The following is a 115343-nucleotide window of genomic DNA, read 5'->3' on the forward strand; positions in this document are numbered from 1 at the left end:
TGATGACCATAGCAAGTTGGTCCCACCCCTTCCCATCCCGAACAGGACCGTGAAACAACTTTGCGCCGATGATAGTGCTGCAACCAGTGTGAAAGTAGGTTATCGTCAGGCTTGTTATTAGTAGTAAGAGAAAAACCCGATCAGAAATGGTCGGGTTTTTTTTCGTCTGATGCTTTGGCAGGTTTTACAGCATACAGGCGTAAAAAAAGCAGCACTACGCGCTGCCTTTGTCATCAAACGTCGCTTAACTCCCTCGATAAGTCGAATATGACCACGGCGATACCACCAGCGGTACGTGGTAGTTTTCATCCGTATGCGCAATGCCGAAGGCCAGGGTCACCAGGTCGATGAAGCGTGGTGTAGGCAAGTCGAGACCTTGGGCAGCGAAATAGTCGCCGGCATTGAACACCAGTTCATATTGACCCGCCTTCATGCTCTCGCCTTCCAGCAAGGGCGTGCTGCAACGGCCGTCGCTGTTCGTCATATCCATCTTTAATAACACTTTGCCTTCCGGCGCGACTGAAAACAGGGCCACCTTGACGCCGGCTCCCGGCCTGCCGTGGGCGATATCGAGTACATGCGTGCTGAGTTTTCCCATTTGCTATCCTGTATATAGGGTGAATGACTGTGCTTATCGTGCAAATCATATACCGGCGACTGCGCCGGGCTATATGATTGGGCATATAGCCAACATTGTCCTCCTATAGGCGCGCCTCCGCATGAACAATTACGAACATTATCCACGCGACTTGATCGGCTATGGCCGCACGCCACCCCATCCGCAATGGCCGGGCAAGGCCCGCATCGCCCTGCAATTCGTCCTCAATTACGAGGAAGGGGCGGAAAACAACGTGCTGCATGGCGATCCCGCTTCGGAAACGTTTTTATCGGAAATAATCGGAGCGGCCGCTTTCCCTGCGCGCCACCTGAGCATGGAGTCGATTTATGAATACGGTTCGCGCGCCGGGCTGTGGCGCTTGCTGCGCATGTTCGAGGATCGGCGCCTGCCGCTGACCGTGTTTGGCGTTTCGATGGCCTTGCAACGCAATCCGGATGCGGTGGCCGCCTTCCAGGAATTGGGCCATGAAATCGCTTGTCATGGCTTGCGCTGGATTTCCTATCAAAACATGGATGAAGCGACGGAACGCGAACACATGCGTGTAGCCGTGCAGATCATCCGCGAATTGACAGGTTCCGCCCCGCAAGGCTGGTATACCGGGCGCGATTCGCCCAATACGCGAAAACTGGTGGTCGAGCATGGCGGTTTTCGCTACGACGCCGATTATTACGGCGATGACTTGCCATTCTGGGAGAAAGTGGCGTACACGGATGCCGCCGGCCTGCCCGCCGTGCAGCCGCAGCTGATCGTGCCCTACACCCTGGACACGAACGACATGCGCTTTGCCGCTATGCAAGGCTTTAACTCGGGCACGCAGTTTTTTGATTATCTGAAGGATGCCTTCGATGTGCTGTACGCGGAAGGCGATCCGAACGGCTTGAATCAGCCAAAGATGCTATCGGTGGGCTTGCATTGCCGCCTGGTGGGGCGTCCGGGACGGGCCGCGGCATTAGCCCGCTTCCTTGACTATGTACAGCGCCATGAGCAGGTGTGGATCACGCGCCGCATCGATATCGCTGATCATTGGCATGCGACGCATCCCTATACTGCCGGATAGGTATTGATATTGGATGATAAGTAAAATCAGTCTTTGCATATAGTTGTCCCATATGCCGGTGTTAATCTCCTATACTGGGACTATACCGAGGCCAGCATGTCAGAACCGATCCGCTTTTATTACCGTGGTGCCGTACAGGAAGTACGCAACGCCGCCCCTACGCAGACTGTGTTGCAGCACCTGCGCGAGGATTTGCATTGCACGGGCACCAAGGAGGGCTGCGCGGAAGGCGATTGCGGCGCCTGCACGGTGGTCATCGGCAGCCTGGTGGATGGCCAGGTCGAGATGAAGGCCGTCAACGCCTGCATCCAACTCACGCCCACCCTCGATGGCAAGGCCCTGTTTTCCGTGGAAGACTTGCAACAGCCCGACGGCGCCTTGCACCCGGTGCAGCAGGCGATGGTCGAATGCCACGGTTCCCAGTGCGGCTTTTGCACGCCCGGTTTCGTGATGTCGCTGTGGGGCATGTACCTGGCGAAAAACGGCGAGACGCCTACGCGCTGCGAAATCGACGATAGCCTGTCGGGCAATCTGTGCCGCTGCACGGGTTACCGGCCCATCATCGATGCGGCCAGACGCATGGGCGAACTGCCGCATGTGACATTTGACCGCGATGCCCTGGCGCAGCAATTGCAGGCGCTGCAGCGCGAAAGCATGAGCACCTATGAACACGGCGGCCAGCACTTCCACGCGCCGCGCAGCATCGCGGAACTGGTGGAACTGCGCGCCGCAAAGCCGCAAGCATGCCTGCTGGCCGGCTCCACCGACGTGGGCTTGTGGGTGACCAAGCAACTGCGCGACCTGGGTGACATCATTTATCTCGGCAACGTGGCAGCGCTGAAAACCATCGCCATCGTTGACGGCAAGCTGCACATCGGTGCTGGTGCCAGCCTGAACGATGCCTATGCGGCGCTGTGCGGGCACTATCCGCAAGAATTGTCGGAACTGTGGCAGCGCTTTGCTTCCTTGCCGATCCGCAACGCGGGTACCCTGGGCGGCAATGTGGCGAATGGTTCGCCCATCGGTGATTCGATGCCATGGCTGATTGCGCTGGGCAGCGAGATCGTGCTGCGCGGTGCCGCCGGCCAGCGCAGCATGCCGCTGGAAAACTTCTATCTGGCTTACCAAAAGAAAGATCTGCAACCCGGCGAATTCGTCGAAGCCGTGCGCGTGCCTTTGCCCCGTGCCGATGTGCATTTCCGCACGTATAAACTGGCGAAACGCTTCGACCAGGATATCTCGGCCGTGTGCGCAGCATTTGCCTTCCAGCTCGACGGCGAGCGTATCGTCGACGCGCGCATCGCCTTTGGCGGCATGGCGGCCACGCCGCAACGGGCCGCGCAAACGGAAGCATTTTTGCTGGGGCAGGCGTGGACGGAAGACAACCTCGTCATCGCCATGCGCTTGCTGGCCGACGATTACGCGCCGTTGTCGGACATGCGCGCCTCGAATACCTATCGCATGACGACGGCGCAAAACCTGTTGCGCCGCTTTTGGCTGGAAACACGCCCGGATGCGCCTTTGCTGCGCACTGCCGTCAACGCCTACGCTTGCCGCGCTTGAAAGGACCAGCATGAACCATCCTGCCACGCCTGAATTGCAAGCGGCCGCCTGGAGCGCCGTGGGCAAGCCCATGCCGCATGAATCGGCGCAATTGCATGTGCTGGGGGAAGCCACCTACACGGACGATATCGCCGAACTGCAAGGCACATTGCATGCGGCGCTAGGCCTGTCGCAAAAGCCGCACGCGCGCATCACGGCCATGGATTTGTCCGGCGTGCGTGGCGCGCAAGGGGTTGTCGCCGTCTACACGGCACAGGACATTCCCGGCAGCAATGATTGCGGTCCCATTATCCATGACGACCCGATCCTGGCCTTTGATCTGGTGCAATACGTGGGCCAACCCATCTTCATCGTGGTGGCCGATACGCACGACCATGCGCGCCGCGCCGCCCGCCTGGCGCAAGTGTCGTATGAGGAATTGCCCGCAATCATGACGCCGCAAGCGGCGAAGGCCGCGCAATCGTACGTGCTGCCACCGATGCAGCTGACGCGCGGCAACTACCAGGTCGCGTTCGAGAAGGCGCCGCATGCGGTCAAGGGCCAGCTGTATGTGGGCGGCCAGGAACAGTTTTATCTGGAAGGACAGATTTCCTACGCCATCCCGAAGGAAGCGCAAGGCATGCTGGTGCTGTGTTCGACCCAGCATCCGAGCGAGATGCAGCACGTGGTGGCGCATGCGCTGGGCGTGCATTCGCATAACATCACCGTCGAATGCCGGCGCATGGGTGGCGGTTTCGGTGGCAAGGAGTCGCAGTCGGCCCTGTGGGCGGCGGCCGCATCGATTGCGGCGGCCAAGCTGAAGCGTCCCGTCAAACTGCGCGCCGACCGCGATGACGACATGCTGGTGACAGGCAAGCGTCACTGTTTTTATTATGAGTACGAAGTGGGCTACGACGACGATGGTCGGATCCTTGCCGCCAAGGTCGACATGACCACGCGCGCCGGCTATTCGGCCGACCTGTCCGGCCCCGTCGCCACGCGCGCCGTCTGTCACTTCGATAACACCTATTATTTGTCCGACGTGGATATCCGTGCCGCCTGCGGCAAGACGAATACGCAGTCGAACACGGCTTTCCGGGGCTTTGGCGGACCGCAGGGCGCCATTGCCATCGAGTACGTGATCGATGAAATCGCCCGCCATTTGCAACGCGATGCGCTCGACATCCGCCTGCTCAATTTCTATGGCCGCAATGATGGGGAAGGGCGCAATGTCACGCCGTATGGCCAGAAAATCGTCGACAACGTGATCCATGAACTGGTTGCCGAACTGGAAGGCAGCAGCGATTACCGCGCGCGCCGCCGCGCCATCGATGCCTTTAACGAGGCCAGCCCCGTTTTGAAAAAGGGCCTGGCGTTTACGCCCTTGAAATTCGGTATCGCCTTCAACGTCACGCATCTTAACCAGGCTGGCGCCCTTGTGCACGTGTACGTGGATGGCTCCGTGCTGGTCAACCATGGCGGCACGGAAATGGGACAGGGCATCAATACCAAGGTCATACAGGTGGTGGCGCACGAGCTGGGACTGGACCTGGACAAGGTGCGGGCCACGGCCACCGACACCAGCAAGGTGGCGAACACGTCGGCCACGGCGGCATCCACCGGCGCCGACCTCAACGGCAAGGCGGCGCAGGATGCAGCGCGCCAGATCCGTGAACGCCTGGCCGATTACGCGGTCAAACTGTATGGCGGCGAAACGGGCACAGTGGGCTTCTTCGATAACCATATCCACGTGAATGGTCACGTCGTGGCGTTTGCCGAGCTGGTGCAGAAGGCTTATCTGGCCCGCGTACAACTGTGGTCGGACGGCTTTTATGCCACGCCCGGGCTGTCGTGGGATGCAAAGACAATGACGGGCCATCCGTTTTCCTACTATGCGTATGGCGCGGCCGTGGCCGAAGTGGTGGTCGATACCTTGACAGGCGAATGGAAGCTGCTGCGTGCCGACGCCTTGTATGACGCGGGCCAGTCGCTCAACCCCGCGATTGATCTGGGTCAAGTGGAAGGCGCATTTATCCAGGGCATGGGCTGGCTGACCACGGAGCAGTTGTGGTGGAATGCGGCGGGCAAACTGATGACGCACGCGCCATCGACGTACAAAATTCCCGGCATTTCCGATTGTCCGGAAGATTTTCGCGTCAAGCTGTTCCAGAATCGCAATGTGGAAGATAGCATCCACCGTTCCAAAGCCGTGGGGGAACCGCCGCTGCTGTTGCCATTTTCCGTGTTCTTTGCCATTCGTGACGCCATTTCCAGCGTCGGCCATCATGCCGTGCAGCCGCCGCTGAATGCCCCCGCCACCAGCGAGGAAATCCTCAAGGCGGTCATGGCCGTGCAAGCGGCCGACGTCGGCGCTAGGAGGCGATGATGAACGACTGGCTGACGGCGATGGAGAATGACACGCAGGCATCGGTGCTGGTGACGGTCGCCCTGGTGGAAGGTTCCGGACCGCGCGAGGCGGGCGCGAAGATGCGCGTCACCCTTGATGGCCAGGTCGATACCATCGGTGGCGGTCACCTGGAATTGCGCGCCGTGGAAATCGCCAAGACCATGCTGGCCACGGCAGACACCCATGCGCGGCTCGAGCGTTTTGCGCTGGGCCCCAGCTTGGGACAATGCTGTGGTGGCGTCGTCCACCTGGCGTTCGAGTATGTCGATGCCAGCCTGAAAGAATTGCTGGCCGCCTTGCGCGAGCGCCGTCAGCACGACAGCTGGAAAGTCACGGCGCTAGATGGCGATGCCGCGTCGGCCCTGTTCGATGTTGGCGGTCGCTGGATTGCCGGCACGCCAGCCCAGGCGCCCGACACGTTTTCGCGCGAGCGCGCAACCCATGTGGCGCAGGATGGCCAGGGGCGGCGCTGGCTGATCGACCCCTGCCTTGCGCCGCGCGCGCACCTGACCCTGTTCGGCGCCGGCCACGTGGGCGCCGCCATCGTGCGCGCGCTGGCCGACTTGCCCTGCAATATCACCTGGGTCGATGAACGCGAAGAAATGTTTCTCGCAGCGTTGCCGGCGGGGTTGCCAGATAACGTGCACATCGCCGCCACCGATACGCCCGAGGAATATGTCGCCATGGCACCGCCGGGCGGCAGTTTTCTCGTCATGACGCACAGTCATGCGCTCGATCAGCGTTTGACGGAAGTCATCATGGCGCGCATGGACGCAGGCTGGTTCGGTTTGATCGGTTCGCACACAAAACGCAGGCAGTTCGAGCACCGCCTGCAGGCGCGCGGCGTGCCGGACGAACGCATTGCCGCCATGGTCTGCCCCATTGGCTTGCCGGGCATCCGCAACAAGGCACCGGCCGTGATCGCCGCCTCCGTTGCCTGTCAATTACTCATGGTGTGGGAGGAAGCGGCCGCTGCCTCCCTGGCCGCACCGCTGCGGCTGGCCTCTGCCAGCGCACCGACGCGCCGCCAACCACGCGCCGCCACACACCCGTTATAGAAAGAAGTCATGTTGATTGTACCTGCCACATTGCAAGCTTACCGCGCCAGCTTGCTGCACTTCCACGCCGATCCCGCTGTCAAAGAGGAGGCGCACGCCTGGCATGCGGACGGCTTGCTGATCGTGGCCGATGGCAAGGTCGTGGCGGCCGGCGATTACGCACAGCTGCAAGCGACTTTGCCGCCTGGCACGCATATCGTCGATTACCGGGGCAAGCTGATCGTGCCCGGTTTTATCGACACGCATTTGCATTTCCCGCAGACGGAAATGATCGCCTCGCCCGCGCCCGGTTTGCTGCCATGGCTGGAAACGTACACCTTCCCCACCGAGCGTGCGTTTGAAGACCCTGTCCACGCGCGTAATGTCGCCGAGTTTTTCCTCGATGAACTGCTGCGCTGCGGTACCACCACGGCCATGGTGTATGGCAGCGTGCATCCGCAATCGGTCGATGCCTTCTTCGGCGCCAGCGAAGCGCGCGGCTTGCGCATGGCGGCGGGCAAGGTCATGATGGATCGCAATTGCCCGGAGTTCCTGCGCGACACGGCCGAGTCGGGCGCCCGCGAAAGCGAAGAGCTGATCCGGCGCTGGCACAAGCATGGCCGCTCGCTGTACGCGATCACGCCCCGTTTCGTGCCCACTTCGACCAATGAACAGATGCACCTGGCAGGTGAGCTGGCGCGCGCCTATCCGGATACGTATCTGCAAACCCACGTGTCGGAAAACGAGGATGAGTGCCGCTGGGTACGCGAACTGCATCCGCAGGCGCGCAGCTACCTCGATGTGTATGACCAGTACGGCATGTTGCGCCCGCGCGCCATGTTTGGCCACTGCATCTGGCTCGATGAGCGCGACCGCGCGCGCATGGCGGAAACGTCCTCGGCGGCCGCCATTTGTCCTACGTCAAACCTGTTCCTCGGTAGCGGCCTGTTCGATTTCGAGCGGGCCGATGCGGCGCGCGTGCTGCTCTCGCTGGCCACCGACGTGGGCGGCGGCACCTCGTTCTCGATGTTGCAAACCATGAACGAAGCCTATAAAGTAGCACGCTTGAAAGGCAGCTATCTGCCCGCCTTGCGCATGTTTTACCTGGCAACCCTGGGCGCGGCACGGGCCATGCAACTGGAAGGCACGCTGGGCAATTTCGCTGCTGGCACGGAAGCGGACTTCATCGTGCTGGATAAACAATCCACGCCGCTGCTCGAACGCCGCACGGCTGGCTGTCAAAGCCTGGAGGAACTGCTGTTTGCCTTTGCGCTACTGGGCGATGACCGTGCCGTGGCCGCCACGTATTCGGGCGGACAGTGCGTGCATGTGCGGGGGCAGGGCTGATCTACCCGTTGTTCCATACGAATTACCCTGAGCGAGAACGCGAATGCACAAGAAACTCACTGGCCTGGCGCTTGGCGCCGCGCTGGCATTGACCGGAACGGCGCAGGCCGCACCGTCTTCCAATGAAGCGGCCACCGCGCGCCATTTTGCGGCCCTGCTTGCGGGCGCGCAGCCGAAGACAGCCGAGTTGAGCCTGTTTTTTTCCATGATGCCCAAGGGCGGTGATTTGCATCACCATTACTCGGGCGCCATTTACGCCGAGCAATTCCTTGACTGGGTCGACAAGGAAAACTATTGCGTCAACAAGACGACCTACCGCATCGAAAGCAACAAGGACGTCGTCGCGGCCGAGCGCGCCAAGCCAGCCGCGCAGCGTGGTTGCCTGTCGTCTACGGAAGTGTTTACCGACGCGGGCCTGTATGCGGAATTGCTGCAGCGCTGGTCGACCAAGGATTTCTATAACCACGGGGCCATCCAGACGCCGCCGGACCGTACCTTCTTCGACACCTTTGGCTACTTCGGCCCCGTCGCATCGAGCAACACGGCCGATGGCTTGAAAACCCTGAAGCAGCGCGCCATCGCGGAAAACCTCAGTTACATCGAGACGATTTTCGAGCTGTCGCCATTCGTGCAAAACGCGCAGTTCGACCAGCAGGTGCTGGCGCCGGGCTTGCCGCCGGCGGCGTTGCAAGCCGTGCTGGCCAACTGGACGCAGAACCTCGAGCAGGATACAGGCTTCCAGAAAAGCATCACTGCCTATAACGACAACGTGAACGCCAGCAGCGCCGGCATCGATGACGCTAATTTCACCATGCGTTATCAGGCGTATGTGCTGCGTTTCCTGTCGCCATCGCAAGTGTTCTCGTCCATGGTGGCCGCGTTCAAGGCAGCGAGCCTGAATCCCTTGCTGGTGGGCGTGAACATCGTGGGCCAGGAAAGCGTGAATGTGTCCATGCGCGATTACAGCCTGCACATGGAAATGTTCAAGTTCCTCAAGGCAAAATATCCGAACGTCAAGATCGCCTTGCATGCCGGTGAGTTGGCGCTGGGCATGGTGCCGCCGGAAGGCATGGCTTTCCATATCGCTGAAGCCGTCGATGTGGCAGGCGCCGACCGTATCGGCCACGGCATGGATATCGCCTACGAGCATAATGCGCTGGCGACCATGCAGAAGATGCGCGAACGGGGCATACCCGTGGAAGTGAACCTGACCAGCAACGATTACATTCTCGGTATCAAGGGCCAGGCCCATCCGATCACCCTGTACCGCAAGTACGGCGTGCCATTCGTCATCTCCACCGATGACGCTGGCGTCTCGCGCAATACCCTGTCGAATGAATACGTGCTGTTTGCCAGCCAGTACAAGACCGATTATGCGGAAATCAAAAAGCTGTCCTATAACAGCCTGCGGTATTCCTTCCTGGCGGAAGCGGACAAGCAGCGTTTGCTGAAAGCACTCGATGCCCGTTTTACCCGCTTTGAAGCGCAAATTGCCGCCGCCGACCGGAGCGGCAAGAGTAGAAAACCGTAAGTTGCGCGACGTTCACAACTGATACTTTCAGGGCGGCCGGATCTTCCGGCCGTTTTTCATTTCCTCTCTCAAATCCCCGAGCTGTTGTTTTGTTAACTTTGTGGCGGCCATGCGACACAATTGACGACAGATACACGACTTTATCCAATTTCATGGATGAATCAATTTCAAGTACATATTGCTCATTTATAATCTCGCGCCATAAGCCCGGACACTGTCAGCACGATATCAATCCAGCTAGTTACTCCATGTTATTTATACTTAAAATATATAAATATGTAAAAAAAAACGTATTTGTCATCCATTTTTTGATGATGCATAGTGAGATGGATGTGATATTAAAAAGTCACAATTCATATGGGCGATATCGCATGAAGATGGGTATTTGCAGTAAATAAAGGTGAGATGCAGTGTGAAACAAACAGTCGCGCAGCTAAATGACGGCATTCCACTGCATTTTATCGCCGTGTCACAGTCTTGAAATATTTAACAATTACACTCGCGGCTTGCCATGTTAGCCGGGTAGGCATGTCGGGTGAATGACACAGGTGCTAGCGCCCTGGGTTGTACGGATCGGAGGCAGTTTTTCCGCCCTTATTGTCTGGATAGGAATAGTTGTGATGTGTGGAGCGGCGTTTTGTGATGGTCTTGTCAAGACCGCAGCCAGCCCAGCCGGCGTAACAGTTGCAGCATCGTAAAGAGGAAATGTTGTGTTTGTGTTGCTGTGCGGCGCAGCCGGACGGTGGGGCAATCCAGGATTTTCAAAAATAATAGTCTTTTCTGGGGTTAAAGATGATCAATCACAAGCGACTTCGGCTAACGCAAATCGCGTTCAGCCTGTCTATTGCACTGGCGGCGGTACCATCGTTCGCACAGAACACTACGTCTTCCATTGGCGGCCGTATCTCGGCCACCGACGGCAAGCCGGCAGCTGGCGCCACTGTTACCATCGTGCACACCGAATCGGGTTCCGTCAGCAATGTGACGACCGATGCGGAAGGCCGCTACGTCGCCCGCGGCTTGCGCGCTGGCGGTCCCTACACCATCACCATCACCAAGAATGGTGAAGTTGAAAAACGCGAAGGCGTGTATGTGCAACTGGCTGAAACGGCCAGCGTGGACGCCACCCTGGGTGCGCCAATGCAAACCGTGAGCGTGACTGGCAGTGCTGGCCGTTCGGATAAATTCAGCAAGTCCAACATGGGCGCCGGCACCAGCATCGGGCCAACGGAGCTGGCCATGCAAGCGTCGATCCAGCGCAATCTGCAAGATTACGCCCGTTCTGACCCGCGTGTTTCGCAAACCGATAAAGAGCGCGGCGAATTGTCCGTGGCAGGTCAAAATTCTCGCTATAACTCGATGACTATCGATGGCGTGGCTGTGAACGACACCTTCGGCCTGGAATCGAATGGCAGTCCGACTGCCAAGCAACCGATTTCGATCGAAGCGATCCAGTCCGTGCAAGTCAACGTCGCCAATTATGACGTGACGCAAAAAGGCTATACGGGCGCCAATATCAATGCTGTAACCAAGTCCGGTACCAACGAATTCAAAGGCAGCGCCTATTTCGTCTTCCGTAACGACAAGATGGCTGGTGATCGTTATGATAACAACAAAGACACCTATAGCTCCCCTGAGCCATTCCGCGAAACGACCAAGGGCGTTACCGTCGGCGGCCCGTTGATCAAAGACAAACTCTTCTTCTTCGCCAACAAAGAGCGCCTGGAAAGCACGCGCACCGCGCCATCGTTTGGCCCACTGGGCAGCAACAAGACCAACGTCGGTATTTCCGATGCCGCAATTGCCGCTGCGCAAGCGATCGCCAAGAATAATTACGGTGGCCTCGATATTGGCACCACGGCAATCCCAGCGGGCACCCAACTGTTGGTGAACGATACCCTGTTGAAACTGGACTGGAATATCAACGATAACCATCGCGCCATGGTCCGTTATTCGAAAACGGACCAATCCGAACCGATGTTCCCTGGCGTGTCGGCCACCGGCTTGTCGCTCAATTCTTACTGGTACACGCAGAATAAGAAGATCGAAACCGTTGTTGGCCAATGGTTTGCTGACTGGACGCCAACTTTCTCGACCGAATTCAAAGTTTCATCGCGCGACTATGAAAGCACGCCATCGAACAACTCGCGCTTGCCAGCGATCGGCCTGCAGTTTACCGGCGCCAATCCTGCCGGCTCGCCAGCCGGCGTACCGACTGATAACCGTTTCCTGAACTTCGGTACGGAAATGAGTCGGCAACTGAACGTCCTGACGACCAAGACCAAGGATGCCTACCTGGGCGCGAACTGGGCTGTGGGTGATCATGAAATCAAGTTTGGCGGCGATTACAGCAAGAACGATGTGTATAACCTGTTTGCCCAAAATATCAACGGCAATTACACATTCAACTGTACGAATAGCTCGGCGACCTATAAGTACTCGTTCGGCAACGTAACCTGTGGCGGCGCGACTGCTTCGTCGCCTGAAACTATCCAGCAAGCCATCCTGGAAAACTTCCGCATTGGCCGTCCTAGCTCGTATCAGGTGCAGATTCCCGTCGCGGGCGGTACGCTTGATGGCGCCGCTGCCGATTTCAGCCTGAAAAATTATGGCTTGTTCCTGCAAGATGTGTGGTCCGTCAACAAACGCCTGACCGTCCAGTACGGCGTGCGTGTCGATAAAGCCGCCATAGGCGAGCGTCCTACGCGCAACGCGGCTGCATCGGCTGCGCTGGTCGCAGGTGTTGCCACGGGCGGTCGCATCGGCCTCGGCGGTACGGCGCAAACCGGCGGCTTCGGACTGGATAATACCCAGACCATTGATGGCCAGACCCTGGTGCAGCCGCGCGTCGGCTTCAACTATACGTTTGACAGTGCCCGTCCGACGCAAATCCGTGGCGGTGCCGGCTTGTTCCAAGGTGCGGCAGCGACCGTCTGGATGTCGAATCCATTTGCGAACTCCGGCATGGCAACCCGCGTCGTTGGTTGCGGCGGCAGCTTCAAGCCATGTGCAACTGTGGGCGGCCTGTTCAACCCTGATCCTGACAAACAGCCAACCAATCTGGGCGATGCTGCAGCCAACGTCGACTTCCTGTCGCCGAACCTGCGCCAGCCATCGATCTGGAAAGCCAACCTTGCGTTCGAGCATGAATTGCCATGGATGGGTCTGGTTTTCGGCGCAGAGTACCTGCGTACGAAGAACAAGGATGCAATTTACTACGAGCACCTGAACTTGGGTACGCCGACGGCAACCGGCTCGGATGGACGTAATCTGTACTACTCGGCTAACGCTTACAATACGGCTTGTTGGACCGCCACGGGCGCTTTGAGCTCATCGGCCAATCCTGTCTGCTCGGGCGCTGTTTCGCGTGCCTTGAAAAATACGGCCTACAACAACGTACTTGTTGCCAAGAAAACGGACAAGGGCGAGGGCAATCTGGTGACTCTGTCGCTGAGCCAGCCAATGACCAAAGGCTTCGGTTGGTCGGTTGCCTATACCTACACCGATGCAACGGAAGTATCGCCACTGACGTCGTCGGTCTCGAACTCGAACTTCAACGCTCGCAGTATTTTCAATCCGAATGAAGAAGTGGCGGCGAACTCGGGCTATCTGGTAAAAGATCGTTTCAATGCCATGATCAACTGGCAAAAACGTTTCTTTGGCACGTATAAAACAAGCTTCGGCCTGTTCTATGAAGGCCGTAAGGGCAAGCCTTACAGCTGGACTGTCAACAATGACTTGAACGGCGACGGCGTGCAGGGTAACGACCTGTTGTACATTCCATCGAAACCCGGTTCGGGTGAAGTGGTGTTCCGCAACGACACTGCGACCAACCATGCCAACGAAGACCGTTTCTGGGCTTTTGTCAACAATAACCCGGATCTGAAAAAATCCGCTGGTGGTGTTGCTTCCCGTAATGGCAGTTTTGCGCCATGGACCAACAGCTTTGACATGCGTATTAGCCAAGAAGTCCCAGGCTTCTTCAAGGGCAATAAAGGCGTGTTCACGATGGACTTCTTCAACGTGGGCAATATGATCAACCGCAAGTGGGGCCGTATCAATGAAATCGGCTTCCAATCCGGTGGCGGTCAGGCACGCAGCTTTGTTGACTTCGCAGGTCTCGACGCTCAAGGCCGTTACATCTACCAAGTCCGCGACAAAGTGGAAAACTATGATGTGCGTCAAAACAAGGGTGAGTCCCAATGGGCAATCCAGGCTACGGTCAAGTACGAGTTCTAATCTCGACGCTTGACTGAAGTTGTAAACGGCTGGTGGCGACACCGGCCGTTTTTCGTTTATGTTCTGCTTTCCTGTAATGCTCGGACGGGCTTGCGGCGCGTGGCGTCGCCCCGGATGAGATAGCATTTTTGAATACTGATAACCATGTGGGGACCATGAAACATCATCTGACACCACTCGCCGCGGCGGCGGCACTGACCTTGCTGCTGACCGGTTGCGCCACCCATCCCGTGGCGCCCGTCGATATCAATCTGGTCGCCCTGAACGACTTCCACGGCAACCTCGACCGCAGCAAATTCACCTACACGAGTACCGCCGATGCCGAGCGCAGGACGGTGCAGGCCGGCGGCATCGATACCTTGTCTGGCGCCCTGACGGCGTGGCGGCGCGAAGATGCGCAGCTGATCTTTGTCGGCAATGGCGACCTGGTCGGTGCCAGCCCCGCCATGTCGGCGATGTGGGCGGACGAGCCCAGCATCGTGGCCATGAACATGCTGGGCATGAAGGCCAGTTCGGTCGGCAACCATGAATTTGACCAGGGCAAGGCGGAATTGCTGCGCCAGCAGCGCGGCGGCTGCGACTCAGCGCGCGCGGACAAGGCGTGCAAGTTCACGCCGGACTTCAAGGGCGCCAGCTACACCTATCTGGCGGCCAATGTCATCGACACGCAAACGGGCAAGTCCCTGCTGCCCGCTTACCGGATCGAAGAGGCACATGGCGTCAAGGTGGGCCTGATCGGCGCCGTGCTGAAAGATACGCCGTCCGTGGTGACGGCCGCCGGCATTGCCGGCCTGCAGTTCGGCGATGAGGCGGACGCCATCAACGCCACCTTGCCGCAGTTGCGCGCGCAAGGCGTGGGCGTGTTCGTCGTGCTGCTGCACCAGGGCGGCGAGACGAAGGAAGCCGTCGATCAGGCCGATTGCAGCCATTTGAAGGGCGAAGTGGTCGACGTGGTGAAACGCCTCGACCCGGCCATTCAGCTGGTCATCAGCGGCCATTCGCATCAGGGCTATCTGTGCCGTGTCGATGGCCGGCTGGTGACGCAGGCACAGATGGGCGGACACATGTTGACGCGCATCAAGCTCAAGGTCGATCCCGTCAAGAATGCGGTCGTCGATGCCAGCGCGCAAAACGTCGTCATGCTGCCAGGCATGTATGAGCCGGACCCGGCCGTGGCAGCCTACCTGGAATCGGTCAAGCAACGCAGTGCGGCGGAATTGTCGCGCCCCGTGGCTATCATCGCCGTGCCGAACGTGGGCCGCAGCACCAAGGGTGGCGGTGCTTCCGCGCTGGGCGACTTGGTGGCTGACAGCACCCTGTTCGGCGCGCGCGCTGCCGGTGCGCAAATCGCCCTGATGAATAATGGCGGCATCCGCAAGGACTTGGAAGCGGGCGCCGACCTGATGACGAACGTGGGCCAGAACCAGGCAGTTGTACCGTTCGGCAATACCCTTATCGTCGTGAGTCTTTCTGGCGCGCAAATCCGTACCTTGCTCGAACAGCAATGGCCGGGCGAAGAGGCAGGCGAGGGCAATCTGCTGCAAGTGTCGGAAGGCTTCAGCTACCGCTGGGACAGCACGCAGCCGCAGGGCCAGCGCGTGCTGCCGGGCAGCATCATGCTGAATGGCGTGGCCATTGATGACGGCCAACAATACCGTGTCGCCGCCAACAGTTTCCTGGCCGGAGGCGGCGACCGCTTCACCGTGCTGGCGGCGGGCACGCGCCGCCTGGACACGGGCGTGCGCGACATCGACGCTTTCAGCAATTACCTGATCGACCGTGCGCGCGCCGGCAAGCCCGCTGGCAGCGCCACGGCGGCCGGGCGCATCGTGCGCATCAAATAATTTACAAGGAAAAACCATGCGTCGTTTATTTGTTTCCGTTCTTCTCTCCAGCCTGTTCGCGGGCACCGCCCACGCGGATTTCACGATTCCCGGCTTTGAGCTGGTGCACACCTCGCCCGTGGAAACGAGCTTGACCAATCCCGACCTGCGCGAACCCGTTGCCGTGTGGAGCGAGCTGTTCGATTCGGCCAAGAAAGAAATCGTCATTGCCCAGTTCTATGCTGTCAGCAAGCCGGGCACGGCTTTTGACAAGGTGTTGGCCAGTTTGACGGCGGCCGGCCAGCGTGGCGTGAAAATTCGCTTCCTGTTGGACCAGAAGGGCGTGGGCTTGTCGGAAGCGGCGACCATCGCCCAGATCAAGGCCATTCCCAACCTGGACTTGCGCCTCATCGATTTCAATAAAATCACGGGCAACGGTATCGTGCACGCGAAATACCTGGCCGTCGATGGCAAGGTGGCGTACATCGGCAGCCAGAATTTTGACTGGCGCTCGTTCGAGCACATCCATGAAACGGGCTTGAAGATCACGGAAGCGACGATGGTGGGCCAGGTGCACGCCATCTTCGAGCAGGATTGGCAAGCTCAGGCGCTGACGTCGCAAGGCGGCCGTGCCACGGTGCTCAACAGCAAGGTGGTGCCGGCCAACTACGCGCAAAACGCGTTTTTGCTGGCCAGCCCGAATGCGTATAACCCGGCCGGCGTGGGCGATTCGGAAACGGGTTTGCCCGCTTTGCTGGCGGAAGCGAAAAGCGAAGTACGCATCCAGCTGCTCGATTACGCGCCGCTGTCGTATGGCCCGAACCGCACGCGTCCGTACTACGCCGTGATTGACAACGCCGTGCGCGCAGCCGCCCAGCGTGGCGTCAAGATCAAGCTGATGGTGTCAAGCTGGAACACGGAAGCGCCCGCCATCGCCTACCTGAAAAGCCTGGCCCTGGTGCCGAACGTGGAAATCCGCATCGTGACGATTCCTGCCGCTTCGACGGGTTTCATTCCATTTGCGCGCGTGATCCACAGCAAGACCATGAGCATTGACGGCAAGCTGGCCTGGGTCGGCACGAGCAATTGGGCGGGCGGCTATTTCGATTTGTCGCGCAACCTGGAAGTGGTGCTGCGCAACGACGCCATGGCACAGCGTATTGCCGCGCTGCATGAGCAGACGTGGAGCTCGGTCTATGCGCAGCCCATCGACATCAACAAGCAGTATCCGAAGCCGGCCAAGGCCGCGCCGCAAGGCAAGGAGTAATGCTGAACATGAAAAAATTACTCTGCGTGCTGGCGCTGGGCGCCACTTTTGCTACCGGTAATGTGCTGGCCTGGGGCAATGACGGCCACCGCGCCGTGGGCGCCATCGCCGATCAATTGCTCAAGGGTAGCGCGGCACAGGCTCAGGTAGCCAAGTTGCTGTTGCCTGGCGAAAACCTGGAAAAGATCGCCAACTGGCCCGATTGCGTGAAGGGCACGTATTGCGGTCCGCAAACGCCGGAAATGCTGACCTTTGTCGCGGCAAACCCCAAGCATGGCGAATACCATTACACGAATGTGCCGTTCCAGAACGCGCACTACCATGATCATGGCGTGGGCACGGCCGATGACGATATCGTGCAGACGCTTAAGCAGGCGATCCTGGTATTGCAAGGCAAGGCTGATGCGGCCAGTAATCCGCATGGCTTCAGCCAGCGCGAAGCCCTGATCCTGATCACGCACCTGGTGGGCGATATCCACCAGCCTTTGCATGTGGGCAATGCGTTTCTCGGCAAGGATGGCCAGTTTTTCGTGCCCGCGACGCAGGCGCAGATTGACGACGTCGCCATTTTCAACGCACGCGGCGGCAACGACCTGCTGCTCGACGATGCGAAGATGACGGCACTGTCGGACGCCGTGATTCCCGCGCCGCTACCGGCGGAAGAGGGCGCGCTCAAGCCCGCCAGCGCGTATCCGAAGTCGCCCACCAAGCCCCTGCATTCCTACTGGGATACGACCGTGGTCGATTACGCCATGCGCCGCCTGAGCACGCGTACGCCTCAGCAGTTCGCCCGCACCGTGATCGCCAGCGCGCCTGTGGTGAGCGCCAATAGCGGCGACCCTTCCACCTGGCCGTATCAGTGGGCCGATGCCTCGCTGGCGGCTTCAAAGATTGCTTTTACGGACGTGGTGCCCGGCCCGGCCACCCAGCAGACCAGCCGCAAGGGCGAGGTGTATAACGTCTGGGCCTTGACGGTGCCGGACAATTATCCCGTGCCCAGTTCGGCGCTGGCGAAGCAGCAGCTGATCGAGGGCGGCTATCACCTGGCCGCCGTGTTGCAGGCGATTTGGCCACAGTAAAAGTGTCATTTGAAAGCGGCCTGTGGGCCGCTTTTTTCATGCCAGGGTAACGGTAATTCCCATCTCGCGGTAGGGGGCCAGTAACGCATCGTCGACGTCGCGGTGCACGATGATGTCGTTGACCTGGCTCAAGGGTACGATTTGGAACGGCGAAGCCGTATTGAATTTTTCCGGCGAGGCTAGCACGACGGTGCGGTTTGACGCCTCGCTCAGCGCGCGCTTCACGCATGCTTCTTCGTAATCGCCCGTGGTGATGCCCGCTTGCGGATGCAGGCTGGACACGCCCATGAAATACAGGTCGGCGCGGATGCGGGCTATGGCTTCCACGGTGGCCGCGCCGACGCCCACGATGGAGTGCTTGTACAGGCGTCCGCCCAGCATCAGCACCTCGATGCCAGGGTGATTCACCAGTTCGACGGAAATCGACGGACTATGCGTGACGATGGTGGCGCGCAATTCGCGCGGCAACTGGCGCGCCAGTTGCACGGCGGTCGTGCCGCCATCGAGGAACACCACTTGTCCCGTTTGTATCATGGCGGCCGCCGCGCGGCCGATGGCGGGTTTGGCTTCGGGTGATATCTGCTCGCGCCCCGCAAACGGGGCCAGCGCGGGCGAGCGCGGCAGCAAGGGCAGGGCGCCACCGTGTACGCGTTCCAATAACCCTTCTTTTGCCAGCTCGCGCAGGTCGCGTCGTATCGTGTCTTCCGACAAGCCCAAGGCATCACTGACGGCCTTGGCGACGATTTGCCCTTCGCGCTGGAGCAAGTCCAGCAAGTACTGTTTGCGTTGATGTGTCAGCATGGGTTTCTTGAGTTATCCTATATTTTCTTGATATTGCACGAGTTTGCATGATAAAGTCGAGAAAGGCAAGCACACGCAAGCACACGGAGACACTATGCGCGAAGAAAATATTGAACAGCAACGGGTACGCATCCAGCACGTGCAGACCCTGTCGCACGACTGGTATTTATTGCAAAAGACCACGTTCGATTACTTGCGCCACGATGGCCGGTGGCAGACGCAGACGCGGGAAACCTATGACCGCGGCGATGGGGCCACCATCCTGCTCTACAACAAAGTCAAACGCACGGTGATCCTGATCCGCCAGTTCCGCTTTCCCACTTACCGCGAGGGCCACGATGGTTTCCTCATCGAAACAGCGGCCGGCTTGCTGGAAGAGGCTAGTGCGGAGCAGCGCATCCGCGCCGAAGTGGAAGAGGAAACCGGTTACCGGGTGGGGCAGGTGCAAAAGATATTCCAGGCTTTCATGAGCCCCGGTTCCGTGACGGAGCGCCTGCATTTCTTTGTTGCCGAATACGACCCCGCCAGCCGCATCGGCAACGGCGGCGGCCTGGCGCATGAAGGCGAGGATATTGAAGTGCTCGAGCTGCCTATGGCGCAAGCGCTGCAGATGGTGGCCGATGGCCGCATCTGCGATGGCAAGACCATCATGTTGCTGCAGCATGCGCAATTGCACTTGATGCCGCCAGCGCAAGCGATGCGGCGGGGCCTGCAGATTCTGGTTGCCGGCCCCTACCGTTCCGGCACGGGCGACGATCCCGCCCTGATGGCGGCGAATGTGGCGGCCATGCAAGCCGTCTGCCTGCCGCTGTATGCCAAGGGACACATGCCCGTGCTCGGTGAATGGCTGGCTCTGCCTATGCTGGCGCTGGCCGGTTCAATCCGGGTGGGCGATGCCGTGTATGAGGAACTGTTCCACGCGCATGCGACGCGTTTGCTCAGCCATTGCGATGCCGTGCTGCGCCTAGTCGGCGCGTCCCAGGGCGCCGACCAGATGGTCGATGTGGCGCGCGGCCTGGGCTTACCCGTATTTTTCTCGCTGGACGAGATTTCGCAGGCGTAAAAAAAGCGAAGCCCACGGGCTTCGCTTTTTGTCATTTTAGGGAGCGCCTGAAAAATTCCCAGGGCTAGGCGTCTTGCCGAAGGCAGTACGAATGTACGACGAGGCAATGCAACGACGCCATGGGTATTTTCTCAGGTGCTCCTAACGCGATTTCACGAATGGGATACCGATAGCCTTTGGCGCGATGGATTTCGCCATCAAGCCCGCCAGCACGATCACCGTGACCACGTACGGCACCATCTGGATCAGCGAGCCGGGGATGCGGCCCACGACAGGCAAGTCCACGCCTTCGATCTGGATCTGGATGGCGGCGAAGAAGCCGAACATCAGACAGCCGAGGAAAGTGTAGACGGGACGCCAGTTGCCGAACACCATGGCCGTCAGGGCCAGGTAGCCGGCGCCGGCCGACATGTCGCGCAGGAAGAAGCCGCTTTGCACGATGGCCAGGTAGGCGCCCGAGAACGAGCACAGGATGCCGGCCACCAGCATGGCCAGGTAGCGCGTCGCTTCCACGCTGACGCCGGCCGAGTCCGCCGCATGCGGGTTTTCGCCGCAGGCGCGCAGGCGCAGGCCGAAACGCGTGTGGTACAGCAGCCAGTGCACGAGCGGAATCAGCAGGAAGGCCACGTAGACGAGGATGGAATGGCCGCCGATCAGATGGGCATACACCCAGCCGATGAAGGGAATGTGCTCCACGTACTGTGTCCCCGGCAAGACCACGTCGAACAGCCGCGCCGAACCGAGGTCGGGCGTGCGGCCGCCTTGCTGGAAGAAAAATTGCGCCAGAACAAACGTCAGGCCGCTCATGGCGATATTGATGGCCATGCCGGCCACCAGCTGATTGCCCTTTTGCGTGATGCTGACATACGCCTGCAGCAGGGCCAGGGCGACGCAGACCAGCATGCCGGCCGCCATGCCGTAGTACGGGTTTTGCGTCGTGTAGGCCACGGCGGCGGAAGCGAAGGCGCTGGCCAGGATCTTGCCTTCCAGGCCGATGTCGATCATGCCGCTGCGTTCGGCAAACAGGCCGGCCATGGCGGCAAATATCAGGACGGGCGCATTGCGCACGGTCGATACCAGGATGCTGGCGAAATGAAAGTCGTCGAGTGTCATGGTTTAGCCTTTGGTGCGCTTGAGCAGGGCGGAAATGGCCGGAGCATAAAAGTTTTCCATCGCGCCGCAGAACAGGATGATCAAGCCCTGGATGAAAATGAAGGTTTCCGTTGGGATATTCGGTTTTTCCAGCGACAGGTCGAAGCCGCCCTGGATCAGCGCGCCGAACAGCACGGCCGACAGGAAGATGCCGACCGGATGCTGGCGGCCCATCAGCGCGATGGCGATGCCGATGAAGCCGGCGCCACCTACGAAGTTGAGCGACAAATAGTGCGTCGAACCCATGATGGAATTGACGGCACCGAGGCCCGCCAGCGCGCCGGAAATGAGCATGACGATGATGATCATCTTACTGATCGATACGCCCGCATAGTGGGCCGCATGCTTGTTCAGACCCGTGGCGCGCAGCTTGAAGCCCCAAGACGAGCGCCAGACCATCACGCCATAGATCACCAGCGCTGCAATTGCCAGCAGGAAACTGATGTTCAGCGGCGTATCGCCCAAGGATGGGAACCAGGTGGAGAGGCGCGGCATTTCGCCGCTTTCCGCAAACACGCGGCTGGCCGTGTTTTGCTCACCCTTCGGTATGATGTATCTCACGATCACGGAATTCATCAACGAAGACGCAATATAGTTGAACATGATGGTGGTGACCACGATGTGGCTGCCACGCTTGGCTTGCAGATAGCCGGGAAAAAAGCCCCACAATGCGCCGAACACGGCCGCACTGATCATGGCCACTGGAATCAAGGCCCATGCAGATAGGGATTGATCGAAAGCCAGCATGGCGCAAGTGATACCCAGGCCACCGATATACATCTGGCCTTCGGAACCGATATTGAACAGGCCGGCCTGCATCGCCACGGAAACCGACAGGCCCGTGAAAATGAAGGTGCTGGCGTAGAACAGGGTGTAGCTCAGGCCTTCCGGATTGAGGATGGCGCTGTTGACGAGGATACCCAGCGATTCGGCCGGGTCTTCGCCCAGCATATAAATCACCAGGGCTGCGACCAGCAAGGCCGACAGCAGGTTTAACATGGGCATGACAAAGGCTGTCGCCCAGCGTGGCAAGTCGTTATTCATGATTTATGCATTCCCCCCATCAACAGACCGATGCGGGTGGTATCGAATTCTTCAATTTTCAGTTCGCCGGTGATGCGTCCGCCGCACATGACGAGAATGCGGTCGGCCAGCGCCCGCACTTCCTCCAGTTCGACGGACACCAGCAGGATCGCCACGCCTGCGTCGCGCAGGGCCAGCAATTGCGTATGGATGCTTTCGATGGTGCCGATGTCGACGCCGCGCGTGGGTTGCCCCACCAGCATCAGTTTCGGCTTGGCCAGCACTTCGCGCGCGATCACCACCTTTTGTTGGTTACCGCCCGACAACAAGCCGATGCGCAAGTCCGGGTTGGCCGGGCGTACGTCGAAAGTCTTCAGCAGTTCCGCGCAGCGGGCGCCGATAGCCTTGAAGTTGAACAAGCCCCAGCGGTTTTTCAGGTGATCCTGGTAACCGAGGATGGTGTTTTGCATGACGGAGAAATTCTTCACCACGCCATCGCGCAAGCGGTCTTCCGGAATATGGGCGATGCCCAGTTCGCGGAAGGCCAGCGGCAAGCCGTCGGCGTCAGTGCGCTTGGCAAATGGCAAGTCCTTGTCCAGGAAGCGCAGCTTGCCCGAAGTGGGCAAACGCATGCCCGACAAAATTTCCAGCAGTTCGCTCTGGCCATTGCCGGAAACGCCCGCGATGGCGACGATTTCGCCGGCACGCAAGTTGAAACCGATGTCGGCCAGCAATTTGACCTGTTGCGCGTCGGCCAGTTGCAGACCATCGACTTCCAGCACCGTGGCGCCCGGGTTGTAGGGCGCACGCGGCAGATGGCTCTGAATGGGGCGGCCGACCATCATATTGGCCAGTTCCTCTTTCGAGGTGGTCGCCGTGGCAACGGCGCCCACCACCGTGCCGCCGCGCATGACGGTGACGTTGTCGGTGATTTCCAGGATCTCTTGCAGCTTGTGCGTGATCAGGATGATGGTCTTGCCTTGCTCCTTGAACAGACGCAGGATTTCAAACAGCGAGGCCGTTTCTTGCGCCGTCAGCACGGCCGTCGGCTCGTCGAGGATCAGGATATTGGCGCTGCGGTAAATCTGCTTGAGAATTTCCACCCGCTGCTGCGCACCGACGGAGAGGTCTTCGATTTTCGCCAGCGGGTCGACGTCGAGGCGGTAGCGCGTGCAAATGTCGCGCAATTTGGCTTCCGCTTCGGTGCGATGGCTGGCCAGACGAAAACCGCCTTCCGTGCCCAGCATGATATTGTCGAGGACGGTGAAGTTCTCGACCAGCATGAAATGCTGGTGCACCATGCCGATGCCGAGATTGATCGCTTCCTGGCTGTTGCGGATAGGCTGTACTTTTCCGTCGAGCAAGATTTCTCCGCCGTCGGCACGGTAATACCCGTACAGGATGCTCATCAAGGTCGATTTGCCGGCGCCGTTTTCCCCCACCAGGCCGTGGATACTGCCCTTGGCGATGGAGAAGCTGACGTCGGCGTTCGCCTTCACATGTCCAAACTGCTTGGAAATGCTGCGAAATTCTACTGCTGGCTGCATAGGTTCATAACTGGATAGTTTCATGGAAACGCGCCGCGCGGGGACAGGCCCCGGCGGCGCGCTAGAAGATACGGAGAAAAATTAAACCGGGCAGCTGCTGCCGACGCGGTAATCGATCACTTTGATCTTGCCATCGATAATGTCCTTACGCGCACCCAACACGCGCTTTTCGATTTCTGGCGTAATCAGCTTGCGGTTGTTGGCGTCGAGCGCCCAATCCACGCCGCCTTCTTTCAATCCTTTGTAGCTGACGCCGCCCTTCCAGGTGCCGTTCTTGACTTGCATGAAGCTGTCATACACGGTGTTGTCGACGCGCTTGACCATCGAAGTCAGGATGCTGCCTGGATACAAACCATTCTGGTTCGAATCGACGCCGATCGCCAGCTTGCCTTTTTCCTTGGCCATTTGCAGGGTGCCCATGCCGCTGCCGCCAGCGACGGCGAAGACGACATCGACGCCGCGCTCGAATTGCGAGCGGGCCAGTTCGCCACCCTTGGCCGGATCATTCCAGGCGCCGGAGGTGGTGCCAACCATGTTTTGCGTGATTTCCGTCTTCGCGTTCACGGCCTTGACGCCTTGCGCGTAGCCACAGGCGAAGTTGCGGATCAGGGGAATATCGATGCCGCCGATAAAGCCGACTTTCTTGCTCTTGCTGGCCATGGCCGCAGCCACGCCCACCAGGTAGGAGCCTTCTTCTTCCTTGAAGACGACGGAATTGACGTTGCTGCCGGCAGCCTGGCCGTCGATCAGCACGAATTTCACATTCGGAAATTCCTTGGCGACCTTTTGCACGGCTTGCGTTTGCGCAAAGCCGATGGCGGCAATCATGTCGAGTTTCTTGCGGGCCAGGCCACGCATGACTTGTTCAGCCTGCGTATCGCTTGAGGCCTGCACTTCGATGAAGGAAATGCCTGTGTCTTTTTTGAAGCGTGATGCGCCTTCGAAAGCGGATTGGTTGAACGACTTGTCGAACTTGCCGCCCGCGTCATACACGACACCCAGTTTTGGGGTAGCCGCGGACGCTTGAGCAGTTAAAAATACGGCTGCGATCGTCAAACTAAATTGTGTAAGTTTCATGAGTGGCTCCTGGAAGATCGATATTGTATATTTTTTATAGGTGAAACATATAATTTGGGGCCGATTTAGCCTGTTTTTGATGCACGAGGTGATGATTCCTTATCAACATTGCACTGTATTGCACAAGATCATTGCTGGCCTTGTCTGCTTTAATGTCGTCAATGTGATGCTCATGCAACAGTCGCGCCCCGTCTCTTTTATAGGTACAACATCGAATGTGGCTGCCGGAGCGGGCTGGGATGCGCCGTCAATTGACGGGCAGGGCAAGCACGGAACCGGCGCCGCGATGGGCGTCCGGATCACTATGCATCATGCCAGATATGTATGACAAATACGTTTTTGTTTAGCTATTTATATGAAAGTCATATAAATTGGCCGCGTCAGACCGGGCCGCGTCAGCCTGGCGTCAGGTTGACGGGGGATTGATGATATTCAGGAAGGCCCGCACGACAGGGGCGTCGTCCAGTGTGGTGTAGCTGATGTACAGATTGGCCGATGGGGGATTGGTCTTGATCGGCAGGAAGACGACGCCGGGCCAGCCGATGCGGCTCGTGGTTTCCGGCACCAGGGTCACGCCCAGGCCCGCGCCCACCATGGCCAGCAAGGTTTGCGGCTCGCTCGCTTCCTGGAAAATCACGGGCTCGAAACCGGCATTGATGCAGCATTGCACCAGGTAGCGGGGAAAGGCCGACTTGTCGAGGTTCAAGGTGAGCATGGGCTCGTGAGCGATGTCGATCAGCTCGATGGCCGTGTTTTTTGCCAGCGGATGGTGTTCATTGACGGCCACGCAGACGTTTTCGCGGAAGCACAATTCCTGGCGTAAATTATCGTGACGCAAGTCGTCGTCGTTAAGCTTCGGTTCGCGCCAGAAACCCACGTCGATCTGCTTGGCGCGCAAGGCTTCGTATTGCACCGTGGGACCGAATTCATGGATGGTCCAGGTGACGCGGGGAAATTTGGTCTGGAATTCTTCCAGCAGGCTGGGGATGGGACCCCACATGGCCGAGCCGACGATGCCCACGCGTAAGCGGCCCACTTCGCCGCGGTCGATCTGACGGATGGTGTCGATGGTCATGCGCATCTTGGCCAGCAGATCGGCTGCCTCGTTCATCAGCGCCTTGCCCGCCACGGTCAGCTCGAAGGTGCGCGTGGTGCGCGCAAACAGGCGCACGCCCAATTCGCTTTCCAGTTTCATGATCTGCTGGCTCAGGGGCGGCTGCGAGATATGCAGGCGCTCGGCGGCGCGGCTGAAGCTTTTCTCCTCGGCGACGGCAAGAAAATACTTTAACTGTTTCAGATCGATGGACATGCTTTCCTTGGCGTTGCGTCTTGCTAGGCGATGGAACTGTGTGTGCACCGCTGGCAGTGCGCACACTTCTATACAGCAGTCTTATTATCGTGCCACGAGCGCCTGCATGGCAATGGCCAGCGCGGTGCCGACCTGGGCATTGTGCTTGACCAGGGCGATATTCGTCGCCAGGCTGCGCCCGTCCGTCAACTGCTTGATGCGCGACAACAGGAATGGCGTGACTTGCTTGCCCTTCACGCCGCCCGCGTCCGCTTCTTGCAGCGCTTGCGTGGTGATCGCGTCGATTTCTTCCTTCGGCATGGCTTGCGCGGCCGGCACCGGGTTGCTGACGATCACACCGCCTGTCAAGCCCAGCTGCCACTTGGTGTCGATGAAGGCGGCCTGCTCGGCGGCGGTATCGAGGCGGAAATCGGCCTTGAAGCCGCTTTCGCGCGTAAAGAAAGCGGGAAAACCTTCCTGGCCCACGCTGATGACGGGCACGCCATGCGTTTCCAGGTATTCCAGGGTCAGGCCGATGTCGAGGATGGATTTGACGCCCGCGCAGACGACGGCCACCGAGGTTTGCGCCAGTTCCTGCAAGTCGGCGGAAATGTCGAAGCTGGTTTCCGCGCCGCGGTGCACGCCGCCGATGCCGCCCGTAACGAACACGGCGATGCCGGCCAGCTGCGCGCAAATCATGGTGGCGGCCACGGTGGTGGCGCCCAATTTACCCTGCGACAAGACGAACGGCAGGTCGCGGCGGCTGACCTTCATGGCGTCGGGCGAGGTGCCCAGCAGTTCCAGCTGCTCTGGCGACAAGCCCACACAAATCTTGCCGCCGATGATGGCGATGGTGGCCGGCACGGCGCCGCCGTCACGGATGATCTTTTCCACTTCGCGCGCCATTTCCACGTTTTGCGGATACGGCATGCCGTGCGAAATGATGGTCGATTCCAGCGCCACGATGGCCTTGCCGGCGGCGCGCGCGTCGAGTACTTCTTGCGAGAACGAGAGGAAGCTATTCAATTGTGTCATGGTTCAGTCCTGTTGAAAGAGGCTAGGGGGAGGCGGCGCCAGATCGGCGTCGTCGATGTCGTCGAGCGCGCCGGCCGAAATCAGGGGCGAGACGGTGGCGTCGGATTCCAGGGTCATGGCGGCCAGCTTCAGACCGCGCCGGCACGCCAGTTTCAAATCGCTGCTGTCGTGGTACAGCGACCAGCAGACGGCGGCGGAAAAAGCGTCGCCAGCGCCCGTCACGTCGACGGCGTCCACTTCGCGCGCGGCCAGGTGGACAATAGGCGCGTCCGGGCCGTCGCCATCCGTAAAGTACACGCCTTCGCCGCCGCAGGTGACGATCACCTGGCGCGCGCCCTGGCGCTGCACTTCGCGGCAGGCGGCGCGCACCTCAAACGCCGTCGGCAAGGCGCGTGCCACGCGCGTTTCCAGTTCGCCCCGGTTAAGGATCAGCAGGTGTAAGCCCGTCAGGTCTTGCGGCAGGTGCGCCATCTTCGGCTGCGAGACGGCGACGATGACGAGCGGCGTTGCGTGGGCCGCGTCCTGGCGCGCGTCGGCCAGCAGTGTTTGTACGCTGTCGTGGCCCAGGTTCAGGTCGCAGACGGTGAGGGCGGCGGCGGCGCGCTGCGGCTGGCGGCTATGCAAAAAGGTTGGGGTCAGCTGTTCGTAGAGTTGCATGTTGGCCATCGCCAGCAGCATTTCGCCATGTTCGTCGAGCACGGCCGTGTAAGTGCCGCTGCTGGTGTTACTCAGATGTAAGCTGCCGCGCATATCGATACCCGCGTCTTCCGCATGCGTCTGCAGGGCGTGGCCGGCAGCGTCGTCGCCCAGCGCCGTCAGCAGGGCGACCGGGATCGACAGGCGGGCCAGGTTTTCCGCGATGTTGCGGCCTACGCCGCCAAACACTTCTTCCGAGCGCACGGGATTCGAGGTGCCCATCTGCAGGGTCGCCAGAGTGCGCATCTTGCGGTCGAGGTTGGCGGCACCGATGCACAGCACGGGGCGGCTGTCGGGCAGCACGTAAGCGCGTCCCAGCAGGCGCCGCTCGCGTATGAGTCCAGCGATGTGGCCGGCGACGGCCGAGCGCGACAAGCCCAGCTCGCTCGCCAGGTCTTGCTGCGAGATGAAGGGGTTGTTGCGGATCAGCGTGTACAGCTGGTCTTTTTTATTGGTATCGGTCACAAGGTGTTCACTGAAGGTTTAAACATTTGTCTGAAACTTTAAACATTTGTCTAGGCGGTGTCAAGTTCGTGTCAAGCTCGTCTCAAGTTCGCGTCAAGCGTGCGCCAAAAGTGGTCGTATGGAGCTTGTATGCATGCATTTCCCGGGCATGGCGAACCTGGGCTTGTCTCGACTATAATATCGGCCATTTATATTTGAATTATATAAATGGGCAAGAAAAATGGTATTTGCCATACATATTCCGTTTGATGCATAGTGGCGGCAAATAGAGGCAATACGCATTTCGATATACCTGTAACACCATACATACCCGATACCTGGGCCGCAGTCCCTCAGCGGGGACGGCTGCGCAGGCAGCAACCATCATCATTAGTCAAACAGAGGATAACCATGTCGAACAACGCCCCTTTCCACGCCGCCGAAATCATCCGTGCCCGCGCCCCAGAAAATTTCAAGCCGCGCGTGGCGATGATCCTCGGCTCCGGCCTGGGTGTATTGGCCGAGCAGATGACGGACGCCGTCAGCATCAGCTTTGACGAATTGCCGGGTTTCCCGATCAGCACCGTGCACGGCCATGCCGGCGAACTGGTGGTCGGCAACCTGTCGGGCGTCGCCGTCGTCTGCATGAAGGGCCGTGGCCACTTCTATGAAGGCTATGGCATGGGCGTGATGACGAGCGCCATCCGCACCCTGAAACTGCTGGGCTGCGAAATGCTGTTCGTCACCAACGCCGCCGGTTCCCTGCGCCCTGAAGTGGACGCCGGCAGCCTGGTGGCCATCAGCGACCATATCAACCTGCTGCCAGGCACGCCGATGGTCGGCCCGAACGACGACCGCTTCGGTCCGCGCTTCTTCAGCATGGCCAACGCCTATGACGCCGAACTGCGCCAGCAAGTCAAGGACACGGCGGCCGCCAGCGGCATCACCCTGCACGAAGGCGTGTTCGTCGCCTACCCTGGCCCGAACTTCGAAACGGCTGCGGAAATCCGCATGATGGCCCGCCTGGGCGCCGACACGGTTGGCATGTCCGTGGTGCCGGAAGTGGTCTCGGCCCGTCATTGCGACCTGAAAGTGGTGGGCGTGTCCGTCATCACCAACCTGGCCGAAGGCATGTCGCCATTCGCCCTGTCGCACGAACAAACCCTGAAATACGCGGCCATCGGCGCGAAAGACCTGGTCAAGCTGATCCTGGCTTTCCTGGCCAAGGTTGCTGAAAAACCGCAAGCTTAAGCACTTTTTTACGCAGTAGCGGCGCGCCGGCCACCGGCGCTGCCGCGCGGCAGGCCGGGGAAATCCGGCCTACACTATCCGCATCATCCCGCATCATTCCATAAAGCGAGCCTTATCATGTCACGCGCATTTATCCTCCTGCTTGATTCCTTCGGCCTTGGCGCGACGCCAGACGCCGCCAAGTATGGCGACGCAGGTGCCAATACCTTTGGCCACATTGCCAGCACTGTCGCCAAAAGCGGCAAGACCTTGAAACTCCCGAACATGGAACGCCTGGGACTGGGCGCCGCGGCGCACCTGGCCAGCGGCGAATGGGCCACGGGCTTCGACCAGCGCGACGGTTTCACCGGCGCCTACGGCGCGGCGCGCGAGCGCTCCACCGGCAAGGATACACAGAGCGGCCATTGGGAAATCGCCGGCGTGCCCGTGGAATTCGACTGGGGATATTTTCCCCGCACCACGCCGTCGTTCCCCGCCGACTTGACCGACAAACTGAAAGCCATGTCGGGCGTGCCCGGCTTCCTCGGCGACTGCCATGCCTCGGGCACGGACATCATCAACAAGCATGGCGATGAACACGTCGCCACCGGCAAGCTGATTATTTATACGTCGGGCGACTCGGTGATGCAGATCGCCGCGCACGAAGAATCGTTCGGCCTCGAGCGCCTGTACCAGGTGTGCGAAATGGCCTTCAAGCTGGTCGAACCGTACAACATCGGTCGCGTCATCGCACGCCCGTTCACCGGCAGCAATGGCAACTACACGCGCACCAGCAATCGCCACGACTATGCCGTCGCGCCGCCAAGCAAGACCCTGCTCGATCACGTCAAGGATGCGGGCGGCGAAGTCGTCGGCCTGGGCAAGATCAGCGACATTTTCGCTACCCAAGGCATCTCGCGCGTCGTCAAGGGCGTCGACAACATGGCGCTGTTCGAAGCGCTGTTGAAGACGGCCGATGAAGTGCAGGACAAGTCGCTCACCTTCGTCAATTTCGTCGATTTCGACCAGGCCTTCGGCCACCGCCGCAACGTCGAGGGCTATGCCGACGCACTGCGCGAAATGGATGCGCGCCTGCCGGAATTCATGGCCAAGCTCAAGGAAGGCGACCTGGTCGTGATCACCGCCGACCATGGCTGCGACCCGACCTGGCACGGCTCCGACCACACCCGCGAACACATTCCGATGATCTTCTTCGGTCCCGGCGTCGCCCCGCGCGCACTGGGTATTTCCGAGACGTTCTCCGATATTGGCCAAACCCTCGCCAAGCACCTTGGCGTACCACCACTTGCTAATGGAACCAGCTTGTTATGACACTCATGCACCCCGAATTCAAGCGTAACGAGGCCGTAGGCCTCGACCTGGGCTGGATCAACCAGATCCGCGTCAACCGCGCCGCGACAGACCGCCGCGCGGCCAGCCTGGCGAACCGCCGTACGGTGAAAAAGGAATACCAGGCCGCCTGGCTGGTGAAAGCCATCCAGATGATCGACCTCACCACCCTGGGCGGCGACGATACGCCGGGCCGCGTGGAACGTCTGTGCATGAAGGCCATGCGCCCCTTGCGCGCCGACCTGATGGATGCCCTGGGCTTGACGCAATTGAGCACCGGCGCCGTGTGCGTGTACCACGAGATGATCCAGCCGGCCGTGAAAGTCATTCAGGGCCGCCTGCCCATCGCCGCCGTGTCGACGGGTTTCCCGGCCGGCCTGACGAGCATGGAAACGAAGCTGCGCGAGATCGAACTGTCGGTCGCCGCCGGCGCTTCCGAGATCGATATCGTCATCACGCGCCAGCATGTCCTGAACGGCAACTGGCAAGTGCTGTACGACGAAATGCTGGCTTACCGCAAGGCCTGCGGCGAAGCGCACGTGAAGGCGATTCTGGCCACGGGCGATTTGCTGACCATGGAAAACGTGGCCAAGGCTTCGTGGGTTTGCATGATGGCAGGCGCCGATTTCATCAAAACCTCCACCGGCAAGGAAGGCGTGAACGCCACCATTCCCGTGGCCCTGACGATGGTGCGCACGATCCGCGAATACCACGAGCAGACGGGCTTCCAGGTGGGCTTCAAGCCTGCCGGCGGCGTCAGCTCGGCCAAGAGCGCGCTGCAATACCTGACCCTGATGAAGGAAGAACTGGGCAACGAATGGCTGCAGCCGCACCTGTTCCGCATCGGCGCTTCCAGCCTGCTGACCGACATCGAGCGCCAGCTCGAGCACTACGTCACCGGCAGCTACTCGGCCAATCATCGTCACGCACAACCTTAAAGAACATTCGTCATGCCTACAATTAACGAGATTCTCACTACTATGGACTACGGCCCTGCTCCCGAAAGTCAAAAAGAAGCACAGGCGTGGCTCGACGGCCACCAGCGCACATTCGGCCTGTTCATCGACAATGTCTGGAGCGAGCCGGCCGAGCTGTTCGCTTCGACCAATCCGGCCGACGGCAGTGCCCTGGCCGAGCTGACGCAAGCGAGCGACCTTGACGTGGAACGCGCCGTGGAAGCGGCGCGCCGCGCGCTGCCCGTTTGGCAAGGCATGGGTGGCCATGGCCGCGCCAAGGTCATGTACGCGCTGGCACGCTTGCTGCAGAAGCATTCGCGTCTGTTCGCCGTACTGGAAACCCTGGACAACGGCAAGACCATCCGCGAAACGCGCGATATCGATCTGCCGCTGGCCGCGCGCCATTTTTATCATCACGCCGGCTGGGCGCAGCTGCAATCGGAAGAATTCGCCGACTACCGCGCCGTGGGTGTGGTGGGCCAGATCGTGCCGTGGAATTTCCCCCTGCTGATGCTGTCGTGGAAAATCGCCCCGGCCCTGGCGGCCGGTAACACGGTGGTCTTCAAGCCGGCTGAATTCACGTCGCTGACCGCCATGCTGTTCGCCGAGTTGTGCCTGCAAGCTGGCGTGCCGGCCGGCGTGGTCAATATCGTCACCGGCGACGGCCGCGTGGGTTCGGCCATCGTCAACCATCCTGGCGTCGACAAGATCGCGTTTACGGGCTCCACGGAAGTGGGCCGTTTGATTCGTGTAGCGACGGCCGGCAGCGGCAAGAAGCTGTCGCTGGAGCTGGGCGGCAAGTCGCCATTCATCGTCTTTGAAGACGCGGACCTGGATGGCGCCGTGGAAGGCTTGGTCGATTCGATCTGGTTCAACCAGGGACAAGTGTGCTGCTCCGGTTCGCGCCTGCTGGTGCAGGAATCGATCCAGGAACGCTTCCTGAACAAGGTGCGCGCGCGTATGGAAAACCTGCGCCTCGGTTCGCCCCTGGACAAATCGATGGACGTGGGCGCGCTGGTCGATCCGGTGCAGCGCCAGCGCATCGCCGCGCTGGTCGATACCGCCCGCGCCGAAGGCTGCGACGTGTGGCAACCGGCGTGTGAATTGCCTGCCGATGGTTCGTGGTTCCCGCCCACCCTAATCACGGGCGCGTCCACGTCGGCCGCCGTGGCACAGGCTGAAATCTTCGGTCCCGTACTGGTGGCGATGAGCTTCCGCACGCCGCCTGAAGCGGTGCAACTGGCGAACAACACGGTGTACGGCCTGGCCGCCAGCGTGTGGACCGAGTCGATCAGCCTGGCCCTCGATATCGCTCCCGCCATCAAGGCTGGCGTGGTGTGGATCAACAGCGCCAATCAGTTCGACGCCGCTTGCGGCTTCGGCGGCTATCGCGAATCGGGCTTCGGCCGCGAAGGCGGCCGCGAAGGCATGCTGGAATACATGACGGCCCTGGCCGAAGATGCGCGCCCGGCCTTGCCGGTGGTGCAGGCCAAGGCCAAAGGGAATGCGAAACCGGCGGTAGCCGACCCCATCGCCATCGACCGCACGGCCAAGATGTACATCGGCGGCAAGCAGGCGCGCCCTGACAGCGCCTACAGCGCGCCCGTATTCGGCGCGAACGGCGCCCTGCTGGCCGAAGTGGGCGTGGGTAGTCGCAAGGATATCCGCAACGCTGTCGAAGCGGCGCATAAAGCGTCTGGCTGGAGCAGCGCGACGGCGCACAACCGCGCGCAAGTGCTGTACTACATCGCCGAAAACCTGGCGGCGCGCGCCGATGAATTTGCCGCCCGCATTGCCGCCATGACGGGCAGTAAAAATCCTGAGAAGGAAGTGCAGGCATCGATCGAACGCCTGTTCTATTACGCGGCCTGGGCCGACAAGTACGATGGCCTGGCGCACCAGCCGCCCACCAAGGGCATCACCGTGGCGCTGAACGAAGCGGTTGGCGTGATCGGCATCGTTTGCCCGAATGAAGCGCCTTTGCTGGGCTTCATCTCGCTGGTGGCGCCGGCCATCGCGCTGGGCAACCGCGTGGTGGTGGTGCCATCGGAAGCGCATCCGCTCTCCGCGCTGGACCTGTACCAGGTTTTCGATACGTCCGACTTGCCTGGCGGCGTCGTCAACATCATCAGCGGCAACGCCGATGAACTGGCGCGCACCCTGGCCACGCACGCCGATATCGACGCCGTCTGGCGCCACGACGGTTCCGCCGAAGGCTGCGCGGAAGTCGAGCGCTTGTCGGCTGCTACCCTGAAGCGCACCTGGGTCGGCGGCGCCAAAGGCCGCGACTGGTATAGCGCCGCCCAAAGCGGCGGCCGTGCCGTGCTGGCGCATGCGTCGCAAGTGAAAAACGTGTGGATTCCTTACGGCGTCTAATCGATAAGTAGTGCTGGCAAAGCTGGGGTCAGAGCTGTCGGCTCTGACCCCAAATCTCATGATCGGAGTTATTCGATGTTGTTAACCCAGGAAATTATTCGCAAGAAGCGCGACAAGGGCGTGTTGAGCGCCGAGGAAATCCAGTTTTTCGTGCGTGGCATCACTGACGGCAGCGTCAGCGAAGGCCAGATCGCGGCGCTGGGAATGGCCGTCTTTTTCAACGACATGAACATGGACGAGCGCGTGGCGTTCACCCTGGCCATGCGCGATTCCGGCCACGTGCTCGATTGGCGTTCGCTGAACCTGCCCGGCCCTGTCGTCGACAAGCATTCGACGGGCGGCGTGGGCGACGTCGTTTCCCTGCTGCTGGGCCCTATGGTCGCCGCGTGCGGCGGTTACGTGCCGATGATCTCGGGCCGCGGCCTGGGCCACACGGGCGGCACGCTGGACAAGTTCGATGCCATTCCCGGCTACTGCACCGTGCCGGACAATGAACTGTTCCGCAAGGTGGTGCAGGATATCGGCGTGGCCATCATTGGCCAGACGGCGCAGCTGGCGCCGGCCGACAAGCGTTTTTACAGCATCCGCGACGTCACCGCCACGGTGGAATCGGTGGCCATGATCACCGGCTCCATCCTGTCGAAGAAACTGTCGGCCGGCCTGGACGCGCTGGTGATGGATGTCAAAGTGGGCACGGGCGCCTTCATGCCGACCTATGACAAGTCGGTGGAACTGGCCGAGAGCATTGTCGCCGTCGGCAATGGCGCGGGCATGCAGACGTCGGCCATCCTGACGGACATGAACGAATCGCTGGCGCCATATGCTGGCAATGCGCTGGAAGTGCGTGGCGCCATGGATTACCTGACGGGCCGTTCGCGTCCCGTGCGCCTGCATGAAGTCACCCTGGCGCTGTGCGCCGAGATGCTGGTGCTGGGCGGCCTGGCTGCGACTGAAGAAGAAGCGCGCGTGAAATTGATGGCTGCCCTCGATTCGGGCGAAGCGGCCGAGCGCTTCTCGCGCATGGTCTCCGCGCTGGGCGGCCCGGCGGACTTGATCGAGGATCCGGACAAGCACCTGGAGCAGGCGCCGTTCGTCGTGCCGGCACCAGCGCTGTCGTCCGGTTACGCGAATGTGCGCGATTGCCGCGCCATCGGCCTGGCCGTGGTGGCCTTGGGTGGTGGCCGCCGTCGCCCGACGGACAGTATCGATTTCGCTGTCGGCCTGACGGATCTGGTGGGCCTGGGCGAGCCAGTGGCTGTCGGCCAGCCGCTGGCCATGGTGCATGCGCGTACGCCAGCGGCAGCGCAGCAAGCCGTCAAGGAAATCCAGGATGCGTATGCCATCAGCGCAGTGGCGCTGACGCCCAATCCTGTCATTTACCGTACCATTCGTCCGTAAATACTTTTAGCCCCATAGCAAGATCTGGGGTGACCTCAACACATAGATATAAAAATGAATAACCAAGAACTGATCGCCGAAGCCAATGCTGGCCGTGAACTGGCCTACGCGCCGTATTCGCGTTTCAAGGTGGGCGCAGCCCTGCTGTGCAAGGATGGCCGCGTCTTCCGTGGCTGTAACGTGGAAAACGCCGCGTATGGCCTGTGCAACTGCGCCGAGCGCACGGCGTTTTTCAGCGCCATCGCGCATGGCTGCAAGCCGGGCGATTTCGCCAAGCTGGCCGTCACGGGCGATACGGCGGAACCGATCTCGCCATGCGGCGCCTGCCGCCAGGTGATCTTCGAGATGGGCGGCGCCGACCTGCCGGTGATCCTGACGAACCTGAAAAACGATGTCATGGAAGTGACGGCGGGCTGGCTGCTGCCGCACGGCTTCGGCAATTCCGACCTGGATATGCAGTAACAGGATCCGCTTGAACAAGACGATCGACATCCAGGCCGCCGTGGCGATTGCCGCGGCCGAAGCCATGGCCGCCAAGACGCAGGGTACCTTCGGCGTGGGTGGCGTGCTGCTCGATGGCGCCGGCAATGTGCTGCAATCGATGCACAACAATGTCGTGCGCCAGGGCCTGGTGTTCGACCCCACCGCGCATGGCGAGCGCCAACTGGTGGACTGGTATTTTGCCGAACGGGCCAAGGGCACGCCCTTGCCGCCGCCGGGTGAGCTGACCATCGTCACCTCGCTCGACCCGTGCTGCATGTGCACGGGTGCCATTCTGGCGGCCGGTTTCAACGTAGTGGTAGCCGCGCCCGACGTCAAGGCGGGCATCAATTACGATGGCGCTGCCACGTTCACGGCCTTGCCGGCGCCGCTGCAGGCCCAGGCCGGCCGCAGCTTTTGCTATCCGGCCGTGCGCGGTGCCACCGAGTATGCGCGCCTGCCGTCCGGTGCCGCGCCCAGATCTTTTTTCATCGGCAAGAGCATCCATGAGGCGACGCAGGCACTGTGCTCGCTCGTGTTCGAAGCGACATCGGCGCAGGTGATGCAGCTGCTGAACGCCTGCGACGACGTGCATCTGCGCGATCCGGCCACCTTGCCGTCCGAGCATGCCGTGGTGCGCGCTTTGCGCCGCCGCTATCCCGACGCTTTGACTTACCGCTGCGAGCCACATGCGCCCGATGCTGGCCTGGCGCCATTCCTGCAGGCGGCCATGGAGCAGGATGTGCGCGATGGCGGCCAGGGCGACGCGGCCGCCTTGCTCGATTCCTTTGGCAACCTGTTGTTGTGCATGCCGGGAAAATTGGCGCAGTCGGCCATCCGTACGCCATTTATGGAATGCACGCGCCAGTATGCGCAATTGCGTTATGAATTGATGGTGAATGCGGAGCCGGCGCGGCAGGAGGAGATCAAAAGTTACCTGGGTCACCCCAAGTATGGCACTTTCGTGCTGGCCATCGGCCCGGACGACAGCGCCGCCAGTTTCATGACTCTGGGCGCCTACGGCTCCACCATGGAAGGGGCGCTGCCGGAGAATAATCCGGCACAATTCCAATACGTGCACCCGGCCATGGCGGAAGACGCGCTGCTGGCGCTGTGCGACGCCATGCCGCCCCTGTACCGCAAGCTGATACGCATCCGGCCACGCCAGGTGGCTCACCAGGCTTTGATCAGCGCCTTGGGCTAGGCGTCGTCGTCGGGCAGGTTCTTGAGTAAGAAGTCGCGCACGTTTTCGCCCGCCACGCGGCGGATTTGCGCTTCCGACAAGCCCGCATCGAGCAGCGCCTGCGTCAGGCGCGGCAAGCCGCTTGCATCGATGGCGGTGGTAACGGCGCCGTCGAAGTCCGAACCATAGGCCACATGTTCCGCGCCGATCAGCTTTACCGTGTACTTGATGGCGCGCGCGATGGATGCCACATCCTTGCCGCAGACAGCCGTATTCCAGAAACCGATGCCCACCAGGCCACCCTGGGCGGCGATGCGTTTCAATTGTGCGTCGCTCAGGTTGCGTCCATTGGCGCAGGTGCCGCGCACGCCCGTGTGCGACACCATCACGGGGCGTTTCGTCAAAGTTAACACGTCGTCGATGGTGGCAGGCGAGGCGTGTGCCAGGTCGACGATCATCTTGCGCTGCTCCATGGCGCGCAGCCATTGCCGGCCCAGTGGCGTCAGGCCGCCTTTTTTCAAACCATGCTGGGAGCCGGACAGTTCCGTATCGAAGAAATGCGTTGGAGCGGCCATGCGGAAGCCCGCCCGGTACAAGATATCGAGGTTGTCCAGCTTGCCTTCGAGTGCATGTGCGCCTTCCAGTGTTAGCCAGCCGGCCAGCAGGGCGGGATCCTTTTCGCGCGCGGCGATGAAACCGCGCAGCTGGGCGCGGCTGCCGATCACGCGGACCTTGCCATGGCTCTTGGCCGCTTGCTGGCGCAGCTCGTCGGCCTGGTAGGTGGCGCGTGCCAGCAGGCTGTTCCAGGTGGCGGGCGGCAAGCCTTGCGCCATCACCAGTGTCGTGATGTTGTCCGTGTCGCTGCCATTGCGCTCGATATTCATCTTGCGCGGCGTCTTGGTGACGACGGAAAACGCTTGCAGCGCCACGTTGGCCCGCTGCAGGCGGGGGAAGTCGACATGGCCGCGCTGGCTGTCGCGGTTCAGATTGCGTTGCCATAGCAAGCTGTCGGCGTGCAGGTCGGCGATCCACAGGCTCTGGTGCAGGGCCACAGTGGCTGTCGATGGTACCTTGCCAGACGGCGCGTGGACACGGTTGAGGTGCTCGTCGACGAGGACGGGAGCGGACAGGAAGCCGCCGACCAGCGCAAGGCTGGCGGCGGTGAGGGTGCTGATAATCATTGTTCTCCGTCTTACCATGGGTCGTAGGTGCCCAGGCTCCAGATGTGGCCTTCCGGGTCGCGGCAGGTAAAGCCCCGTCCGCCGTAGTCTTCATCCTTGATGTCGAGCACGATCTCGGCGCCGGCCTCGCGCGCGCTGCGGTAGACGGCGTCTGCGTCGCTGACGACCAGGTAGCAGTTCTGCGTGTTGGCGCCGCCGATGTCGCCAGGCAGCTTCATCAGGCGGCCATAGTCGCTGTCGAGGGCCGGTGCCACCATGACCATGCCATTGCCAAAGCTCAGTTGCGCATGGGCAACGCCACCGTTGCCGTCAGGCACGATCAATTGTTTTTCAAAACCGAGTGCGGTGCACAGCCATTCGATGGCGGCGGGGGCATCGCGGTAGCGCAGGCAGGGAATGGTCGTAGCTGCTGTGGCTTTTGCTGTCGTGGTCATCAGAAAACTCCTATGGCAGAGGGGGAGTAGCTTTGATTGTCTATCCTGCGTAGCGTTCCGTCTCAAACCCATCCATCGAGATGGGGTTGATGCCCGTCAATGCTACGCGCATCTATAGTGCCATAGAACAATCATTGCACTCTTGCCACGACGCAAATTTTTATTGCGTTGACTGAGGAGAGTTCGCCGCCTTCGTTTCCGTGCCCGTGTCGTCGCTGTTGCTTGACCATCTCAGCAGCATGACGAGGGCAAACAGCATGATGGCCAGTGGCAAGATGGTGATCAAGAACGCCAGTCCCAGGCAGCACCCCAGCAGCATGGGCCAGGACATGGCGCGCAGGGCGGCCATGCCCTGGCGCGCGTAAGCGCACAGTTCGCTCCAGAAAGCGCTGAAGGAAGTGCTGCCCGGTGCCGAATTGATGTCTTTCATGCCGTTCTCCTGTGGTTGCCGCTGCCGTATGCAGGCTGGCGATGAGTCCACTATAGGTAAAACCTTGCCGCCGAACATCGCGTATGCGACGAATGGCAGGAATGGCGGAGCGAACGGTGAAAGGCTGGGACAAACGGTTATTCAAAGACCTTGAGTTTCAGCTGGACGCTGAGGGCGCCATACAAACGGTCCTTGTAGGAAGGCACGATGGCGATATTCACGCCTACGCGCTGGTATTCATAGCTGATGGTGGGGACCAGGGCCGGGAACCAGCCGCCATCGCGCATCTTTGGATAGCCGCTGAAGCCGCCAACGACGGCGCCGATGCGCAGCGGGCCTACTTTGATGGGCTGGTAGTACACGCCCAGGTAGTTCGAGTAGGCGCGATCGCTATTGTAGAAGCGCCCGGCCGTGACCGACGCGACGGTAGAAAAGCGGTATTCGGCGCCCAGGCCCGGATTGCTGTCGTTCAGGTTCTTGTCGCGCTGAAAGTGGTACGAATAAAAGCCTGCGTTGAGCCAGGTTTCGCTGAGCGGCTGATTGTCGATCATGTTAAAAACATCGGCGTGTGCGCCGCAGGCATATGCCAGCATCAGTGCGCCTAGGAACAATCGTTTCATGCGTGCTTTATCCTTATGATTTCGTACTATGTGGGCTGGCCTCGTCCGGCGCTGCCGCGATCGTATCACCAAGTTGGCTATGCTTCTAAGCAATATTGAAAGTGCAGAACAGACGGCTGTTTGCTCGTCTGTTTTAAGCGTAATCCGGCTGGCTTGGGCGTTCTTCGGGCAGCGACAGGAGAATAATTCTCATTGTGCAACTATGTTTGTATTATTGTTACAAAATTTGTTGGTTTGCGACATCTCAAATCCAATGTATATGATATTCTGACGTCAAGTTAATTTTCTTTCTGGAAATAAAATGTCAAACATGCCTAAATTGTCACTCCTTCTCGTTCTGTCGACCGTGTTCACTGCCGGCGCCGCGCAAGCCGGTGTTGTCGATCTGGGTATCGGTGGCGCCAATTTGTATTCTCTGAGCAACTTCAGCGCGTCCGGCAGCGATGTTGAAGGCGGCGTGTTGGTCGCCGGTAATCTGACGGGGTCTAACTATTCGATCAATGACAAGAACAAGGACGCCTACGTCAAGCACGGTAATACCGGCTATGCGCTGGTCGTTGGCGGCAACCTGAACTACAGCTCCGGTTCGATCAAGAACGGTAACTACTTTGTGGGCGGCAGCACGACGACGAGCAGCGTGGGCCTGAACAAGGCGACCAAGACCACGGCGTCGCCGGTATCGTTTGCCTCCACCTCGGCCCAACTGAAAAACACCTCGACCTCGCTGGCGAAAGTGGCGTCTACGGGCAGCAGCTCGGTAGCCTATGGCGGCATGACCCTGAAGGGTGGCACGGGCAATGTCCAAGTGTTCGACCTGACTTCCGCGACGCTGGGCTCTGTGAACAACTTCAAGTTCAGCAACCTGCACACGAACGACACCCTGATCCTCAATATCAGCGGCACGAACGTGAAGCTGTCCGGTGGCTACGGCGATTTCAGCAAATACAATGTGTTATACAACTTCTATGAAGCACAAAGCATTACCTTGAACGGCGTGGGCCTGTATGGCAGCATTCTGGCGCCGCTGGCGACCCTGGCCGGTGGCAATGGCCAGATCAACGGCAACGTGGTGGTGGGTAACTGGGCCTCTAACATCCAGGTCAACGCCAACCATTATTTCAACGCTACCAACGTGGCCGGTTATGTCTCGGCCGTGCCGGAACCGGAAACCTATGCGATGTTGTTGGCAGGCCTGGGGCTGGTTGGCTGCATGGCGCGCCGCCGCAAAAGCAAGACGGTAGCGTAAGCGTTCGCGCTGTTCAGGAAACCGCCTTTCAAGGCGGTTTTTTTTCGCCTGCTGGCGGCATGGACACCGCCGCCTGCACCATGTGCGTGAGCAGGATTTCGGCATCCTCGTAATCCTTGCGCGTGAGCTGCTTGCGTTCCAGCACCAGGGCCATTTGCGCCGAAAAATCCGCATACGATTGCGTCATCGCCCAGATGGCGAACATCAGGTGCGTGGCGTTGACGGGCGCGATCCTGCCGGCCGCGATCCAGCCTTCGAAGACGGCGATATCCTTGCGCAGCAGGGGCACGACCCTGTCGCGTATCTGCGCGCCGTACAGGGGCGCGCCATTGATCACTTCCAGCGCATACACGCGCGAAGCCCATGGCTGTTCGCGCGAAAAACGCAGCTTGGCGCCGATATAGGCGCGCAGCACATCGCGCGGTTCGTCGTGCTCATTGGCCAGCGACTCCATGCGCGCCAGCCAGTCGTCGAGCACATCGTCGAGCACGCGCTGGTACAGCAGCTGCTTGGACGGGAAGTAATACATCAGGTTTTGCTTCGACAGGCCAGCCCGCTCGGCGATGGTGGCGATCGAGGCGCCCTCATAGCCGCTTTCCGCGAACACGCGCACGGCTTGTTCCAGGATGTCCGCTTCCAGGCGGTCGCGGTTTTGCAGGCGCCGGCCGCCGGCATTTTTCACGGAAAGGGCAGGGGATTTATCGCTGGCCATGGCGGATTCTTTAGCGTGGGCGTATCGATTGCAGGAAAACTTGCAGCACGGGGGTATCGGTGTAGGCCACGTTGAAGCGGAACCACACCGTCTCGGGCGCGCGCAGCATGAAAAATTCATTCGGCGACAGCAGGATGCCGGCCTTCAAAGCCATGTCGGCGATGATCTTGCCATTCCACTCCGGCGTTTGCAGGTCGGGCCAGCCGGCGCTGACGAACATGCCACCGCGGGGCCGCGCCACGGGCTCCATGCCTGCCTGCGCCAGGCAGTCGATGCTGCGTTCGCGGGCCGCATCGAGTTGCGCCACCAGGCGCTCGACCATGCGCTTGTAGGGCCGCGCGCAGATGGCGTGGTAGACGGCGCGCTCGTTGATTTCCGACGTCGTCAGTCCCGCCAGCATTTTCACGCGCACCAGTTCGGCCACCAGCGACAGCGAGGCGCAGATGGAACCGACGCGCAGCACGGGCGACAGGGTTTTGGAAAAACTGCCCACGCGGATCACGCGGCGCAAGCCATCCATCGCCGCCAGCGATGCTTCGCCGCGCGCCGCCAGTTCGCGGTAGATATCGTCTTCCACCAGCCAGAAATCGAATTGTTCGGCCAGCGCCAGCAGGCGGTGCGTTTGCGCCTGGCTGAGTGAGGTGCCGAGCGGATTTTGCAGCACCGTGTTGACGAACATCAGCTTGGGCTGGGTGCGTGCGGCCTCGCTGGCCAGCGCATCGAGATCGAGGCCGGCCTCGCCACGCGCTATACCGACGGGGATGCAGCCGTGGTGCCGGATCAACGACTGCAAATTGCTGTAGCCGGGGTCCTCCACCAGCACCGTGTCGCCCGGCTTGGTCAGGCTGCGCAGGATCAGATCGAACGCATGCGTGGCGCCGTGCGTCAGCAAGACCTGGTCCGGCGCCACCTGGAACAGATCTTCCGACAGGCTTGTTGCCAGGTGCTGGCGCAGCGAGGGAAAGCCCAGCGGATGGCCATAGCCGCGCAGGCGGCTGGCGGGAATGCGCATGGCTTGGCGCACGGCATCGAGCACGGTCGCTTCGCCATACATCTCGGGTGGCAGCCAGCCCGCACCCACGGGCAGCGCTTCCGAGACGCCCGAATACAGGTCGGGCGTGAGGGCGTCGATGGCGGTGGGGCTGGCAAGGGTGTTGGCAATGAGGGCCGCTTGCGGCGAGGCGGCGATATCGTGGCGCGCGACGAAATAGCCGGAACCGCGCCGCGACGACAGCAGGCCCAGGTTGACCAAGCGGTCATATGATTCGACGACGGTAAAGGTCGATACGCCGTTGCATCTGGCGAACTGGCGCACGGACGGCATCCGCGTGCCGATGCGCAGGGCGCGGCTGCCCACCATGACGCTGATGGCGATGACGATCTGCTCGACGAGGCCACCCTTTTTCTGGCGGTCGATGTCCAGCACGGGCCAGCCGGTCGCTTGCTCGGGGGCATCGTCTGTGCTGTCGCTGTACTTCACGGTGGCTCCTTATGCGGCCTTGCACAAAACTGTACTGTTTTTCCGACCTGTACGGTTGGGATACTTTGCCGTTTGTGTATCTGTGCCATTGGGGATGGCCTGTCTATTATTACATCAGCTTTTTGCCAACTGGTAAATTATTTTACGCTTCGTCAAAAACGATCTTGGCGCTGCGGCAGCCCATCCCAAGGAGAAGGTCATGAACGAAACAAGGCCGGAATCGATGTCGGCATTCTGGATGCCGTTTACGAATAACCGCGATTTCAAGGCTAATCCGCGCCTGCTGGTCTCGGCCGAAGGCATGTACTACAAGGACGTCGATGGCAACGCTATCCTCGATGGCACGGCCGGCCTGTGGTGCGTGCCGTGCGGCCATGCGCAGCCGAAAATCGTCGGCGCCATCCGCGACATGGTGGGCCAGCTGGACTTCGCTCCCACCTTCCAGATGGGTCATCCGGCCGCCTTCGACCTGGCGGAAAAACTGATGGACTATACGGGGCATAAATTTGGTCACGTCTTCTATACCAACTCCGGTTCCGAGGCGGTGGACACTGCCCTGAAGATGGCGCTGGCCTACCACCGGGCACGTGGCGAGGGCGCACGTACCCGCCTGATCGGCCGCGAGCGCGGTTATCACGGCGTGGGCTTCGGCGGCATTTCCGTGGGCGGCATCGGCGGCAACCGCAAGGCCTTTGGCCCCTTGCTGCCGGGCGTGGACCACCTGCCGCACACGCACAACCTGGACAAGAACGCCTACACGGTGGGAGAGCCCGAATACGGCACGCACCTGGCCGATGAACTGGAACGCATCGTCGCGCTGCACGACGCCTCGACGATTGCCGCCGTCATCGTCGAACCGGTGGCCGGTTCCACTGGCGTGCTGATTCCGCCGAAAGGCTATTTGAAACGCTTGCGCGAGCTGTGCACCAAGCATGGCATCCTGCTCATCTTCGATGAAGTCATCACGGGTTTCGGCCGCATGACGACGCCATTTGCAGCCGACTATTTTGACGTCGAGCCTGATCTGATGACGACGGCCAAGGGCTTGACCAACGGTATGGTGCCGATGGGCGCCGTGTTCAGCAAACAGTACATCCATGATGCCTTCATGGACGCGCCAGCCGGCATCGAACTGTTCCACGGTTACACGTATTCCGGCCACCCTCTTGCCTGCGCCGCCTCGCTGGCGACCCTGCAAGTGTTCGAGGAACAGGACATCCTGGGCCACGCTAAAGCGATGCAGGCGTATTGGAGCGACGCCGTGCATTCGCTCAAGGGACTGCCGCACGTGATCGACTTGCGCAGCATCGGCCTGATCGCCGGCATCGAGCTTGCCCCCATCGCCGGCAAACCCGGCGCGCGCGCTTTCAACGCCTTCAAGCAGGCCTTCGCTGACGGCGTGCTGATACGCACGACGGGTGACATCATCGCCCTGTCGCCGCCGCTGGTGCTGGAAAAACAGCATGTCGACGAGCTGTTTGGCAAGCTGGCCAAGGTATTAAGAAATCTCGACTAAGGAACACCATGAACACTCTCGACACCATCACCCACTTCATCAACGGCGCCAAGGTCGACACCACTAGCGGACGCTATGGCGACGTGTATAACCCGGCACTGGGCGTACCGGTCGCTCGGGTCGCGCTCGGCACCGTGGAAGACGTGGATGCGGCCGTGCAGGCCGCCGCCGCCGCCTTTCCCGTATGGTCGGCCACGCCGCCGTTGAGCCGCGCCCGTGTCCTGTTCCGTTACCTGCAGCTGTGTCAACAGCACACGGACGAATTTGCCGCCATGCTCACGCGCGAGCATGGCAAGACTTTTGCCGATGCGCAGGGCGAGGTGGCGCGCGGCATCGAGATGGTGGAATTTGCCGTCGGTATTCCGCAATTGTTAAAGGGCGAATTTACGGACCAGATTTCGCGCGGCATCGACGCCTGGTCCATGCGCCAGGCGCTGGGTGTGGTGGCCGGCATCACGCCATTCAACTTCCCTGTGATGGTGCCGATGTGGATGTTCCCCGTCGCCATCGCTTGCGGCAATACCTTCGTCCTGAAACCGTCCGAGCGCGATCCGTCGGCCTCCTTGCTGCACGCGAAACTGCTGAAAGAAGCGGGCTTGCCCGACGGCGTCTTCAACGTGGTGCAGGGAGACAAGGTGACGGTCGACGCCTTGCTCGATCACCCGGTGGTGCAGGCGATCAGCTTTGTCGGTTCGACGCCGATTGCCGAATATATCTATGCGCGCGGCAGCGCCAGCGGCAAGCGCGTGCAAGCCCTGGGTGGCGCGAAGAATCACATGGTGGTGATGCCCGATGCGGACATGGAGATGACGGTCGACGCGTTGATCGGCGCGGCCTACGGTTCGGCGGGCGAACGCTGCATGGCCATCTCGGTGGTTGTGGCCGTGGGCGACGCGGGCGACAAGTTGATCGATGCACTGGCAACGCGCACGGCTGCACTGAAAGTGCGCGACGGCATGGCTGATGGTGCGGAAATGGGGCCGGTCGTCTCGCTGGCAGCCAAGCAGCGCATCGAAAAACTCATCGCCTCGGGCGTGGAGCAGGGCGCGACTTTAGTGGTCGATGGCCGCAACCATGTGGTGCCGGGCCGCGAGAAAGGCTTCTTTGTCGGCGGTACCTTGTTCGACCATGTGACACGCGAGATGAGCATCTACAAGGAAGAGATTTTCGGCCCCGTGCTGTGCGTGCTGCGCTGTCCTGATGTGGTGCATGCGGTGGAGCTGATCAACGCCAACGAGTATGGCAACGGCGTGGCCATCTACACGCGCGACGGCGGCGTGGCGCGCGAATTCGTGCGCCAGATCCAGGTCGGCATGGTGGGCGTCAATATCCCCTTGCCCGTGCCGATGGCCTTCAACAGCTTTGGCGGCTGGAAGCGCAGCATGTTCGGCGATCACCACGCGTATGGACCCGAAGGCGTGCGTTTCTACACGCGCCACAAGGCCGTGATGCAGCGCTGGCCGAACACGGCAAGCGCTGGTGTGGAATTTGCTTTTCCCCAGATGAAGTGACGGTTATACACTAAATCCACCGCAGGCTCAAAGAAGGAAAACGCGATGATCGAGTCCTTGAAGTATTTGCCGCATCCCGCCCTGCCCAACGAGGAATTGGCGGGTCATTTCACGGACCTGGCGCCGCCCCTGACGGCGCGCCAGGCGGCCATCGAAAGCGCCCGCTGCCTGTATTGCTACGACGCGCCGTGCAGTCGTATCTGTCCGTCGGAAATCGACGTTGCCAGCTTCATCCGCAATATCCACGACAAGAACATCAACGGCGCCGCCGCCGGCATCCTGAAGCAGAACATCCTGGGCGGCAGCTGCGCCCGCGTCTGCCCCACGGAAATCCTGTGTGAAGACGTCTGCGTGCGCAACCACGACGCGGAAGGCCAGCCCGTCAAGATTGGCCTGCTGCAGCGCTACGCTGTCGACCACATGCATTTCGCGCAGCACCCGTTCCAGCGGGCGGCCGCCACGGGCAAGACGATAGCCATCGTCGGCGCGGGACCGGCGGGACTGTCCTGTGCGCACCGTCTGGCCATGCTGGGGCACGACGTGGTGATCTTTGAAAAGGAAGATAAGGCGGGCGGCTTGAATGAATACGGCATCGCCAAGTACAAGCTCACGGAAGATTTTGCGCAAAAGGAAATCGACTTCCTGCTGCAGATAGGCGGCATCGAGATCCGATGTCCCCAGGCGTTGGGCACGAACCTGCAGCTGCGCGACCTGCACGCGCAGTACGATGCCGTCTTCCTGGGCCTGGGCCTGGGTGCCAGCCGCAAGCTGGGCCTGACGGGCGAGGATGCACCGGGCTTGCTGGCCGCCGTCGACTATATCAGTGCGCTGCGCCAGGCGGACGACCTGGCCGCGCTGCCCGTGCCGAAACGCGCCATCGTCATCGGCGCCGGCAATACGGCCATCGACATGGCCGTGCAGATTGGCCGTTTGGGCGCGGAGGAAGTCACCCTCGTGTACCGACGCGGTTTCGACGCCATGACGGCCACCCACCACGAACAGGATATCGCCAAGGCCAACCAGGTGCGCATGCTGACGTGGGCCCAGCCGCAGCAGGTGCTGCTCGACGCGACTGGCCATGTGGCGGGCATGCGTTTCGAGAAAACGCGGATGCAGGGCACGCGCCTGGCGGGGAGGGGCGAAACGTTTGACGTGGCGGCCGATGCCATTTTCAAGGCCATCGGCCAGAGCCTCGATGCGCAAGTGCTGCGCGATCCCATGGCTTCATTGCTGAAACGTGAGGGCGACAAGATCGCCGTCGACACGGGCTTTCGCACGGTGCTGCCGGGCATCTACGCGGGCGGCGACTGCGTGGCGCCGGGGCAGGACTTGACGGTGCAAGCTGTCCAGCATGGCAAGCTGGCCGCACTGGCCATCCATCACGATCTTCTTTCCAAAGTGGAGGCTGCATAATGGCTGATCTCAGCATCGAATTTTGCGGCATCAAGGCGCCGAATCCTTTCTGGCTGGCGTCCGCACCGCCGACCGACAAGGCCTATAACGTGGTACGCGCCTTCGAAGCGGGGTGGGGCGGCGTGGTGTGGAAAACCCTGGGTGAAGACCCGGCCGCCGTCAACGTCTCGTCGCGCTACTCGGCCCTGTATGGCAAGAACCGCGAAGTGGTCGGTTTCAATAACATCGAACTCATTACCGACCGTTCTCTGGAAATCAATCTGCGCGAAATCACGCAGGTGAAAAAGGACTGGCCGGACCGCGCCATGATCGTCTCGCTGATGCTGCCCTGCGAAGAACACTATTGGGCCGATATCCTGCCCAAGGTCGAGGCGACGGGGGCGGACGGCATCGAACTCAATTTCGGTTGCCCGCACGGCATGCCGGAGCGGGGCATGGGCGCGGCCGTGGGCCAGGTGCCCGAGTATGTACAAATGGTGACCGCCTGGTGCAAAAAGCACAGCAAATTACCCGTCATCGTCAAGCTCACGCCCAACATCACGGACGTGCGTATGCCGGCGCGCGCGGCCAAGGCGGGCGGTGCGGACGCCGTCTCGCTGATCAACACCATCAACTCGATTACCTCACTGGACCTGGACCGCATGGTGGCCTTGCCCATCGTGGGCGGCGCCAGCACGCACGGCGGCTATTGCGGTGCGGCCGTCAAACCGATCGCGCTGAACATGGTGGCGGAAATCGCCCGCGATCCGCAGACGCGTGGCTTGCCCATTTCCGGCATCGGTGGCATCGGCAACTGGCGCGACGCCACCGAATTCCTCGCTCTGGGCGCCGGCTGCGTGCAGGTCTGCACGGCGGCCATGTTGCATGGTTTTCGCATCGTCGAAGAGATGAAGGATGGCTTGTCGCGCTGGATGGACGAGAAGGGCTACGAACGCATCAGCGACTTTTCCGGCAAGGCCGTGGCCAACACGACGGACTGGAAATACCTGGACATGAATTATCAGGTCATCGCGCAGATCAACCAGGACGACTGCATCAAGTGCGGCAAGTGCTATGTGGCTTGCGAAGACACGTCGCACCAGTCGATTGCGCAACTGATCGACGCTGCCGGCACGCGCACGTATGAGGTGATCAAGGAGGAATGCGTGGGCTGCAACCTGTGCGAGATCACCTGTCCGGTGCAGGGCTGCATCACGATGGTGCCGCAGGTCACGGACAAACCGTACATGAACTGGACGCAGGATCCGCGCAACCCGCATGCGTTGGTAGAGACGGTGTAGGGCACGCATCAAGGCATATATCTTGCGTGTGTTTATTTTATAAACAGCGGCTGGCCTTTGCGGTAAGCTAGATTGACTTAAAAGTCGAGCCGTTTCTATAAAACCGATCCCCTCCCAACCGATGGAGCATACCTGTGAACCAAGACTATTCAGGCAACACGCAACTCTGGAATGAAGACCTGGCGCCCACCACGGCGGCGCAGCGCACCTGGCGCTGGTATCACTTCGCCGCGCTGTGGGTCGGCATGGTGATGTGCATTCCCGCCTACACCCTGTCGGCCAGCCTGATCGACAGCGGCATGTCCGGTTACCAGGCCGTGCTCACGGTATTTCTCGCCAACGCCATCGTGCTCTTGCCCATGCTCTTGATCGGCCATGCGGGCACCAAGTACGGCATCCCGTATGCCGTACTGGCGCGCGCCTCGTTCGGCACCATGGGCGCGCGCTTGCCGGCCCTGATGCGCGCCATCGTCGCCTGCGGCTGGTACGGTATCCAGACCTGGTTTGGCGGGCAGATGATCTACACCCTGATGGGTGTGCTGGTGGGCCATGAGCTGGGTGGCGAAAAGATCGCAGGCCTGGGCATCAACGGCAGCCAGTTGCTGTGCTTCCTGGCTTTCTGGGCCATCCAGTTCTATTACATCCTGCATGGCATGGAGTCGATCCGCAAGCTGGAAACGTACACGGCGCCGCTGAAAATCCTCATCTGCTTCGTGCTGCTGTACTGGGTGCACAGCAAGGCCGGCGGCGTGGCCAGCCTGCTGGACCAGCCATCGCAATTCATCCCCGGCGGTAAAAAGGCGGGCCAGTTCTGGAGCGTCTTCTGGCCATCGTTGACGGCCATGGTGGGTTTCTGGGCCACCCTAGCATTGAACATCCCCGATTTCACGCGCTTCGCCAAGACCCAGCGCGACCAGGTGATCGGCCAGTCCATCGGTTTGCCCGTGCCCATGGGATTGCTGGCCATGCTGGCCGTGATCGTTACGGCAGGCTCCGTGGTCATGTACGGCAAGGCCATCTGGGACCCCGTGGACCTGGCCAGTCGCATGACGGGCGCCGCCGTGCTGATCGCCCTGATCATCCTGCTGATCGACACGGTCAGCGTCAATCTGGCGGCCAACCTGGTGGGCCCGGCCTATGACTTCTCCTCGCTGGCACCGAAGCAGATTTCGTACAAGATGGGCGGCTATATCACGGCCTTCATCGCCATCGTCATGATGCCGTGGAAGGTGCTCGAATCGACGCAGGGCTATATCTTCACGTGGCTGATCGGCTATTCGGCCCTGCTTGGCCCCATCGCCGGCATCTTGATCGTCGACTACTACTTTGTGCGCAAGACGCAGCTCGACGTCAGGCAGCTGTACCGCGACGATGGCATCTACTCGTATGGCAATGGCTGGAATATGGCAGCCTTGATTGCCTTTGTCATCGCCGTGCTGCCGAATATCCCGGGCTTCCTGAATGCAGCCTTTCCCACGGCGTTTCCCGATGTGGCCGAAGGCTTTAAAACCATTTACACCTACGCCTGGTTCGTGGGCGTGGCCATCGCCGCAGTCGTCTACGGCGTCATGATGAAGGGCAAGGCCGTGGCGCACGTGCAGCGGGCGCCGCAGTCCTGATCTTTTCGAGAAGGAGACAAGATGACTACACTGATACGTGGCGGTACTGTCGTTAATGCCGACCGCGCCTTTCGCGCCGATGTGCTGATCGAGGGCGACACGATCGCCGCCGTCGGCGAGAACCTTTTGGCACCCGCCGGCGCCACCGTGATCGAAGCGGGCGGCCTGTACGTGATGCCGGGCGGGATAGACACCCACACGCATATGAATCTGCCCTTCATGGGTACCGTGACATCGGACGATTTTTTCACGGGCACGGCAGCGGGATTGGCGGGCGGCACCACCACCATTATGGATTTCGTCATTCCGGCACCCAAGCAGTCCCTGATAGAGGCGTATCACCAGTGGCGCGAGTGGTCGGCCAAGGCGGCCGGCGACTACACCTTCCACGTGGCGATTACCTGGTGGAGCGAGCAGGTATATGAAGAGATGGGCATCCTCGTGCGCGAACATGGCGTGAACAGCTTCAAGCACTTCATGGCCTATAAGAACGCCATCATGGCCGACGATGAAACGCTGGTGAAAAGCTTCAGCCGGTCGCTGGAACTGGGGGCGCTGCCCACCGTGCATGCGGAAAACGGCGAACTGGTTTTTCAATTGCAGCAAGCCTTGCTGAGAAAGGGCATCACCGGACCGCAGGCGCATCCCTTGTCCCGCCCGCCCGCCGTGGAGGCCGAGGCGGCCAACCGCGCCATTGCCATCGCCAATGTCCTCAATACGCCCGTGTACATCGTGCACGTCTCGTGCGCTGAGTCGCTCGACGCCATCACGCGGGCGCGCGCGAATGGCCAGCGCGTGTATGGCGAAGCGCTGGCGGGCCATCTGGTGATCGACGATAGCGTCTACCAGAGCGATGATTTCGATTACGTGGCGGGCCACGTCATGAGCCCGCCGTTCCGTGGCAAGCACCATCAAGCGGCCTTGTGGCATGGCCTGCAGAGCGGCAACCTGCACACGACCGCCACCGACCACTGTACCTTTTGCGCCGAACAGAAGGCGGCTGGCAAGGACGACTTCACGCGTATCCCGAACGGCTGTGGCGGCGTCGAGGAACGCATGGCCGTGGTGTGGGATGCTGGCATCAATTCCGGCATGCTCACGCCCTCCGAATTCGTCAAGGTTAGCTCCACCAATGCGGCGCAGATATTCAATATGTATCCACGCAAGGGCGTCATCGCCTTGGGCAGCGATGCCGACATCGTGCTGTGGGACCCGCAAGGCACGCGCACCATTTCCGCCGCCACGCAGTTCGCCAAAGGGGGCTTCAATGTCTTCGAAGGGCGCACCGTGCGCGGCATCCCCAGCACCACGATTGCCGCCGGCAAGGTGGTGTTCCACCAGGGCGAGCTGACGGCCGTCGAGGGCGCGGGGCGCTATATCGAGCGCCCGGCGTTTTCCGCCACCACAGCATGAAGTCAGGAGACAACAATGGATGATCTACGGGATGATTTACGCATCAATGGCGAACGATTGTGGGCGGCCCTGATGGAGCTGGCGCAGATCGGCGCGACAGTGAAAGGCGGCGTCAAGCGCCTGGCCCTGACGGACCTGGACAAGCAGGGGCGAGACCTGGTGGTGCGCTGGGGCCGCGAGGCGGGCATGAGCATCACCATCGACCAGATCGGCAATGTTTTCATGCGCCGCGACGGCACCGACAATACCCTGCCGCCCGTGATGACGGGCAGCCATATCGATACGCAACCCACGGGCGGCAAGTTCGATGGCAATTATGGCGTGCTGGCCGGCCTGGAAGTGGTGCGTACCCTGAACGATTTGCAGATCAAGACGCAAGCGCCCATCGAGGTGGCGTTCTGGACCAACGAGGAAGGCTCGCGCTTCGTGCCCGTGATGATGGGTTCCGGCGTATTTTGCGGCGCCTTCTCGCTCGAAACCGCGTATGCGGCCAGGGACATGGAAGGGAAGACGGTAGGCGAGGAACTGGCGCGCATCGGATACAAGGGCGACCAGGTGCCGGGCGAGCATCCCATCGGCGCCTACTTTGAAACGCATATCGAGCAGGGGCCCGTGCTGGAAGACGCCGACAAGGTCATCGGCGTGGTGCCGGCCGTGATGGGGTTGTCGTGGTACGACTGCGTCGTTACGGGCATGGAGGCGCATGCGGGACCCACGCCCATGGGGCTGCGCAAGGACGCGCTGCAGGTGGCCACCACGATCATGCAGGAAGTCGTCGCCATTGCCAAGCGCTATTCGCCATATGGCCGCGGCACAGTGGGCATGGTGCAGGTGTTCCCGAACAGCCGCAACGTGATCCCCGGGGAAGTCAAATTCAGCATCGACCTGCGCAATGTGAACGATGAACTGCTCAATACCATGCATGGCGAGATCACGGCCTTCATCGACGCCACGCGCACCGGCACGGGACTGGATATATCTCTTGAACGGGTTTCCTATTACCCGCCATGCCCGTTCCACCCCGACTGCGTGGGTGCCGTGCGCAATGCCACGGCCAAACTCGGTTACTCCGTGATGGACGTAGTCTCCGGCGCCGGTCACGACGCCATCTACGCGGCCAGATTGGCGCCGGCCGGCATGATCTTCGTGCCGTGCAAGGATGGCATCAGCCACAATGAAATCGAGGACGCCAAGCCCGAGCACCTGGCAGCGGGTTGCAACGTGCTGTTGCACGCGATGCTGGAGCGGGCCGTGGCGGTGTAGGTCACCGGCCCACGTCCCCCACTTAGGGTTTGGGTTGGAAGTTGCGCAGGAAGGCCAGCAGCGCCTGCGCCGCGATGTCGGCGTCGTCCGCAGTCATGGTTTCCAGCGGGTTGTGGCTGATGCCGCCGTTGCCGCATCGCGTAAACAGCATGGCCACGTCGGTGATGGCGGCCATGGCCATGGCGTCGTGGCCGGCGCCCGACAGCAGCGCATACGGTGCGATGCCGACGGATTCCACTGCCTGCGCCAGCTGTGCCATTAGCCATGGCGCGCACGGCGCCGCACGTGCCGATAGCAGCAGCTCCAGCTGATAGTCGATTTGGCGCCGCGCGCAGATGGCGGCGATGCCGTCGAGAATATCGTCGACGGCCGCCTGGCGTACAGCATCGCTGGCGGCGCGGATATCGAGCGACAGGGTGCAAGCGCCGGCGATCACGTTGACGGAGCCGTTGGGCACTTGCAGCTGGCCTACGGTGCCCACCAGCGCTACGCCCTGGTTGCAGCGCTGTTCCACCAGCAGGATGATTTCGGCCGCGGCGCTGGCAGCATCTTTGCGCATGGTCATGGGTGTGGTGCCTGCGTGGCTGGCCACGCCGCCAAGAGTCACCAGGTAGCGTGAGCTGCCGGCAATCGCCGTAACGATGCCCAGTGGAAGGTCGCGCTCCAGCAGCACGGGCCCCTGTTCGATATGCACTTCCACATAGCCAAGCAAGTCGGCCGGATCGCGCGCGATGGCGCCGATGGCGCTCGCCTCGTGACCTGCGGCGGCCAGCGCCTCGCGCATGCTCACACCGTCCGCATCGAGCTGTTCCAACAGCGCCACGTCGAACTTGCCCGTCACGGCCGTGCTGCCCAGGAAGGTGCTCTTGAAGCGCACGCCTTCTTCCTCGGCGAAGCCGACGATCTCGACGTGGAAGGGCAGTTTTTCGCCTCGTTCGTGCAGGTGGCGCACGACGGCGATCGGCAGCACGATGCCCAGCCGGCCATCGTATTTGCCGCCGTTGCGCACCGTGTCGTAATGCGATCCCGTCATCAGGGTTTTTGCACCTGGCGCGTCGGACAGATAGCGTCCGACGACATTGCCGACGGCGTCGATCTGTACCTGCATGCCCGCGTCCCGCATCCAGTCGGCCAGCTGCGCTGCCGTTTTCCGGTGCGCCGGCGTCAGGTAGGCGCAGGTCAGGTTGTAGTCGCTGTCGCTCCAGCCGGCCAGGGTTTCCGCGTGCTGCATGATGGCCGGGCCGAAGTCCAGGCGCACGTCGAACAGGTCGTTCAGGCGCAGCTCGGCGATGCGCTTGATTTGCCGCAGCGATTCGGCCAGCTCATCGGCGTGACGGTTTTTCAGGCGCCGCGCAAACGTGGCGATGATGTCCTGGCGCGTCAAGCCTTCGCCCGTCGGACCCTTGACGGCCAGGATGAAGGGAAAGCCGAATTTGGCGTTGTACTCGCTGTTGAGGCGCTGCAGCGTGGCAAATTCATCAGGACTGCACAGGTTCAGGCCGGACTTGGCCTGCTCGCGCGTTGATTCCGCCGTCAGCTGGCCCGCGATGGCGGCCTTGCCGGCCAGCTCCGGGTGGGCGCGTATCAGCCCCAGCTGCTCTTCGGACGAGGCTAGCGCCAGCACGCGCTGCAATTCCGTCTTGAGTACCGTCAGGCTGGCGAATGGCCGGGCGGGGGCCGCGCGCTGGGCGATCCAGGGCGAATGTTCGTAAATGCCGTGCAGCTGCGCGATAAAATCGGCCTGGCTGCCGGCGTTCAGGTCTGAAAGGGTGGTCATGGTTTTCCGATCATGCAAGCGGTGATGATAGCGCCCCGTTCCTGTCTCCATTATATGCGCGTGCTGATAGCTGCTATCGCTGCACCAGCGCCTTGGCCGCCGCGCTGACCTGGTCGCGCAGCCATTTGTGCTCGGGTGCCTGGTGCACGCGCTGGTGCCACAACTGGTAAAAACGCATGGGTGGGAATTTCAAGGGCACGGTATACGTTTTCAGCGGCAGGGTTTTTTCATAGAAGCGCATGAATTGCCGGCCCGTGGTGAGCACCAGATCGGTCTGCGTCAGCATGTAGGGGATCAGGCCGAAGTACGCTGATTCGACCACCACGTTGCGCTGCAGGTTTTGCCGTTCGAGGAAGGAATCGATCACGCCGTGGTAGCCAGGCATCATCTGCGACGGCGCCACGTGGGGCAGGCTCAAATAATCGTCGAGGGTCATGGCATCGCTGGCCGTACGCCGCGCATAGGCGTTTTCCGCATGCATGGCGCAGATGATGGGGTCTTCAAACAGTTTCGAGATATGCAGATGGGCGGGCGGCTCGTCCCAGTTGGCGATGACCAGGTCCAGGCCTCCATCGGAGAGTTGGCGGATATGGTCGATGCCCGGCCCCAGGCTATGCAGCACCACGCGGCTTTTCGGTGAACCGCGGCGCAGCAGGGCCACCACGTTGGGCAGGAACTGGCTGTCCAGGTAGTCGGGCGCGGCGATATGGAAGGTGCGCGCCTCTTCCTGCGCCACGAATGGCGTCTTCTTGACGAACAGGCTCTCCGTCTGGTCGAGGATGCGCTTGGCCGGATTGAGCAGGCTTTCACCATGTTGGGTTGGCACCATGCCGCGCGCGCCGCGCACCAGCAGCGGGTCGCCCGTCAGTTCGCGCAGCTTGCGCAAGGAGGCGGAGATCGAGGGTTGCGGCTGATTGAGTTTGAGCGCCACGCGCGAGACATTCTTTTCCACCAGCAGCAGGTAGAGAATGCGGATCAGGTGCAGGTCGAGGTGTTGCGGCAGGCTGGACATGTGGCGGCGGCTCGGTTGTATATCGATTTGAATATGTCAAATATACGATATTTTTCATGTGATGGGCGGTAAATCCGTTTATCTTGTGTAGATTGGCACGAATATGGGTTCGGTCTGACTAGAGGAAATTTATGGAAGTATTTGCCTACCTGATTCCGTACGGCCTGGAGTGGCTGAACCTGATCGTCCGCTGGCTGCACGTCATCACGGGCATCGCCTGGATCGGTGCTTCCTTTTATTTCGTCTGGCTCGACAACTCGATCCGCCCGCCCGCGCCCGGCTCCGAGCTGGCAAAGAAGGGCGTCTCGGGAGAATTGTGGGCCGTGCATGGCGGCGGCTTCTACAACCCGCAAAAATACCTGGTGGCGCCCGCCGAACTGCCGAAGGAACTGCACTGGTTCAAGTGGGAAGCGTATTCGACCTGGCTGTCCGGTTTCGCGCTGCTGACGATTGCCTACTACTTCAATGCGCAGGCCATGATGATCGACAAAGCCGTGGCCGATATCTCCAGCGGCCAGGCCGTCGGCATCGGCATTGCCACGCTCGTCATCGGCTGGACCGTGTACGACCTGCTGTGCCGTTCCCCGCTGGCCAAACATGAATTGTGGTTCGGCGTGACGGTGTTCGCGTTGATCGTCGGTGCCGCGTACGTGCTCACGCATTTGCTCAGCGGGCGCGCCGCCTACATCCACGTGGGTGCCATGATCGGCACCATCATGGTGGCCAATGTGCTGATGCTGATCATTCCCGGCCAGCGCAAGATGGTCGAAGCCATGGCGGCCGGCAAGCTGCCCGACCCCAAGCACGGCTTGAAAGCCAAGCAGCGCAGCGTGCATAACAATTACTTTACCTTGCCGGTACTGTTCATCATGATCAGCAACCACTATGCGATGACCTACCGCAACGATCACGCCTGGCTGGTGCTGGCGCTGATCATGGCGGCCGGCGTGTTCATTCGCCACTTCTTCAACCTGCGCCACAAGGGCCGGGTCGAGTGGCGCTATCCGGCCATCGGCGTGGCCCTGCTGTTGGGCGTGGCCGTGGCCATCGCGCCGAAAGCGCCCGTGGCCGTGGCGGCCGTACCGGCGGTGGACCCGGCAGCGCAGTTCAAGAGCGTGCATGCCATCATCGCCCAGCGCTGCGCCACCTGCCATTCGGTCCGGCCCACGCAGCCCGGTTTCGCCACGGCGCCGGCCGGCATGATGCTGGATAATGAAACGGAGATTCGCCAGCACGCGGCACAAATCTACAAGCAGGCCATCGAGCTCAAAGCCATGCCGATCGGGAACCTGACCAACATGACCGACGCCGAGCGCAGTGAACTGGGCGCCTGGCTGCAACAGACCATGCAAGGAGCAAAATGACAACGCACGCGGAACGAATCACGGCCTGGATCGACGAACACTTCGACGAAGAAGTCGCATTTTTACAGAAAGTGGTGCAGCAGCCGACGGATACGCCGCCCGGCAATAACGCGCCCCATGCGGAATTGGTGGCGCAGTTGCTGCAGGCGTATGGCTGGCAGGCGGAAAAGCATGCCGTGCCAGCGGACCAGGTGGTGGCGTACGGCATGCAGAGCATCACCAACCTGATCGTGCGCCGGCCGTATGCGGCGGGCGGGCCGACGGTGGCCCTGAATGCGCATGGCGACGTGGTGTCGCCTGGCGACAACTGGACGTATCCGCCGTATGGCGGCCAGATCGACGGCGGATATATGTATGGCCGCGCGACGGCTGTCTCAAAAGGCGATTTCGCCACCTATGTGTTCGCCGCGCGCGCGCTTGAAGCGCTGGGCATTTCCTTGAAAGGCCAGTTGGAACTGCATTTTACCTACGACGAGGAATTCGGCGGCTTGCTGGGGCCGGGCTGGCTGCTGGAGCAGCAACTGACGAAGCCCGATTTCGTCATCGCCGCCGGTTTCAGCTACGGCATCGTCACCGCGCACAACGCCTGTCTGCAGCTGGAAATCACTGTGCACGGCAAGTCGGGCCACGGCTCCATGCCGGAAACGGGGCATGACGCCCTGCAGGCAGCCAACAAGATCCTCAACGCCATCTATGGCCAGTTGCCGGAGCTGAAAAAGATCAAATCCAAAGTGGCGGGTATCGACTCGCCGACCATGCTGGTGGGGCGCATCGACGGCGGCACGAATACCAATGTGGTGCCAGGCAAGGTGGTCATGAAGATGGACCGCCGCATGATTCCGGAAGAAGATCCGGTGGCGGTGGAAGCGCAGGTGCGCGCGCTGATCGAAGACGCCGTGCGCGGCGAGCCAGGCATCCGCATCGAGATTCGCCGCCTGCTGCTGTCGCATGCGCTGCGGCCCTTGCCCGGTTCTGAGCAGCTGGTCGGCAGCCTGCAAAAGAATGCGCAAGTCATCCTCGGCGAGATGATACCCGCCGTCGGCACGCCCCTGTATGCGGATGCGCGCCTGTATGGCGAACGGGGCATTCCTGCCGTGCTGTATGGCGCCGGTCCGCGCACGGTGCCTGAATCGAATGCAAAGAAGGCCGATGAACGCCTGGCGCTGGACGATTTGCGCAAGGCCAGCAAGATCGTCGCCTTGACATTGCTCGACTTCCTGGCTGCTTGACAAGGCGGCGACTATGCCGCTTGCATCCGGTAAGATGCATGCCTGGAAAATCGAGGAGGCAGCATGGATTTGACTGGCAAGAGGACGATAAGGGAACTGGCGGCCGACCTGGCCGCCGGCTGCATCACCAGCGTGGAACTGACGCAGCGCATGCTGGCGCGCGCCGAGGCGCACCGGGCGCAAGGTGGCCATGCCTATGTCAGTCTTGATGGCGAACAGGCGCTGATGGAAGCGCGTGCCAGCGACGCTGCGCGCGCGGCGGGCATCGTTGCCTCGTCCCTGGCCGGCGTGCCCATCTCGGTCAAGGACTTGTTCGACGTCAGGGGGCAGGTCAGTAGCGCCGCCTCGCTGGCGCTGGCCGATGCGCCGCCCGCCGATGCCGATGCGGGCGCCGTGGCGCGCCTGCGCGCGGCCGGCGCCATCCTGTTGGGCCGCACCAACATGAGTGAATTCGCGTTTTCCGGCCTGGGCTTGAATCCCCACTACGGCACGCCGCGCAATCCGTACGACCGCGCACGCGTGGCGGGTGGCTCTACTTCTGGCGGCGCCGTGACGGTGGCTTTGGCGATGGCGGCCGGCGCGCTGGGCACGGACACGGGCGGCTCGATCCGCATCCCGTCCGCCTTTTGCGGCCTGACCGGGTTCAAGCCGACGGCGGCTTCCGTGTCGTTGGCGGGCACGGTGCCTTTGTCGCGCTCTCTCGACTCGGCCGGGCCCATTGCCCACAGCGTCGATTGCTGCGCCATCCTGTATGCGGCCTTGTCCGGCCACGCTATCCCCGATGGCGCGCCAGCCCTGAAAGGCTTGCGCTTCGGCTTTACCATCGATTACGTCGGCACGCACCTGGAGCAGCAAGTGCAGCAGGCTTTCGAGCGCGCGCTGGACAAATTGCGCGCGGCCGGTGCGCAGGTAGAACAGTTCGATTTCCCCGAGTTGCTGGAGCTGCCGACGATCAATGGCGGCGGTGGCCTGGTGGCTGCGGAAGCCTGGCACTGGCACAGGCTGTTGCTCGAAGAGAAAGGCGCGCAGTACGACCAGCGCGTGGCGGCGCGCATTCGCCGCGGCCAGCAGCAGGGCGCAGCTGATTACATTGATTTGCTCGATGCGCGCGCGCGCCTGATCGCCATCGCAGAGCAGCGCCTGGCGCCATTCGATGCCTGGCTGATGCCCAGCGTGGCTATTCTAGCGCCGGAAGTCGCGCCGCTGGAAGTGGACGACGCCACTTTTTTTGCCACGAATGGCCTGGTGCTGCGCAACGCCAGCGTGATCAACTTCCTCGACGGCTGCGCGCTGTCGCTGCCTTGCCATGCCGACGGTGAACTGCCCGTGGGACTGGGTATCTGCGGCCTGGCGGGCGCGGATGAAAGAGTGCTGCAAATTGGCCGGGCGGTCGAGATATTGTTAGACGCACAAGAATAAATAGTGCTGAGGTGCAGGAAAATGCCAACTCTGTCATGATGACTGGCATTGACATGGATAGTCGCGCTTCGTGCGCCGGCAAACTTCACACTGTGCACCGATACGACCTGATTAGCTGTCATGACTGTGGCGTGCTATACCGCAAACGTCCGCTGCGTCCGCGCGAGAAGGCGCGCTGCATCCGTTGCCGCTCGGTGCTGTACCGGGCCGTATCGAGCCGGGGCGCCTCCGCAGGACTGGATAAGGTGGTGGCGCTCACCCTGGGTGCCGCCCTGGTTTTCCTGATCGCCCAGTTTTTTCCCATCGTCGAACTTGACGTCAATGGCCTGACCTCCAGCGCCACCTTGCTCGGCTCTATTCGCGTGCTGTGGTCCGAGCAGATGCAGGTGGTGGCGACCATGGTGTTCCTGTTTACCATTCTCTTCCCGGCCATCGAACTGGGCTCTCTGCTGTATGTGGCGCTGGGTCTGCGCGGCGGCGTCAAGGTGCCCGGCTTCAACCGCGTGCTGCGCGCCGTGCAGACGGCGCGCGAATGGGGCATGACGGAAGTGCTAATGATCGGCATCCTGATCACCGTCGTGAAGATGACCAGCCTGGCCACGGTGCTGCCGCAACCGGGCTTGTTCGCGTTTGGCGCCTTGACCTTGTTGCTGGCCATCGTCGTCTCGTTCGACCCCAAGGCCTTGTGGAACCTGGGCGATGACCTGACGCGGCAAGCGCTGCCCGGCATCCGCTACAAGGCCTTCGCGCCCGGCGCGAAGGTGGTGCCTTGCCATGCCTGCGGCCTGGTGGCGCCGCCTCTGGGCAAGGGCAAGCACTTGGCGTGCGTGCGCTGCGGCACGGCCCTGCATGTGCGTAAACCAGATAGCATCAACCGCACCTGGGCCTTGCTGATCGCTGCCATGATCCTCTACATTCCCGCCAACCTGCTGCCCGTGATGGTCACGTATTCCCTGTTTGGCGCGCAGAACGACACCATCATGAGCGGCGTGGTGCTGTTCTGGACCAGCGGCTCGAAGGGCCTGGCTATCATCATTTTCATCGCCAGCGTGGTTGTGCCCATGCTCAAGCTGGGCGTGCTGGCGCTGCTGGCGTTCACGGCGCAGCGGCGTTCGCGTTGGCGGCCGCGCCAGCGTACCATTTTGTACCGCATGGTGGAATTCATCGGCCGCTGGTCCATGCTCGACATCTTTGTCGTTACCCTGACGGTGGCGCTGGTGCGTTTCAAGTCGCTGGCCGTGATCACGGCAGGTCCCGGCGCGTTGGCTTTTGGCGCCGTGGTGGTGCTGACCATGCTGGCGGCGATGCAGTTCGACCCGCGCCTGATCTGGGACCCCGTCGACGGGCAGGTGCCTGGCGAGGAAGAACCCGTGGTGGTGACAAATACCGGAAACAATACAGTGAATGGAGAACAGCATGTCTGACAAAGAAGCAGGCGACCTTGCCGAAACGGGTGGCCGGCCATTGCCGGAACCCGATGTGGAACAGGGCAGCCGCTGGCTGCCGTCGCTGGTATGGCTTATTCCGTTGCTGGCTGCGCTGATCGGCGCCGGCTTGGCCGCCAAGTCCATCCTTGACCAGGGCCCCACGGTAACGGTCAGCTTCAAGAGCGCCGAAGGCCTGGAGCCGGGCAAGACCAAGGTCAAGTACAAAGATGTCGATATCGGCCAGGTGCGCGGCATTACCCTCGGCGACGACTTGAGCAAGGTGCTGGTGACGATCGACATGAGCAAGGAAGCGCGGCGCTTCGCCACGGCCGATTCGCGCTTCTGGGTGGTGCGCCCGCAGATCGGCGCCAGCGGCGTGACGGGCCTGGGCACCTTGCTGTCGGGCGCCTACATCGGCGTCGACACGGGCAAGTCTGAGCAGAAGAAGGACAACTTCGTCGGCCTGGAAAATCAGCCCGCCGTGGCCGGCGACCAGAAGGGCAAGCTATACACCCTGCATGCGGACAGCCTCGGCTCCGTCGACGTGGGTTCGCCCCTGTTCTTCCACCGCCTGCGCGTGGGCAAGGTGGTCAGCTTCGCGCTGGACAAGGATGGCAATGGCATCACCCTGTCGGTCTTCGTGAATGCGCCGTACGACCAGTTCGTCGGCAAGAACGCGCGCTGGTGGCATGCCAGCGGCGTCGACGTGCGCCTCGACTCCAACGGTTTCAAATTGAATACGCAGTCCTTGGCCGCCATGCTGGTGGGTGGCATCGCCTTCGAGGCGGAAAATGGCCGCAAGCCCGAAGAACCGGCGCCGGCCGATACCAATTTCCGTTTGGCGGCCGACGAGGCCAGTGCCATGCGCGAGCCCGATGGTGAAGCCATTACCACCGTATTCTATTTCGACCAGTCCCTGCGTGGCTTGCAGCCCGGCGCCACGGTGGACTTCCGCGGCATCGTACTGGGCGAAGTGCGCTCGGTGGGTATCGAATTCGACCCTGTGAAAAAGAACTTCCGCATGCCGGTCACCGTCAATCTGTACCCGGCCCGCCTGGGCATGCGCTTCAAGGCGGCCGTCGACGATGCGGAAGGATCGGCCGGCCACCAGCTGATCGAACGCATGGTCAGCCGCGGTTTGCGTGCCCAGCTGCGCACGGGCAACCTGCTCACCAGCCAGCTGTATATCGCGTTGGACTTCTTCCCGAAAGCGCCGAAGGTGGCGCTGGACTTGAACAGCTATCCGCTGGAAGTGCCCACCGTGCCGAATACTCTGGATGAACTGCAGACGCAGATTGCCAGCATCGCCCGCAAGCTCGATCAGGTGCCGTACGCGGAGATCGGTAACAATTTGAACGCCACCATCAAGCAGGCCAATACCCTGTTCAAGCAGCTCGATGGCCAGGTGGTGCCGGAAATGCGCGATACCTTGACGGCGGCGAAACAGACCTTCGGCACGGCCGAACAGGTGCTGCAAAAGGATTCGCCGCTGCAGTCTGACGTGCGCCAGGCATTGCAGCAGCTGACGCAAACCCTGCAATCGCTGAACGCGCTATCGGATTACCTGGAACGTCATCCCGAGTCCCTGATCCGCGGTAAAAAAGGAGATGAAAAAAAATGAGGAAACCAATTTTTGCGCTACTGATGGCGGCCAGCCTGCTCGGCGCCTGCTCCACTCCCCAGCCCGAGCATTTCTATACGCTCAGCGGCGGTGCCGACGCGCAGCCGGCCAAACCCGTCAAATACTATGTCGAGGTGCTCGCCGTCAGCGTGCCGCAACAGGTGAGCCGCAACCAGTTCGTCGTGACGGCGCCATCGGGACGCATCGAATTGCTGGAGCAGCAGCGCTGGGCGGGACCGCTGGCAGGCGAAATCGGCCAGGCCCTGTCGACGGCCGTGACGAACGACCTGGGCGCCATCGATGTGTTCCGCACGCCGCACCCCGAGAACCTGCCCGTGTACCGCATCAGCACCAATGTGCAGCGCTTCGAGTCCGTGATGGGCCAGTATGCGCTGATCGATGCCGTGTGGAGCGTGCGTCAGCTGGCCAGCAACAAGGTGGTCACTTGCCGCACGATAGCCAATGAAAAGGTGGGCGCAGGCTACGATGAACTGGTGCTGGGCCACCGCCGCGCCGTGAACCGCATCGCCGCCGATGCGGCGAGCGTAGTGCGTGCTTTTGACAGCGGTAACGCCGCCTGCCCGGCCGCCTGAGCCGCTTTCCACTACCCAGTCCAGGCGGCCGCTGGTAAAATGCGGCCATGGGAATGACCTTGTTCACGCGCCGCTTTGCCGCATGGATCGCCTGTTTTGCGATCCTGCTGGCGGCGCTCGCGCCATCGATTTCCCAGGCCGTCGCCAACGCCAAGCAGGAGTCTAGCTCCGGCTGGGCGGAAATCTGCTCGGTGGCCGGCATCCGTTTTGTCCAGCTTGTCCAGGTCGACGATGACGGCGCCGCCGATGACAAGTCTGGCGGCAAGGCCATGCAGATGGAGCATTGCGCCTTCTGTTCCACGCATGCGGGTTCCGTGGGCTTACCACCTAGTCCTGTGCTGCCGCTGTCCGTCGCCAGCGGCACGGCGATTTTCCCGGCCCTGTACTACCAGTCGCCATCACCGCTGTTCATCTGGTCCACCGCGCAATCGCGCGCGCCGGCCGCCCTCATTTAAGTCTTTGCATATTTAGTGCTTGCCCTGCGCGCCCTCCAGCGCGACGGGCAGCATCCGCACACTTAAACGAGAATCACATGAACAAGAAACTGTTGGTGCTGGCCGTGGCCATCACCGTGGCTTACCCCTGCGCGCAGGCGCAGCAACTTGACCAAACTGATCACGCCATCGACACCGTCGTCGTTTCCGGCTCACGCGCGCAAGCGTGGCTGTCCGAGACGCCGCAGGCCATCGGCGTCGTTAATGCCAAAACGCTGGAACGCGACAAGCCCAAGACCATGGGCGATATCCTCAACCGCATCGCCGGCGTGTATTGGAATGACCTGGGCAACGAGCAGCACAGCATGAGCATCCGCCAGCCTATCGGCACGAATGCCGTCTATCAGTACCTGGAAGACGGCATTCCCATCCGCCCGCTGGGTGTCTTCAACCACAACTCGCTTAATGAAATGAATATGGCGGGGGCCGGCGGCGTGGAAGTAGTGAAGGGCGCTGCTTCCTCGCTGTACGGCAGCAATGCCGTCGGCGGCGCCGTCAATTTTCTGACGGCCGGCGCCAGCGCCACGCCGACGGCCAAGGTGGGCGTGCGGCGCGATAATGTGGGCGGCTACACCCGCTACGACACCTCCGCCAGCGATACCTGGGGCCCGCTGGGACTGCGCTTTTCCCATTACAGTTCGCGCCGTTCGCGCGACAACTGGCAAGAGTACAGTTATGGCGACAAGGATTCGTTCTCGCTGCGCGCCGACTATGCGCTCAGCCCCACCTCGCAGCTGCGCGCCACCATCGTCCACACGGATCTCGATGCGGCCATGACGGGCAGCCTGTTTGAAAACGATTACCGCAACAATCGCGGCAAGAGCCTGAACACGTTTACCTACCGCAAGGACAAGACCACGCGCATGAATCTGGCGTGGGAAGGGCCGACGTCGGACAATGGCACGAGCACCGTCACCGTGTTTACGCGCAAGAATGGCCATGGGCAGATTCCCGCGTATTCCATCGGCAGTTGCGCGGGCATGCTGTGCAAGGGCGTCATCAACAACAACCACGTCGATTCGCTGGGGCTGGACGTGAAACACCAGCAGAATTTTGCGTGGCTGAATGCGCGTTTGATCTTTGGTGTGTACGTGGACAAGAGCGACAATCCCTTTGTCAGCGACAACCTGTCCATCGTGCGCGATGCCGCCACGGGCCGCTATCTGCGCTATACGCTGGCCAATGCCAGCAATCCGCAGGGCGTGCGCGACTACCAGACGGACATTCTGAACACGGCCGTCTTCGCGCAATGGGAGTTTTCTCCGCTGGCGGGCACGCGTGTGGTGCTGGGCGGACGCTCGGATGCCATCCGTTACGATTACCACAACAAGCTGGCACCGGGCGGCAGCGTCAATTACGGCGCGCCCGACGAGTCGCGCAGCTTTTCCCACGTCAGCCCGAAACTGGGCGCCACCTACGCCATCGGCCATGCGGGCAGCGCGTATGCGAACGTCAGCCAGGGCTTTACCCCGCCCGAGGTCAGCCAACTGTATGGCAAGACGGGTATCGCCGACCTGCAACCGTCGGTCTATAACAACTATGAACTGGGCTTGCGCTGGGCCTTCCTGCAGGGCCGTTTGAAACTCGATACGGCCCTGTACCGGCTCGATGGGCGCGACACCATCGTCAGCTATACGCTCTCGCCGGGCAACAGCGAAAACCGCAATGCGGGACGCACGCGCAGCGAGGGCCTGGAGCTTGGGCTGAACTACGACAGCGGCCCGTTCGACGCGCGCTTCGCCACGGCCATCGCGCGCCATCGCTACCTGCGCTACCAGGTGTCGTCCAGCCTCGATTACAGCGGCCGCGCCATGCCGCAGGCGCCGCGCGACATCACCTCGATCGAGATCGGCTACAAGCCCGTGGCTGGCGCCAGGGTAGCGCTCGAAGTCGTGCACCAGGGCCGCTACTGGATGAACAATGCCAACACGGTGGAGTACAAGGGCCACGCCCTGCTGAACCTGCGCGCCAGCTACCAGCTTGCGCGCGGCCTGGAAGCTTGGGCGCAGGTGCGTAACCTGGCCGATAAACGCTATGCCGATTCGGCCAGCAGCAGTTACGCCGGCGTGGGCAGCTATGTGCCGAACAGCCAGAATCAATACACGCCCGGTGCACCGCGCAGCGTGATGCTGGGCCTGGGCTATACCTTCAACGCACTGTGAGGATGGTCATGGACGACGCAACTTTTCTTATCGCACGGCGTAAAAGCCTGTACTGGCGCATCCACTTTTGGGCCGCGCTGATCGCCTCGCCGTTTGCGCTGGTGGCCACCCTGACGGGCATCCTGTATGTGTTCACGCCGCAGATCGAGGCTAGGCTGTACCAGCATCTCGATCACGTGGCGCCGCAAGCGTCCATGCTGCCGCTGGACGCCGCCGTGGCGGCAGCGGAACAGGCGGCGCCGCGCGGTTGGGCAGTGCAGCACGTGGTGCCGCCGTTTCAACAGGACGATGCGGTGCAGGTGGCGTTCGCGCCGCCCGGCGGCGCGCAGGATGAACATGCGGGCCATGGCGGACATGCCGCGCCGGCCACGCCCCCCAGGCCGAAGTTCGGCCTGCCCGCGCAAGCCATCATCGTGTATGTGAATCCCTATGACGCGCGCGTGCTGGGCAGCCTGGCCAGCAGTGAGCGCTTCGGCAACTGGGCCAAAAAGCTGCATTCGCGCCTGCTGCAAAACGATGACTGGCGCTGGATGATCGAGCTGGCGGCCAGCTGGCTAATGGTGATGCTGGTGACGGGTGTGGTGCTGTGGTGGCCGCGCGGCACGCAAGCGGGCTTGCCGAAGCGGGGCGCGCGGGGGCGCAATGGCTGGCGCCAATGGCATGCCTTCCTGGGCGTGGCGTTCGGCGTCATCAGTTTGGTCATCCTGTCGACAGGCTTGACGTGGAGCCAGCAAGCGGGCGGGCGCATACGCGCGCTGCGTGACGTCAGCGGCCAGGCGCCGCCGCCCGTGCCGCGCGGCCTGCACTCGACCGAGGAGGGTGCTCCGCTCGACTGGCAGGATGCCTGGCGGGTGGCGCGCAGCCATGCACCCGCCATCGCCGTGCAACTGACGGCGCCGGCCAGCCAGGACGATGTGTGGCGCGCCACCATGGCCGACCGCAGCCAGCCCACCTTGCGCTTCGATCTGCAATTCGATGCCTACAGCGGCAAGCCTCTGTATTACGCGGGGTGGGAGGCGCAGACTGCGTTCGGCAAGGCGACGGCCATCGGCATCCCCTTCCATCGGGGCGAATTCGGCTGGTGGAATCAGGCGCTGTTACTGCTGTTCGGCGCCAGCGTGCTGTTCTCGCTGGTGTCGGGCTGGGTGATGTTTTTCAAGCGGCGCTTGCCAGGTTCGCTGGGCTTGCCCCGGCTGCTGCCAGGCGCCTGGACCTCGCCTTCGGCGCTGGCCTGGCTGCTTGCCGCCGCCATGTGCGCGCTGATGCCATTGCTGCTTATTTCCGCCTGCATGCTGATGCTGCTGGAGCTGATCCTGGCAAGATGGGGGGCGCGTATCGGCAGGATGCGTCTGCGCTAGAATAAGGGGCGCGGCCAGGCTCGTTGCCATGGGCCGCCCCTTTGTACTGGTTGACGCATGTTATTCATCGACTTTCCCGCCTTGTCCGCATTGGCCGCCACGTCGGCGCTGGTGACAAAAAAATGCAGTTGCTGCGCCGTGCCGTTGGACGCCTGGCAGCGTCTTCCTACTTCGCTGGAGCTGGACCGCTTCGAAGAAATTGGCACCTTGCGCGAAGATCCGTACGAGGAACCGACGTTCGCCGAATACCATCCGCACGGCACGCGCTATGACAGCATGGACGCGCCCATCGCACCGCGTTACTACCCCGCTAACCTGAGCCAGGTGGCGCGTTGCCTGAACTGCGGCCGCCACTATCTGCGCTACAACGAAGCGGGCGGCTATTTCACGGAGCTGCGCATCCGCGCGCTGCGCCCGGCATTGCTGGCCGACGCCGCCCTCTAGTTGCTACAGGCTTTCCTTGACGTGCGCAATGCCGTGTTCATCGTAGATCGAATACACGGCGGCGAGGAGGTTGTCCAGTTCCGGCGAGCGATCCATATGCCGCATGCTGAACAGGATGGGCGAGAACGCATGCTTGTCGTCCAGCTTGCGGTAGACCACGTTCCTGTGATGCATGGCCTGCACGCTTTCGGGCACAATGGAAATGCCCTGGCCGGCCGCCACCAGTCCCATGGAAATCTGCAGCTCGCGCACTTCCGTGACGCGGCCGGGCGTGACATTGCCTACACTGAACATGGTCAGTACCTGGTCGGCAAAGCTGGGGCGGGGCGCTTTCGGATACACGAGCAAGGTTTCATGCACCAGGTCGGTCAGGCGCAATCCGCCTTCGCCCTCGGCCAGCCGGTGGCTGGGCGGCAGGGCCACTACCAGCCGCTCCTCGCGTAGCAGGATGCGGCGGATGCTGGGATCTTCGCTTTTCAATCGCCCGAAACCCACGTCGATGCGGCCTTCCTTCAGGGCCTTGAGCTGCTGCACCGTCGTCATTTCGTGCAGGCTCACGTCGACCTCGGGATGGCGCTCGCAATAGCGGTGCACGATGTCGGGCAATTCGCCATACAGGGTCGAGGCGACGAAGCCGATCGACAGGGTGCGTTCCAGCTTGCCCACGCGCTGCGTCATCGCCTTCAGGTCACGCACCTGGTCGAGCAGAGGCCGCGCATGGGCGAGGAAAAACTCGCCCGCTTCCGTCAGCCGCAGGGGCCGCGAGCCTTTCTCGATCAGCGCCACGCCCAGCGTTTCTTCCAGCTGCTGCATCTGCCGGCTGAGTGGCGGCTGCGCGATATGCAGGCGCGCGGCCGCCCGCGTGAAGTTCCTTTCCTCTGCGACCGCAACGAAGTAGCGCAAGTGGCGTAATTCCATCTTCATACCTTTCAGGTATAGGTTCAATACCAACTCGGTGTTGGACGTGAGGACATTCGGGGAATATCGTGTCACCAATCCATGGAATTATACGGAATAAATATGATTCAAAATATCGAGACCTACCTGGTCGATGTGCCAACCATTCGTCCCCACCGGATGTCCGTCGCCACCATGAACACGCAAACGCTGGTGCTGGTGCGGCTGCGCTGCGCTGACGGCATCACGGGCTGGGGCGAAGCGACCACCATCGGCGGCTTGAGCTACGGCGGCGAAAGCCCGGAAAGCATCAAGATGAATATCGATACCTATATCGCGCCGCTGCTGGTCGGCATGGAAGCGAGCGAGGTCGCCAAGGCGATGGTCAAGGTACGCAAGGTCATCCAGGGTAACCGCTTCGCCAAGTGCGCGATTGAAACGGCGCTGCTGGACGCGCAGGCGCGCCGCCTGAACGTGCCGCTGTCGGAACTGCTGGGCGGACGTGTGCGCGATGCGCTGCCCGTGGCCTGGGTGCTGGCCAGCGGCGACACCGCGCGCGATATCGCCGAAGCGGAAAAAATGTTGGACTTGCGCCGCCACCGCATCTTCAAGCTGAAGATCGGCCTGCGTGACGTGATGGATGACGTGGCCCACGTGCTGGAGATCAAACGGGCGCTGGGCGAACGGGCCAGCGTGCGCGTCGATGTCAACCAGGCCTGGAGCGAGATGGACGCCGTGCGCGGCATCGCCGCGCTGGAAGCGGGCGGCATCGACTTGATCGAGCAGCCGGTCAAGGCGGGCAACCGCACCGCGCTGGCACGCCTGACGCAGCGCTTCGACGTGGCCATCATGGCCGACGAAGCCTTGCACGGCCCCGCCGATGCGCTGGCGCTGGCCCAGGCCGATGCGGCCGACGTGTATGCGGTCAAAATCACCCAATCGGGTGGCTTGCTGCCCGCACTGGAAGTGGCCACCGTGGCGCGCCTGGCCGGCGTGGGCCTGTACGGCGGCACCATGCTCGAAGGCGGCATCGGCACGGCCGCCACGGCCCACGTCTGCTCCACGTTTGCCGAACTGGCCTGGGGCACGGAATTGTTCGGGCCTTTGCTGCTGACGCAGGAAGTCTTGCGCGAGCCGCTCGTGTACCGCGACTTCATGCTGCAAGTGCCGACTGGCCCGGGCCTGGGCGTCGAGATTGATACCGACAAGCTGCGTGCCATGCAGCGTCAATAAGGGAGCAACCATGTTATTCCATGTACGCATGAACGTGAACCTGCCATTGAGCATGCCCGCCGAACAGGCGGCGCGGCTGAAGCAGACGGAAAAGGAACTGGCCCAGCGCTTGCAGCAAGAGGGCAAATGGCGCCACCTGTGGCGCATCGCCGGCCAGTACGCCAACGTCAGCGTCTTCGACGTCGATAGTGTCGACGAACTGCATCATTTACTGACCTCGCTTCCCCTGTTCCCCTACATGCAGATCGACGTGATGCCGCTGTGCCGCCATCCTTCGTCGGTGCGCGACGACGATTCCTGAGGAGACATGCAATGATGCATACAGGCAACGACACTGCCGGGAAAATGTGCGAGGTGGACGGTATCGGCCTGCATTACCGTACCGATGGCGAGCGCAGCAAGCCCTGCCTGGTCCTGTCGAATTCCCTCGGCACGGACCTGTCCATGTGGGATGCGCAAGCGGCCGCGCTGGCCGGCGACTTTTTTGTCGTGCGTTACGACACGCGCGGCCATGGCCAGTCGGCCAGCGGCAGCGCGCCGTTCGGCATCGAGCGACTGGGCCTGGACGTGGTGGCGTTGCTCGACCACCTCGATATCGCCCGTGCCGCCTTCTGCGGCATTTCCATGGGCGGCTTGACGGGCCAGTGGCTGGGCATACACCGGCCGCAGCGCTTGACGAAGCTCGTGCTGGCGAATACGGCGGCGCGCATCGGTGGCGCCGCGCCGTGGCAGCTGCGGGCGGAGCAAGTGCGCAGCGACGGCATGGCCGCGGTGGCCGAGAGCGCCGCGGTGCGCTGGTTCACGCCGCAGTTTATCGCGCGCGAGGCGGACACGGTGGCGCGCCTGACAAGCACCTTGCGCGGCCAGGATGCCGGCGGCTACGCGGCCTGCTGCGAAGTGCTGGCCCAGGCGGACTTGCACGGCTTCGTCGGCACGATAGCCGTGCCCACCCTGATCATCGTGGGCGAGCACGATCCCGTCACCACCATCGACGACGGGCGCTGGCTGCAGCAGCAGATTGCTGGCGCCCGCCTGGCAAGCCTGCCCGCTTCGCATATCTCGAATATCGAGGCGGCGGACTTGTTTACAGCGCAGTTGCGGACTTTTTTAGTGTGAGGCTTGCTGTACCTTATCGGTACGGCAGGAATTTGACTTTCCTCTGAGCACTGCCACCAATTGGTACGGCATGCGGCAGGGGAAGCTTTCTTGAAAAATAATAATAAGAAAAGCAGACTTGGAGTAGACGGATGGAAAACAGATTGATCATTATCGCCGCGGTCACGGTGGGCTATTTCGCCCTCATGTCCTACATTACTTACAGCGTGCGCAAGCATGCCAACAGCGCCGAGGGCATGACGGCGGGCGGGCGCAATTATCCCGCTTACCTGATCGGCGCGCTGCTGCTGTCGGAATTCATCGGCAGCTCCGTCAGCATCGGCACGGCGCAAAAAGGCTATGAACTGGGCATTTCCGCTGCATGGAATCTGGTGGCGCTGTCGCTGGGCTTCTTGCTGCTGGCCATCGTGTTAGTGAAAAAATACAAGGAAAGCGGGCAGTCGACGATTTCCGGCATCCTGGCGCAAACCTACGGCGAACCCGTGCGCTATGCCGCATCGATACTTACCATCGTCGCGCTGAGCATCGTTGCCGTGGCCCTGTACGCGAGCGGCGGCGCCGTGCTGGCAGCGGTGCTGCACATCAATAAAACCGTGGCCATTTTGCTGGTGGGTGCCATTACCGTGATGTATGTCAGCCTGGGTGGCATGCGCTCGGTCGTGTACACCAATTTCGCCCACTCCATCGTCAAGTACCTGGGCGTGATCCTGGCGCTGGCTTATGCGCTGGAAGCGACGGGCGGCATCGGCGCGCTGCAGGCGCAATTGCCGGCCAAGATGTTCAACTGGGTCGAGATCGGCTGGGGCCAGATCATCGCCTGGATGATAGGCGGCATCGGTTCCATCTTTGCCACGCAATACGTGATCCAGGCCCTGGTCAGCACGGACAACCCGGCCGTGGCCAAGCGCGCCTGCTATTACGTGTCGTCGCTGATGATTCCGTTCGGCCTGATGGCGGCCCTGATCGGCATGTGCAGCGCCGTGCTGTATCCGGGCATGAAGTCGATCGATGCCTTTCCTACCCTGATCGCCCACATGCCGGCGTTTTCCGCCAGCATCATGATCGTGGGCCTGGCCGGCGCCCTGTTCGGCGGCATTTCCGCCACCACCCTGGCGTCGGCCACCCTGGCCATGAAGGATTTTTATGATCCCTGGTACAACAAGGCGAAGAATGACGCGAAATCGCTGATGTTCCTGCGCATCGCCATCGTCGTCGCAGGCTTGCTGCCGCTGGTGCTGGCGCTGTATGCGGAAAAACTGCTGATGATCGCCTTCCTCGGCAAGGCCCTGCGCGCCACCCTGGCCGTGCTGGTGCTGATGGCCTTCTATGCGCCGAAATTCGGCACGCCGCGCGGCGCCTTTGTCGGCGTGATCGTCTCCGTGATCGCCACCATCGGCTGGTTCCTGGCGGGCAATCCGTATGGCGTGGACAGTTCCTATCTGGCGCTGGCTGGCCCGCTGCTGACCATGGGCATCAGCCATTTGTTCAAGTCGGCGCAAGTGGCATCGGCGAAGCCGGCATCGTCGTCGCGGCTGTAGCTTGCCCCAACCCTCAGACCAGCCCCGTCAGGTAATAGATGGCAATGACGAGGAATACGGCCACCGTCTTGATGACGGTGATGCCGAAAATGTCGCGGTAGGACTGGCGGTGCGTGAGGCCGGTGACGGCCAGCAGGGTGATCACGGCGCCATTGTGCGGCAAGGTATCCATGCCGCCACTGGCCATGGCCACCACGCGGTGCATCACTTCGAGCGGAATGTGCGCTTGCTGCGCGGCTTGAATGAAACTGTCCGACATGGCGGCCAGCGCGATGCTCATGCCGCCCGAGGCCGAGCCGGTAATGCCGGCCAGGGTCGTCACGGACACGGCCGCATTGACGAGGGGATCGGGCACGCTGCGCAAGGTATTGCTGACGGCAAGGAAACCGGGCAAAGCCGCGATGACGCCGCCGAAGCCATACTCGGACGCCGTATTCATGGCCCCCAGCAAGGCGCCGCCCACGGCCGCCTTGGTGCCTTCGGCAAAGGCAGCGCGGATGCGCCCGAAGGCCGTCACGCAGACGAGCAAGATGCCCAGCAACAAGGCGCCTTCCACGGCCCAGATACCCGTCACGGAGGCTATCGATGTCGACACGGGCACATGCAAGCCGGGCAGGGTCTCGGCGGTGAGCACGTAACTGTCGCCATACCAGTGGGGAATCAGCTTGGTCAGCGCAAAGTTGGCCACGCCCACCAGCACCAAAGGCGCCACCGACAGCAGCGGATGGGGCAGCTCGCCACCGCCGGTCCTGGCCTGTTCCGCTTCCACTCCATAACCTTCGCCCGTTGCCATGACGGAGCGCCGGCGCCATTCGAGGAAAGCCAGTCCCATGATCACCGTCAGCACGGCGCCGATGGTGCCCAGCCACGGCGCGGCCCAGCCGGTCGTGTTGAAAAAGGTGGTAGGGATGATGTTCTGGATTTGCGGCGTGCCGGGCAAGGTATCCATGGTGAAGGAAAACGCGCCCAGGGCAATGGCGCCCGGCATCAGCCGCTTGGGGATATTGCTCTGGCGGTACAGCTCGGCCGCGAACGGATACACGGCAAACACCACCACGAACAGCGATACGCCGCCATAGGTCAGCGCAGCGCAGACTGCAACGATCACGGCATTCGCGCGCGTACTGCCGATGTAGCGGATGGCCGCCACGACGATGGACTGGGAAAAGCCGGACAACTCGATCAGCTTGCCGAACACGGCGCCGAGCAAAAAGACCGGGAAGTACAACTTGATAAAGCCCACCATCTTTTCCATGAAGATGCCGCTGAAGACAGCCGGCACGGCAGACGGATCGGTCAGCAGCACGGCGCCCAGTGCGGCGACGGGCGCAAACAGGATCACGCTGTAGCCGCGGTAGGCGGCCAGCATGAGGAAGGCCAGTGCGGCCAGAACTATCAGGAAAGACATGAAGACCGTACCCTTGCACGATGAAAGTGTTCAATTAATCAATTGTTCAATTAATATCATACTTTTGGGCAACATGCCAACACGCGGGTCAAGGATTGCGCGTAGAGACAGATGCCAACGGCCAACTATTTCACTATCGCGTTAACCTTGCCAATGAGCGAGCATCCGCACGCCGTTTTGCAGCCATGTACGGCCACAGGAATACCGCCGGCGGTCAGGGTCTCGTGGGCGGTTACAAATTTATTGACGCCATGCCAGCTCGCAAGTAAAGACGTCCTTGATGCCGGCCAGGTAAAGCCAGCCCTCGCCCGTGGCCACCTAGGTGATATCGGTCACCCAGGCGTCGTTCGGCCGGGTCGGTGCAAAGGTCTGATTGAGCAGGTTGTCGGCCACCGGCAGGCCATGATTCGAGTTCGTGGTGGCCTTGAACTTGCGCTTTTTCTTGCAGCGCAGGGCCAGTTCGCGGCGCAGGCGGACGATGCGGTCACGGCCGGCCGGGAAGCCTTGCGCCGTCAGTTCCGGCGGCATGCACAGCGGGCCTAGGTCTGCCGGCTTTGCGCGTGCACGGCCTCAACGGCGACCTGCAGGGGCGCGTCGTCCTGCGCCCGCTGCGACGGTTTGCCGTTCGCCCAGGCGTAGAACCCGCTACGCGAGACGCCAAAGACGCGGCACAGGACGGTGACCGGATAGTTGAGTCGCAAAGTCTTCATGAGCGCGTACCTGGCAGCGACTCGCGCGCAAAGTACGCTGCCGCTTTTTTACGATATCGCGCTCCATGCGGGCCTCGGCGAGCTCTTTGCGCAGCTTGATGACCTCGGCCTCAAGCTCCGGCACGGAGCTGCTGCCAAGGGCCACTTTGGGCGACGTGCCGCGCCTTGCCGCGCCTTGCCGCGCTGACCAAGTTGGCTAGCGTGCCCTTTGGAATGGTGAGGCGCAACGCGGCGTCTTCCAGCGTCTGGCCTTGTGTCAGGACCAGTTTTACCGCTTCTTCCCGCAGCTCCGGTGTATAGGTTTTTGAGCGTGTCATCAGTTCTCCAGTAGATTTGCCATACGCAAAATTCCTACGCTGAAAATTCTTCTCAGTTCAGTTGCGTATCCACAATCGCATGCGACGAAAACCAATGACGACGCCAGTGGTGCTGAGGGCCATGCCACCCAGACTCAACAGTATCAAGATGGCGTCGCGCAATGGCCCCATTTGCAACAGTGGCGGCAAATCCCAGCTATGCAGGAAACTAAACAGCCAGCGGCTCACCCGTTGCGAACGATCCAGCGTTATCGCCACGTCGCCTGTGTAGGAATCGATATATACCCAGTTGGCATGCGGATCAAGGAACTGTACGCGCAACACGGGCAAACGCCGCTCTGCCGCGCCCATCATGGCCTCAGGCTGACGCCCATAGTAGTAGGTGTCGTAATGCCCAAGCCAGGCATGGCTGGTAGGCATGCCTGGCAGGAGTTTGCTGGCTGCTCGCAGCAACGTCGCATCCCCCCACTGTTCGCGCACATGCACGCTGCCATCATTGGCGACGATCAGGCGCGTGCGCGCCGCCGCGTCACGCACCAGCAGGTAGGGCTGCCCGTCTAGCACGCGCCACGCGATCTCGCTGGCATGAAACCTCTCCGCTTCCAGCATCGCCAGCGCTTGTTGCGGCGTCAGCGCAAGGCGAGCGGTCGCCGGCGTGCCGCCTCGATAGGCGGCCAGGTCCGGCCGCTTGCCCTTGGCATCAAATATGCGGAAGGGATTCATCGACATCAAGCCGCTGAAGATCCAAGTGCACACGATAGCCGCGAACAATAGTCCAATGATGTGGTGCCAATGCATATAGGTTTCGCGATACGGCGATCTTGCGCCGGACTTGTAGCGCTGTGTAAAACGCCAGCGCCAGATACCCACCAAAGTACCCGATACCGCCGTCACAGTAGCTGTAGCTGAAAGTATGATCACCGTCCAGCTCCATAGTGGATCGCTGGAGCGCTCCCGCAAGGGATACACCCAATGCAGCCAGGCGCCAACAAAGTTCCAGAGGCGCTGACTACGCGGTGCATCAATCAACACCTCGCCCGTTACCGACGACAGATACAGCAGTGTGTCGTCGGCATCGTCCATTTTTACCATGTGCAATGGACGATGCGGGTCTAGCCCACGCGAGTGTGTCCAGCGGTCTTCGCGTACCTGGCCCAGATAGGCAGCCTTTGCGCCGGGCAGGAAAGCCTGCGCCGCGGCCAGCGCTTCGGCGGGGCCGGCCAGGTCGGCGGGTTTGCCGCTGCGCGCGTCAAACAACTGAAAACGGCCAGGCTCGTCGCGCACGCGATACACAGGCCTGCCGCCGACCGAAGTCAGAACCAGCTCACGCACGCTGGCAGGCGCAGCCAGCTGCTCAAGTACCTTGTCAGGGCCGATGCAGCAAGTTGCCGACTGCAGCGTCGGCATGCTAGCCAGGCGTTCCCAGGGCGTCAGCTTGGGATAGCCGACGAACAACATCACCATCCCGCTGATAAACCACAAGGCCATCAGGATGCAGGAAAACACGCCCGTCCAACGGTGCAATTGGTAAGAGAAACGCTTGGCGGCGGCCATGACGGTGGACAATCTGTGTCGTTGTGAAACCATTAGAAGCGATAATGGACCGTTGCCTCGACGCGGCGGCCAGGCCCGTTGAACCATTGGTTGGTGGTGTAATAGGCAGTCGTAAAGTACTGCTTGTCAAAGACGTTCGTGGCGCGCAAGGTCAACGTGGTATCACGCGCCGCCTTCCAGCGCAGAGCGAGATCAATGGTGGCATAGCCCGGCATCACTATCTTGTTGGCATTGTCGGCGTAGCGATGGCCCACGTAACGCACACCGCTACTGGCGCTCCAGTCGGGCAGGAAATTCCAGCTCAACCACACATTGGCCAGCTTCTCGGCGACGTCTGGTGGCACTTTGCCCGCGCGTGACACGGCTGCACCAGCTTCAGCTTCGATAAAGTCGTCATATTTGGCGCGCAGCAGCGTGGCATTTGCGTCCAGCTGCCAGGCGGGCGCCAGCGCCAGCGACAGCGTGCCTTCAACGCCGGTTGAAGAGCGCTGGCCAACCTGCACGCGCAACTGCGGATTGCTCGCATCGCGCGCCAGCAGGTTGTTTTTCCTGATCTGATAAGCGGCCAGCGTCCATTCACCCCGCTTGCGCCAGAAAGACTGCTTCAGTCCCACTTCCAGCTGCTTGCCGGTGGACAGGTCGAATTTGCTGTTTGCAGCACTGATCGACAACAAGCCACCGACCGGATCAGCCGCCTGAGCATACTGGGCGTACAGGACCATATCCGGTGACAGATCGTAGACGGTACCGAAGCGCCAGCCGATATTCGCATATGTTTGCTCAAATTCCGTCTTACCGCTGATCAAATTGCGGCGCGAAATCTCCGCATGGTCATAACGCAGTCCTGCCAGCAGGGCCCAGGATGGCGTCAACTCCAGGCGATCTTCAGCAAAGATAGCGTATTGCCGTGCCTTGTTGCGATAACGGGGAATGGTCGCCACTGCAGTCATAAACCGCCCGCCACTGGCTGATACGGATCGACCGACGCCGGGTCCGGGCTGCCGACGTAAGTATTATTCGTGTGTTTGAAGGAGCTTGCGCTCAGCTCAAAGCCCATCGAGAACTGGTTTTTCAAGCCCCATAACACGCTGCGGTGGCTGACATCGGCGCTGGCACCGGTCTGGTCCTGGTTGTGGAAGATTTCCGTGTCGCCAGAACGGTCGATCCGACTCGTCGCGGCATTGTAGGCATAGGTTTCAGCGTTGCGGTAATGACGTGCGCTGCGAATGCCATACAGGCGTGCATGCACGGTAGTGTCGCTGGACGGTGTCCATTCCATGCCCAGCTCACTCCAGCGGTCATCGTAGCGGATCACGCTATCGTTGACGTTATAGTTTTTCTCGCGCAATGTGGGCAGTTGGCGGCCATTAACCAGCGGCGTGCCAAAGTAGCGCATTGGATGCTGCAAGCCCTGGGCGTAGCTCAGTTTCAGACGCAACTGCGGCGTCGTATCAAGCTGCAAGGCGCCAGCAAACGCTAGGTCGCGCGATTGTCCCATGTCGACCCAGCCATCCGAACGGTTGCCGCTAAGATCAACACGATAGGACAGCTTGTCGTTGATAGAGCCTCCGCTGCCCAGGCCGATGCGCTGCGTATTGTCACTGCCGAGCGTGGCCTCCACTTCATTGCGGATGGCACCGGGCGTGGGCTTCTTGGGAATCACGTTGACCACGCCACCGATGGCACCGTCGCCATACACGACCGAAGCCGGTCCTCGCAGAACTTCTATGCGTTCCACCGACCAGGTATCAAACGGAAAAGTCAGTCCGACGCCGCCATACTGACGCACGCCGTCATACAGGCGCATGACGGAAGTGGTGTCTGTGAATCCACGCGCCGACAACGAACTGCCGCCATTGCCAGGATGGGCCATGCCGCTGATGCCCGCCGAGCGAGTAATCGCCTCGACCAGGTTGCTGTCGCCGCGCTCATCGAGCTGGGCACGAGAGATGATATCGATGCTGGCCGGTGTCTGCATTGGCGTCAGGTCCAGATTCGACCCGGTCGATGCTGGCGACTTGAGCGTGAGTGCCTTGTCGGCCGTAACCAGCACCGCCGGCAAGGTCGGCGCTTCCGCCGCTACGACGGCACCGGAGAGCATGGCTAGCGACATCGCACCATAGACACCCAGTGTAAGTCGGGCCAGCAGTTGCTCCGTTAACCGGATGTTGCGTAAGTTATTCATGAATGGTCTACAAAAAAGGTGGCATAGGGCTTGCCGAAGTTCATATTCAACGGCAAGCAGAAAAGGGGCTTTGTCGACAGGCTAAAATCGCATGGTCGCCGACACGTACAGCGCCCTGCCATCGCCCGGCGCATGGCGAGTGACGTCATTGATCCAGACATACTCGTAGTAGCGATCAGCCAGATTCTTCAGTTGCAGGTCCAGCGATAGTGAGCGGGATACACGGTAAGTGAGACCGAGATTGAGCAAGGCATAGGCGCCGTATTTGGAGCCGCTATTGGCGGAAGTCAGGAAATAGTCCCCTTGTCCATTGCCCCAGGCAGACAATTTGACCGCAGGATTGAGTTGCAGGTCATAGCCTGCAGAGTAAAGATGCCCTGGCACATGATCAATTTCTTTCCCCTGTGTAGCGGGAGCTGCCGGATCCGGTTCCACGATGCGTGTCCGCTGGCGTGAATAGGCAAACCAGGCGCTGTGGCGTTCACCCTGGCGTACATTGAGTTGCAGATCAATGCCTTCGCGCCGTGTTTTGCCGACGTTTTCCGAGTCACCTGTCGGATCATTGAGCTTGCGCTTGACCTCATCGCTAGCATCCTGGCGCCACAAGGCAATGCGGCCATCGACCCATGCTACTGGCTTGAATTTGACGCCGGCTTCCCAGCCTTCATTCATCGAGGGACGCAAGCGGCTCGCATTGGACTGATACGCGCCCGCTCCCGCGCCAACCTGGAAGGTCTTGCCCCAGTTGGCGTAGATGCTGGCTGCCTGCCATGGACTATAGACGGCACTGAACTTGGGTTGTCGGATCAAGCCATAATCCTGAATGGCGTACTGCACCTGCTTGGACGGGTCATAGAAGTCACCTTGTACCTTATCGATGCGGTAGCCGGGAATGATCTTCAAACCTTTGAGCGGCAAGAAGATCGCCTGGATATAGGTGCCGTATGTATCGAAGTTAAAGCGCTGGTCGCGCGTGGTGACCTTGCGTACCTTGTTCACCGTGCTGTAGCGTGGGCTTTGATCCTGCTGATGTTCCGCATTCGCGCCGACCTCGACCGACATGCCGCGTGCCCATGCCGCCGAGAGTGCCTGTGGCCGATAAGTCAGGCTGGCCAGCACGCCATAATGTCTTTCATCGATGATGCGCTCTTGCTGTGACGCGAGCGGCGAATAGCGTAGCCAGCGCTGGTCGCGCACATTGTTGACATATGCTTTGGCGGATAGCGACAGACTCGGGTTCAGGTCGGAATCGAGATGTGCGCTCAATTGGCTCATCTCGCGCTTGCCACCATCCGATTGCGCATACGCGTACGACGCGGTGGGTGTGCGATGCGCATCGGCCGCCTCCAGGTAGCCCGCTTCGTCGCCATTGCTTTGCGTGTGGCGCGCTATCACGCCGATACGGGTGCGCGCATCATCGGTGGTATAGAACCATTTCGCCGACAGCGTATATTTGTCAAAGGCGGCATTCTGACGATAGCCTGCCGACTGCAGATAGCCAGCGAAGTAGTTTTGCGCCCAATTACCTTGTTCGATGCCTTTGGCAAGCTGCATTTCGCGGGTGCGGAAGCTGCCATAGCTGATCCGCGCTTCGCCGTCGTTACCGCCCGTACGCGTATGCATATTGACATTGCCGGCGATATTATGCAGGCCATAACGCGGATCGTTGGTGCCGCGCACGATCTCGATACGGCGGATCTCCAGCGGGAACAGCATGTCCAGGAAGGGCATGCCGCCGGCATTGTCGTTGCTGGGTATGCCATCGATCAGGAGCTTGACAGCATTAACCTCGCCTTCACCGTTAAAGCCTCGAAATGATAGCTTGCCGGATTCATTACCTTGCCGGAACTGGGTCAGCATCACCCCTGGCACACGCGTCAACAGTTCCCAGGTGTGATTGACTTGCTGTTGTTGGAGTACTTCCGGCGCGAGTATATCCACCGAACTGAGCACATTGCGCGACGATAGTGGACCGCTGCTTCTCGCATTGACTTCGACTTTACCCATCTGCAGCACGGCTTCATCGCCTTGCACTTGCTCCTGCGCGTAGGAAAAAGCCGGGAGTACCATGGCACCGATCTGTGCGCATAGCAACAAGACGCGTGGCGGTGTTAGGCAATGGCGGCAGGGAAAAACGGGGGATTTTTGATTCGACATAAACATCCAAAAAAGCGCCGCCAGCGATGGCCGGCAGACGAAAAGGGAAATATAGAAAACCTGTGTCAGAAACTTGCCGAGGTGCCTAGTTGTGCCTTACGTCCGGGCTTAGGGTAGCTTGGACGGCAGGCGTACCTGCGGTCAGACAGGTTCCCAGCGCCAAGAGCACTTTCCCCTTGCGGCCCAGTGCAGCTACGGGATAGACCAGGCGCCTGTTGGCGATGGCGAAGGAGGAGAGCTGCACGTGGTTAACGGCACCGGCGTTGCGGGTACGGTTCAGCAGCCAGACTTCCAATTGATAGTGCGTATCGACGGCAAAGCGCAGTAGACACAGGGAGTCCGATTTGGACGGCGACAGATATATAGGATCGATAGCATGAGGCATGACAATCTCCTTTAGGTGGTGGCGGACGACAATGTCAGCGGCGTGAGCGGAAGCTGGACTGCAGGCGAGGTGTTGACGCAATAGCTGGCGAAGTAGTAACAAGCCAAGGCAATAAATGCGGCCGTATTGACGCAGCGTATGGCATGCAGCAGCACCGCGAGCAGCGCTAGAGTCTTTAGTGGAGAGGTCATCTTGTCTTCCTGCGATATAGCGGCAGTGAGCCTCTCCGAGAGAGAAAGGTTCATTGCCAAGCATTATTTTTGGATCGCGTGCGTCAGCCTGCGCGAAAGGACATGATTGCTTGCGCTGCCATCAGCAGACGGCAAGCCGCCTTCTTCCAAACAAGCGTGCAAGCATCAGAGCCAGGAATCAACAGGCGCAGGCGGGACCGGGAATTACAGTGCCATCACCGGACAACATGGCATCTGCGAGCAGGATCTATACCGTCAGTGGAGGACCACGTGGATTGCCTGATGACCAGACGAAGAGCGTGCGTGGAGCACGATAGAATAAAGGAGGAAAAACGGCGCGCGCGCTTGGGATGGACAACGAAAGATCTGAGGTTGACAGCAAGGCAAAAGAGCCTGCATGCGTGAAGCAATACGGACAGTGCTCGAACGCGTGCACGACAGGATCGATTGAAGGCTGGCGTTCAGCATCCCCGGCAGGTGCTGTCTTGAGACCAGCGACAGTACAAATCTGCAGCAATACCGAAGGCGTTTCCGATGATGAGTGAGCGGCCAAGGCATGCGAAATGGAAGGTGCGAGCGCAGCGAACAGCACGGCCAACAAGGCAAGCCAGATGTGCAACACGCGTTTTCTTGCCATTTTATGCATGCTGCATTATAGCTAATAACTGCTTACTATCGCCACTTTTTACGCCACCTGCCTAAAGAATGATCAACTGAACGCTTGCTGTGATTTCGAGCACTACTCGCTTTCACTCTCTGCAGTGAACCTAACAGGGTGCTCGGTCTTCGACACCTAACGATATTTTTCATTTCCAATAGCGATGCCCTTACAGCCATGCTCGGCATACGTCACGCTCAAATTCCGTTTCTAGGGAATACATGAGTCATTGGAGATCCAAGTCACGCCTCCAACTGGCAGCTCAGAAAAGCGTGAAATTGACTGGAATCTGCATGATCGCCACACGGAGCAACAGTGTTCGCTGTCGGTTTGCCGTGACTTCATTAGCTTAATCGCAGTCGCATCGCCACTTTTTTCTACGCATATATGGAGATTTACATGCAAGTTAGTGTTCATTTTTCCATGCATTCCGCCTGTCCGTTGGCCGTAAGCGCGCAGGCCCAAGTCACTATCCATGCTGCGTGGGTATGGCACCGAAAAGTGAAAGAAGCTGAAGGTGGGATACAGGATCAGAGTGATGATAGACGGGTTTTTAGCATGATGGGCAGACCATAGCTAACTTTGGCCCAAAATCATCGGTAATTGGCATCCGGGTCAATTTTAAGTTCTCACTAACACCGCCACAATGTTGCTTGTCGATACTCACTCAATGGAGCAACAACATGAAATCAATCAAAGTTTTAGTGATCGCGATGGCTTTGGCCATGGGATCCACAAGTTTCACTGCCCATGCCGGTGCGACGGCCGCCACCGGCGCCACCGTGCAGGTACAAGTCCAACAGATACGCAACGCCACGGCAAAAATTCAGTATGCCGGCAAGACCTTCCTGGTCGATCCTTTCCTGGCAAAAAAGGGGACCTATCCCGGCTTTCCGGGCACTTTCCACAGTGAGCTGCGCAACCCGACGATTGAACTGCCGCTGCCAGTCAAGGAGATCATGAAGGGAGTGGACGCTGTAATCGTCACCCATACGCACCTCGACCATTGGGACGGCGGTGACCACAACTTCATACCGAAGGCAATGCCACTGTTTGTGCAGCATGAAGCCGATGCCGCGTTGATTCGCGGCCAGGGTTATACCGATGTCCGTATCATGACTGGAAGTACCGAGTTCGAAGGCGTGCGCCTGACCAAGACCGGAGGCCAGCACGGCACCGACGAAATGTACGGCAAGAAGCCGCTGGGCGACATGCTGGGTGAGGCGATGGGTGTGGTCTTCCAGGCTCCCGGTGCGAAGACCGTGTACATCGTGGGCGATACAGTGTGGAATGCGACAGTGGATGGCACGCTGGCAAAATTCAAGCCCGATGTCGTCATCCTCAACACCGGCGACGCCCGCATGAAAGGTTACACAGGCTCCATCATCATGGGTAAGGATGACGTTCTGCATGCCTACCAAGCCATGCCCAACGCGACCATCATCGCCACCCACATGGATGCCATCAATCACATGACGCTGAGCCGCAAGGAACTGCGCGACCACGTGAAAGAGCATAAGATCGGTGACCGCGTGCGCATTCCTGCCGATGGCGAGGTGTTGACGTTTGCTGTGGTCAAGTAATTTCGGAGACAACGATAGGTGCGCGTGCTGCCATTTTCTGTTCATAGACGGTGGGCGGCAGATTGCCCAATGCTGAATTGATGCGCTTGCAGTTGTAGAAGCCGACGATGTCATCGGTAATGTCAGCCTTTGCTTCGGCATGGTTGGTAACTGGAAGGTCTTCGCCTTGCCGTGCCATACGACGTAGTGTTGACGTGCGTCGCAGTGGCGGCAGGCGAAGCCACTCGGCCAGCGGCAGCGCTCCAGCGCTTCCTCACATTGCCCCTGCTCGCCGTAGAGCGCCATGAATTGGTCCAGGCTCATGCCGGCTTGAAATTAAACTTGGATTTATCATTGCCATGATCCGCCCCCGTTGGTATCCGCAGCGTTGTGCTGCACCAGGTTGTACCATTGGCAGGCAGGACGGTTCGGCAAAGATGAAGATCAGCGCTAATCAATTTGTTTTTCAAGGGTATTTTGGTCGAGGTAAGAGGATTCGAACCTCCGGCCTCTGCGTCCCGAACGCAGCGCTCTACCAGGCTGAGCCGCTCCCTCCCTCCGCTTACTGGTATTACAGCAGATGGCGGGGTGGGTTTCAAGCTGCCGCGTCAAGGCCTATTTCTTTTCTTGCTGCGCCTTTTTGATGTCCGCTTCGCTGACTTTTTTCGCCGGTGCATTTGTCGCAGGCGAGGTGGGCGCCCTGCGCGTGGCGTTCGCTTGCGCCATGACGGCGGCGCAGTCCGTGTCGGGGGCTTTGTCGACGTTGACCAGCGGCAGCAGGGCGGCCAGCGGCGTCACCAGGGTAGCCAGGGCCACGGCGGCGGCGGTTTTCAGGGCCAGCGGGCCTTTTTGCGGGCCCACGTCCGGGTTCTTGAAGGTGCCTCTCGCATACAGCGGCGTGCGCAAGGTGATGATGCGGGCGCCCTTGGTGCGCGGGCGTACGTCAAGGTTCAGGGTTTCGTGGGCCAGGTTGACATTGCCCGTGACATTCACGACGGCCGTGTCCGTGTCGAGCACGAAGCGGCGCACGTCGGCCTGGCCATTCGTGACGGCGAAATCGCTGGCCAGGCAGTTCAGGTGGACTTGCTTGTCGCCAAAGACTTTCACAAAGACGGCATTGGCCAGGTTCAGCCCGGCCAGTTCCAGCATGAACTGGCTGACGGAGCCTTCGCTGACGGTGGCCGCCAGTTCGCCATTTGCGCTAGCCAGCATGGCCGAGATGGAATTGCCGTGACCCGTGAGTGCCGCATCGCCATACACTTCACCGAAGCTCGCTTGCATCGATTGCAGCCTGGGAAACAGTTCGCGAATCTTGAGGTGGCGCGCCGTCACCTTGGCTTGCGCGGCGATGGTCTTCTGGCGGCCATCGAGGGTGATATTCGAGGTGATGTCGCCACCGGCCATGCCGAAATTGAGCGGCGTCAGACTCAGCACCTTGTCTTTCATGTGGATGTGGGCGACGAGATCGTTGAGCGGGATATCGTGTGTGCGCACCAGTTTTTTTCCGGTGAATTTCACGTCGGCGTCGAGCGCATTCCATTTGGCCGTGTTGAATTGTTCCACTGGCAAGGCTTTACTCTCGGGCTGCACGGGTGCCTTGCCGCGCGCCTGTTTCTGCGCATTGCTGTCCGCACCGATGGTGGGCCCCAGGTCTTCCAGGCGCAATTGCTGCGACGTCACTTCACCGCGCAGCAAGGGACGCGGCTGGCGCGGCAGGTATTGCAAGGTGCCGGCCAGGTCGCTCTGGCCCACCGTGCCCTTGAAGTTTTGATAGGTCCAGCTCCAGGTGCCGCCGTCCTTCTTGCCCAGCAGGCGACCCTTGGTGGCGTAGTTCGGCGTTTCCGGCAGCAGCACGCCCGTCAGCGGATACAGGTCGGCCATGCTGGCGCCCGCCAGGCTCAGCTGCAAATCGATGCCGGACAGCGAGCGCGGGTCCGTCAGGGTGCCGGCGATGCTGGCCTTGTTCTTGCCCAGCACGGCGTGCGCCTGCACGGGATATACCGTGTTGTTATCGGTCAGGGACAACACGGCACCTGCCTTGCCGCCGCCCGTCACGGGGGCCTTGCGGTAACTGCCACCCAGGGTAAAGGCGATGCCGTATTTCTCTAAGGGCGCGTTGCCTGGCGCATTGCCCGACGTGGCGTCGGGTGCCGTCGAGCTGACCTTGGCGCGCACGTCGAGGGCGATGCCTTCGTCGAGGTAGCGGATGGCGCCGTTGCCGAAGGCCATGCGCTGGATTTCCACCTTCCAAGGCGAAGGGCCGTTATCCTTCAAGGTCCAGCTATTGCTGCCATCGGCGCGCCGCTGCAGGGCGATCTGCGGCGCGTCCAGCGTCAAGTCCGTCAGCACCACCTTGTGCAGCAGCAGGGGCAGTGGATGGATGACCACGTCGATGCGCCTGGCGCTGGCCAGCTGCGGACCGGCCGTGGCCCAGTCCGGGTTGCTCATGCGCACGTCCTGGGCACTGATGTGGGGACGCGGCACATAGCGGCGCCAGCCCGACTCCGTCTTCAAGCCTTGCCGCCACTGCACCTGCAAGTCACCGCCGATGACGAAGCTGCGCCCCGTGCTTTCCGACACCTTCTGGTTGATGTAGGGGCGGGCGCGGTTCCAGTCGAAGGTCAACACAAGGATGACGAGGAGGGCGATGAGGGTCAGCAGGGCGGCCAGGCTCCAGCCGAGGATGTTGAGCGGGGTTGAGCGTGTCATGGTAATCCAATCGCAATGATTTTTTCATCAAGGTAGACCGATAGGCCATCACAGTCGGTGCGCTGGGGTACGTAAGATACGTGGGTAAGGCATGTAGGTAAGGCATGTAGCTAAGGCATGTCGCTTGAAATGATTCAATAATTCGAGTATTATTGAATTATGAAAAATGAAAAGACGATCACTGACCCGGCGACACCGCTGACGAGTGCTTCCGCCATCGTGGCCCTGGCTGCGCTGGCACAGGAATCGCGGCTGGCCGTGTTCCGCCTGCTGGTGCAAGCGGGGCCGCAAGGCATGGCCGCGACGAAAATTGCCGAAGCGCTGGCCATTGCGCCCTCGTCGCTGTCGTTTCACTTGAAAGAACTGGCGCACGCCAATCTGGTGACGGCGTGCAAGGCGGGCCGCTCCATCATCTATGCGGCCAACTATGCGGGCATGAACGGCTTGCTGGCCTTTTTGACCGAGAACTGCTGCGCCGGCGCCCCTTGTTGCGTCAGCGAACCACATTTATTGAAGGAAACGACGACATGACGATCACGATCTATCACAACACGGCTTGCGGCACCTCGCGCAACACCCTGGCCCTGATCCGCAACACGGGCGTCGAACCCGTTATCATCGATTACGTCAAGAACCCGCCTTCGCGTGACGAGCTGGTCGACTTGATCAAGCGTGCGGGCTTGTCCGTGCGCGCGGTGATGCGCGACAAGGGCGCCCTGTATGACGAGCTGGGCCTGGCCAATCCTGAGCTGAGCGATGCGGCCCTGCTCGATGCTATGCAAGCCCATCCTATTTTGATCAATCGTCCCATCGTCGTCACGGAACTGGGCGTGCGCCTGTGCCGGCCGTCGGAAAAGGTGCTGGACATCCTGCCGCTGCCGCAGCAAGGCGCCTTTGCCAAGGAAGATGGCCAGGCCGTGGTGGGCGCCGACGGCAAGCCGGTGGCCTGAGATGGACGATTTACCCAATGAGTTGCCCAACATCAGCGCCGCGCACCTGGACTTGCCCAGCTTGGATAAATTGGCGCCAGTCACGGTTTCCACCCACGCGCCGCGCATCCTGCTCCTGTATGGCTCGCTGCGCGAACGCTCGTACAGCAAGCTGCTGACCCTGGAAGCGGAGCGCATCTTGCGCCACTTTGGCGCCGACACGCGTGTGTTCGATCCGCATGGCTTGCCCATGGTCGACAGCGTGTCGCCCGAACATCCGAAAGTGCAGGAACTGCGCGCGCTGTCGCTCTGGTCGGAAGGGCAGGTGTGGTGCAGTCCCGAGCGGCATGGCGCTGTCACGGGAGTCTTCAAATCGCAGATCGACTGGCTGCCGCTGGAATCGGGCAGCGTGCGGCCCACGCAGGGACGAACCCTTGCAGTGATGCAAGTGTCGGGCGGTTCGCAATCGTTCAATGCCGTCAACGGCTTGCGCGTGCTGGGACGCTGGATGCGCATGGTGACTATTCCGAACCAGTCTTCGGTAGCCAAGGCGTATCAGGAATTCGACGATGCGGGCCGCATGAAGCCGTCGCCGTACTACGAGCGCCTGGTCGATGTGATGGAGGAGTTGTACAAATTCACCCTGCTGGTACGCGATCGCCGCGATTATCTGGGTAGCCGCTACAGCGAACGGCTGGAAGCGGAGCCGGCCATCGTGCGCGCATTGGCGGGCGCGGCCATGGAGCATGAGCGTAAGTAGGGATGCAATCAAAAAACGGCGCCAGTGGCGCCGTTTTGTATTGTATCGAGTAAAACGCGATCAGTGATTGCGGTCGACGGCAAACGAGCATAGTTGCAGCATGGATTGCTTGTAGACACTGTCCGGCCAGCCGGAGATGGCATCGGCGGCGCGCTGGCCGGCGATTTCCGCCTGCTTGCGCGTGTAGTCGAGGGCGCCGCTACTGGTGATGGCGGCCAGGATGGCGTCGAAATGCTGTTCGTCGCCCTGTTCGATGCAGCTGCGTACCAGTTCGCGCTGTGCCGGCGTGCCGTTTTCCATCAGCCAGATCAGCGGCATGGTCGGCTTGCCTTCGCGCAAGTCGTCGCCCACATTCTTGCCGATTTCGGTGGCGTCGCCCGCATAGTCGAGCACGTCGTCGATCAGCTGGAATGCTGTGCCCAGCGAGCGGCCGTATTCGGCAGCCGCTTCGATATCGTCTTCGCTGGCGCCGGCGATCAGGGCGCCCAGTTGCGCCGATGCTTCGAACAGCTTGGCTGTCTTCGAGCGGATGACGTTCAGGTAGCTGTCTTGCGTCACGTCCGGATCGTGCATGTTCAGCAACTGCAGCACTTCGCCTTCGGCGATCACGTTGGTGGCGTCGGAGAGGATTTGCATGACGCGCATATTATTTAGCGATACCATCAGCTGGAACGAGCGCGAATGCAGGAAATCGCCCACCAGCACCGAGGCGGCATTGCCGAACAGTGCGTTGGCCGTCTGGCGTCCGCGGCGCATCGACGATTCATCGACGACATCGTCGTGCAACAGGGTAGCGGTATGGATGAATTCGACCACGGCAGCCAGTTCATGGTGCGCCGTGCCGCGATAGGCGTGGGCATTGGCCACCAGCAAAATCAGCACGGGACGGATGCGTTTGCCGCCTGCACTGATGATGTATTCAGCGATTTGATTGATCAGAATCACATCGGAGTGCAGTTTTTGGCGGATCACCGTATTGACTGCGTCCATATCGGCGGCAATCGTTTGCACGATGGTGTTTTGGTTAACGTGTTTGTTAGCGTCAGACAAGGCGAACCTGCATTAGATTGTGGGTGCGGCGATTATACGACATGGCTTGCGCGAGCGTGATGTTTGCCTATGACTGTAGAGCAATTGTTTGACCTTGTTGGCACTGGCGCGCGCTTTTCTGTCCGCCTGGCGCAAGCCTGACATGATGGTCAGGTTGTCGACATACCACGATCATCAGTCTTTGTGAATAGTTTTTGACGCGATTTATCAGTCCGTGTATAATCGCTGGTTCTCCCTGTTGTGTACGGCTTGCTTTGCGTGGCAGTGGGACAAATTCTTTCAACATTTGATGAGGTTTCAAATCATGTACGCGGTCATAAAAACCGGTGGCAAACAATACAAAGTTGTCGCTGGCGAAAAACTTAAAGTAGAACAGATACCGGCAGACATTGGTTCCGAAATCACCATCGATCAAGTTCTCGCAGTAGGCGCGGGCGACACCATTAAATTTGGTGCGCCATTGGTCGAAGGTGCAACGGTACTGGTTACGGTTGTGGCGCATGGTCGCCATGATAAGGTCAAAATTTTCAAGATGCGTCGTCGTAAGCATTACCAAAAGCATCAAGGCCATCGCCAGAATTTTACCGAAATCCAAATCGTTTCGATCAACGGCTAATCGCCGCTGTTTGAATTAATCAGCTATCAAGGAGTCTTAAATGGCACATAAAAAAGGCGGCGGCACAACGCGAAACGGCCGTGATTCAGAATCAAAACGTCTGGGCGTTAAAGTCTACGGCGGCCAAGCTATCAATGCTGGCGGCATCATCATTCGTCAACGCGGCACCCCAGTGCGCGCCGGCGAAGGCGTAGGCATGGGCAAGGACCACACGTTGTTCGCGCTGATCGCGGGCAAAGTGAAGTTCGTTGTCAAAGGCGCCGGTTCGAAGCAATTCGTGACCGTTGTACCTAACGCAGCAGTACCAGCGTAATTCATCGCGGGGCGCCAGTTCGCTCCGCTGTGATCGCATGATGTAAGGCGCAAGCCTTCAATCGAAAGGCTCTGCCCAAGGTAGAGCCTTTTTAGTTTTATGGCGGCAAAATTATGAAGTTTATCGACGAAGCAAAAATCGAAGTCATCGCGGGCGATGGCGGCAACGGCTGCGCCTCTTTCTGTCGTGAAAAATTCCGGCCTTTCGGCGGTCCCGATGGCGGCGATGGCGGCAAGGGCGGCACCATTTGGGCAGTCGCCGACCGCAATATCAACACGCTCGTCGATTTCCGCTTCTCCAAAATGCACAAGGCTCGCAATGGCGAGCCTGGCCGTGGCGCAGATTGCTATGGCAAGGGCGCGGATGATATCCATCTGCGCATGCCGGTCGGCACCTTGATCATCGACAACGCGAGCGGCGAAATCCTGGCCGATTTGACCGAACACGGCCAGATCGAAATGCTGGCCAAGGGCGGCGAAGGCGGTTGGGGCAATATTCACTTCAAGTCCTCGACCAACCGTGCGCCACGCCAAAAAGGCGAGGGCAAGGAAGGCGAACGCCGCGAACTGCGCCTGGAACTGAAAGTGCTGGCTGACGTGGGCCTGCTGGGCATGCCGAACGCCGGCAAGTCGACCTTCATTTCGGCCGTCTCAAATGCGCGCCCGAAAATTGCCGATTACCCATTTACCACTCTGCACCCGAACTTGGGCGTGGTGCGCGTGTCGCACGAGAAGAGCTTTGTGATCGCCGATATTCCCGGCTTGATCGAAGGCGCTTCCGAAGGCGCGGGCCTGGGCCATCAGTTCCTGCGTCACTTGCAGCGCACGGGTCTGCTGTTGCACATCGTCGACCTGGCGCCGTTTGAAACCAACGTCGATCCTGTCAAGGAAGCCAAGGCGCTGGTCAAGGAACTGAAAAAATACGACGAGTCGCTGGTTGACAAGCCGCGCTGGCTGGTGTTGAACAAGCTCGACATGGTGCCGGAAGAAGACCGTAAGAAGCTGGTGAAGGACTTTCTCAAGCGTTTCGCCTGGAAAGGTCCCGTCTTCGAGATCTCCGCGCTGAACCATCAAGGTTGCCCGGAACTGGTGAATGCGATTTATCAACATCTGGAAGCGAAGAAACACAGCGAAAGCCGTGCCGAAGAAACGCAGATGACCGAAGAAGCACGCGGTATCTCGTCGATCGACCCGGATGATCCGCGTTTCAAGATTATCGACTAAGGCTGTATCCTGATGTCAGTACAGGCGGTCGCTGTCGCGTCATCGCGCAAGCAAGCGTGGCAGCGCCGTGTATTGCATCTGATCGCGTATGCTTACGGGCTGAGCGCGGTCGCCTGCCTGCTGTTCGCCGATGCAATGGCGGCCGGCATGGGCATCTTCCTCAATGGCGTCAATGGCTACAGCCAGTTCTACGCTTCCCATGTCGGTGTCTGGGGCGCTACCGCGCTCCTGGCGCTGTTCGCAGCACGGCAGGGCGAACCGCCCATCCTCGGCGATATCACTGCAATGTTGGTCCTGGCGCAGCCCGCCGGCCGTTTGTACGCGGCCATCAGCTTCGGCTTGCCCCAGGGTTTTGTGTTGTTCATGTGCGCAATCGAGCTGACGGCGGGGCTGGCCTTGCTGCTGCTGCGTCCTGCGCGCTGACGTCTATTAAGGGAAGAGCGCCGCCCCATGGATTCCGTGATTCAAAAAGCTACCCGCATCATCATCAAAGTCGGCTCCTCGCTGGTCACCAACGATGGCCGTGGACTCGACCATGCCGCCATCGCGCGCTGGGCTGCGCAGATTTCCGGCTTGCGCGCCCTGGGCAAGGAAGTCGTGCTGGTCAGCTCCGGCGCCATCGCCGAAGGCATGCTGCGCCTCGGTTTCGAGCGGCGCCCCACCGATATCCACGAATTGCAGGCCTGTGCCGCCGTCGGTCAGATGGGCCTGGCGCAAATCTATGAAAGCAGCTTCCGCGCCCACCAGCTGGGCACGGCGCAAGTGCTGCTGACGCACGCCGACTTGGCCGACCGCGAACGCTACCTGAATGCCCGTTCTACCCTGACGACCCTGCTGCGCCTGGGCGTGGTGCCGATCATCAATGAAAACGACACCGTCGTCACCGATGAAATCAAGTTCGGCGACAACGACACTCTGGGCGCCCTGGTGGCCAACCTGATCGAGGCCGATGCGCTGGTCATCCTGACTGACCAGCACGGCCTGTTTTCTGCCGACCCGCGCAAGGACCCGAACGCTTACCTGATCACGCAAGGCATCGCCGGCGATCCGGCGCTGGAAGCGATGGCGGGCGGTGCCGGCAGCAGCCTGGGCCGTGGCGGCATGCTGACGAAAATCCTCGCCGCCAAGCGCGCCGCCAAGTCCGGTGCCCACACGATCATCGCCTGGGGCCGCGACAGCGATGTGCTCAGCCGGCTGGCCCAGGGCGAAGCGATCGGTACGCAGTTGCTGGCGCAAACAGGGCAATTGACAGCGCGTAAGCAGTGGATGGCCGATCATCTGCACACGGCTGGCGCCGTCGTGCTGGACGCGGGCGCCGTACAAAAGCTGCGCCAGGAAGGTAAGTCCCTGTTGCCGATCGGCGTGACGGGCGTGAACGGCGAATTCGGCCGCGGTGCCGTGATCACCTGCGTCGATGCCGCCGGCGTGCCCGTGGCGCGCGGCCTGTCCAACTACACGAGCGGCGAAGCGCGCCGCATCATGCGCAAGCCCTCTGCCGAGATCGAGGTGATTCTCGGCTACATGGAAGGCCATGAGCTGATTCATCGTGACAATATGGTGTTGCTGTAAGCATCGACTGCCCTGCAAACTTGCATCATCCTCGCGATGCTTTCAGGTTTGCAAGGCCCGGGCGGAAAACACGGCCGTCGATGGTGGCGCCGGCGCCGATGCCGCTGAAATGGTTGCCCATATGTCCTCCTAGTGTTTTATCTCTGAACGGTTGGCGATGCTGGCGCCACTGCCTATGTTGCTGAATTCGTCGCCGGAGGTGACCTTCGACTGGTCCACATTGACGTGATAGGTCGCCGCCGTCTGGCGGTTTTTCATGACGTTGATGATGGCCTGCGCGATGGCCAGATGCCCTCCTTGTCGCGTGACTGCAGCAGGCTCGAACTGCCCGCACTGGTTTCGACGAAGAGGGTGTAGTACTTCAGTTGCGTGCGGTCCCACAGGCCGTAGCCCGTGATGGAAAGGAATGCCAGTCCGGCAAGGACGTACAACCAGGCAGGCAGATCGTGGCGTCGCTCAAACAGTTGCGCGGACAGGTGCTCGATGGTCAGCGGTTCATGGATGCACAGGAGCCAGGCCCCCGAAGCTCTCGCGTGTCTGGCTAGTGTGGGCCGCTATCTGATCTATTCTTTAATCTGGCGCAAACGGACATGCTCTTATAGCTGGCCGTAACGAAAACCCATGCCCAGGGCCTGCGGCCATTTCAGCCACAGCAGCAGCAGCAATCCCCCATACCATAGCGTGAAGAGCCCGTGTACGACAGGTGCCGGCAGGTAGCGCAAGAGAAATTGGTACACCTTAACTCCCAGGTAACAGTAGTGCGAACAGCACCGTCAGGCAAGACCAGGCCGCCTGCAAATCGCTGGTCGACGTCAGCGCGAAGCTGAGGATGACAAACTGCAAGGTCATAAACCAGCAGACTGCGCGCCAAAGGGCATAGCGGCGCAGCTTCTCGGCCCATGGCATGTGCTTGCCCCACAGATGGACGATGACCAGTCCGGCGCCGTGGAACAGGCCCCAGGCCAGGTAGCGCGGCGACAGTTCATGCCACAAGCCCAGCACGATCATGCTGCCCAGGCTGGCAAACAGATAGTGCCGCGTGCGCGAGAGGATGGGCCGGAAAACGAAATCGCGGCACCACTCCGACACCGTGATGTGCCAGCGGCGCCAGAAATCGGACAGGTTACGGGCGGCAAAGGGGAAATGGAAGTTTTCCGGCACGCGTATTCCCAGCAACGCGGCAAAGCCGATGGCGATATCGCAATAGCCCGAGAATTGCCAGTACAGGTTCAAGCCATAGCCCACTAGCGGCAAGTAGGCATCAAGCCAGGCGTTTCCGGTGGACAGATTCAGCGTGTTGAATTTGGAATTGAGAATATACCCTGCGAGTAAAACCACCTTGCAATAGCCGTATAGCATGCGCTGCAAGGCTTGCGAAGCGAGTTGCCTGTCCCACCGCGCGCGCAATAGTTCCATGCGGAACGCATCGTAACGCTGGACCGGACCGACGGCCAGGGTGGGCGGGAAGAGCAGATAGCCCAGCGTAGTGCCAGCGCGGCCATCGCGCGCGATGCCATCGCCATGCTCGGCGATCAGGTGCCAGGCTTTGAGCGAGACGAAGGCGTAGCCCAGGTAAGCGGCCAGGCCGTGGCTGGCTTTGGCATATTGGTAAACGATAAAGGCGAGCAGCACGCCGGTCAGCCCCAGCGTTTGCATCAGGGCCGGGTGGCGCCATTGCGGACCGCAGATGAAGGCAAACCAGGCCAGCAAGGCGCTCCAGGCTGCCACGCTGTCCCCACCGTCATTCCATAGCAAGATGGCGCCGCCCAGCGTCAGCAGCCAGGGCCGCCACGCAGGCGGCAGGCGCCAGTAGAGCGGGATCAGCACCAGCATGTTCAGCATGCCGAAGGTTGTCATCCACACCATGTTAACGTTCGTCCCGCAGTTGCTGTAATTGCGCGGCCCACCAAAGGGCGAACAGGTGTGCGCCAGCCGCGTTCATATGGCTGCCGTCGCAATACAGATCTTGCTGTGCATAAGTGGGTGATGTGAGGTAATGAATATGGTGGCTCGGTGGCAGTGCTTGTCGTAAACGGAAAAGCCATTCCTGTTTTTTCTGCATAATAAATTGCTCCACTAGTTCAGAGCGGCGCAGCTCCAGGACGACGATGCGTACGCCTCGTTGTGCTAGGCGTTGTAGCCGGTCAGTTAGCTGCCGGTTGACGGCCGTGTTGTTAAACATGGTTTGCACATTGGCGGCATTGTTTAACGTCACATGCCGCCGCATGTAGGATGGAATGGCGTTACATTGAGCAGGCTCACGTTGGTCAACCAATGCTACATACGCCTGTGGTGGTACGACAAGCCCCGCGTTTCCTGTAATTCGGTAGACGATTGTCTTCGCCGCCAACATAAAATCCTGCCGCAGTTCATCCATCGTTGTGTCGTTTTGATCTGGTAATAGCAGATTTGCTTCAATGATAAGAATATCAGGTGGATTTTGCTCAATGATCTCCAGGCTGGGTTCCAAATAACCCATGCCGGCACTGGGCTTGGTCATGCGCATCCAGTCGATGCCAGGCATCGCCACCTGTGCCAGTGCAGGTGGCGTGGCGGCCCATAGCAGGGATGAGCCCAGGCCCAGCACGCGCAACTTGCCATCGGTCGACGGTGCATCGAGAAACTGGTGTGTATGATCGGCAATGGCATGATCCGGCTTGCGCCAGGGTGACCAGCGCGGCAGCGAAATCAGGGCAAGGATGCCCGCGACCAAGAGTGCACTGTACAGCCAGATACGCAGAGGCGGTGCGCTTGCCATCTCAGCGCGTCAGCCGCTGGATCAGTTGCACGGTGGCGTCCATCGTTTCCATGTGCACCACATCCGATGGGCTCAGGCGTACCCTGAACAGGGTTTCCAGGCCGATGACGAAGTTGATGTGCGCCAGCGAATCCCAGCCTGGCGTATTGGCGGGACCTGAATCACCCTTGAGTACGTCTGTTGGCAAGTTGAACAGGCTCGCGGCCAGTGCAAAAATGTCTTCCTGCTGATTGCCGTGTGCGCTGGCCACCATCGGGCTCACCGATAGTGCGTGCTGTAACTGTGCCGTAATGACCTTGCCGGACGGCGTGCGCGGCAACTGGCCAGTCAGGCTGATGCGTTTCGGCAATTCGTGTGCCCCCAGATACTGGGCGCAATGCTGCAGCAGTTGCTGGTGATCCGCTTCCATGCCTGGGCGCAGCACCACGCAGGCGACGGGGATTTCTCCCCATGTCGGGTCTGGCAATGCCACCGTCGCCGCTTCCAGCACGGCAGGGTGCTGCATCAGTACGCTGTTGATGGCTTCCGGCGACAGATTGTAGCCGCCGCAAATGATCACGTCCTTGAGGCGCCCGGTGATCCAGTACACGCCGTCGCTGTCGCGCCGTGCCAGGTCGCCCGTATGCAGCCAGCCGTCGCGCAGCACGGCAGCGGTTGCTTGCGGATTATCAAGATAGCCATGCATCAGGTTGGCTCCTTGCAAGCACAGTTCTCCTGCTTCATCGCAGCCGGCCTCACCGCCATCGTCGCGCACGATTTTGGCCAGCATGTCGCGCGGCACGCCCACGCTGCCGATCTTGTGGCTGGCGGCATCCGGTCCCGCATACAGGCCGCAGGTACCCGTTTCGCTCAAACCATAGGTATTGATGAGTTTTACCTTGAAACACTGACTGAAGCTGGTCCAGGTGGCTGGACTAAGGGGAGCACTGCAGGAAATGGCGAAGCGGAAATGACCATTGTCGAAGTTTTCCGCCAGGTGGGCGCCATATTGCTGCAGCAGAGCCAGCGCTGTCGGCGCGGCAATCAGATGGGTCACCTGTTCGCGGTAAATGGCAATCAAAATGGTCTCGATGGCGACGATGCTGAAGGGCGCGGGACGCACCAGGGTGCAGCCCCGCTGGTAAGCCAGCAGCACGCCTTGCACCAGGCCATCGGCGTGCGATAGCGGCATCAGATTCAGCAGGCGGGAAGCGGGCGTCAGTGCGTAGTGTTCGACTATGGTCTGCAGGTGTGCAAGCAGGGCAGGCCAGTGCATTTCCACGCCTTTCGGCCGGGCCGTGCTGCCCGACGTGAATACGACGTAGGCGGGCCCATCGTGCCGTGCGGGCGGCAAAGGCGCCGGCGCTGGGGCTGCCAGCAGGCCGGGCCAATTGTCCAGGTCTGCGGGTGGTCGTCGCCCTAGCAATTTGCTCAACAGCGCTCCCTTGGCCTGGACCGCACCGACGCGGATTTGTTGCGGCGGCAAGGGCAGATCCTGGGTGCGCCATAGCTCGATCGCATCGGCATCGGCAATGACGGCATCGATGTGCGTGTGTTGCAACATATCCTTGACCTGCCGCACAGAGGTGCCCGGATCGAGCAGCAAGGGAATGGCGCCGGCCCGCATGCAGCCGAGCAGCAAGGGCGCAAATGCCAGATCGTCGCGTACCATCAGTAGCACGCGTTTATGTTGCAGTTCGCTGGCGATCAGCCTGGCTGCCACTTTCAGCAGTTGTTCTTCCAGATCGGCGTGACCGAGTGTTCTGGAAGCGATCAGAAATGGCGTATGCGTAGGCGTGGGACGGATCTGAAACATGGCGTGCCTGTCTGTTACTGTAAGATTGAATGGGCCAGTGCGCGACGGTCGAGTTTTCCTGCCGCGGTGTAGGGCAAGGCTGCTTGTAGGCGCAGTTCGCGGGGAAAGGCGTCGATTTGCGGGTGTTGACGGCAAAAGGCGACAAAAGCGGGCAAGTCGAAGCCATCTTCGACCACCAGCATGCCGAGCAAGCCTTGCGGTCCGGCGGTGACGGCTGCTTGCCGTACCAGCGGATGGCTGCACATGGCGTGTTCGAGCGGGGCGGGATGGATGATGTCGCCATATTCGTTCTTGAGCCGGTCATCGTGTCGGCCTAGCAGGGTGATGTTGCCCAGGCCATCATGGCTGGCGATGTCGCCCGTGTAGATCCAGCCGTCGCGGGCAATGGCGGCGGTTTGCGCGGGATCGCCCCAGTACGCGCTCATCAGCTGGTTGCTGTGCACGCGTAGTTCACCTGCCTGCGCCGGTCCGAGTGGCAGGCCCTTGCCATCGCAAATTTGCAGCACGGCGCCTGCGGGACGACCGCACGCTTGACTGGCACCGGGCGCGTGCTGGAACAGCATGCATAGGCCGCCCGTCTCCGTCAGCCCATAGTAATCGATGATCGTGAGTCGCATGCGCTCGCTCAATGCCGTGTGTAGTGACGTTTGCAGGGGCGCGCCAGTGGAAACGATTTGCCGCAGGCTGGCCGGGTGCTGGGTCAGGTGTGCCGGTAGCCGTTGCAGCATGGCAAGCCAGGCGGGACCTGTCGCCAGCACGGTAATGCCATGGCGTTGCACGGCCTGCAAGGTCTTGCTGACATTCCCTCGTTCGTTTTCATCGGCCAGATACACGCTGGCACCGGCAAACAGGGCGGCGACCATGGGGTTGCGCAAGCCACTCATGGTATTGCAGTCGCCCAGTGACAGCAATATGTCGCCGTCGTGCCAGCCAAATTGCGTGGCCGCCAGCTGGCCGCTTTGCAATAGTGAGCGCTGGCTGTGCACGACACCCTTGGGCGTGCCGGTGCTGCCGGAGGTAAACAAAATCACGGCAGGATCATCGGGGTGGATGCCATGGCCGGACAACTCCGGTGTGGGCGGCAGCGCCATCCAGCCTTCCAGCAAGGCCGACAGTTCAGGCAAGGCACAGCTTGGCGGCAAGGCCGCCGTGGCATCCTGGGCTATATCGTCGAGCAACAGCGCCGGGCATGTCGCCAGGGCGGCGGCGCTGTGACGGGGGTGGTCCAGCACCAGCAAGGCGGGAGCGATGCGTTCCAGCAAAGGCTGCAACAAGGCGGGTGTGTCCGCCAATTCCTTGCGCAAAGGAACCACGACCGCACCGATGCGCCAGCTGGCCCAGCTCAGCAGTACCGCTTCAGGATGGTGTGCGCACAGCATCACGATGCGGTCACCTGCTTGCACACCCGTCGCCAGCAAGCCCCGTTGCAATGCCGGCACGAGTAGCTCGACTTCCGCCCAGCCAAACGCGCTGTCGTCCATGCCACACAGCAATAGCGGGCGTTGCTGGTACAGCGCCGGCAGTCGTTGCCACAGATATTCGAAGGTTTCTTCCTGCGGCAGGGGGCGTACGATCTGGCTTGCATAGTAGGACTGCAAACGGGCCATGGCGCCACTGATGGGGGCCATCTGCAGCAGTTCGGTCGCGGCCATGCTCTTTGCTTGCTGGCACACGTATTCCACCGGCAAATTCAGCCGTTGTGCAGCCTCGTCCAAGGTACGTAGCTGGCCCAGCTGGAACAGGATCTGCAATTGCTCGGCGCTCAGTTTCTGGGGCCCCAGGCGCGCCAGGCGTTCCGCATAGCACGGGTGGCGCAGCAGCAAGTCTTGCATCAGGCCGCCCAGCGCATCGGTATCGGGCACGGCGCAGCCATTCAGGCTGTCGAGTCGTAGCAGGGCATTGATGACGGCGCGTGATGCGGGCAAGGCCAGGTCGAGGTCGGCCTGGCGCAGGGGGGCTCCTTCCCATGCGGGCGGCACCAGCGCCACCAGACCGTTGTAATGTGCAGTGTCCGGCTCGCCATGCAACTGTCCTCTGACGTCGAACAGGGTCACTTCCGACATCACCAGCGTCTTGCGTGCGCCGCGTGCTTGCGCAGCATCAAAACGCTGCTGATAGCTCCGGCCGTGAAGGATGTTACCGCCGCGCTCGAAGTAGGGCGCGGGCTGGCTATTGGCCATGTGTACGTGCGGGAAGATGATCGGCGCGTCGCTACGGGCGATGCGTAGCATCTCGCCAGCAAAGGTCAATGGTGCATAGCGATGCAGTGAATCGAGGCCATGAATCAGCGCAAATGTGCCATCGCGAAAAGGCATGGGACTGCCCGGTGGCAAGAAAATGATGTCATGGTTGGGCGCGCGCTGCCCTGCGGGCAGCCAGTGAGCGTATCCCATGTAACCGAGCACATCGAAATTGCCTTCCCATACAGAAATGACATGTTGCTGGGGAAACGCCGCCGCCAGCATCTCGCCACTCCAGCCCGTGCGGCCCCAGGTATCGAGGATGAGGTCGCCTGCTTGCAATTGCTCCCTGGCCAGGTCCAGCAAGGCATAAAAGGCGCGGGTCGATTCATTGAACGGCTGGAAGGCGGCGTAGCGGTCGGGAATACGGCGCACATGGCGGCGGTGCATGAAGGACAGATAATCGGCGCTGGGCGTCAGCTGGGCACGCAGCGCCGACAGCATCTGGGCATTGCAGCCTTGCCGCGCTTCCGTGAAGAGCGCAAAGCCCTGTATGACGGGAATGTCAATGGCGCACGCCGGACAGCGCAATACTGCTTCCAGCAACGGTGCCGATGCCCCGGCTGGCGTGTTGCTGTGCAGGGGCAGGCGGCAGGCGGGACAAGTCAGGATATCTAATGTCGTATACAACATGGTGTCGCCGTTTGTAAAGGGATGTTGTCAGACCACAGCCGGCATCGGTGACTTGCTCTTGTAATCGCACAGGTCGGCAATCATGCAGTTCCAACATTGCGGTTTACGGGCCATGCACGTGTAGCGGCCGTGCAAGATGAGCCAGTGGTGGGCGTCGTGCAGGAATTCCTTGGGCACGAATTTCAGCAGTTTTTGCTCGACGATATCGACATTCTTGCCTGGCGCGATGCCGGTGCGGTTCGAGACGCGGAAGATATGCGTGTCGACGGCCATGGTCGGTTCGCCAAACGCCGTGTTCATGACCACATTCGCCGTCTTGCGGCCCACGCCGGGCAAGGCTTCCAGCGAGGCACGGTCGCGTGGCACTTCGCCGCCGTGCTGCTCGAGCAGGATCTGGCAGGTGGCGATGACGTTCTTCGCCTTGGTGCGGAACAGGCCGATGGTGCGGATGTAGCTGGCCAGCTCGTCGACGCCCAGCGCCAGTATTGTGGCTGGCGTATTGGCGACCGGATACAGCAAGCGGGTGGCCTTGTTGACGGACACGTCCGTCGCCTGCGCCGACAGCAGCACGGCGATCAGCAGCTCGAACGGCGTCGTGTACTCGAGTTCCGTTTTCGGCGAAGGATTGGCGGCGCGGAAGCGCGTAAAGATTTCCAGGCGTTTGGCAGCGTTCATGCGTCTTTTTTCGGGGCGTTGGGGGCGGGCGCTTCTGTCTGGGCGGCGGCGCTGGCGGCAGCCTTGGCGCGCGCGCGCTCCATGGCGGCGGCGATGATGGCGCGCTTGCGCTCCTTTTCCGCCTGTTCGTCGGGCGTGACGGGCACTTCCTGCGTCACTTCCTGCATCTTGGCGACGGCCTTGGCGGCTAGGCGCGCGTCGTTGGCATCGGCTTCGCGGCGCAGCCGCTGCGTGCGGAAATCGTGGCGCGCGCGCGCGTCGTCAGCCTCAACCTGGCTCCAGGCATCCCAACCGGTGGCGTCGGCGCTGACGGGATACATCACGATGCAGTCGACGGGGCAGGGCGCCACGCACAGGTCGCAGCCCGTGCACAGATCGGTGACCACCGTATGCATCTGCTTGGCGGCACCGACGATGGCGTCCACGGGACAGGCCTGGATGCACAGGGTACAGCCGATACACAGCGATTCATCGATGTAAGCGACAGATCGCGGACGTTCGAGGCCATTGACGGGATTGAGAGGAATGATCTTTTTGCCCAGCAAGTTGGCCAGGCGCACGATGCCTTGCGTGCCGCCCGGTGGGCACTGGTTGATGTCGGCATTGCCTGCGGCGATCGCTTCCGCATACGGGCGGCAGCCGTTGTAGCCGCATTTGGTGCATTGCGTTTGCGGCAGCAAGTCTTCGATCTGGTCGGCAAGTGAGGGAGAGGCGGGATGCGGCACGGTCATCTTCCACGGTAAAACATCATTATCGGCCATCTGGGCCGCCAGCAAGTAAAAACCTGTGTCGTGAGAGGGGATAGCGTGTGCCGTGGCGGGCTGTTGCAAGCGCGCCGCAATCGTATTTTATTTCCCTCAGGAATGTCAAAGTGCAAATAAACAACTTTGAAATTTCTTTTTTTTGTGGGAGCATGATTTTTATCAAGCCTGTGATTAAAAAAAGCCGACCGCCAGTCCTGTTGCCGAGCCTGCACTACACGGCGCGCCAGGCCATAGGAGCAAAACATGCGTTTCCTCCGAACAGTTGGTTTGCCCTTCTGTTTCTTCATGCACTCTACACTTGCACTTGCCCTTGCGCACGAGCAGGCTGGTGCCCCTATGGCGGCACCGGGTGTTGCCAGCTCACGTATCGTTCGCTTCGCTGCGGAAGACTGGCCACCGTTCATAACCGGCAGTCTGCTTGCCGATGGCATGTCCGGGGCGATGGTCAGCGCCATCTTCGAACGCATGGGCTATGTCGTCAAATATGAGTATTTTCCATGGAAGCGCGCCATGCAGTTTGGCCTGGCCAGTCCCCGCTACGCGGGTTTCCTGGCCGTCTGGCGCACGCCCGAACGGGAAAAACTCTGTCACTTCTCTGTTCCGGTTGGCAATACGCAAGGCGTACTGGCCTACCTGAAGGAAGATGGCGTTCCCGGCGCCACCCTGGCCGATCTGGGCAAGCTGCGCATCGGCACCGTGGCCGGCTATTCAAATGGCGAACAGTTCGATGGCATGGTGGCGCGTGGCGAACTGAAGACGGAGGAGGGCTTGAACGACGCCACGAATCTGAAGAAACTGTTCATCAAGCGTTACCGCGTGATCGTCATCGAGCGCCATGTTCTGCAGCACCTGCTGATGGGACGCAACTTCAGCAAGGCCGAGCGCGAGCGCATCGCCATCATCGATACTGTCTTCAAGGAACGCCCCGTGCATGTGTGCTTTCAGCGCGATGCCGAAGGTGCCGCGCAGCAAAAACGCTTCAACGAGGCGGCGCGCGACATCGATACGGCCAGGCTGGAACGCGATTACTGGAAGCGCCTCGACCAGAGCCTGGCCTCGGCCCCATCCTCCCCCTGACGTCCCACGTCTCTGTTGTTAATTGCCAAAACGAAATATCTAAATACGAAACCATTCGTTCTTGTTTGTTTGCCCATCCTTTAGTCTCCGGCCACTGTGTTGACGACTTTGAAAGGATGTTTTCGTATGCGGGAACTGATTCACAAGCAAGACCCCACCCCGCGCCTGCGGCAACTGACGCACGCCGTCTCGCTGGCCGTGCTCGTGCTGGCAGCGCCCGGTGCAGCGTATGCGCAAGCGACGCCGGACGATGCTGCCGTGCTGGCTGGTGCCCCGTTTGACACCGTCATCGTCACGGGCGCACGCGGCACGGGCCGCACGGTGGCCAACAGTGCCGCACCCATCGACGTGATCAGCGCGCAGCAATTGCTGGCCACCGGAAAATTGAATTTGCTCGATGCGCTGGACACGGCCTTGCCATCGTTTAACTTGCCAGCCCGCGTACAGCCCGACCTGGGCAGCATCGTGCGCGCCGGGCAGTTGCGCAACCTCGATCCCTCACATACCCTGGTGCTGGTCAACGGCAAGCGCCGCCATACCACGGCCATCGTCAATGAAGATGGCTTTCCCGGTTCTGTCGCCACCGACCTGGCCCTGATACCCACGGGTGCCATTGCCCTCGTGGAAATCTTGCGCGATGGCGCCTCGGCCATCTACGGTTCCGACGCCATTGCCGGCGTCATCAACATCATCCTGAAATCTGATGACAAGGGCAGCTTCGGCACGCAGCTCGGTTCCACCTACGATGGCGATGGCACGAACGGTTCCGTGCGCATCGATGGCGGCACGCGCCTGGGCGAGCATGGCTTTGCCCACTTCGGCGCCGAAGTCCAGCGCCAGGGCATCGCCGTGCGCAATTTCGGCCTGAATCCCGCTTATCTGTCCTATCCGGCCGTGCGCAACAGCGATGGGCAACTGGTGAAATTGGGACCGAACAACAGCTTGCCGGCCGGCGCCTCGCCGAACCCGGCCGAAGCGAAGCGCAACAGCAATCCATGGCGCAATACGGGCGTGCCGCAAAGCACGACTGCCTCGCTCAGCGCCAACCTAGGCTATGACGTGTCAAATGAGGTGCAACTGTACGGCTTTGGCACGTATGCTCACCGCAATGCCCGCTCGGCGCAGAATTTCCGCCTGCCCAATACCATTTTCAATAACAACCGCGGCTTGCTGTCCGTGTATCCCGACGGTTTCACGCCGTATGAAACGACGAGCGAAAACGATGTTGCGCTGACGGGCGGCATCAAGGGCGAGACGGCCGGCTGGAGCTGGGATGTCAGCAGCACTTACGGCCGCGACGATATCGACGTGGGCGTGGAAAACTCGGCCAATTACTCGCTGACTTATCCGGGTGGCAAGACCGATTTTGACATCGGCAATCAGCGCTACAGCCGTTCGACCACCAATGTCGACGTGCGCCGCCCGCTGCAACTGGGGTTGAGCGAGCCGGCTGACCTCAGCGTCGGCTTCGAGTATTCGCATGAAACGCAGCAGCGCAGCCCGGGCGAACCCGCTTCCTGGCAGGGCAGCGGCGCGTCGGCGCTGGCTGGCTACCTGCCCGTCGATGCCTCCGACACGGCGCGCCACAGCTATGCGGCATATGGGGGCCTGGGCGCCAAACTGACGCCGCAATTGCTGCTCGATACGGCCCTGCGTGCCGAGAAATACTCCGATTTCGGCAGCAAGACCACGGGCCGTTTGTCTGCCCGTTATGACGTCACGCCCGCCGTGGCCGTGCGCGGCACCGTCAGCAACGGTTTCCATGCCCCGAGCCTGGTGACGCAAGCGTATTCGAATACTTCGGACCATGCGGGCGTGCCGTACACTCTGGCGCAGCCGAATTCGACCGCTGCGCGGGCCCTGGGCGCGCAAGCGTTGAAGCCGGAAAAATCGACGAATCTGTCGGCCGGGCTGACCTTCAATCCGACGCCCACCCTGCGCTTTGCCGTTGACGCATATCAAATCAAGGTCAGCGACCGTCTGGGGGTGTCGTCGAACATCGGCATCGACCGCAGCTCGGGCGTGGCGCTTGATGGCAGCGGCCGGCCGCTGACGGCCACGCAAGCGACGGTCATTGAAAACCTGCTGCGCTCGGCAGGCTTGACGGTGGGCAATGGCCTCGTCGCGCATTACTTTGCCAACGTGGGCGACACGCGCACGCGCGGCATCGACTTGACGGCCGAGGATGTGCTGCGCGTGGCCGAGGGCAAGTTGCGCTGGACGGCGGCGGCCAATATCAATCACACGAGCCTGGTAGGCAAAGCGCAACTGCCCGCCGTGCTGCAAGGATTGCCGAATATCGGCACCTTGAGCAAATCGGCCGAGTACGACTTGCTGTACCGCGCACCGCGCGACAAGGAGATCGTCACGCTGGCGTATGAAGAAGCCGGCTGGGTATTCAACGTGCGCGAGACGCGCTATGGCAAGCTCAAGCGCCTGAACGCCATCACGGGCGGCGATTATCAGCTGAAGGCCGCCTTCGTGACGGATGTCAGCGTCGGCTACGACATCAGCAAGCGCATCAACGTGACGGTGGGCGCCAACAATGTGTTTGAGCAGAAGCCAAGTCAGGTGCCGCGCGCAGCGCGCAGCGCGTCGAATTTGGCGCAGTACACGGGCGCGTACGACAACTCGGGGCCATTAGGCGCCCTTGGTGCTTATTACTACGCCCGCGCCACGATGCACTTTTGATTTGCCATCTCTATCTCCACATAATCAAGAACAGGAAATCTTCTATGTCTGACAAAAATCAACACGTGGTCATCGATCTGGAATGGGCGAATCTGCTGTCGCCGCAACGCCGCACGGTCTTGCGTGGCGGTGGCCTGGTGGCGGCGCTGGCCGCTTCGGGCCTGGCTGGTTCGGCGCTGGCGCAGGATGGCGCGGTAAAACGCGTGAAAGACGTAAAACCGTCGGCGCCCGGGAAAAGCCCGTGGGGCGAGCATACGGATACGGCACCCACGCCGCGCCCTGTCAGCGTGCGGCCCGGCGAGGAAACCTTGCCGCGCAAGCCGCGCGCCTACACGGATATCGAGAGTTATCACGCACACATCTATTTTGATGAAGACAGCTATCAGAAGGCGGTGCTGATACGCAAGTGGGCGGCCGAGCGCTTCCAGATTGAACTGGGCGACTGGAACCTGGAGCCGCGCGGCCCGCACGTGACGCCCTCGTTTTATTTCGGCTTCACCAATGACTTGCTGCCCGTGATCGTGCCGTGGCTGCAGTTGAACAGCCTGGGCCTGACGATATTGATCCACCCGAATACGGAAGATCCGCGCGCAGACCATCTGTATTACGCGCTGTGGGTGAACCGTTCGCAGCCCGTGAATGGCTACGCGATGAAGAAGCCGGGGCCAGGTGAGCCGAGAGTCGAGCAAATCTTTGTCAATACGCGTCCGACAGTGAAAATCGAAACGTCGCGCACATGAGCTGAGCATAAAAGAAAACGGCACGCCAGGGTAGCCTGGCGTGCCGTTTTGATCGAAACGAAGGCTATCAGCCGTGTTTCTGGATGAATTCGCCGATTTTCGGGCAAATGATCTCGCGCCAGCGGCGACCCGAGAAGATGCCGTAATGGCCGCATTTCGGCGCCACGAAGTCTTGCTGCATCTCGGCAGGGATGCCGGAACACAAATCATGCGCCGCCTGCGTCTGGCCGGCGCCGGAAATGTCGTCCAGTTCGCCTTCCACGGTAAACAGCGCCACATTCGTGATGTCTTGCGGACGCACCAGTTGGCCGCCCACTTTCCAGGTGCCCATCGGCAGGCTGAATTCCTGGAAAACCGTTTTAATGGTTTCCAGGTAGTACTCGGCCGGCATGTCCAGCACGGCGTTGTACTCGTTGTAGAACTGGCGGTGGCCTTCCGCCGGCTCGTCATCGCCCGTCACCAGGTGCATGTAGAACTCGCGGTGGCTTTGTGCGTGGCGGCCCGGGTTCATGGCGATGAAACCGGCGTGCTGCAGGAAGCCCGGATACACTTTGCGGCCAAAGCCAGGGTAGTTCGGCGGCACCGCGTAGATCACGGTGTTTTCAAACCACGAGAATTTCTTTTCCGTCGCCAGGTTATTCACTTGCGTGGGCGAGCGACGCGGGTCGATGGGGCCGCCCATCATCGTCATGGTCTTCGGCATGTGCGGATCTTTTGCCGTTGCCATCAGCGAGATGGCAGCCAGCACGGGCACGGTCGGTTGACAGACGGAAATCACGTGCAAGTCAGGCGCCAGCAGGCGGATGAACTCTTGCACATAATAAATGTAATCGTCCAGGTGGAACGGGCCTTCCGTCAGCGGTACCATGCGCGCGTCCGTCCAGTCAGTGATGTAAACATCGTGCTCGGCCAGCAAGCCGCGCACGGTATCGCGCAGCAGGGTCGAGTGGTGACCGGACAGGGGGGCAACCAGCAAAACTTTGGGCTGTTGCAAACCAGTGGCTTCTTTTTTGAAGTGAATCAGGCGGCAAAACGGTTTTGTCACGACAACGTGTTCGCGGATGTCGACGCTCTCGCCTTGGACGAGCACGGATTGGATGTCGAATTGCGGTTTTTCGTAGTCTTTGCCAAGGCGGTACATCAGCTCATAGCCGGCTGCGATGCGTTGCGAAAACGGAGTGTGGGCCAGTGGGGAAACCGGGTTGGTAAATAACTTGGAGGACATGTCTGCCCATTGCATCACCGGAGTGAGGAAAGAGCGTTGCAGTTCGTGCAGTTGGTAAAGCATATAGAGTCCTTGTTTAATTCCAAGCGCCAATATCGGCTCAAAGATCATAATCCAATTCTACGATATTTGTTGAGGACAAAATGTGCTTTACCGCGCATAGGTCCATAGTTTGCGCATCGATGTGATAGCGCGCCACACTTGCGTGGATAGACCTACAACGATGTCTTAAAAGTAAAAAAAAGCAGCGTTTCCGCTGCTTTTGGTATATTTATTTGTCGCCACGCCCCTGCGGCAGGAATATTCCGGCCGGAATGGCCGCCGCAACTGCCGTGCGCTTAGCGCACCAGCATGTCGAGCTTGTCCTTGACGTCCTTGTATTGCTCGGCTTCCGGCAAGGCAGCCTTCGTTTTGGTGATCGAAGGCCAGTTGCGGGCCAGATCGACGTTGATCTTGATGAAGGCTTGCTGGTCGCCCGGTACGTCTTCTTCCGCGAAAATCGCGTTCACCGGGCACTCTGCCACGCAGACGGCGCAGTCAATACATTCGTCCGGATCGATCGCCAGGAAGTTCGGGCCTTCCCGGAAACAATCTACCGGGCAGACATCGACGCAGTCGGTATAGCGACAGGCGATGCAGGATTCGGTGACAACGTGGGTCATAACAGTCCTATCAATTTGGGGGAGGTGCTGTAACGCCTGCAGGAACCTCGGCGGCGCGTACTAAAGCAAAGCATAGTATTTTAAGGCAATTCGCTACTTCTCACAAATCCCGCTTATATACAATACATATAAGCAAATTCATTTTTTCGCGTTGCCGTTGCCGCGCAGAGAGTGCAATTCAGCGACTATCCGGGACGTTGCCATGACGAACGGGGCAAGAAAGCGACAGTCGCCCGATGCGGTAGGGTGCAGGGCGGGCGGCGTGCTATCTTGCCGTGTGGTGTTTTTGTTTTACTCAAATCAAGATCGATACCAAATGCGTGCCAGAAAAATCAGGCGCTGGCACGTATTTGCGTTAACAACTGTTGCCAACGTGCATTTTCTGCACTGCCATCCTCGGCAAATGTGATGGTGCGGCGCGCGGCGGGCGCATCGACGGTGATCTTCCAGTGGGGGATATCAGCGCCCACTTGTTCGCCCGTGGCTTGTTGGTGTGTGAAAAAGCCGCTACTGACCAATGCCGCCTCCAGCCCGGGGCCAGCCGGATGGGCTTGCGTATCGATGTCATACTGTTCACTCAGGCCGGCAAAGCCGCCGCTGCTGCGGGCTGAAATTTTCATGGTGCTCCTTCTTGAGAACGGTGGTGGGACGTGATGCGGCATGCCATCGCCATCGCCTGCGGCTGACTGCTGGCGGGCCTGCGGCGTAGGGCGTTTATCGGGGGGCGTAACTGCGGCACCAAGCGGCCAGCGCTTCGCGCTCCGCTTCGAGCAATTGATCCGACTCGCTGTATTCCGCATGGCTCATGGTACCGCAGCAGGCGCGTCTGTCTTGCACGGCGCCGTCCTCGTCCACGACGTCGGGGGCAAAGCTCATCTGGCCATCTTCTGTCATGGCATGGGCCTTGAGCACTTCGCGCACGGTGAAGCTGTTGCGAATGAAGTCCAGGTAGGCGCCGTTGCCGTCGGCCTCGGTGATCGTCAGCATGTGGCCGGCCACGTCGGCATACGTGGCCGCATGGTCGGGAGATGCCACCAGGGCGCGCAGGACCAGACTGCGCAGGTAATCGGCGCAGCGGTGCAGCACGGCCGCATCGTCTTCCAGCTGGGGCTGGCGTTCGTGGGCAAAGATGTCGGCCAGGATGTCGTAGATGGCGCCCGTAAACACTTGCGAGATGGCGTGCACTTCCGTGCCCGCTTCCGACAATTTGATGTCGTTGTCGGCATTGCGCAAGCCGTTTGGCCGGCCCAGGGCCAGGCCGAACTGCTCAGCCAAGTCGGCCAGGAAGGTCCTGTCGTGCAGGTCGGACTTGGTTTGGGCAATCACCGCTTCCACCTGGTCCAGCTGCGACAGGGCGAGGAAGATGGCTGTCAGGTCGCCGAACGATTCGTGCAGGCCGCCCGTCTGCGGTGGATTATTGTTGAGCAACCAATTCGGCTTGAGGCCATCGAGCACGGCGTGCCCTGTTTCATGCGAGACGATGTCGAGCGAGCGGCAGGTGTAGACGCGCTCGGTGGCGCCGCTGGGGATGAAGTCGCCGAACTTGAGGGCTTTGTCGCTGCGGCTGTAATACGCATTCATAACATTGGGCAAGCCGTGCGGAAATACGCGCAGGGGTGCCGTATTGCTGGCGCTATTCCATTGCCAGGGCAGTGGCGGCGCCGTGTCGTTGCTGGCCAGCGCGCGCTGGTACATGGTGAGCGTCATGCGCACGATGGCAAACGTATGCACGGCATCGAACTGGTCTGTGTTGGGTGAGACGATGAAGTCGCCGAAGGCATTCGGGCTGACCTGCGCGATGCCCGGTTCGCCAAACGTGATGCGCGCGTCGCGCGGGCCTTGCAGGATCATGCCGGGCAGGAATGCCTTGCGCGTGCCCAGGTCGCTGACGGAGGGGTCTTGTTTCCAGATCAGCACGCGCGAACCGATGGGCACGGCGGCCAGGTTGCGGGCCGTTGCCTCGCTCAGGCGGGGTGGGCCCGGCTGCAGGGTCAGTTGCGCATGCTTGCGGTGCTGGCGGTAGGGCGCCGATGGGGTAGGGACATAGCCGACGGGCAGGGACACGCATTTGGTCAATATGGCTTCGACCGGCACGATGACTTTCTGGTCCATGATAGCTCTCCAAGACACGCGCAACTGGAACTGGAATAGTCGTCCTGCTTCGGCGCGTCCGGTTTGATGCAGCGCAAACGACATGTGGGGCGGCGGACGTTTTTTTTGCCAGGCCGGTGCCGGGCATGGTCGCGCCCGCCGCATGGCGGCTGGTATGATGCTGGCCGTATTGCCCCCGTTTTTAATAAAAGGATCGTTTGATGGCGGATATAAATATAGTTCAGCAACATAAGCTGACAGCAGCAAAGGCGCGCGAAGCGGCGCAGCAAGTGGCCGACAAGCTGGCCCAGGAGTATGACCTGGCGTGCGCCTGGGATGGCGATGTGCTGCGCTTCGAGCGCAGCGGCGTCGATGGTTCGCTGACGCTGGAAAAAGAGCAGGCGCAACTGCAAATCAAGCTGGGCTTCATGCTCAGCGCCTTTGCCTCCACCATCGAAGGCAAGATTGCCGAGAAGATGCGCAAGGTGTTTACTGAGTCAGTTTGATGGCGTTTCACCCGCTTGTCTGGCGCCCTGTTTAGTGCTAGGAAGCGTGTCGCAGTGATGGGCGAAAAGACGATGAAAACATGTCTCTTTTCGCCTCTTTCACGTTTGACCGTGCGCTAGCGAACATTGCTAGCACATTTCTATTTGGAAAGCCATTGGACTTTGCTGGCTTTTTGCGTTATACTTGAGTCATATTTACAACAGCTACACCGCGATTCACCTTCTGCTTCGCAGTACTCCCCACTCGCTGAGTGGTGAATAATTCCTTGGGTTTTACACCCGCATCCAGTTAAACGTAAGTAATCGATTTTTTCGGTTAAATACATTTGGTGCCATGTATTTGCATGGCGCTAGCGTTGTTAAAAGTCCTGAACCACAGCCTCTTTTAGCACGCACACGGCACCCCGGCATCGGCTTTGGCCACCCGCTGGTCACACGCGTGTCACCCCCTGTTTCCTGTCGCTCCCGTGCGCTTTTGCGCCGTGGCGTAGCCGACGCAACAGGGTTTGTTGATTCCCGCCGCAAGCTAGCAGCTTGTTGGGTTTCATTCCATTCGTCAAATCGAGGGAGAACCACATCGTGGCAAAACAAATCATTATCGACCATGTGTTCAAAGTGTTCGGCGACAAGCCAGAAGAAGCACTTGAACTCGTCCGTCAGGGCGTTCACAAGCAAGACATCCTGGCCAAGACCGACTGCACCATCGGCGTCTTCGACGCCACCTTTACCATTGAAGCGGGTGAGATTTTCGTCATCATGGGCCTGTCCGGTTCGGGCAAGTCGACCCTGGTACGCATGCTGAACCGTCTGATCGAGCCGACCGCCGGCCGCATCCTGATCGACGGCAACGACATCAATACTTTGCCGGACGCCCAGCTGCGCGCTTTGCGCCGCAAGGACATCAGCATGGTGTTCCAGTCGTTCGCGCTGCTGCCGCAAATTACCGTGCTCGACAACACTGCCTTCGGTATGGAACTGGCCGGCATGCCCAAGGCCGAGCGCCATGCGCTGGCCCAGCAAGCTTTGGAGCAAGTGGGCCTGGACGGTTACGGCGCCAGCTATCCCGACGAATTGTCGGGCGGCATGCAGCAGCGCGTGGGCCTGGCCCGTGCGCTGGCTTGCGATCCATCGATTTTGCTGATGGATGAAGCATTTTCCGCGCTCGATCCGATTATCCGTACGGAAATGCAATCGGAACTGCTGCGTTTGCAGCAAATCAAGCGCCGCTCCATCGTCTTCATTTCGCATGACCTCGACGAAGCCATGCGCATCGGCGACCGCGTTGCCATCATGAAAGACGGTCACGTGGTGCAAGTAGGCACGCCGGAAGAAATCCTGCGCAAACCAGCCAACGATTACGTGCGCAACTTCGTGCGCGGCGTCGATGCAGCGGCCGTCTTCAAGGCCAGCGATATCGCCCGCAAGAGCCAGATCGTGGTGTCGGAATCGCCGAGCCGCGGCTCGCGCGCCGCGCTGTCGATGCTGGAAGAGCAGGATCGTGCTTTTGCGTATGTCGTCAATCCGCAGCGCAAGTTCCTCGGCGTCGTCTCGGTCGATTCGCTGCGCAATGCGCTCGACGGCCATGTCGGCCCGCTGGGCCTGGCGCATGCCTATCTGCCCGACGTGCAGACTATCAATGCAGATGAGCCAGTCGCCGGCCTGTTTGGCCAGGTGGCGCAACTGCCTTACGCCGTCCCTGTGGTGGCCAATGATGGCAGCTTCCGCGGCGCCATCAGCAAGACTACCTTGCTGAAGTTCCTTGACCGCGATACGCCAGCCATTGCCGAGCCACAATTACAGAAAGGACAAGCATGAACCCAAGCACCGTTTCCACAGTAGAACCTGTTGTTGAACAGGCGGCCCAGATCAACCCCTGGGCGCTGACGCCGCCCACCGAGGCCAGCACCGCCTGGCTGGACGCCGCCGCGCCTGCGGTGCAGCCGGAACATGCGAGCGGCTTTCACCTGACACAGATTTTCGACGGCTCGCTGCCGCTGGAAAGCTGGATTAACCAGGGCCTGGGCTGGGTCGTGGCGCATTTCCGCCCCTTCTTTCAAGCCGTGCGCGCGCCGATCGACAGCGTGCTGTCCGGCGTGGAAGGCGTGCTGCTGGCCGCTCCGTCGCTGACGGTGATCGCCATCATCGGCTTGCTGGCATGGCAATTTACCAGCCGCACCCTGGCCATCGGCACCGTGCTGGCACTGCTGGTGGTATCGATGCTGGGCATCTGGCCGGAAGCCATGACCACCTTGTCGCTGGTGTTGACGTCGCTGGCTTTTTGCCTGGCCATCGGCTTGCCGTTGGGTATTTTCCTTGCCAGCAGCGACCGCGCACAGAATATCTTGCGCCCCATGCTCGATGCCATGCAAACCACGCCCGCCTTCGTGTATCTGGTGCCGGTGGTGATGCTGTTCGGTATCGGCAATGCGCCAGGCGTGATCGTGACCATCATCTTTGCCCTGCCGCCGCTGGTGCGCCTGACCAACCTCGGTATCCGCCAGGTGCGTCCGGACCTGATTGAAGCGGCCCGCGCGTATGGCGCCTCGCCGTGGCAGTTGCTGACCCGCGTACAGTTTCCGCTGGCCATGCCATCGATCATGGCTGGTATCAACCAATCGCTGATGTTGTCGCTGTCGATGGTGGTGATTGCCTCGATGATCGCCGTCGGTGGCCTGGGTCAAATGGTATTGCGCGGCATCGGCCGCCTGGACATGGGCCTGGCAACCGTGGGTGGCCTGGGCATCGTGCTGCTGGCTATCACCCTGGACCGCTTGACGCAAGCGATGGGCCAGCCACGCCGTGGCGTGCGCCACTGGTATCAGACGGGTCCTGCCGGTTTCGTGCTGCGCCTGGTGCGCGGCAACACGGAAAAAAATAATGTTGAACAGCAAGCCACGCTGGCCAACGCACAATAAAGGATACACATGCATCAAATTGACAATTTTAAAGTGACGCAAAAATCGCAACGCAAGTTCCAGTGGTATTCAGCCCTGGCGATCGCCGCCCTGGCCCTGACCACCAGCCTGGCCATGGCGCAGACGCCGGCCGCCCCCGCCGATGCGCTGCCCGGCAAGGGCGTCAAGGTGCAGCCGCTGCAAAGCTCGATCGCGGAAGAAACCTTCCAGACCATGCTGGTCGACAAAGCCCTGGAAAAGCTGGGCTATGAAGTGCAGCCGATCAAGGAAGTGGAGTACCCGACCGCGCATATCGCCATCGCCAACGGCGACGCCACCTTCATGGCCGTGCACTGGGACCCCATGCACAAGGATTTCTATAACAATGCAGGCGGCGACGCCAAGCTGTTGCGCACTGGCCAGTATGCTGGGCCAGCCGCGCAAGGTTATCTGATCGACAAGGCGACGGCGCAAAAGTACAACATCACAAATATCGACCAGTTGCGCGATCCCACCCTGGCCAAGTTGTTCGACCACGATGGCGATGGCAAAGCTGACTTAACGGGTTGCAACCCCGGCTGGGGCTGCGAAGCACTGATCGAGAAGCACATGGATGCGTACAAATTGCGCGAGACGGTGACGCACGTGCAGGGCAGCTATGCGGCCCTGATCGCCGACACCCTGGGCCGCTACAAGCGCGGCGAACCCATCCTGTACTACACGTGGACGCCGTACTGGGTCAGCGGCGTGCTGGTGCCGGGTAAGGATGTGGTCTGGCTGAAAGTGCCATTCTCGGCCAATCCGGACAAGGTAAATACCCGCCTCGACGATGGCAGCGATTACGGCTTTGCCGTCAACACGGCACGCATCGTTTCCAACAAGGCCTGGGCGGAGAAAAACCCGGCGGCGGCCAAGCTGTTCGAAGTGATGCAACTGCCGGTGGCCGACATCAATGCGCAGAACGAGCGCATGCGGCGCGGCGAAAACACGCAGGCCGATATCGCGCGCCACACGGCCGGCTGGATCAAGTACCACCAGCAAAAGTTTGACGGCTGGATCGCGCAAGCGCTGGCGGCGGCAAAAAAGTAAGTTTGCTGCTATTACCGGCGTAAAAAAAAGTGGCTACCGTTCTGGTAGCCACTTTTGCGTTTTCGGCCTGTTTTGGTGGTTTTTTGTGAGTTTTCAGCCGTTTTCGGCCTATTTCTCTGCAAAACAGGCATCTGTCGCATTTAATCCTTCAAGTCTTCAATCAAGTCGATGTACTGCTGTTGCGCCTCTTCCTTCGAGGTGCCGGCCAGGGCCGCCCAGGCGTCAAACTTGGCGCGGTTGACGAAGTCGGTCATGCCGGGACGCTCGCCCGCGGCGTCGCCGCTCGACGCTTGCTTGAACAAGGCGTAGATTTTCAACAAGGTCATATTGTCCGGACGCTCGGACAGGGTCTTGGAAT

At 60.8% G+C, this 115343-nt stretch carries 96 protein-coding genes, 1 tRNA gene, 1 rRNA gene and 5 pseudogenes (1 of these 103 running past the window's edge); 58 read left to right on the forward strand and 45 right to left on the reverse strand.

The window, feature by feature from the left end; all coding sequences use genetic code 11:
* Positions 1–111 (forward strand): 5S ribosomal RNA (gene rrf / locus ACP7DE_RS22610); the annotation flags it as partial.
* A gap of 133 nt (positions 112–244) precedes the next feature.
* Here the strand turns inward: rrf and uraH are convergent.
* Complete coding sequence (gene uraH, locus ACP7DE_RS22615; RefSeq protein ID WP_426074196.1) at positions 245–598, reverse strand: hydroxyisourate hydrolase; 354 nt, start codon at positions 596–598, stop codon at positions 245–247.
* A gap of 121 nt (positions 599–719) precedes the next feature.
* On the opposite strand from uraH, the gene puuE reads away from it, so the two are divergent.
* The 10 genes from puuE (at position 720) to ACP7DE_RS22665 (ending at position 17948) form a co-directional block, all read left to right on the forward strand.
* Positions 720–1676 carry an allantoinase PuuE gene (puuE, locus tag ACP7DE_RS22620; protein ID WP_426074197.1) on the forward strand — a complete coding sequence of 319 codons (957 nt, stop codon included), beginning with the start codon at positions 720–722 and terminating at the stop codon, positions 1674–1676.
* 96 nt (positions 1677–1772) lie between these two features.
* Positions 1773–3239 carry a xanthine dehydrogenase small subunit gene (gene xdhA, locus ACP7DE_RS22625; RefSeq protein ID WP_426074199.1) on the forward strand — a complete coding sequence of 489 codons (1467 nt, stop codon included), beginning with the start codon at positions 1773–1775 and terminating at the stop codon, positions 3237–3239.
* 10 nt (positions 3240–3249) lie between these two features.
* Positions 3250–5604: a xanthine dehydrogenase molybdopterin binding subunit gene (gene xdhB, locus ACP7DE_RS22630; RefSeq protein ID WP_426074200.1), complete on the forward strand. Its 2355-nt coding sequence runs from the start codon at positions 3250–3252 to the stop codon at positions 5602–5604.
* Positions 5604–6683, forward strand: coding sequence for a xanthine dehydrogenase accessory protein XdhC (xdhC, locus tag ACP7DE_RS22635; RefSeq protein WP_426074331.1), 1080 nt, complete (start codon positions 5604–5606; stop codon positions 6681–6683). Before xdhB ends, xdhC begins: the two co-directional genes overlap by 1 nt.
* 9 nt (positions 6684–6692) lie before the next feature.
* The gene (gene guaD / locus ACP7DE_RS22640; protein ID WP_426074201.1) at positions 6693–8009 is read left to right on the forward strand and encodes a guanine deaminase; all 1317 of its coding nucleotides are present in this window, start codon (positions 6693–6695) and stop codon (positions 8007–8009) included.
* Positions 8010–8052: 43 nt separating this feature from the next.
* Entirely contained in the window at positions 8053–9540 is a 1488-nt protein-coding gene (locus ACP7DE_RS22645; RefSeq protein WP_426074202.1) for an adenosine deaminase family protein, read from the forward strand.
* A gap of 792 nt (positions 9541–10332) precedes the next feature.
* Entirely contained in the window at positions 10333–13779 is a 3447-nt protein-coding gene (locus tag ACP7DE_RS22650) for a carboxypeptidase regulatory-like domain-containing protein (protein ID WP_426074203.1), read from the forward strand.
* 155 nt (positions 13780–13934) lie between these two features.
* Positions 13935–15623: a bifunctional metallophosphatase/5'-nucleotidase gene (locus tag ACP7DE_RS22655; RefSeq protein ID WP_426074204.1), complete on the forward strand. Its 1689-nt coding sequence runs from the start codon at positions 13935–13937 to the stop codon at positions 15621–15623.
* A gap of 16 nt (positions 15624–15639) precedes the next feature.
* Complete coding sequence (locus tag ACP7DE_RS22660) at positions 15640–16869, forward strand: phospholipase D-like domain-containing protein (RefSeq protein WP_426074205.1); 1230 nt, start codon at positions 15640–15642, stop codon at positions 16867–16869.
* Between the two features lie 8 nt (positions 16870–16877).
* Positions 16878–17948 carry a S1/P1 nuclease gene (locus tag ACP7DE_RS22665; RefSeq protein WP_426074206.1) on the forward strand — a complete coding sequence of 357 codons (1071 nt, stop codon included), beginning with the start codon at positions 16878–16880 and terminating at the stop codon, positions 17946–17948.
* 36 nt (positions 17949–17984) lie between these two features.
* On the opposite strand, the gene ACP7DE_RS22670 is transcribed toward ACP7DE_RS22665, so the two are convergent.
* Complete coding sequence (locus tag ACP7DE_RS22670) at positions 17985–18749, reverse strand: DeoR/GlpR family DNA-binding transcription regulator (protein WP_426074207.1); 765 nt, start codon at positions 18747–18749, stop codon at positions 17985–17987.
* A gap of 94 nt (positions 18750–18843) precedes the next feature.
* Here ACP7DE_RS22670 and ACP7DE_RS22675 point away from each other — a divergent pair.
* Positions 18844–19428: pseudogene (locus tag ACP7DE_RS22675) on the forward strand (NUDIX domain-containing protein); the annotation flags it as partial.
* 525 nt (positions 19429–19953) lie between these two features.
* On the opposite strand, the gene ACP7DE_RS22680 reads toward ACP7DE_RS22675, so the two are convergent.
* The 4 genes from ACP7DE_RS22680 to ACP7DE_RS22695 form a co-directional block, all read right to left on the reverse strand.
* Positions 19954–20925: an ABC transporter permease gene (locus ACP7DE_RS22680; RefSeq protein WP_086145100.1), complete on the reverse strand. Its 972-nt coding sequence runs from the start codon at positions 20923–20925 to the stop codon at positions 19954–19956.
* 3 nt (positions 20926–20928) lie between these two features.
* Positions 20929–22008, reverse strand: coding sequence for an ABC transporter permease (locus ACP7DE_RS22685; RefSeq protein WP_426074208.1), 1080 nt, complete (start codon positions 22006–22008; stop codon positions 20929–20931).
* On the reverse strand, positions 22005–23534 hold the full coding sequence (locus ACP7DE_RS22690; protein ID WP_426074209.1) for an ABC transporter ATP-binding protein: 1530 nt from the start codon (positions 23532–23534) through the stop codon (positions 22005–22007). The genes ACP7DE_RS22685 and ACP7DE_RS22690 overlap by 4 nt, the downstream gene beginning before the upstream one ends.
* Positions 23535–23615: 81 nt before the next feature.
* The gene (locus ACP7DE_RS22695; protein WP_426074210.1) at positions 23616–24611 is read right to left on the reverse strand and encodes a BMP family lipoprotein; all 996 of its coding nucleotides are present in this window, start codon (positions 24609–24611) and stop codon (positions 23616–23618) included.
* A 91-nt stretch (positions 24612–24702) separates the two neighbouring features.
* Here ACP7DE_RS22695 and ACP7DE_RS22700 point away from each other — a divergent pair, with 91 nt between their 5' ends.
* A complete protein-coding gene (locus ACP7DE_RS22700; RefSeq protein WP_426074211.1) occupies positions 24703–24939 on the forward strand; it encodes a hypothetical protein in 237 nt (78 codons plus the stop codon).
* Between the two features lie 78 nt (positions 24940–25017).
* Here ACP7DE_RS22700 and ACP7DE_RS22705 read toward each other — a convergent pair whose 3' ends face one another.
* From ACP7DE_RS22705 to ACP7DE_RS22715, 3 genes are all read right to left on the reverse strand, one after another.
* The gene (locus tag ACP7DE_RS22705) at positions 25018–25920 is read right to left on the reverse strand and encodes a LysR family transcriptional regulator (RefSeq protein WP_426074212.1); all 903 of its coding nucleotides are present in this window, start codon (positions 25918–25920) and stop codon (positions 25018–25020) included.
* An 84-nt stretch (positions 25921–26004) separates the two neighbouring features.
* Entirely contained in the window at positions 26005–26934 is a 930-nt protein-coding gene (locus tag ACP7DE_RS22710) for a pseudouridine-5'-phosphate glycosidase (RefSeq protein WP_426074213.1), read from the reverse strand.
* A 3-nt stretch (positions 26935–26937) separates the two neighbouring features.
* Entirely contained in the window at positions 26938–28095 is a 1158-nt protein-coding gene (locus ACP7DE_RS22715; protein WP_426074214.1) for a carbohydrate kinase, read from the reverse strand.
* A 390-nt stretch (positions 28096–28485) separates the two neighbouring features.
* Here ACP7DE_RS22715 and xapA point away from each other — a divergent pair, with 390 nt between their 5' ends.
* The 7 genes from xapA (at position 28486) to ACP7DE_RS22750 (ending at position 37068) form a co-directional block, all read left to right on the forward strand.
* Positions 28486–29325, forward strand: a complete 840-nt coding sequence (gene xapA / locus ACP7DE_RS22720; protein ID WP_426074215.1) for a xanthosine phosphorylase — start codon at positions 28486–28488, stop codon at positions 29323–29325.
* Positions 29326–29442: 117 nt separating this feature from the next.
* On the forward strand, positions 29443–30636 hold the full coding sequence (locus ACP7DE_RS22725; RefSeq protein WP_305063257.1) for a phosphopentomutase: 1194 nt from the start codon (positions 29443–29445) through the stop codon (positions 30634–30636).
* Positions 30633–31592 carry a deoxyribose-phosphate aldolase gene (gene deoC / locus ACP7DE_RS22730; protein WP_034785577.1) on the forward strand — a complete coding sequence of 320 codons (960 nt, stop codon included), beginning with the start codon at positions 30633–30635 and terminating at the stop codon, positions 31590–31592. Before ACP7DE_RS22725 ends, deoC begins: the two co-directional genes overlap by 4 nt.
* 12 nt (positions 31593–31604) lie before the next feature.
* Positions 31605–33986, forward strand: a complete 2382-nt coding sequence (locus ACP7DE_RS22735; protein ID WP_426074216.1) for an aldehyde dehydrogenase family protein — start codon at positions 31605–31607, stop codon at positions 33984–33986.
* Between the two features lie 75 nt (positions 33987–34061).
* A complete protein-coding gene (gene deoA, locus ACP7DE_RS22740) occupies positions 34062–35384 on the forward strand; it encodes a thymidine phosphorylase (protein ID WP_426074217.1) in 1323 nt (440 codons plus the stop codon).
* Between the two features lie 54 nt (positions 35385–35438).
* Positions 35439–35846: a cytidine deaminase gene (locus ACP7DE_RS22745; RefSeq protein ID WP_116743284.1), complete on the forward strand. Its 408-nt coding sequence runs from the start codon at positions 35439–35441 to the stop codon at positions 35844–35846.
* Between the two features lie 4 nt (positions 35847–35850).
* Positions 35851–37068, forward strand: coding sequence for a nucleoside deaminase (locus tag ACP7DE_RS22750; protein ID WP_426074332.1), 1218 nt, complete (start codon positions 35851–35853; stop codon positions 37066–37068).
* On the opposite strand, the gene ACP7DE_RS22755 is transcribed toward ACP7DE_RS22750, so the two are convergent.
* The 4 genes from ACP7DE_RS22755 to ACP7DE_RS22770 form a co-directional block, all read right to left on the reverse strand.
* Positions 37065–38228: a dipeptidase gene (locus ACP7DE_RS22755; protein WP_426074218.1), complete on the reverse strand. Its 1164-nt coding sequence runs from the start codon at positions 38226–38228 to the stop codon at positions 37065–37067. The genes ACP7DE_RS22750 and ACP7DE_RS22755 overlap by 4 nt on opposite strands.
* Before the next feature lie 11 nt (positions 38229–38239).
* Entirely contained in the window at positions 38240–38662 is a 423-nt protein-coding gene (locus tag ACP7DE_RS22760; RefSeq protein WP_426074219.1) for a VOC family protein, read from the reverse strand.
* Between the two features lie 160 nt (positions 38663–38822).
* Positions 38823–39092: a hypothetical protein gene (locus tag ACP7DE_RS22765; RefSeq protein WP_426074220.1), complete on the reverse strand. Its 270-nt coding sequence runs from the start codon at positions 39090–39092 to the stop codon at positions 38823–38825.
* A 137-nt stretch (positions 39093–39229) separates the two neighbouring features.
* A complete protein-coding gene (locus ACP7DE_RS22770; protein WP_426074221.1) occupies positions 39230–39712 on the reverse strand; it encodes a hypothetical protein in 483 nt (160 codons plus the stop codon).
* Between the two features lie 301 nt (positions 39713–40013).
* Between ACP7DE_RS22770 and ACP7DE_RS22775 the strand changes: the two genes are divergently transcribed.
* Positions 40014–40958: a choice-of-anchor A family protein gene (locus tag ACP7DE_RS22775; protein ID WP_426074222.1), complete on the forward strand. Its 945-nt coding sequence runs from the start codon at positions 40014–40016 to the stop codon at positions 40956–40958.
* A 28-nt stretch (positions 40959–40986) separates the two neighbouring features.
* Here ACP7DE_RS22775 and ACP7DE_RS22780 read toward each other — a convergent pair whose 3' ends face one another.
* Both ACP7DE_RS22780 and ACP7DE_RS22785 read right to left on the reverse strand, forming a co-directional pair.
* Positions 40987–41670 (reverse strand): TetR/AcrR family transcriptional regulator, encoded by a 684-nt coding sequence (locus tag ACP7DE_RS22780; protein ID WP_426074223.1) that lies wholly within the window; start codon positions 41668–41670, stop codon positions 40987–40989.
* 10 nt (positions 41671–41680) lie between these two features.
* Complete coding sequence (locus ACP7DE_RS22785) at positions 41681–43150, reverse strand: PLP-dependent aminotransferase family protein (RefSeq protein WP_426074224.1); 1470 nt, start codon at positions 43148–43150, stop codon at positions 41681–41683.
* A 199-nt stretch (positions 43151–43349) separates the two neighbouring features.
* Here ACP7DE_RS22785 and ACP7DE_RS22790 point away from each other — a divergent pair, with 199 nt between their 5' ends.
* The 7 genes from ACP7DE_RS22790 to ACP7DE_RS22820 all read left to right on the forward strand — a co-directional run bounded on the left by ACP7DE_RS22790 (position 43350) and on the right by ACP7DE_RS22820 (position 53165).
* Positions 43350–44666, forward strand: a complete 1317-nt coding sequence (locus ACP7DE_RS22790; protein WP_426074225.1) for an aspartate aminotransferase family protein — start codon at positions 43350–43352, stop codon at positions 44664–44666.
* A gap of 8 nt (positions 44667–44674) precedes the next feature.
* Positions 44675–46177: a CoA-acylating methylmalonate-semialdehyde dehydrogenase gene (locus ACP7DE_RS22795; protein ID WP_426074226.1), complete on the forward strand. Its 1503-nt coding sequence runs from the start codon at positions 44675–44677 to the stop codon at positions 46175–46177.
* A 45-nt stretch (positions 46178–46222) separates the two neighbouring features.
* Entirely contained in the window at positions 46223–47590 is a 1368-nt protein-coding gene (locus ACP7DE_RS22800; RefSeq protein ID WP_426074227.1) for an NAD(P)-dependent oxidoreductase, read from the forward strand.
* On the forward strand, positions 47590–48870 hold the full coding sequence (preA, locus tag ACP7DE_RS22805; RefSeq protein WP_426074228.1) for an NAD-dependent dihydropyrimidine dehydrogenase subunit PreA: 1281 nt from the start codon (positions 47590–47592) through the stop codon (positions 48868–48870). Before ACP7DE_RS22800 ends, preA begins: the two co-directional genes overlap by 1 nt.
* A 134-nt stretch (positions 48871–49004) precedes the next feature.
* On the forward strand, positions 49005–50489 hold the full coding sequence (locus ACP7DE_RS22810) for an NCS1 family nucleobase:cation symporter-1 (protein WP_426074229.1): 1485 nt from the start codon (positions 49005–49007) through the stop codon (positions 50487–50489).
* Positions 50490–50510: 21 nt separating this feature from the next.
* Positions 50511–51902 carry a dihydropyrimidinase gene (gene hydA, locus ACP7DE_RS22815; RefSeq protein ID WP_426074230.1) on the forward strand — a complete coding sequence of 464 codons (1392 nt, stop codon included), beginning with the start codon at positions 50511–50513 and terminating at the stop codon, positions 51900–51902.
* 15 nt (positions 51903–51917) lie between these two features.
* Entirely contained in the window at positions 51918–53165 is a 1248-nt protein-coding gene (locus ACP7DE_RS22820) for a Zn-dependent hydrolase (protein WP_426074231.1), read from the forward strand.
* A gap of 22 nt (positions 53166–53187) precedes the next feature.
* Here the strand turns inward: ACP7DE_RS22820 and ACP7DE_RS22825 are convergent, their stop codons facing one another.
* Both ACP7DE_RS22825 and ACP7DE_RS22830 read right to left on the reverse strand, forming a co-directional pair.
* The gene (locus ACP7DE_RS22825; protein WP_426074232.1) at positions 53188–54942 is read right to left on the reverse strand and encodes an allantoate amidohydrolase; all 1755 of its coding nucleotides are present in this window, start codon (positions 54940–54942) and stop codon (positions 53188–53190) included.
* Between the two features lie 73 nt (positions 54943–55015).
* Positions 55016–55954 carry a LysR family transcriptional regulator gene (locus ACP7DE_RS22830; protein WP_034754583.1) on the reverse strand — a complete coding sequence of 313 codons (939 nt, stop codon included), beginning with the start codon at positions 55952–55954 and terminating at the stop codon, positions 55016–55018.
* A 131-nt stretch (positions 55955–56085) separates the two neighbouring features.
* Here ACP7DE_RS22830 and ACP7DE_RS22835 point away from each other — a divergent pair, with 131 nt between their 5' ends.
* The 10 genes from ACP7DE_RS22835 to ACP7DE_RS22880 all read left to right on the forward strand — a co-directional run bounded on the left by ACP7DE_RS22835 (position 56086) and on the right by ACP7DE_RS22880 (position 68065).
* On the forward strand, positions 56086–57318 hold the full coding sequence (locus ACP7DE_RS22835) for a urate hydroxylase PuuD (protein ID WP_426074233.1): 1233 nt from the start codon (positions 56086–56088) through the stop codon (positions 57316–57318).
* Positions 57315–58547 carry a M20/M25/M40 family metallo-hydrolase gene (locus ACP7DE_RS22840; protein WP_426074234.1) on the forward strand — a complete coding sequence of 411 codons (1233 nt, stop codon included), beginning with the start codon at positions 57315–57317 and terminating at the stop codon, positions 58545–58547. Before ACP7DE_RS22835 ends, ACP7DE_RS22840 begins: the two co-directional genes overlap by 4 nt.
* 63 nt (positions 58548–58610) lie before the next feature.
* Complete coding sequence (locus tag ACP7DE_RS22845; protein ID WP_426074235.1) at positions 58611–59966, forward strand: amidase; 1356 nt, start codon at positions 58611–58613, stop codon at positions 59964–59966.
* A 53-nt stretch (positions 59967–60019) separates the two neighbouring features.
* Positions 60020–61390 (forward strand): paraquat-inducible protein A, encoded by a 1371-nt coding sequence (locus ACP7DE_RS22850; protein WP_426074333.1) that lies wholly within the window; start codon positions 60020–60022, stop codon positions 61388–61390.
* A complete protein-coding gene (locus ACP7DE_RS22855; RefSeq protein ID WP_426074236.1) occupies positions 61383–63014 on the forward strand; it encodes an intermembrane transport protein PqiB in 1632 nt (543 codons plus the stop codon). The genes ACP7DE_RS22850 and ACP7DE_RS22855 overlap by 8 nt, the downstream gene beginning before the upstream one ends.
* Positions 63011–63607, forward strand: coding sequence for a PqiC family protein (locus tag ACP7DE_RS22860; RefSeq protein WP_426074237.1), 597 nt, complete (start codon positions 63011–63013; stop codon positions 63605–63607). Before ACP7DE_RS22855 ends, ACP7DE_RS22860 begins: the two co-directional genes overlap by 4 nt.
* A 47-nt stretch (positions 63608–63654) precedes the next feature.
* Positions 63655–64062 carry a DUF2946 domain-containing protein gene (locus tag ACP7DE_RS22865; RefSeq protein WP_426074238.1) on the forward strand — a complete coding sequence of 136 codons (408 nt, stop codon included), beginning with the start codon at positions 63655–63657 and terminating at the stop codon, positions 64060–64062.
* 77 nt (positions 64063–64139) lie between these two features.
* A complete protein-coding gene (locus tag ACP7DE_RS22870; protein WP_426074239.1) occupies positions 64140–66263 on the forward strand; it encodes a TonB-dependent receptor family protein in 2124 nt (707 codons plus the stop codon).
* Positions 66264–66271: 8 nt separating this feature from the next.
* The gene (locus tag ACP7DE_RS22875) at positions 66272–67621 is read left to right on the forward strand and encodes a PepSY-associated TM helix domain-containing protein (protein ID WP_426074240.1); all 1350 of its coding nucleotides are present in this window, start codon (positions 66272–66274) and stop codon (positions 67619–67621) included.
* Positions 67622–67678: 57 nt separating this feature from the next.
* A complete protein-coding gene (locus ACP7DE_RS22880) occupies positions 67679–68065 on the forward strand; it encodes a hypothetical protein (RefSeq protein WP_426074241.1) in 387 nt (128 codons plus the stop codon).
* Positions 68066–68068: 3 nt separating this feature from the next.
* On the opposite strand, the gene ACP7DE_RS22885 is transcribed toward ACP7DE_RS22880, so the two are convergent.
* Positions 68069–68983: a LysR family transcriptional regulator gene (locus tag ACP7DE_RS22885; protein ID WP_426074242.1), complete on the reverse strand. Its 915-nt coding sequence runs from the start codon at positions 68981–68983 to the stop codon at positions 68069–68071.
* Positions 68984–69085: 102 nt separating this feature from the next.
* Here ACP7DE_RS22885 and ACP7DE_RS22890 point away from each other — a divergent pair, with 102 nt between their 5' ends.
* The 4 genes from ACP7DE_RS22890 to ACP7DE_RS22905 all read left to right on the forward strand — a co-directional run bounded on the left by ACP7DE_RS22890 (position 69086) and on the right by ACP7DE_RS22905 (position 72849).
* Positions 69086–70195, forward strand: coding sequence for a muconate/chloromuconate family cycloisomerase (locus tag ACP7DE_RS22890; RefSeq protein WP_426074243.1), 1110 nt, complete (start codon positions 69086–69088; stop codon positions 70193–70195).
* A gap of 10 nt (positions 70196–70205) precedes the next feature.
* A complete protein-coding gene (gene catC / locus ACP7DE_RS22895; protein ID WP_426074244.1) occupies positions 70206–70496 on the forward strand; it encodes a muconolactone Delta-isomerase in 291 nt (96 codons plus the stop codon).
* An 11-nt stretch (positions 70497–70507) separates the two neighbouring features.
* A complete protein-coding gene (gene pcaD / locus ACP7DE_RS22900) occupies positions 70508–71311 on the forward strand; it encodes a 3-oxoadipate enol-lactonase (protein WP_426074245.1) in 804 nt (267 codons plus the stop codon).
* 131 nt (positions 71312–71442) lie between these two features.
* On the forward strand, positions 71443–72849 hold the full coding sequence (locus ACP7DE_RS22905; RefSeq protein ID WP_426074246.1) for a sodium:solute symporter family protein: 1407 nt from the start codon (positions 71443–71445) through the stop codon (positions 72847–72849).
* Between the two features lie 13 nt (positions 72850–72862).
* Here ACP7DE_RS22905 and ACP7DE_RS22910 read toward each other — a convergent pair whose 3' ends face one another.
* The 9 genes and pseudogenes from ACP7DE_RS22910 to ACP7DE_RS22950 form a co-directional block, all read right to left on the reverse strand.
* Entirely contained in the window at positions 72863–74257 is a 1395-nt protein-coding gene (locus tag ACP7DE_RS22910; RefSeq protein ID WP_426074247.1) for a GntP family permease, read from the reverse strand.
* Between the two features lie 125 nt (positions 74258–74382).
* Positions 74383–74490 (reverse strand): annotated as a pseudogene (locus ACP7DE_RS22915) (PAAR domain-containing protein); the annotation flags it as partial.
* Positions 74491–74512: 22 nt separating this feature from the next.
* Positions 74513–75284, reverse strand: a pseudogene (locus ACP7DE_RS22920) (IS3 family transposase); the annotation flags it as partial.
* A 57-nt stretch (positions 75285–75341) separates the two neighbouring features.
* Positions 75342–76850, reverse strand: coding sequence for a PepSY domain-containing protein (locus tag ACP7DE_RS22925; protein WP_426074248.1), 1509 nt, complete (start codon positions 76848–76850; stop codon positions 75342–75344).
* Between the two features lie 20 nt (positions 76851–76870).
* Positions 76871–78951, reverse strand: a pseudogene (locus ACP7DE_RS22930) (TonB-dependent receptor).
* Between the two features lie 153 nt (positions 78952–79104).
* Positions 79105–81180 (reverse strand): TonB-dependent receptor, encoded by a 2076-nt coding sequence (locus ACP7DE_RS22935; protein WP_426074249.1) that lies wholly within the window; start codon positions 81178–81180, stop codon positions 79105–79107.
* An 85-nt stretch (positions 81181–81265) separates the two neighbouring features.
* Complete coding sequence (locus ACP7DE_RS22940) at positions 81266–81565, reverse strand: hypothetical protein (RefSeq protein WP_426074250.1); 300 nt, start codon at positions 81563–81565, stop codon at positions 81266–81268.
* A gap of 11 nt (positions 81566–81576) precedes the next feature.
* On the reverse strand, positions 81577–81756 hold the full coding sequence (locus ACP7DE_RS22945; protein WP_426074251.1) for a hypothetical protein: 180 nt from the start codon (positions 81754–81756) through the stop codon (positions 81577–81579).
* Positions 81757–82003: 247 nt separating this feature from the next.
* Positions 82004–82402: a DUF2946 domain-containing protein gene (locus ACP7DE_RS22950; RefSeq protein WP_426074252.1), complete on the reverse strand. Its 399-nt coding sequence runs from the start codon at positions 82400–82402 to the stop codon at positions 82004–82006.
* 695 nt (positions 82403–83097) lie between these two features.
* Here ACP7DE_RS22950 and ACP7DE_RS22955 point away from each other — a divergent pair.
* Complete coding sequence (locus ACP7DE_RS22955; protein ID WP_426074253.1) at positions 83098–83997, forward strand: MBL fold metallo-hydrolase; 900 nt, start codon at positions 83098–83100, stop codon at positions 83995–83997.
* Here the strand turns inward: ACP7DE_RS22955 and ACP7DE_RS22960 are convergent.
* The 4 genes and pseudogenes from ACP7DE_RS22960 to ACP7DE_RS22975 all read right to left on the reverse strand — a co-directional run bounded on the left by ACP7DE_RS22960 (position 83990) and on the right by ACP7DE_RS22975 (position 86685).
* Positions 83990–84175, reverse strand: coding sequence for a hypothetical protein (locus ACP7DE_RS22960; RefSeq protein WP_426074254.1), 186 nt, complete (start codon positions 84173–84175; stop codon positions 83990–83992). The genes ACP7DE_RS22955 and ACP7DE_RS22960 overlap by 8 nt on opposite strands.
* A gap of 23 nt (positions 84176–84198) precedes the next feature.
* A pseudogene (locus ACP7DE_RS22965) lies at positions 84199–84300 on the reverse strand (transposase); the annotation flags it as partial.
* A gap of 154 nt (positions 84301–84454) precedes the next feature.
* A tRNA-Pro gene (locus ACP7DE_RS22970) sits at positions 84455–84532 on the reverse strand.
* Between the two features lie 59 nt (positions 84533–84591).
* Positions 84592–86685, reverse strand: a complete 2094-nt coding sequence (locus ACP7DE_RS22975) for an AsmA family protein (protein WP_426074255.1) — start codon at positions 86683–86685, stop codon at positions 84592–84594.
* A 159-nt stretch (positions 86686–86844) separates the two neighbouring features.
* Here ACP7DE_RS22975 and ACP7DE_RS22980 point away from each other — a divergent pair, with 159 nt between their 5' ends.
* From ACP7DE_RS22980 to arsH, 3 genes are read left to right on the forward strand one after another with little or no spacing between them, the layout of a single operon-like run.
* Positions 86845–87216 carry an ArsR/SmtB family transcription factor gene (locus ACP7DE_RS22980; RefSeq protein ID WP_426074256.1) on the forward strand — a complete coding sequence of 124 codons (372 nt, stop codon included), beginning with the start codon at positions 86845–86847 and terminating at the stop codon, positions 87214–87216.
* Positions 87213–87635 (forward strand): arsenate reductase (glutaredoxin), encoded by a 423-nt coding sequence (gene arsC / locus ACP7DE_RS22985; protein ID WP_426074257.1) that lies wholly within the window; start codon positions 87213–87215, stop codon positions 87633–87635. The genes ACP7DE_RS22980 and arsC overlap by 4 nt, the downstream gene beginning before the upstream one ends.
* A gap of 1 nt (position 87636) precedes the next feature.
* Positions 87637–88374 (forward strand): arsenical resistance protein ArsH, encoded by a 738-nt coding sequence (arsH, locus tag ACP7DE_RS22990; protein ID WP_426074258.1) that lies wholly within the window; start codon positions 87637–87639, stop codon positions 88372–88374.
* A gap of 60 nt (positions 88375–88434) precedes the next feature.
* Here the strand turns inward: arsH and ispB are convergent, their stop codons facing one another.
* Positions 88435–89424, reverse strand: coding sequence for an octaprenyl diphosphate synthase (gene ispB, locus ACP7DE_RS22995; RefSeq protein WP_426074260.1), 990 nt, complete (start codon positions 89422–89424; stop codon positions 88435–88437).
* 304 nt (positions 89425–89728) lie between these two features.
* On the opposite strand from ispB, the gene rplU reads away from it, so the two are divergent.
* From rplU to proB, 5 genes are all read left to right on the forward strand, one after another.
* On the forward strand, positions 89729–90040 hold the full coding sequence (gene rplU, locus ACP7DE_RS23000; RefSeq protein WP_038500602.1) for a 50S ribosomal protein L21: 312 nt from the start codon (positions 89729–89731) through the stop codon (positions 90038–90040).
* Between the two features lie 40 nt (positions 90041–90080).
* Positions 90081–90353, forward strand: coding sequence for a 50S ribosomal protein L27 (gene rpmA, locus ACP7DE_RS23005; protein ID WP_010395157.1), 273 nt, complete (start codon positions 90081–90083; stop codon positions 90351–90353).
* A gap of 113 nt (positions 90354–90466) precedes the next feature.
* Positions 90467–91576, forward strand: a complete 1110-nt coding sequence (gene obgE, locus ACP7DE_RS23010) for a GTPase ObgE (protein ID WP_101484030.1) — start codon at positions 90467–90469, stop codon at positions 91574–91576.
* Positions 91577–91588: 12 nt separating this feature from the next.
* On the forward strand, positions 91589–91999 hold the full coding sequence (locus ACP7DE_RS23015; RefSeq protein ID WP_426074262.1) for a hypothetical protein: 411 nt from the start codon (positions 91589–91591) through the stop codon (positions 91997–91999).
* A gap of 27 nt (positions 92000–92026) precedes the next feature.
* Positions 92027–93145, forward strand: coding sequence for a glutamate 5-kinase (proB, locus tag ACP7DE_RS23020; protein ID WP_426074263.1), 1119 nt, complete (start codon positions 92027–92029; stop codon positions 93143–93145).
* Positions 93146–93274: 129 nt separating this feature from the next.
* Here proB and ACP7DE_RS23025 read toward each other — a convergent pair whose 3' ends face one another.
* From ACP7DE_RS23025 to rsxB, 8 genes are all read right to left on the reverse strand, one after another.
* The gene (locus tag ACP7DE_RS23025; protein ID WP_426074264.1) at positions 93275–93403 is read right to left on the reverse strand and encodes a hypothetical protein; all 129 of its coding nucleotides are present in this window, start codon (positions 93401–93403) and stop codon (positions 93275–93277) included.
* A gap of 338 nt (positions 93404–93741) precedes the next feature.
* Positions 93742–93882 carry a hypothetical protein gene (locus ACP7DE_RS23030; protein ID WP_426074265.1) on the reverse strand — a complete coding sequence of 47 codons (141 nt, stop codon included), beginning with the start codon at positions 93880–93882 and terminating at the stop codon, positions 93742–93744.
* A gap of 1 nt (position 93883) precedes the next feature.
* On the reverse strand, positions 93884–95011 hold the full coding sequence (locus tag ACP7DE_RS23035; protein ID WP_426074266.1) for an MBOAT family O-acyltransferase: 1128 nt from the start codon (positions 95009–95011) through the stop codon (positions 93884–93886).
* Position 95012: 1 nt separating this feature from the next.
* A complete protein-coding gene (locus ACP7DE_RS23040) occupies positions 95013–95903 on the reverse strand; it encodes a hypothetical protein (RefSeq protein ID WP_426074267.1) in 891 nt (296 codons plus the stop codon).
* A gap of 1 nt (position 95904) precedes the next feature.
* Positions 95905–97698 (reverse strand): AMP-binding protein, encoded by a 1794-nt coding sequence (locus tag ACP7DE_RS23045; protein WP_426074268.1) that lies wholly within the window; start codon positions 97696–97698, stop codon positions 95905–95907.
* A gap of 14 nt (positions 97699–97712) precedes the next feature.
* The gene (locus ACP7DE_RS23050) at positions 97713–100571 is read right to left on the reverse strand and encodes an AMP-binding protein (RefSeq protein ID WP_426074269.1); all 2859 of its coding nucleotides are present in this window, start codon (positions 100569–100571) and stop codon (positions 97713–97715) included.
* Positions 100572–100598: 27 nt separating this feature from the next.
* Complete coding sequence (nth, locus tag ACP7DE_RS23055; RefSeq protein WP_426074270.1) at positions 100599–101246, reverse strand: endonuclease III; 648 nt, start codon at positions 101244–101246, stop codon at positions 100599–100601.
* Positions 101243–102007 carry an electron transport complex subunit RsxB gene (gene rsxB, locus ACP7DE_RS23060; RefSeq protein WP_426074271.1) on the reverse strand — a complete coding sequence of 255 codons (765 nt, stop codon included), beginning with the start codon at positions 102005–102007 and terminating at the stop codon, positions 101243–101245. Before rsxB ends, nth begins: the two co-directional genes overlap by 4 nt.
* 339 nt (positions 102008–102346) lie before the next feature.
* On the opposite strand from rsxB, the gene ACP7DE_RS23065 reads away from it, so the two are divergent.
* The 3 genes from ACP7DE_RS23065 (at position 102347) to ACP7DE_RS23075 (ending at position 106518) form a co-directional block, all read left to right on the forward strand.
* Positions 102347–103087: a substrate-binding periplasmic protein gene (locus ACP7DE_RS23065; RefSeq protein ID WP_426074272.1), complete on the forward strand. Its 741-nt coding sequence runs from the start codon at positions 102347–102349 to the stop codon at positions 103085–103087.
* A gap of 126 nt (positions 103088–103213) precedes the next feature.
* Positions 103214–105778, forward strand: coding sequence for a TonB-dependent receptor plug domain-containing protein (locus ACP7DE_RS23070; RefSeq protein ID WP_426074273.1), 2565 nt, complete (start codon positions 103214–103216; stop codon positions 105776–105778).
* Positions 105779–105822: 44 nt separating this feature from the next.
* Positions 105823–106518 (forward strand): DOPA 4,5-dioxygenase family protein, encoded by a 696-nt coding sequence (locus tag ACP7DE_RS23075; RefSeq protein WP_426074274.1) that lies wholly within the window; start codon positions 105823–105825, stop codon positions 106516–106518.
* Positions 106519–106585: 67 nt separating this feature from the next.
* Here ACP7DE_RS23075 and ACP7DE_RS23080 read toward each other — a convergent pair whose 3' ends face one another.
* The 4 genes from ACP7DE_RS23080 to ACP7DE_RS23095 all read right to left on the reverse strand — a co-directional run bounded on the left by ACP7DE_RS23080 (position 106586) and on the right by ACP7DE_RS23095 (position 110517).
* Positions 106586–107806, reverse strand: a complete 1221-nt coding sequence (locus ACP7DE_RS23080) for a polyhydroxyalkanoate depolymerase (protein WP_070260064.1) — start codon at positions 107804–107806, stop codon at positions 106586–106588.
* A 275-nt stretch (positions 107807–108081) separates the two neighbouring features.
* On the reverse strand, positions 108082–108405 hold the full coding sequence (gene fdxA / locus ACP7DE_RS23085; RefSeq protein WP_010395176.1) for a ferredoxin FdxA: 324 nt from the start codon (positions 108403–108405) through the stop codon (positions 108082–108084).
* A gap of 332 nt (positions 108406–108737) precedes the next feature.
* Positions 108738–109025, reverse strand: a complete 288-nt coding sequence (locus ACP7DE_RS23090) for a protealysin inhibitor emfourin (RefSeq protein ID WP_426074275.1) — start codon at positions 109023–109025, stop codon at positions 108738–108740.
* 94 nt (positions 109026–109119) lie between these two features.
* Entirely contained in the window at positions 109120–110517 is a 1398-nt protein-coding gene (locus ACP7DE_RS23095) for a hypothetical protein (protein WP_426074276.1), read from the reverse strand.
* A 200-nt stretch (positions 110518–110717) separates the two neighbouring features.
* Here ACP7DE_RS23095 and ACP7DE_RS23100 point away from each other — a divergent pair, with 200 nt between their 5' ends.
* The 4 genes from ACP7DE_RS23100 (at position 110718) to proX (ending at position 114985) form a co-directional block, all read left to right on the forward strand.
* Positions 110718–111002: a polyhydroxyalkanoic acid system family protein gene (locus ACP7DE_RS23100; protein ID WP_099760480.1), complete on the forward strand. Its 285-nt coding sequence runs from the start codon at positions 110718–110720 to the stop codon at positions 111000–111002.
* A 579-nt stretch (positions 111003–111581) separates the two neighbouring features.
* On the forward strand, positions 111582–112817 hold the full coding sequence (gene proV / locus ACP7DE_RS23105) for a glycine betaine/L-proline ABC transporter ATP-binding protein ProV (protein WP_426074277.1): 1236 nt from the start codon (positions 111582–111584) through the stop codon (positions 112815–112817).
* Positions 112814–113917: a glycine betaine/L-proline ABC transporter permease ProW gene (proW, locus tag ACP7DE_RS23110; protein WP_426074278.1), complete on the forward strand. Its 1104-nt coding sequence runs from the start codon at positions 112814–112816 to the stop codon at positions 113915–113917. Before proV ends, proW begins: the two co-directional genes overlap by 4 nt.
* 9 nt (positions 113918–113926) lie before the next feature.
* On the forward strand, positions 113927–114985 hold the full coding sequence (proX, locus tag ACP7DE_RS23115; protein WP_426074279.1) for a glycine betaine/L-proline ABC transporter substrate-binding protein ProX: 1059 nt from the start codon (positions 113927–113929) through the stop codon (positions 114983–114985).
* Between the two features lie 140 nt (positions 114986–115125).
* Here proX and ACP7DE_RS23120 read toward each other — a convergent pair whose 3' ends face one another.
* Positions 115126–115343, reverse strand: partial view of an acyl-CoA-binding protein gene (locus tag ACP7DE_RS23120; protein WP_426074280.1) — the 3' portion only. It continues 37 nt past the right edge of the window; the window shows 218 of its 255 coding nt (coding positions 38–255); its start codon lies off the right edge, out of view; its stop codon occupies positions 115126–115128.

The organism is Janthinobacterium sp. DSP2-3-3 (assembly GCF_049897325.1).
Lineage (GTDB): Bacteria > Pseudomonadota > Gammaproteobacteria > Burkholderiales > Burkholderiaceae_D > Janthinobacterium.

What these genes read in the sequence shown, in the direction of transcription:
- uraH (WP_426074196.1), bottom strand. Translation starts at nt 598, where the DNA reads ATGGGAAAACTCAGCACGCATGTACTCGATATCGCCCACGGCAGGCCG.
- puuE (WP_426074197.1), top strand. Translation starts at nt 720, where the DNA reads ATGAACAATTACGAACATTATCCACGCGACTTGATCGGCTATGGCCGC.
- xdhA (WP_426074199.1), top strand. Translation starts at nt 1,773, where the DNA reads ATGTCAGAACCGATCCGCTTTTATTACCGTGGTGCCGTACAGGAAGTA.
- xdhB (WP_426074200.1), top strand. Translation starts at nt 3,250, where the DNA reads ATGAACCATCCTGCCACGCCTGAATTGCAAGCGGCCGCCTGGAGCGCC.
- xdhC (WP_426074331.1), top strand. Translation starts at nt 5,604, where the DNA reads ATGAACGACTGGCTGACGGCGATGGAGAATGACACGCAGGCATCGGTG.
- guaD (WP_426074201.1), top strand. Translation starts at nt 6,693, where the DNA reads ATGTTGATTGTACCTGCCACATTGCAAGCTTACCGCGCCAGCTTGCTG.
- ACP7DE_RS22645 (WP_426074202.1), top strand. Translation starts at nt 8,053, where the DNA reads ATGCACAAGAAACTCACTGGCCTGGCGCTTGGCGCCGCGCTGGCATTG.
- ACP7DE_RS22650 (WP_426074203.1), top strand. Translation starts at nt 10,333, where the DNA reads ATGATCAATCACAAGCGACTTCGGCTAACGCAAATCGCGTTCAGCCTG.
- ACP7DE_RS22655 (WP_426074204.1), top strand. Translation starts at nt 13,935, where the DNA reads ATGAAACATCATCTGACACCACTCGCCGCGGCGGCGGCACTGACCTTG.
- ACP7DE_RS22660 (WP_426074205.1), top strand. Translation starts at nt 15,640, where the DNA reads ATGCGTCGTTTATTTGTTTCCGTTCTTCTCTCCAGCCTGTTCGCGGGC.
- ACP7DE_RS22665 (WP_426074206.1), top strand. Translation starts at nt 16,878, where the DNA reads ATGAAAAAATTACTCTGCGTGCTGGCGCTGGGCGCCACTTTTGCTACC.
- ACP7DE_RS22670 (WP_426074207.1), bottom strand. Translation starts at nt 18,749, where the DNA reads ATGCTGACACATCAACGCAAACAGTACTTGCTGGACTTGCTCCAGCGC.
- ACP7DE_RS22680 (WP_086145100.1), bottom strand. Translation starts at nt 20,925, where the DNA reads ATGACACTCGACGACTTTCATTTCGCCAGCATCCTGGTATCGACCGTG.
- ACP7DE_RS22685 (WP_426074208.1), bottom strand. Translation starts at nt 22,008, where the DNA reads ATGAATAACGACTTGCCACGCTGGGCGACAGCCTTTGTCATGCCCATG.
- ACP7DE_RS22690 (WP_426074209.1), bottom strand. Translation starts at nt 23,534, where the DNA reads ATGCAGCCAGCAGTAGAATTTCGCAGCATTTCCAAGCAGTTTGGACAT.
- ACP7DE_RS22695 (WP_426074210.1), bottom strand. Translation starts at nt 24,611, where the DNA reads ATGAAACTTACACAATTTAGTTTGACGATCGCAGCCGTATTTTTAACT.
- ACP7DE_RS22700 (WP_426074211.1), top strand. Translation starts at nt 24,703, where the DNA reads ATGATTCCTTATCAACATTGCACTGTATTGCACAAGATCATTGCTGGC.
- ACP7DE_RS22705 (WP_426074212.1), bottom strand. Translation starts at nt 25,920, where the DNA reads ATGTCCATCGATCTGAAACAGTTAAAGTATTTTCTTGCCGTCGCCGAG.
- ACP7DE_RS22710 (WP_426074213.1), bottom strand. Translation starts at nt 26,934, where the DNA reads ATGACACAATTGAATAGCTTCCTCTCGTTCTCGCAAGAAGTACTCGAC.
- xapA (WP_426074215.1), top strand. Translation starts at nt 28,486, where the DNA reads ATGTCGAACAACGCCCCTTTCCACGCCGCCGAAATCATCCGTGCCCGC.
- ACP7DE_RS22725 (WP_305063257.1), top strand. Translation starts at nt 29,443, where the DNA reads ATGTCACGCGCATTTATCCTCCTGCTTGATTCCTTCGGCCTTGGCGCG.
- deoC (WP_034785577.1), top strand. Translation starts at nt 30,633, where the DNA reads ATGACACTCATGCACCCCGAATTCAAGCGTAACGAGGCCGTAGGCCTC.
- ACP7DE_RS22735 (WP_426074216.1), top strand. Translation starts at nt 31,605, where the DNA reads ATGCCTACAATTAACGAGATTCTCACTACTATGGACTACGGCCCTGCT.
- deoA (WP_426074217.1), top strand. Translation starts at nt 34,062, where the DNA reads ATGTTGTTAACCCAGGAAATTATTCGCAAGAAGCGCGACAAGGGCGTG.
- ACP7DE_RS22745 (WP_116743284.1), top strand. Translation starts at nt 35,439, where the DNA reads ATGAATAACCAAGAACTGATCGCCGAAGCCAATGCTGGCCGTGAACTG.
- ACP7DE_RS22755 (WP_426074218.1), bottom strand. Translation starts at nt 38,228, where the DNA reads ATGATTATCAGCACCCTCACCGCCGCCAGCCTTGCGCTGGTCGGCGGC.
- ACP7DE_RS22760 (WP_426074219.1), bottom strand. Translation starts at nt 38,662, where the DNA reads ATGACCACGACAGCAAAAGCCACAGCAGCTACGACCATTCCCTGCCTG.
- ACP7DE_RS22765 (WP_426074220.1), bottom strand. Translation starts at nt 39,092, where the DNA reads ATGAAAGACATCAATTCGGCACCGGGCAGCACTTCCTTCAGCGCTTTC.
- ACP7DE_RS22770 (WP_426074221.1), bottom strand. Translation starts at nt 39,712, where the DNA reads ATGAAACGATTGTTCCTAGGCGCACTGATGCTGGCATATGCCTGCGGC.
- ACP7DE_RS22775 (WP_426074222.1), top strand. Translation starts at nt 40,014, where the DNA reads ATGTCAAACATGCCTAAATTGTCACTCCTTCTCGTTCTGTCGACCGTG.
- ACP7DE_RS22780 (WP_426074223.1), bottom strand. Translation starts at nt 41,670, where the DNA reads ATGGCCAGCGATAAATCCCCTGCCCTTTCCGTGAAAAATGCCGGCGGC.
- ACP7DE_RS22790 (WP_426074225.1), top strand. Translation starts at nt 43,350, where the DNA reads ATGAACGAAACAAGGCCGGAATCGATGTCGGCATTCTGGATGCCGTTT.
- ACP7DE_RS22795 (WP_426074226.1), top strand. Translation starts at nt 44,675, where the DNA reads ATGAACACTCTCGACACCATCACCCACTTCATCAACGGCGCCAAGGTC.
- ACP7DE_RS22800 (WP_426074227.1), top strand. Translation starts at nt 46,223, where the DNA reads ATGATCGAGTCCTTGAAGTATTTGCCGCATCCCGCCCTGCCCAACGAG.
- preA (WP_426074228.1), top strand. Translation starts at nt 47,590, where the DNA reads ATGGCTGATCTCAGCATCGAATTTTGCGGCATCAAGGCGCCGAATCCT.
- hydA (WP_426074230.1), top strand. Translation starts at nt 50,511, where the DNA reads ATGACTACACTGATACGTGGCGGTACTGTCGTTAATGCCGACCGCGCC.
- ACP7DE_RS22820 (WP_426074231.1), top strand. Translation starts at nt 51,918, where the DNA reads ATGGATGATCTACGGGATGATTTACGCATCAATGGCGAACGATTGTGG.
- ACP7DE_RS22825 (WP_426074232.1), bottom strand. Translation starts at nt 54,942, where the DNA reads ATGACCACCCTTTCAGACCTGAACGCCGGCAGCCAGGCCGATTTTATC.
- ACP7DE_RS22830 (WP_034754583.1), bottom strand. Translation starts at nt 55,954, where the DNA reads ATGTCCAGCCTGCCGCAACACCTCGACCTGCACCTGATCCGCATTCTC.
- ACP7DE_RS22835 (WP_426074233.1), top strand. Translation starts at nt 56,086, where the DNA reads ATGGAAGTATTTGCCTACCTGATTCCGTACGGCCTGGAGTGGCTGAAC.
- ACP7DE_RS22840 (WP_426074234.1), top strand. Translation starts at nt 57,315, where the DNA reads ATGACAACGCACGCGGAACGAATCACGGCCTGGATCGACGAACACTTC.
- ACP7DE_RS22845 (WP_426074235.1), top strand. Translation starts at nt 58,611, where the DNA reads ATGGATTTGACTGGCAAGAGGACGATAAGGGAACTGGCGGCCGACCTG.
- ACP7DE_RS22850 (WP_426074333.1), top strand. Translation starts at nt 60,020, where the DNA reads ATGGATAGTCGCGCTTCGTGCGCCGGCAAACTTCACACTGTGCACCGA.
- ACP7DE_RS22855 (WP_426074236.1), top strand. Translation starts at nt 61,383, where the DNA reads ATGTCTGACAAAGAAGCAGGCGACCTTGCCGAAACGGGTGGCCGGCCA.
- ACP7DE_RS22860 (WP_426074237.1), top strand. Translation starts at nt 63,011, where the DNA reads ATGAGGAAACCAATTTTTGCGCTACTGATGGCGGCCAGCCTGCTCGGC.
- ACP7DE_RS22865 (WP_426074238.1), top strand. Translation starts at nt 63,655, where the DNA reads ATGGGAATGACCTTGTTCACGCGCCGCTTTGCCGCATGGATCGCCTGT.
- ACP7DE_RS22870 (WP_426074239.1), top strand. Translation starts at nt 64,140, where the DNA reads ATGAACAAGAAACTGTTGGTGCTGGCCGTGGCCATCACCGTGGCTTAC.
- ACP7DE_RS22875 (WP_426074240.1), top strand. Translation starts at nt 66,272, where the DNA reads ATGGACGACGCAACTTTTCTTATCGCACGGCGTAAAAGCCTGTACTGG.
- ACP7DE_RS22880 (WP_426074241.1), top strand. Translation starts at nt 67,679, where the DNA reads ATGTTATTCATCGACTTTCCCGCCTTGTCCGCATTGGCCGCCACGTCG.
- ACP7DE_RS22885 (WP_426074242.1), bottom strand. Translation starts at nt 68,983, where the DNA reads ATGGAATTACGCCACTTGCGCTACTTCGTTGCGGTCGCAGAGGAAAGG.
- ACP7DE_RS22890 (WP_426074243.1), top strand. Translation starts at nt 69,086, where the DNA reads ATGATTCAAAATATCGAGACCTACCTGGTCGATGTGCCAACCATTCGT.
- catC (WP_426074244.1), top strand. Translation starts at nt 70,206, where the DNA reads ATGTTATTCCATGTACGCATGAACGTGAACCTGCCATTGAGCATGCCC.
- pcaD (WP_426074245.1), top strand. Translation starts at nt 70,508, where the DNA reads ATGATGCATACAGGCAACGACACTGCCGGGAAAATGTGCGAGGTGGAC.
- ACP7DE_RS22905 (WP_426074246.1), top strand. Translation starts at nt 71,443, where the DNA reads ATGGAAAACAGATTGATCATTATCGCCGCGGTCACGGTGGGCTATTTC.
- ACP7DE_RS22910 (WP_426074247.1), bottom strand. Translation starts at nt 74,257, where the DNA reads ATGTCTTTCCTGATAGTTCTGGCCGCACTGGCCTTCCTCATGCTGGCC.
- ACP7DE_RS22935 (WP_426074249.1), bottom strand. Translation starts at nt 81,180, where the DNA reads ATGTCGAATCAAAAATCCCCCGTTTTTCCCTGCCGCCATTGCCTAACA.
- ACP7DE_RS22940 (WP_426074250.1), bottom strand. Translation starts at nt 81,565, where the DNA reads ATGCCTCATGCTATCGATCCTATATATCTGTCGCCGTCCAAATCGGAC.
- ACP7DE_RS22945 (WP_426074251.1), bottom strand. Translation starts at nt 81,756, where the DNA reads ATGACCTCTCCACTAAAGACTCTAGCGCTGCTCGCGGTGCTGCTGCAT.
- ACP7DE_RS22950 (WP_426074252.1), bottom strand. Translation starts at nt 82,402, where the DNA reads ATGCATAAAATGGCAAGAAAACGCGTGTTGCACATCTGGCTTGCCTTG.
- ACP7DE_RS22955 (WP_426074253.1), top strand. Translation starts at nt 83,098, where the DNA reads ATGAAATCAATCAAAGTTTTAGTGATCGCGATGGCTTTGGCCATGGGA.
- ACP7DE_RS22960 (WP_426074254.1), bottom strand. Translation starts at nt 84,175, where the DNA reads ATGGCACGGCAAGGCGAAGACCTTCCAGTTACCAACCATGCCGAAGCA.
- ACP7DE_RS22975 (WP_426074255.1), bottom strand. Translation starts at nt 86,685, where the DNA reads ATGACACGCTCAACCCCGCTCAACATCCTCGGCTGGAGCCTGGCCGCC.
- ACP7DE_RS22980 (WP_426074256.1), top strand. Translation starts at nt 86,845, where the DNA reads ATGAAAAATGAAAAGACGATCACTGACCCGGCGACACCGCTGACGAGT.
- arsC (WP_426074257.1), top strand. Translation starts at nt 87,213, where the DNA reads ATGACGATCACGATCTATCACAACACGGCTTGCGGCACCTCGCGCAAC.
- arsH (WP_426074258.1), top strand. Translation starts at nt 87,637, where the DNA reads ATGGACGATTTACCCAATGAGTTGCCCAACATCAGCGCCGCGCACCTG.
- rplU (WP_038500602.1), top strand. Translation starts at nt 89,729, where the DNA reads ATGTACGCGGTCATAAAAACCGGTGGCAAACAATACAAAGTTGTCGCT.
- rpmA (WP_010395157.1), top strand. Translation starts at nt 90,081, where the DNA reads ATGGCACATAAAAAAGGCGGCGGCACAACGCGAAACGGCCGTGATTCA.
- obgE (WP_101484030.1), top strand. Translation starts at nt 90,467, where the DNA reads ATGAAGTTTATCGACGAAGCAAAAATCGAAGTCATCGCGGGCGATGGC.
- ACP7DE_RS23015 (WP_426074262.1), top strand. Translation starts at nt 91,589, where the DNA reads ATGTCAGTACAGGCGGTCGCTGTCGCGTCATCGCGCAAGCAAGCGTGG.
- proB (WP_426074263.1), top strand. Translation starts at nt 92,027, where the DNA reads ATGGATTCCGTGATTCAAAAAGCTACCCGCATCATCATCAAAGTCGGC.
- ACP7DE_RS23025 (WP_426074264.1), bottom strand. Translation starts at nt 93,403, where the DNA reads ATGAAAAACCGCCAGACGGCGGCGACCTATCACGTCAATGTGGACCAG.
- ACP7DE_RS23035 (WP_426074266.1), bottom strand. Translation starts at nt 95,011, where the DNA reads ATGGTGTGGATGACAACCTTCGGCATGCTGAACATGCTGGTGCTGATC.
- ACP7DE_RS23040 (WP_426074267.1), bottom strand. Translation starts at nt 95,903, where the DNA reads ATGGCAAGCGCACCGCCTCTGCGTATCTGGCTGTACAGTGCACTCTTG.
- ACP7DE_RS23045 (WP_426074268.1), bottom strand. Translation starts at nt 97,698, where the DNA reads ATGTTTCAGATCCGTCCCACGCCTACGCATACGCCATTTCTGATCGCT.
- ACP7DE_RS23050 (WP_426074269.1), bottom strand. Translation starts at nt 100,571, where the DNA reads ATGTTGTATACGACATTAGATATCCTGACTTGTCCCGCCTGCCGCCTG.
- nth (WP_426074270.1), bottom strand. Translation starts at nt 101,246, where the DNA reads ATGAACGCTGCCAAACGCCTGGAAATCTTTACGCGCTTCCGCGCCGCC.
- rsxB (WP_426074271.1), bottom strand. Translation starts at nt 102,007, where the DNA reads ATGGCCGATAATGATGTTTTACCGTGGAAGATGACCGTGCCGCATCCC.
- ACP7DE_RS23065 (WP_426074272.1), top strand. Translation starts at nt 102,347, where the DNA reads ATGGCGGCACCGGGTGTTGCCAGCTCACGTATCGTTCGCTTCGCTGCG.
- ACP7DE_RS23070 (WP_426074273.1), top strand. Translation starts at nt 103,214, where the DNA reads ATGCGGGAACTGATTCACAAGCAAGACCCCACCCCGCGCCTGCGGCAA.
- ACP7DE_RS23075 (WP_426074274.1), top strand. Translation starts at nt 105,823, where the DNA reads ATGTCTGACAAAAATCAACACGTGGTCATCGATCTGGAATGGGCGAAT.
- ACP7DE_RS23080 (WP_070260064.1), bottom strand. Translation starts at nt 107,806, where the DNA reads ATGCTTTACCAACTGCACGAACTGCAACGCTCTTTCCTCACTCCGGTG.
- fdxA (WP_010395176.1), bottom strand. Translation starts at nt 108,405, where the DNA reads ATGACCCACGTTGTCACCGAATCCTGCATCGCCTGTCGCTATACCGAC.
- ACP7DE_RS23090 (WP_426074275.1), bottom strand. Translation starts at nt 109,025, where the DNA reads ATGAAAATTTCAGCCCGCAGCAGCGGCGGCTTTGCCGGCCTGAGTGAA.
- ACP7DE_RS23095 (WP_426074276.1), bottom strand. Translation starts at nt 110,517, where the DNA reads ATGGACCAGAAAGTCATCGTGCCGGTCGAAGCCATATTGACCAAATGC.
- ACP7DE_RS23100 (WP_099760480.1), top strand. Translation starts at nt 110,718, where the DNA reads ATGGCGGATATAAATATAGTTCAGCAACATAAGCTGACAGCAGCAAAG.
- proW (WP_426074278.1), top strand. Translation starts at nt 112,814, where the DNA reads ATGAACCCAAGCACCGTTTCCACAGTAGAACCTGTTGTTGAACAGGCG.
- proX (WP_426074279.1), top strand. Translation starts at nt 113,927, where the DNA reads ATGCATCAAATTGACAATTTTAAAGTGACGCAAAAATCGCAACGCAAG.